88 protein-coding genes, 1 tRNA gene, 2 pseudogenes, 2 riboswitches and 1 other annotated feature (1 of these 94 cut by a window edge) are annotated in these 95,444 nt (G+C 41.6%); of the genes and pseudogenes, 65 read left to right on the top strand and 26 right to left on the bottom strand.

The genetic code is table 11. From position 1 onward, the window contains the following. Positions 1 to 37: 37 nt before the first annotated feature. From ACP69X_RS16825 to tsaD, 6 genes are all read left to right on the top strand, one after another. Positions 38 to 114 (top strand) — tRNA-Asp (locus ACP69X_RS16825). Between the two features lie 273 nt (positions 115 to 387). Then, a complete protein-coding gene (thiL, locus tag ACP69X_RS16820) occupies positions 388 to 1,365 on the top strand; it encodes a thiamine-phosphate kinase (protein WP_269104199.1) in 978 nt (325 codons plus the stop codon). A 13-nt stretch (positions 1,366 to 1,378) separates the two neighbouring features. Continuing rightward, the gene (gene tsaE, locus ACP69X_RS16815; protein ID WP_073979364.1) at positions 1,379 to 1,855 is read left to right on the top strand and encodes a tRNA (adenosine(37)-N6)-threonylcarbamoyltransferase complex ATPase subunit type 1 TsaE; all 477 of its coding nucleotides are present in this window, start codon (positions 1,379 to 1,381) and stop codon (positions 1,853 to 1,855) included. Continuing rightward, positions 1,836 to 2,525: a tRNA (adenosine(37)-N6)-threonylcarbamoyltransferase complex dimerization subunit type 1 TsaB gene (gene tsaB / locus ACP69X_RS16810; protein ID WP_073979365.1), complete on the top strand. Its 690-nt coding sequence runs from the start codon at positions 1,836 to 1,838 to the stop codon at positions 2,523 to 2,525. The genes tsaE and tsaB overlap by 20 nt, the downstream gene beginning before the upstream one ends. Before the next feature lie 25 nt (positions 2,526 to 2,550). After that, positions 2,551 to 2,979 (top strand): ribosomal protein S18-alanine N-acetyltransferase, encoded by a 429-nt coding sequence (rimI, locus tag ACP69X_RS16805; protein ID WP_024424460.1) that lies wholly within the window; start codon positions 2,551 to 2,553, stop codon positions 2,977 to 2,979. After that, on the top strand, positions 2,972 to 4,000 hold the full coding sequence (gene tsaD, locus ACP69X_RS16800; protein WP_073979366.1) for a tRNA (adenosine(37)-N6)-threonylcarbamoyltransferase complex transferase subunit TsaD: 1,029 nt from the start codon (positions 2,972 to 2,974) through the stop codon (positions 3,998 to 4,000). Before rimI ends, tsaD begins: the two co-directional genes overlap by 8 nt. Positions 4,001 to 4,269: 269 nt before the next feature. Here tsaD and ACP69X_RS16795 read toward each other — a convergent pair whose 3' ends face one another. Next, complete coding sequence (locus tag ACP69X_RS16795; RefSeq protein ID WP_041086992.1) at positions 4,270 to 6,192, bottom strand: ABC-F family ATP-binding cassette domain-containing protein; 1,923 nt, start codon at positions 6,190 to 6,192, stop codon at positions 4,270 to 4,272. A 138-nt stretch (positions 6,193 to 6,330) separates the two neighbouring features. Here ACP69X_RS16795 and moaC point away from each other — a divergent pair, with 138 nt between their 5' ends. Genes moaC through tatC form a run of 4 tightly spaced genes read left to right on the top strand, consistent with a single transcriptional unit; the run spans position 6,331 to position 8,463 of the window. Then, entirely contained in the window at positions 6,331 to 6,822 is a 492-nt protein-coding gene (moaC, locus tag ACP69X_RS16790; protein ID WP_034664898.1) for a cyclic pyranopterin monophosphate synthase MoaC, read from the top strand. Between the two features lie 15 nt (positions 6,823 to 6,837). Further along, positions 6,838 to 7,491 carry a redox-sensing transcriptional repressor Rex gene (locus tag ACP69X_RS16785; protein WP_008355687.1) on the top strand — a complete coding sequence of 218 codons (654 nt, stop codon included), beginning with the start codon at positions 6,838 to 6,840 and terminating at the stop codon, positions 7,489 to 7,491. Positions 7,492 to 7,518: 27 nt separating this feature from the next. Then, a complete protein-coding gene (locus tag ACP69X_RS16780) occupies positions 7,519 to 7,698 on the top strand; it encodes a twin-arginine translocase TatA/TatE family subunit (protein WP_008355689.1) in 180 nt (59 codons plus the stop codon). A 6-nt stretch (positions 7,699 to 7,704) separates the two neighbouring features. Next, positions 7,705 to 8,463, top strand: coding sequence for a twin-arginine translocase subunit TatC (gene tatC / locus ACP69X_RS16775; protein ID WP_139037433.1), 759 nt, complete (start codon positions 7,705 to 7,707; stop codon positions 8,461 to 8,463). 38 nt (positions 8,464 to 8,501) lie between these two features. Here tatC and ACP69X_RS16770 read toward each other — a convergent pair whose 3' ends face one another. The 3 genes from ACP69X_RS16770 to ACP69X_RS16760 are packed head-to-tail and all read right to left on the bottom strand — an operon-like array spanning position 8,502 to position 10,110. Continuing rightward, positions 8,502 to 9,128 carry an NUDIX hydrolase gene (locus ACP69X_RS16770; protein ID WP_426052897.1) on the bottom strand — a complete coding sequence of 209 codons (627 nt, stop codon included), beginning with the start codon at positions 9,126 to 9,128 and terminating at the stop codon, positions 8,502 to 8,504. A gap of 56 nt (positions 9,129 to 9,184) precedes the next feature. After that, a complete protein-coding gene (locus ACP69X_RS16765; RefSeq protein ID WP_003213897.1) occupies positions 9,185 to 9,379 on the bottom strand; it encodes a YdiK family protein in 195 nt (64 codons plus the stop codon). Next, positions 9,376 to 10,110, bottom strand: a complete 735-nt coding sequence (locus tag ACP69X_RS16760; protein ID WP_041087003.1) for a CPBP family intramembrane glutamic endopeptidase — start codon at positions 10,108 to 10,110, stop codon at positions 9,376 to 9,378. Before ACP69X_RS16760 ends, ACP69X_RS16765 begins: the two co-directional genes overlap by 4 nt. Before the next feature lie 229 nt (positions 10,111 to 10,339). Here ACP69X_RS16760 and groES point away from each other — a divergent pair, with 229 nt between their 5' ends. Both groES and groL read left to right on the top strand, forming a co-directional pair. Beyond that, positions 10,340 to 10,624, top strand: a complete 285-nt coding sequence (gene groES, locus ACP69X_RS16755; RefSeq protein WP_024426730.1) for a co-chaperone GroES — start codon at positions 10,340 to 10,342, stop codon at positions 10,622 to 10,624. Between the two features lie 55 nt (positions 10,625 to 10,679). Beyond that, positions 10,680 to 12,314, top strand: coding sequence for a chaperonin GroEL (gene groL, locus ACP69X_RS16750; protein ID WP_024424467.1), 1,635 nt, complete (start codon positions 10,680 to 10,682; stop codon positions 12,312 to 12,314). 447 nt (positions 12,315 to 12,761) lie between these two features. On the opposite strand, the gene ACP69X_RS16745 is transcribed toward groL, so the two are convergent. Continuing rightward, entirely contained in the window at positions 12,762 to 13,298 is a 537-nt protein-coding gene (locus tag ACP69X_RS16745; protein ID WP_041087011.1) for an LptM family lipoprotein, read from the bottom strand. A gap of 236 nt (positions 13,299 to 13,534) precedes the next feature. Here ACP69X_RS16745 and ACP69X_RS16740 point away from each other — a divergent pair, with 236 nt between their 5' ends. Continuing rightward, positions 13,535 to 13,978, top strand: a complete 444-nt coding sequence (locus tag ACP69X_RS16740; protein WP_131245217.1) for a hypothetical protein — start codon at positions 13,535 to 13,537, stop codon at positions 13,976 to 13,978. A 30-nt stretch (positions 13,979 to 14,008) separates the two neighbouring features. On the opposite strand, the gene ACP69X_RS16735 is transcribed toward ACP69X_RS16740, so the two are convergent. The 3 genes from ACP69X_RS16735 to ACP69X_RS16725 form a co-directional block, all read right to left on the bottom strand. Beyond that, positions 14,009 to 14,359, bottom strand: a complete 351-nt coding sequence (locus ACP69X_RS16735; protein WP_025092751.1) for a DUF4064 domain-containing protein — start codon at positions 14,357 to 14,359, stop codon at positions 14,009 to 14,011. Positions 14,360 to 14,497: 138 nt separating this feature from the next. Continuing rightward, a complete protein-coding gene (locus ACP69X_RS16730; protein ID WP_269104189.1) occupies positions 14,498 to 14,965 on the bottom strand; it encodes a hypothetical protein in 468 nt (155 codons plus the stop codon). Between the two features lie 125 nt (positions 14,966 to 15,090). Continuing rightward, positions 15,091 to 15,765 carry a hypothetical protein gene (locus ACP69X_RS16725; RefSeq protein ID WP_041087018.1) on the bottom strand — a complete coding sequence of 225 codons (675 nt, stop codon included), beginning with the start codon at positions 15,763 to 15,765 and terminating at the stop codon, positions 15,091 to 15,093. Between the two features lie 209 nt (positions 15,766 to 15,974). On the opposite strand from ACP69X_RS16725, the gene ACP69X_RS16720 reads away from it, so the two are divergent. Both ACP69X_RS16720 and ACP69X_RS16715 read left to right on the top strand, forming a co-directional pair. After that, positions 15,975 to 16,343 carry an RlpA-like double-psi beta-barrel domain-containing protein gene (locus ACP69X_RS16720; RefSeq protein WP_024424478.1) on the top strand — a complete coding sequence of 123 codons (369 nt, stop codon included), beginning with the start codon at positions 15,975 to 15,977 and terminating at the stop codon, positions 16,341 to 16,343. 73 nt (positions 16,344 to 16,416) lie between these two features. Continuing rightward, positions 16,417 to 17,466 carry a hypothetical protein gene (locus tag ACP69X_RS16715; RefSeq protein WP_426052896.1) on the top strand — a complete coding sequence of 350 codons (1,050 nt, stop codon included), beginning with the start codon at positions 16,417 to 16,419 and terminating at the stop codon, positions 17,464 to 17,466. Positions 17,467 to 17,680: 214 nt separating this feature from the next. Here the strand turns inward: ACP69X_RS16715 and ACP69X_RS16710 are convergent, their stop codons facing one another. From ACP69X_RS16710 to gabP, 3 genes and pseudogenes are all read right to left on the bottom strand, one after another. Next, on the bottom strand, positions 17,681 to 18,052 hold the full coding sequence (locus ACP69X_RS16710) for a carboxymuconolactone decarboxylase family protein (RefSeq protein WP_039176890.1): 372 nt from the start codon (positions 18,050 to 18,052) through the stop codon (positions 17,681 to 17,683). 274 nt (positions 18,053 to 18,326) lie between these two features. Next, positions 18,327 to 19,859, bottom strand: coding sequence for a multicopper oxidase family protein (locus ACP69X_RS16705; protein WP_041087023.1), 1,533 nt, complete (start codon positions 19,857 to 19,859; stop codon positions 18,327 to 18,329). A gap of 89 nt (positions 19,860 to 19,948) precedes the next feature. Beyond that, positions 19,949 to 21,345, bottom strand: a pseudogene (gene gabP, locus ACP69X_RS16700) (GABA permease); the annotation flags it as partial. 482 nt (positions 21,346 to 21,827) lie between these two features. Here gabP and ACP69X_RS16695 point away from each other — a divergent pair. The 5 genes from ACP69X_RS16695 to guaA all read left to right on the top strand — a co-directional run bounded on the left by ACP69X_RS16695 (position 21,828) and on the right by guaA (position 28,921). Next, the gene (locus ACP69X_RS16695) at positions 21,828 to 22,727 is read left to right on the top strand and encodes a cation diffusion facilitator family transporter (RefSeq protein ID WP_041087027.1); all 900 of its coding nucleotides are present in this window, start codon (positions 21,828 to 21,830) and stop codon (positions 22,725 to 22,727) included. 102 nt (positions 22,728 to 22,829) lie between these two features. Next, positions 22,830 to 23,792, top strand: a complete 963-nt coding sequence (locus tag ACP69X_RS16690; protein ID WP_073979374.1) for an AAA family ATPase — start codon at positions 22,830 to 22,832, stop codon at positions 23,790 to 23,792. Next, a complete protein-coding gene (locus ACP69X_RS16685; RefSeq protein WP_426052895.1) occupies positions 23,789 to 24,979 on the top strand; it encodes a DUF58 domain-containing protein in 1,191 nt (396 codons plus the stop codon). The genes ACP69X_RS16690 and ACP69X_RS16685 overlap by 4 nt, the downstream gene beginning before the upstream one ends. A 9-nt stretch (positions 24,980 to 24,988) precedes the next feature. Further along, a complete protein-coding gene (locus ACP69X_RS16680) occupies positions 24,989 to 27,193 on the top strand; it encodes a DUF4129 domain-containing transglutaminase family protein (protein WP_269104185.1) in 2,205 nt (734 codons plus the stop codon). Positions 27,194 to 27,379: 186 nt separating this feature from the next. Next, complete coding sequence (gene guaA / locus ACP69X_RS16675) at positions 27,380 to 28,921, top strand: glutamine-hydrolyzing GMP synthase (RefSeq protein WP_024424487.1); 1,542 nt, start codon at positions 27,380 to 27,382, stop codon at positions 28,919 to 28,921. 88 nt (positions 28,922 to 29,009) lie between these two features. Here the strand turns inward: guaA and ACP69X_RS16670 are convergent, their stop codons facing one another. The 4 genes and pseudogenes from ACP69X_RS16670 to ACP69X_RS16655 all read right to left on the bottom strand — a co-directional run bounded on the left by ACP69X_RS16670 (position 29,010) and on the right by ACP69X_RS16655 (position 33,671). Beyond that, positions 29,010 to 29,486, bottom strand: a complete 477-nt coding sequence (locus ACP69X_RS16670; RefSeq protein WP_426052894.1) for a YbaK/EbsC family protein — start codon at positions 29,484 to 29,486, stop codon at positions 29,010 to 29,012. 2 nt (positions 29,487 to 29,488) lie between these two features. Then, a complete protein-coding gene (locus tag ACP69X_RS16665) occupies positions 29,489 to 30,577 on the bottom strand; it encodes a helix-turn-helix domain-containing protein (RefSeq protein WP_426052893.1) in 1,089 nt (362 codons plus the stop codon). After that, positions 30,578 to 32,239 (bottom strand): annotated as a pseudogene (locus ACP69X_RS16660) (2-isopropylmalate synthase). It lies immediately after the preceding gene. Between the two features lie 56 nt (positions 32,240 to 32,295). Continuing rightward, positions 32,296 to 32,559: a binding site (T-box leader), on the bottom strand. Positions 32,560 to 32,783: 224 nt separating this feature from the next. After that, on the bottom strand, positions 32,784 to 33,671 hold the full coding sequence (locus tag ACP69X_RS16655) for a helix-turn-helix domain-containing protein (RefSeq protein WP_426052892.1): 888 nt from the start codon (positions 33,669 to 33,671) through the stop codon (positions 32,784 to 32,786). A 215-nt stretch (positions 33,672 to 33,886) separates the two neighbouring features. Between ACP69X_RS16655 and ACP69X_RS16650 the strand changes: the two genes are divergently transcribed. Both ACP69X_RS16650 and ACP69X_RS16645 read left to right on the top strand, forming a co-directional pair. Continuing rightward, positions 33,887 to 34,759 (top strand): AraC family transcriptional regulator, encoded by an 873-nt coding sequence (locus ACP69X_RS16650; protein ID WP_041087046.1) that lies wholly within the window; start codon positions 33,887 to 33,889, stop codon positions 34,757 to 34,759. 13 nt (positions 34,760 to 34,772) lie between these two features. Next, positions 34,773 to 35,345, top strand: a complete 573-nt coding sequence (locus tag ACP69X_RS16645; protein ID WP_041087048.1) for a GNAT family N-acetyltransferase — start codon at positions 34,773 to 34,775, stop codon at positions 35,343 to 35,345. A gap of 150 nt (positions 35,346 to 35,495) precedes the next feature. On the opposite strand, the gene ACP69X_RS16640 is transcribed toward ACP69X_RS16645, so the two are convergent. Together ACP69X_RS16640 and ACP69X_RS16635 are read right to left on the bottom strand one after the other, a co-directional pair. Continuing rightward, positions 35,496 to 36,065, bottom strand: coding sequence for a GNAT family N-acetyltransferase (locus ACP69X_RS16640; protein WP_426052891.1), 570 nt, complete (start codon positions 36,063 to 36,065; stop codon positions 35,496 to 35,498). Positions 36,066 to 36,069: 4 nt separating this feature from the next. Then, positions 36,070 to 36,255, bottom strand: a complete 186-nt coding sequence (locus tag ACP69X_RS16635) for a hypothetical protein (protein ID WP_041087052.1) — start codon at positions 36,253 to 36,255, stop codon at positions 36,070 to 36,072. 179 nt (positions 36,256 to 36,434) lie between these two features. Between ACP69X_RS16635 and ACP69X_RS16630 the strand changes: the two genes are divergently transcribed. Then, positions 36,435 to 36,980 (top strand): sigma-70 family RNA polymerase sigma factor, encoded by a 546-nt coding sequence (locus ACP69X_RS16630; protein ID WP_144495375.1) that lies wholly within the window; start codon positions 36,435 to 36,437, stop codon positions 36,978 to 36,980. Beyond that, positions 36,949 to 38,397, top strand: coding sequence for a DUF4179 domain-containing protein (locus ACP69X_RS16625; protein ID WP_426052890.1), 1,449 nt, complete (start codon positions 36,949 to 36,951; stop codon positions 38,395 to 38,397). The genes ACP69X_RS16630 and ACP69X_RS16625 overlap by 32 nt, the downstream gene beginning before the upstream one ends. 18 nt (positions 38,398 to 38,415) lie before the next feature. Here ACP69X_RS16625 and ACP69X_RS16620 read toward each other — a convergent pair whose 3' ends face one another. Further along, a complete protein-coding gene (locus ACP69X_RS16620) occupies positions 38,416 to 39,603 on the bottom strand; it encodes an MFS transporter (RefSeq protein WP_426052889.1) in 1,188 nt (395 codons plus the stop codon). Between the two features lie 100 nt (positions 39,604 to 39,703). Here ACP69X_RS16620 and ACP69X_RS16615 point away from each other — a divergent pair, with 100 nt between their 5' ends. The 21 genes from ACP69X_RS16615 (at position 39,704) to ablB (ending at position 59,131) form a co-directional block, all read left to right on the top strand. Further along, entirely contained in the window at positions 39,704 to 40,609 is a 906-nt protein-coding gene (locus ACP69X_RS16615; RefSeq protein ID WP_269104174.1) for a LysR family transcriptional regulator, read from the top strand. Positions 40,610 to 40,716: 107 nt separating this feature from the next. Continuing rightward, positions 40,717 to 40,818, top strand: a riboswitch (purine riboswitch). Positions 40,819 to 40,962: 144 nt separating this feature from the next. After that, positions 40,963 to 42,288: an NCS2 family permease gene (locus ACP69X_RS16610; protein WP_151284105.1), complete on the top strand. Its 1,326-nt coding sequence runs from the start codon at positions 40,963 to 40,965 to the stop codon at positions 42,286 to 42,288. A gap of 208 nt (positions 42,289 to 42,496) precedes the next feature. Continuing rightward, positions 42,497 to 42,658: a hypothetical protein gene (locus ACP69X_RS16605; protein ID WP_165585024.1), complete on the top strand. Its 162-nt coding sequence runs from the start codon at positions 42,497 to 42,499 to the stop codon at positions 42,656 to 42,658. Positions 42,659 to 42,669: 11 nt separating this feature from the next. Continuing rightward, positions 42,670 to 42,852 (top strand): YezD family protein, encoded by a 183-nt coding sequence (locus ACP69X_RS16600; RefSeq protein WP_059376582.1) that lies wholly within the window; start codon positions 42,670 to 42,672, stop codon positions 42,850 to 42,852. A 204-nt stretch (positions 42,853 to 43,056) separates the two neighbouring features. Beyond that, on the top strand, positions 43,057 to 43,848 hold the full coding sequence (locus ACP69X_RS16595; RefSeq protein ID WP_269104173.1) for a hypothetical protein: 792 nt from the start codon (positions 43,057 to 43,059) through the stop codon (positions 43,846 to 43,848). A gap of 205 nt (positions 43,849 to 44,053) precedes the next feature. After that, positions 44,054 to 44,608 (top strand): DUF2179 domain-containing protein, encoded by a 555-nt coding sequence (locus ACP69X_RS16590; RefSeq protein ID WP_024424505.1) that lies wholly within the window; start codon positions 44,054 to 44,056, stop codon positions 44,606 to 44,608. After that, the gene (locus ACP69X_RS16585) at positions 44,605 to 44,805 is read left to right on the top strand and encodes an NETI motif-containing protein (RefSeq protein ID WP_012009137.1); all 201 of its coding nucleotides are present in this window, start codon (positions 44,605 to 44,607) and stop codon (positions 44,803 to 44,805) included. Before ACP69X_RS16590 ends, ACP69X_RS16585 begins: the two co-directional genes overlap by 4 nt. Positions 44,806 to 44,884: 79 nt before the next feature. Further along, positions 44,885 to 44,986, top strand: a riboswitch (purine riboswitch). Between the two features lie 169 nt (positions 44,987 to 45,155). Continuing rightward, positions 45,156 to 45,644 carry a 5-(carboxyamino)imidazole ribonucleotide mutase gene (purE, locus tag ACP69X_RS16580; protein ID WP_039183007.1) on the top strand — a complete coding sequence of 163 codons (489 nt, stop codon included), beginning with the start codon at positions 45,156 to 45,158 and terminating at the stop codon, positions 45,642 to 45,644. Further along, a complete protein-coding gene (purK, locus tag ACP69X_RS16575) occupies positions 45,637 to 46,779 on the top strand; it encodes a 5-(carboxyamino)imidazole ribonucleotide synthase (protein WP_041087070.1) in 1,143 nt (380 codons plus the stop codon). Before purE ends, purK begins: the two co-directional genes overlap by 8 nt. Beyond that, the gene (purB, locus tag ACP69X_RS16570) at positions 46,776 to 48,071 is read left to right on the top strand and encodes an adenylosuccinate lyase (RefSeq protein ID WP_024426701.1); all 1,296 of its coding nucleotides are present in this window, start codon (positions 46,776 to 46,778) and stop codon (positions 48,069 to 48,071) included. The genes purK and purB overlap by 4 nt, the downstream gene beginning before the upstream one ends. 72 nt (positions 48,072 to 48,143) lie before the next feature. Continuing rightward, complete coding sequence (gene purC, locus ACP69X_RS16565) at positions 48,144 to 48,866, top strand: phosphoribosylaminoimidazolesuccinocarboxamide synthase (protein WP_039176936.1); 723 nt, start codon at positions 48,144 to 48,146, stop codon at positions 48,864 to 48,866. Then, entirely contained in the window at positions 48,859 to 49,113 is a 255-nt protein-coding gene (purS, locus tag ACP69X_RS16560) for a phosphoribosylformylglycinamidine synthase subunit PurS (protein ID WP_003214349.1), read from the top strand. The genes purC and purS overlap by 8 nt, the downstream gene beginning before the upstream one ends. Further along, the gene (purQ, locus tag ACP69X_RS16555; protein WP_024424510.1) at positions 49,110 to 49,793 is read left to right on the top strand and encodes a phosphoribosylformylglycinamidine synthase subunit PurQ; all 684 of its coding nucleotides are present in this window, start codon (positions 49,110 to 49,112) and stop codon (positions 49,791 to 49,793) included. Before purS ends, purQ begins: the two co-directional genes overlap by 4 nt. Beyond that, entirely contained in the window at positions 49,777 to 52,008 is a 2,232-nt protein-coding gene (gene purL / locus ACP69X_RS16550) for a phosphoribosylformylglycinamidine synthase subunit PurL (protein WP_039176940.1), read from the top strand. Before purQ ends, purL begins: the two co-directional genes overlap by 17 nt. Next, complete coding sequence (gene purF / locus ACP69X_RS16545) at positions 51,984 to 53,414, top strand: amidophosphoribosyltransferase (protein ID WP_039183010.1); 1,431 nt, start codon at positions 51,984 to 51,986, stop codon at positions 53,412 to 53,414. Before purL ends, purF begins: the two co-directional genes overlap by 25 nt. A gap of 96 nt (positions 53,415 to 53,510) precedes the next feature. Then, entirely contained in the window at positions 53,511 to 54,551 is a 1,041-nt protein-coding gene (gene purM / locus ACP69X_RS16540; protein WP_426052888.1) for a phosphoribosylformylglycinamidine cyclo-ligase, read from the top strand. After that, on the top strand, positions 54,548 to 55,117 hold the full coding sequence (gene purN / locus ACP69X_RS16535; protein WP_041087079.1) for a phosphoribosylglycinamide formyltransferase: 570 nt from the start codon (positions 54,548 to 54,550) through the stop codon (positions 55,115 to 55,117). Before purM ends, purN begins: the two co-directional genes overlap by 4 nt. Before the next feature lie 15 nt (positions 55,118 to 55,132). Further along, the gene (gene purH / locus ACP69X_RS16530; protein ID WP_041087081.1) at positions 55,133 to 56,671 is read left to right on the top strand and encodes a bifunctional phosphoribosylaminoimidazolecarboxamide formyltransferase/IMP cyclohydrolase; all 1,539 of its coding nucleotides are present in this window, start codon (positions 55,133 to 55,135) and stop codon (positions 56,669 to 56,671) included. A gap of 12 nt (positions 56,672 to 56,683) precedes the next feature. Beyond that, complete coding sequence (gene purD / locus ACP69X_RS16525; RefSeq protein ID WP_041087083.1) at positions 56,684 to 57,958, top strand: phosphoribosylamine--glycine ligase; 1,275 nt, start codon at positions 56,684 to 56,686, stop codon at positions 57,956 to 57,958. A 111-nt stretch (positions 57,959 to 58,069) separates the two neighbouring features. Next, positions 58,070 to 58,264, top strand: coding sequence for a hypothetical protein (locus ACP69X_RS16520; protein WP_041087085.1), 195 nt, complete (start codon positions 58,070 to 58,072; stop codon positions 58,262 to 58,264). A 21-nt stretch (positions 58,265 to 58,285) separates the two neighbouring features. Beyond that, a complete protein-coding gene (gene ablB, locus ACP69X_RS16515; RefSeq protein ID WP_338527734.1) occupies positions 58,286 to 59,131 on the top strand; it encodes a putative beta-lysine N-acetyltransferase in 846 nt (281 codons plus the stop codon). Here ablB and ACP69X_RS16510 read toward each other — a convergent pair. Further along, complete coding sequence (locus ACP69X_RS16510; protein WP_426052887.1) at positions 59,126 to 60,784, bottom strand: PucR family transcriptional regulator; 1,659 nt, start codon at positions 60,782 to 60,784, stop codon at positions 59,126 to 59,128. The genes ablB and ACP69X_RS16510 overlap by 6 nt on opposite strands. A gap of 191 nt (positions 60,785 to 60,975) precedes the next feature. Here ACP69X_RS16510 and ACP69X_RS16505 point away from each other — a divergent pair, with 191 nt between their 5' ends. The 4 genes from ACP69X_RS16505 to ACP69X_RS16490 are packed head-to-tail and all read left to right on the top strand — an operon-like array spanning position 60,976 to position 64,960. After that, entirely contained in the window at positions 60,976 to 62,340 is a 1,365-nt protein-coding gene (locus ACP69X_RS16505) for an aspartate aminotransferase family protein (RefSeq protein WP_426052886.1), read from the top strand. A gap of 12 nt (positions 62,341 to 62,352) precedes the next feature. Beyond that, a complete protein-coding gene (locus ACP69X_RS16500) occupies positions 62,353 to 63,039 on the top strand; it encodes a CoA transferase subunit A (RefSeq protein ID WP_058837843.1) in 687 nt (228 codons plus the stop codon). Beyond that, on the top strand, positions 63,015 to 63,680 hold the full coding sequence (locus ACP69X_RS16495; protein WP_041087095.1) for a 3-oxoacid CoA-transferase subunit B: 666 nt from the start codon (positions 63,015 to 63,017) through the stop codon (positions 63,678 to 63,680). The genes ACP69X_RS16500 and ACP69X_RS16495 overlap by 25 nt, the downstream gene beginning before the upstream one ends. A gap of 14 nt (positions 63,681 to 63,694) precedes the next feature. Beyond that, positions 63,695 to 64,960 (top strand): peptidase, encoded by a 1,266-nt coding sequence (locus tag ACP69X_RS16490; protein WP_041087097.1) that lies wholly within the window; start codon positions 63,695 to 63,697, stop codon positions 64,958 to 64,960. Positions 64,961 to 64,991: 31 nt separating this feature from the next. On the opposite strand, the gene ACP69X_RS16485 is transcribed toward ACP69X_RS16490, so the two are convergent. After that, positions 64,992 to 65,213, bottom strand: a complete 222-nt coding sequence (locus ACP69X_RS16485; protein ID WP_024424522.1) for a YgaP family membrane protein — start codon at positions 65,211 to 65,213, stop codon at positions 64,992 to 64,994. 125 nt (positions 65,214 to 65,338) lie between these two features. On the opposite strand from ACP69X_RS16485, the gene ACP69X_RS16480 reads away from it, so the two are divergent. Both ACP69X_RS16480 and ACP69X_RS16475 read left to right on the top strand, forming a co-directional pair. Then, a complete protein-coding gene (locus ACP69X_RS16480) occupies positions 65,339 to 67,081 on the top strand; it encodes an adenine deaminase C-terminal domain-containing protein (protein WP_041087099.1) in 1,743 nt (580 codons plus the stop codon). A 549-nt stretch (positions 67,082 to 67,630) separates the two neighbouring features. Beyond that, entirely contained in the window at positions 67,631 to 67,945 is a 315-nt protein-coding gene (locus ACP69X_RS16475; protein ID WP_024424524.1) for a YerC/YecD family TrpR-related protein, read from the top strand. Between the two features lie 240 nt (positions 67,946 to 68,185). On the opposite strand, the gene ACP69X_RS16470 is transcribed toward ACP69X_RS16475, so the two are convergent. Then, a complete protein-coding gene (locus tag ACP69X_RS16470; RefSeq protein ID WP_426052885.1) occupies positions 68,186 to 69,766 on the bottom strand; it encodes an FMN-binding glutamate synthase family protein in 1,581 nt (526 codons plus the stop codon). A 139-nt stretch (positions 69,767 to 69,905) separates the two neighbouring features. On the opposite strand from ACP69X_RS16470, the gene ACP69X_RS16465 reads away from it, so the two are divergent. Further along, on the top strand, positions 69,906 to 70,136 hold the full coding sequence (locus ACP69X_RS16465) for a hypothetical protein (protein WP_041087103.1): 231 nt from the start codon (positions 69,906 to 69,908) through the stop codon (positions 70,134 to 70,136). A gap of 25 nt (positions 70,137 to 70,161) precedes the next feature. Here the strand turns inward: ACP69X_RS16465 and ACP69X_RS16460 are convergent, their stop codons facing one another. Next, complete coding sequence (locus ACP69X_RS16460) at positions 70,162 to 70,527, bottom strand: DUF2283 domain-containing protein (RefSeq protein WP_041087105.1); 366 nt, start codon at positions 70,525 to 70,527, stop codon at positions 70,162 to 70,164. 274 nt (positions 70,528 to 70,801) lie between these two features. On the opposite strand from ACP69X_RS16460, the gene ACP69X_RS16455 reads away from it, so the two are divergent. From ACP69X_RS16455 to ACP69X_RS16435, 5 genes are all read left to right on the top strand, one after another. Continuing rightward, positions 70,802 to 71,494, top strand: coding sequence for a heptaprenylglyceryl phosphate synthase (locus tag ACP69X_RS16455; RefSeq protein ID WP_041087107.1), 693 nt, complete (start codon positions 70,802 to 70,804; stop codon positions 71,492 to 71,494). Between the two features lie 57 nt (positions 71,495 to 71,551). Continuing rightward, entirely contained in the window at positions 71,552 to 73,774 is a 2,223-nt protein-coding gene (gene pcrA, locus ACP69X_RS16450; protein ID WP_024426683.1) for a DNA helicase PcrA, read from the top strand. Between the two features lie 44 nt (positions 73,775 to 73,818). After that, positions 73,819 to 75,825, top strand: coding sequence for an NAD-dependent DNA ligase LigA (gene ligA, locus ACP69X_RS16445; RefSeq protein WP_426052884.1), 2,007 nt, complete (start codon positions 73,819 to 73,821; stop codon positions 75,823 to 75,825). 15 nt (positions 75,826 to 75,840) lie between these two features. Next, complete coding sequence (locus ACP69X_RS16440; protein ID WP_041087111.1) at positions 75,841 to 77,037, top strand: CamS family sex pheromone protein; 1,197 nt, start codon at positions 75,841 to 75,843, stop codon at positions 77,035 to 77,037. Positions 77,038 to 77,165: 128 nt separating this feature from the next. Next, positions 77,166 to 78,173 carry a phosphotransferase enzyme family protein gene (locus ACP69X_RS16435; RefSeq protein ID WP_073979903.1) on the top strand — a complete coding sequence of 336 codons (1,008 nt, stop codon included), beginning with the start codon at positions 77,166 to 77,168 and terminating at the stop codon, positions 78,171 to 78,173. Positions 78,174 to 78,216: 43 nt separating this feature from the next. Here ACP69X_RS16435 and ACP69X_RS16430 read toward each other — a convergent pair whose 3' ends face one another. Both ACP69X_RS16430 and putP read right to left on the bottom strand, forming a co-directional pair. Then, the gene (locus tag ACP69X_RS16430; protein WP_024424547.1) at positions 78,217 to 78,909 is read right to left on the bottom strand and encodes an MgtC/SapB family protein; all 693 of its coding nucleotides are present in this window, start codon (positions 78,907 to 78,909) and stop codon (positions 78,217 to 78,219) included. A 167-nt stretch (positions 78,910 to 79,076) separates the two neighbouring features. Further along, complete coding sequence (gene putP / locus ACP69X_RS16425) at positions 79,077 to 80,558, bottom strand: sodium/proline symporter PutP (RefSeq protein ID WP_041087115.1); 1,482 nt, start codon at positions 80,556 to 80,558, stop codon at positions 79,077 to 79,079. A gap of 408 nt (positions 80,559 to 80,966) precedes the next feature. Here putP and gatC point away from each other — a divergent pair, with 408 nt between their 5' ends. The 3 genes from gatC to gatB are packed head-to-tail and all read left to right on the top strand — an operon-like array spanning position 80,967 to position 84,173. Next, positions 80,967 to 81,257, top strand: a complete 291-nt coding sequence (gene gatC, locus ACP69X_RS16420; RefSeq protein ID WP_024424549.1) for an Asp-tRNA(Asn)/Glu-tRNA(Gln) amidotransferase subunit GatC — start codon at positions 80,967 to 80,969, stop codon at positions 81,255 to 81,257. 14 nt (positions 81,258 to 81,271) lie between these two features. Then, positions 81,272 to 82,729, top strand: coding sequence for an Asp-tRNA(Asn)/Glu-tRNA(Gln) amidotransferase subunit GatA (gatA, locus tag ACP69X_RS16415; RefSeq protein WP_073979902.1), 1,458 nt, complete (start codon positions 81,272 to 81,274; stop codon positions 82,727 to 82,729). Between the two features lie 13 nt (positions 82,730 to 82,742). Next, positions 82,743 to 84,173, top strand: a complete 1,431-nt coding sequence (gene gatB, locus ACP69X_RS16410; RefSeq protein WP_024424551.1) for an Asp-tRNA(Asn)/Glu-tRNA(Gln) amidotransferase subunit GatB — start codon at positions 82,743 to 82,745, stop codon at positions 84,171 to 84,173. A gap of 179 nt (positions 84,174 to 84,352) precedes the next feature. Here the strand turns inward: gatB and ACP69X_RS16405 are convergent, their stop codons facing one another. Next, complete coding sequence (locus tag ACP69X_RS16405) at positions 84,353 to 85,198, bottom strand: TetR/AcrR family transcriptional regulator (RefSeq protein ID WP_039176996.1); 846 nt, start codon at positions 85,196 to 85,198, stop codon at positions 84,353 to 84,355. A 131-nt stretch (positions 85,199 to 85,329) separates the two neighbouring features. Between ACP69X_RS16405 and ACP69X_RS16400 the strand changes: the two genes are divergently transcribed. Next, positions 85,330 to 88,539 (top strand): efflux RND transporter permease subunit, encoded by a 3,210-nt coding sequence (locus ACP69X_RS16400; protein WP_426052883.1) that lies wholly within the window; start codon positions 85,330 to 85,332, stop codon positions 88,537 to 88,539. 31 nt (positions 88,540 to 88,570) lie between these two features. Here the strand turns inward: ACP69X_RS16400 and ACP69X_RS16395 are convergent, their stop codons facing one another. Further along, on the bottom strand, positions 88,571 to 89,524 hold the full coding sequence (locus ACP69X_RS16395; protein WP_426052882.1) for a nucleoside hydrolase: 954 nt from the start codon (positions 89,522 to 89,524) through the stop codon (positions 88,571 to 88,573). Between the two features lie 181 nt (positions 89,525 to 89,705). On the opposite strand from ACP69X_RS16395, the gene ACP69X_RS16390 reads away from it, so the two are divergent. The 4 genes from ACP69X_RS16390 to ACP69X_RS16375 all read left to right on the top strand — a co-directional run. Then, positions 89,706 to 90,614, top strand: a complete 909-nt coding sequence (locus ACP69X_RS16390) for a diacylglycerol kinase (protein ID WP_426052881.1) — start codon at positions 89,706 to 89,708, stop codon at positions 90,612 to 90,614. A 61-nt stretch (positions 90,615 to 90,675) separates the two neighbouring features. Continuing rightward, positions 90,676 to 92,055 carry a 23S rRNA (uracil(1939)-C(5))-methyltransferase RlmD gene (gene rlmD / locus ACP69X_RS16385; protein WP_426052880.1) on the top strand — a complete coding sequence of 460 codons (1,380 nt, stop codon included), beginning with the start codon at positions 90,676 to 90,678 and terminating at the stop codon, positions 92,053 to 92,055. 839 nt (positions 92,056 to 92,894) lie between these two features. Then, positions 92,895 to 93,764: a DUF4007 family protein gene (locus ACP69X_RS16380; protein WP_426052879.1), complete on the top strand. Its 870-nt coding sequence runs from the start codon at positions 92,895 to 92,897 to the stop codon at positions 93,762 to 93,764. Positions 93,765 to 93,784: 20 nt separating this feature from the next. Further along, positions 93,785 to 95,444, top strand: partial view of a hypothetical protein gene (locus ACP69X_RS16375; RefSeq protein ID WP_426052878.1) — the start only. 1,829 nt of this gene lie beyond the right edge of the window; 1,660 of the gene's 3,489 nt are visible here — the first part of the coding sequence; its start codon is at positions 93,785 to 93,787; the stop codon falls past the right edge of the window.

Raw genomic sequence — 95,444 nt, 5'->3', positions numbered from 1 at the left:
AGGTCGCAGGTTCAAATCCTGCCCCCGCAACCAAAATGGTCCGGTAGTTCAGTTGGTTAGAATGCCTGCCTGTCACGCAGGAGGTCGCGGGTTCGAGTCCCGTCCGGACCGCCATTTTTATGACTTGTAAACGAAAACGTATAGTTTCGTTTTTTTTTATGTCTTTTTCTTTCTACAAGTACCCACGATGCAATGAAATGATTTGTGTTTGGCTACACTATATGAAAGAATAGATAGATTACTTCAACCCAGCCTGGTTTTTACACACCAGGCTTTCTTTATATCATTTTTAGTTGGAACTGAGACTTATATTCGCTACACTAATACTAACTGTGTTTGACATCATGTCTATTTAACCAATTGATTGCAAGAAGGGGCTGTCTTTTTATGGATGAATTTGATCTTATTCGCCGAATCACACCAAAAGATACATATCAGCGCTCTTTGATCATGGGCATCGGTGATGATGCAAGTGTTTATCAACCTCATTCACACTGTGAAGAGGTCGTTTGTGTTGATACAATGGTGGAGCATGTTCATTTTCGTTTTGACTTTTCCACACCTTTTGAAGTTGGCTTTAAGGCACTGGCAGTCAATGTCAGTGATATCGCTGCAATGGGAGGCACCCCAAAGTATTATCTTGTTTCAATTGCGATCCCGCCTCATGGTGACGAAACAATCGTCAGGGCTCTTTACGAGGGAATGAAAGCGTTGGCTAACACCTATCATATGGATTTGATTGGTGGAGATACAGTAGCCACTCGCAGTGACTTTGTCATTACCGTGACGGTCATTGGTGAGGTGTCAAAGGGAACAGCTTGTTATCGTCACAGTGCTCAAACTGGAGACGTCGTCTTTGTCACAGGTGAACTAGGTTCATCAGCTGCTGGGTTATCAATCTTAATGAACGAAGCAGCCCCTTCTAAGGCGGTCGACGCTGATTTCTTTCTTAAGCGTCACAAAATGCCTCAGCCTCATATTGCTGCTGGTCACATTTGTTCAAGTTTCCCGCGCGTCACCTTGAATGATGTGAGTGATGGATTAGCGAGTGAGTTGAATGAGATAGCTGAAGCGAGCGGTGTGAGGATCGAGATAGAAGCTGATAAGCTTCCAATTCATCCAGATTTACAGGTGCTGCGCAAAGACTGGCTTGAATGGGTGTTATTCGGGGGAGAAGACTTTGTTTTAACTGGTACGATACCAGAATCTGATTGGGAAAGCTTTGAATCTCAATGTCAAAAAGAAGACATTCAGATCACACGTATTGGACAAGTCAAAGATGATCAAGCAGCCAGTGTTATGTTAAAAGACAATGATCAACAAACAATGTTAATGAAAAAAGGATATAATCATTTTAAGAAATGAGGTGACATCAACGGTGAAATTAACATGGACAACAAAAGGTGCGGATGAGACGAAACGAATTGCCGCTGCTTTGGCCAAACTTGTGATGCCAGGCGATGTATTGACATTAGAAGGAGATTTAGGCGCAGGCAAAACCACTTTTTCAAAAGGTTTTGCAGAAGGCTTAGGAATTACCCGTATCGTCAACAGCCCCACCTTTACAATTATTAAAGAATATACCGATGGCAGACTGCCACTTTACCATATGGACGTGTACCGCATGGAAGATGCAGAAGAAGAGATCGGACTCGAAGAATATTTTGAGGGTGAAGGAGTATGCTTGATTGAATGGGCACATCTTATTGAACCTCAATTGCCTTCTTCCTATTTAAAAATTGAAATGCTGAGAACAGAACGTGAAGAAGAACGGCATCTCACGTTTGATGCAAAAGGGGAGCGTTATGAGTCCCTTTGTAAGGAGATGAAAGAATTTGACCATACTGGCCATTGATACATCAAACCATACACTAGGAATTGCTCTTGTAAGAGACCTCACTGTGATTGGCGAGAGCATTACGTATTTAAAAAAGAACCATTCCGTCCGAGCGATGCCCACTGTTGAAGCATTGATGAAAGAATGTGGTGTAGCACCAAGCGAACTAAGTAAAATCGTTGTGGCAAAAGGACCTGGTTCTTACACTGGCGTCAGAATCGGTGTTACCATAGCAAAAACACTAGCGTGGACGCTGTCTATCCCGATATCGGCTGTTTCGAGTTTAGAAGCGCTTGCGGCAAATGGCCAATATTTTGATGGGTATATCTCACCTCTATTTGATGCGAGAAGAGGACAAGTTTATACTGGGCTATATACGTTTGAAAAAGGTAAGATCAAAGAGGTCGAACCAGATCAAAATATCCTGCTCACGGATTGGCTTCATGAGCTGAAGCAGACAGGAAAGCCTGTTCTATTTCTTGGACAAGATGTGCACCTTCATGAAGAGAGCATTCGCTCTATTTTAGGAGAAACGGCTGTACTGGCAGAGGGGACATTTCATAACCCAAGACCTTCAGTGCTTGCATTTTTAGGCGCAGATCGTCCTGCTGAAGATGTTCATCAGCTTGTTCCTAACTATATTCGTTTGGCAGAAGCGGAAGTGAAATGGCTTGAAGGACAAAAATAATCTTCACATAGCAGAAATACGACAAATGACAGTAGCGGACATTCCAGAGGTGTATACGATTGAAGTGCATTCGTTTACAGCCCCTTGGAAAAAGGAATCGTTTGTCTATGAGATTCTTCATAACCAATACAGCCATTATTTCCTCATCGAAGAAGATAAGCAGCCTGTTGGATATTGCGGGGTCTGGATTGTCATGGACGATGCACAAATTACGAACATTGCGATTCTCCCTGAGCATAGAGGAAAAGGCTATGGGGAAGCATTGCTTCGATATGTCATGGAATTTTGCAAAGAAAAAAAGACAGATCATCTTTCTTTAGAGGTGCGGGTTTCGAATACACCAGCACAATCCCTCTATGAAAAGCTCGGTTTCAGACCAGCTTCTATTCGAAAGAATTATTATACGGATAATGGAGAAGATGCGTTAGTCATGTGGGTGAATATAAATGAGTGAACAAACAGATCGATTCATATTAGGAATAGAAACAAGCTGTGATGAAACAGCTGCGTCCATTGTGAAAAATGGAAAGGAAATCGTGGCAAATGTGGTCGCCTCGCAAATAGACAGTCATAAACGATTTGGCGGTGTTGTACCTGAAATTGCTTCGAGGCATCACGTGGAGCAAGTCACCATCGTATTAGAAGAAGTGATGACACAGGCGGGTATGAGCTTTAAGGATTTGGATGCGATTGCTGTTACGGAAGGACCCGGTCTCGTCGGTGCCCTGCTGATTGGCGTCAATGCAGCAAAGGCACTGAGCTTTGCCCATCAAATTCCTCTTGTTGGTGTTCATCATATTGCAGGGCATATTTATGCCAACCAGCTCGTTGATGAATTAGAGTTTCCATGTTTAGCTCTTGTTGTCTCTGGCGGACATACTGAGCTTGTTTTATTGAAGGAGCACGGATCTTTTGAGGTCATCGGAGAAACATTAGATGATGCAGCTGGAGAAGCCTACGATAAAGTGGCCCGGACGATGGGTCTCCCGTACCCAGGCGGACCTCATATTGATCGGTTAGCACATGAAGGAGAGCCGACAATTAAGCTTCCTCGTGCATGGCTTGAAGAAGGGTCTTATCACTTTAGCTTCAGTGGTTTAAAATCAGCTGTGATCAACACGTTACACAATGCGTCACAAAAGGGAGAAACGATTGCCCCAGAGAATTTAGCCGCAAGTTTTCAAGCAAGTGTCATTGAGGTGCTTGTTGGGAAAACATTGAAAGCAGCAGAAGCCTATGGTGTGAAGCAGGTTGTTCTAGCTGGAGGAGTCGCTGCCAATAAAGGACTAAGAGAAGCTTTAACATCAGCATTCACGAAACTGCCAGACGTGAAGGTTATTATTCCGCCATTATCACTTTGCACAGACAATGCAGCCATGATCGCTGCCGCTGGAACCATTGCGTTTGAAAAAGGAATCAGAGGCGATATGGCGATGAATGGCCAGCCAGGATTGCCGCTAGTCTCATATAAATAAAACTCCTGTGGATTACAGGGGTTTTTATTTTTCTATGAAAGCGATTTATTCACATGTAAACGTTATATATCCACAATTGTTAGAAAATTTTGTTTTAAAGTGAAGAGGATGTGTATAAATACGACCTTTTTTGTGGATATGTGATTAAAACACTGTGGATAAAGTGGATAAGTCTAAAGTGTTTAAGAATAATCAAGAAGTTATTGTGGGTATCGTTGTGGATAATAAATTTTCATTGAAAGAAAAAAGAGTACCCTTTAGGGCACTCTTTAAGAATCTGACAGCTCTTCCCACTCCGCAAAAAGTGATTCTAACTCTTGATTGAGCGTATCATTTTCTGTTTGAATGGCTTGAACCTTCTCGTGATCTTGAAAAATATCAGGATCACATAACAGCTCTTCATTTTCACCGAGCTTGTCTTCAATGACAGCAATCCGTTTTTCAATTTCTTCAATCCTGCGCTGCTTTTGTCTTTCTTTCTTTTTCAGTTCTTTTTCTTCCGCATAAGAAAGCTTTGTTGTTTCTGCTGGTTGGGCAGCTTGTTTTTTAACAGGTTCATTTTCTTGAAGTGCCTTCAGCTCTAGTTGTTCATTTTTCTTTTCAAGGTAGTAGTCATAATCACCGAGATATTCTTTTGTTTCTGTAGGCGACAGCTCGAATACTTTCGTAGCGAGACGATTGATAAAATAACGATCATGCGAGACAAATAAGATGGTTCCTGGATAATCGATTAGTGCATTCTCTAAAATTTCCTTACTATCTAAGTCAAGATGGTTTGTAGGTTCATCGAGAATAAGAAAATTGGCTTTTTGGAGCATCAGCTTTGCCAGCGCAAGACGTGCTTTTTCCCCACCGCTTAATGCATGGACAGGCTTTAAAACGTCATCCCCTGAAAAGAGGAAGTTTCCTAAACATGTCCGAATTTCTTTTTCATTCATATGAGGATAATCATCCCAAAGCTCATTTAGCACTTTTTTCGAGGATGTCAGTTTGGCTTGCTCTTGGTCATAGTAGCCGATGGTGACATGAGATCCAAAAGTGATGTCGCCTTTTACTGGTGTTAATGTGTTCGTTAACGTTTTTAAAAGGGTTGATTTCCCGATCCCGTTAGGACCAATGAGTGCCACACTATCCTCGCGTTTAATTTGAAAAGAAAGAGAGGATAGGAGCGGTGTTTTTTCATCATAACTAATATCAAGATCATGTACCTTCAGTACATCATTGCCGCTTTGTCTCGTAATATCAAAATGAAAGTTTGCGGATTTTTCATCTCCTAAAGGCTTATCTAAACGATCCATCCGTTCGAGCTGTTTGCGTCTGCTTTGAGCGCGCTTTGTGGTGGAGGCTCTTGCCAGGTTGCGGTCCACGAAATCCTGGAGCTTTGAGATCTCTTCTTGCTGCTTTTCGTATAGTTTCATATCCCGCTCGAGCTGCTCTGCTTTCAGATCCAGATACTTACTATAGTTCCCAGCAAACTTTTTCATCGAAGTTCTTGAGACTTCATAGACGTGGTTTACGACTTTGTCTAAGAAATAGCGGTCATGGGACACGATGAGAATGGCACCTGTATAATTTTGCAAATACTGCTCAAGCCATGATAAGGTATCAATATCTAAATGGTTGGTCGGCTCATCCAGAATTAAGAGTTCTGGTTTCATTAACAAGAGCTTTCCAAGTGCTAAACGGGTTTTCTGGCCGCCGCTTAAAGATTGGACGGTTGTCTCGTCTTCAAAATGACTAAAGCCGAGTCCATGAAGAATGGAGCGGACATCTGCTTCATATTGATAGCCGCCTTGATCTTTAAATTCCTGCTGAAGCCTGTCATAGGTTTTCATCAGGGCTTCCAGCTCAGAACCTGTGGAAGAAGCCATTTTCTCCTCAATGGTTCTCATCTCTTGTTCCATCTCTTTTAAATGATCAAAAACCGATAATAATTCGTCTTTTAGCGTACGTGTAGACGTCACATCGGTATGCTGTGCTAAATAGCCGATCGATAGGTCTTTTGGTTTGATAATCTCACCTTGCTCGTAAGACATTTGACCGGCGATGATTTTCAAAAGCGTGGATTTGCCTGCGCCGTTACGACCTACAATGGCAATTCGATCCCTTGCTTTGACTTCCAATTTTATATTCGTTAAAACAGTATCAGCGCCAAACGATTTGGACAGCTGATTCACTTGTAGAATCATCATGTAACTTCACCTCTGCTATAATATGTTAAGTGTAGCTTATCAGCAGTAAACCGGCAAATGTTACATACAATCGCCATATTCAAATGAAAGACAGATAGGAAAAAATAGTGTATCATTTGAGTGAGGGAGCGTTGAAAGATGAGTCAATTTAGCCACTTTAACGAACAGGGAAGAGCAAAGATGGTCGACATTAGTGACAAATCGTCTACAGTGAGGACCGCCGTTGCTGCTTCAAGTGTTCGTATGATAAAAGAAGTGTTTCATAAAATACAACAGCGTGAAATTGGAAAAGGGGATGTGCTGTCTGTTGCACAGGTTGCTGGCATCATGGCAGCAAAGCAAACATCTACCATCATTCCAATGTGTCATCCGCTTGCACTAAAAGGCGTGGATATCTCCTTTGATTGGGAGGAAGACGGAAATGCGCACATCCTGAACATACAAGTACAGGTAAAAACAAAAGGAAGTACAGGTGTGGAGATGGAAGCGCTCACTTCTGCTTCAGTATGTGCACTGACCGTTTACGACATGTGCAAAGCGATTGATAAAGGCATGATCATCGGTCCTACCTATCTAATTGAAAAGACAGGCGGGAAAAATGGTGATTTTCACAGAGCATCTGATATTTAAGTTGGAGGACCTTATATGAATATAGATCAGTCAAAAATTCCACAAGCGACAGCCAAACGTTTGCCGCTATACTACCGTTTTTTAAAAAATCTGCATGCATCAGGAAAACAAAGGGTGTCATCAGCAGAGCTTAGTGATGCAGTCAAAGTGGATTCTGCTACCATTCGCCGAGATTTTTCGTACTTTGGTGCACTTGGGAAGAAAGGGTATGGCTATAATGTCGATTATCTCTTGACCTTCTTCAGAAAGACCCTTGACCAAGATGAAATGACCAATGTCATGCTCATCGGTGTCGGAAATTTAGGGACTGCTTTTTTACACTATAATTTCATAAAAAATAATAATACAAAAATTTCAATGGCTTTTGACGTCAATGAGAGTAAAATAGGAAGTGAGATAGGCGGCGTGCCTGTCTATGATTTGGATAAGCTTGAAGAGCATGTTCAAGAGGTAGGAGATATCCCTGTTGCAATTTTGACAGTACCTGCCGTAGCAGCTCAATCCATTACAGATCGTTTGATTGCCCTTGGCATCAAAGGAATCCTTAACTTTACGCCGGCTCGATTGAATGTGCCGGAACACATTCGAATTCATCATATAGATTTGGCGGTTGAACTTCAGTCTCTTGTGTATTTCTTAAAGCATTACTCTGTTACGCAGGAGGACTGACGAAAAGGGGTAAAGGGGGTGGAGCAAATGGGTCCGATCGGTCCTGGGAGTTTGATTCTGATTGCGATTGTAGCGCTCATTATTTTTGGGCCGAAAAAGCTTCCTGAATTAGGAAGAGCAGCAGGAGATACATTACGTGAATTCAAAAATGCCACAAAAGGCTTAGCTGATGATCAGGAAGAAAAAAAGAAAAAAGAAGATCAGTAGAATAGGATGAGCTTCATGAATGTCAAAGATATGCCGCTTATGGAGCATATTGTGGAACTGCGAAAACGTTTAGTGATCATTGCGATGTTTTTTGTCGCCTTTATGGTGTCTGGTTTTTTTCTCGCTAAGCCGGTCATTCTGTATTTACAAAATACCGATGAAGCGGCAACACTGACGCTGAATGCATTTAAGCTTACAGATCCACTGTACGTGTTTATGCAGTTCGCATTTGTCATTGCTTTGGTTTTGACGTGTCCTGTTATTTTATATCAGCTGTGGGCGTTTGTGAGTCCTGGCCTATATGAAAAAGAAAGAAAGGTGACACTTGCTTACATTCCGATTGCACTGCTTTTATTTTTGAGCGGTGTGGCTTTCTCTTACTTTATTTTATTTCCGTTTGTCGTCGATTTTATGATGCGAATGTCGAATGATTTAAATGTAGAGCAAGTCATTGGGATTCATGAGTATTTTACATTTCTAATGCAGTTAACACTTCCATTTGGCTTTTTGTTTCAGATGCCCGTCGTGTTGATGTTTCTCACAAGACTTGGCATCATCACACCGATGTTTTTATCAAAAATACGGAAGTATGCCTATTTTGTCCTCCTTGTCATTGCCGCACTCATTACACCGCCAGAGCTTGTTTCTCACCTCATGGTCACCTTGCCAATGCTCGTTTTATACGAAGTGAGTATTATCATTTCAAGAGTGACCTACCGCAAAATGCAGCAAACAGAGGAGAAAGAAAAACATTATGTTTCATAAAAAAGCATCATGATCCAATGAGGATCACGATGCTTTTTCTATTGTGCAAGAAATTGATTGATCGTGTGAAAGAGGTGCTCATAATAGGCGGGCTCATGCGAGACAAAATCTCGAATATGTACTTCCCTGCTTTCCTCACGTCGTTCGCCGTTTGCAGCCACTTCAAAGCCCTCGATTCGAATTCTTTCACATGATCCTGTTAAAAGCTGCTGTGCATCAACCAGTTTTGCTCTGTACAGACCAGCGACTTCTTCTTTCTGTAGATGAACTTCCATGTGCTTTTCTTCATTCATATAAAGATACACATGGCAGAACTCACGGTCAATGAAAGAAGGCAGGTGAATTTCATCTTTTATGATTCCTGTATAAGTAAGGTTCTCAAAAGGGATAGAAAGACCAAGCTCTTCTTCTACCTCTCTTAAGCCCTCAGAAGGCTGTTCATCTGCAAGAAGGTGACCTGCTGCGGTGATATCAAACAGTGAAGGAAAATCCTTTTTTGCAGGACTCCTTAGCTGAAAATAGAGATACACGGTGCCATGCTCCTTTTTGAGAAGCCAGAAATGAAATGTTTCATGCCAAAGACCTTGGGCGTGGACATCTGAACGAGCGGCAGCTCCAATGGTTTCATGCTGATCATTAAAGATACGAAGTTTTTCATGTTCCATGAAGATACATCCTCCATAAAAAAACCATTTTCCAAACGCGGAAAATGGTTTTTGATTTATTTTTGCTGCTGTTTTTTGAGTTTGACAGAGAAGGCAAACATTTTAAGCGCGATATTGATATTATAGGCCGCAAACACCATCAGCAAAATGCTGTAAAATGACCACATGTCACCTGGGTTTTGAATGGCCATATAGGTGAAAGCGACACCTACGGCAAAATAAATGATGCCCCATACGACTGGGTTTCTCATGAGAAAAAGCCTCCAATAATCATTTGCATGGTTTGAGATTGTTCTTCAATCATTTTTTTCACTGGCTCAATCTGCACAAGAACGACAAGTGAATTCATCAGCATATGAGCGCCGATTGGAACAATGATTCGTTTTGTTTTCGCATATAAAAAGGCAAAGGTAAAGCCCATTGCTGTATAGAGCAAGATATGGGGAAAATCATAGTGTACAGCAGCGAAAACCACTGAACTGGCAAGTGCTCCAATGAAGAAATTCGTTTTTTCATAAATCACACCAAAGATGATTTTACGGAAAATGATTTCCTCTAAGATTGGACCAATCAGGGCAATGACGATCACAAGCCAAGGAACGGCATCCATAATGGATAAAATGGTTTGCGTATTTTCTGACTCACGGCCAATGCCGAATGCATATTGTTCAATCGCCCCCGCAATTGATTGTGCAAACAGAGAAAGAAAGAAACCGCCAATGATCCATGCGATAGCAGAACCGATTGAAACTGGCGCTTCATTTCGCAGTGAAGCTTTTGGGACGGTTCGAAGGAGGAGCAGAATAATGATCAATCCGATACAGAAACTGATGATTGTCCACGTTCCTGATAATTTTGAAAGCTCTGTTTGAGTCATCGGTGTTTGAATGAATCCCAGCCATTTCATCATGAGAAAATAAGGAAACGCAGATACCTGTACCAATATATACGTTAAGATGATGTACCAATATTGTTTTTTCAAGTAACGAAAACCCCTTTACTAAAAGAACTAAATTTATTGTAACACAAGTCTTCTTTTTCGATGAAAAGGAAAGAATCTGAGATTCAAAAAGATCGTGAAAGCGTAAAAATTTTTAAAGGTTTTCACTTGAAATTGCAGAAGACATTCTTTATTATAATAAATGTGTTAGCACTCACTGGTGATGAGTGCTAAAAAAGACTACATATAATAATTGAGGAGGTTGTTTCTTATGTTAAAGCCATTAGGCGATCGCGTAATCATTGAACTCGTTGAATCTGAGGAAAAAACCGCTAGCGGTATTGTTTTACCGGATTCTGCAAAAGAAAAACCGCAAGAAGGTAAAATTGTTGCAGCAGGTTCAGGGCGTGTACTTGAAAGTGGTGAGCGCGTTGCGTTAGAAGTAAGCACAGGCGACCGCATTATCTTCTCAAAATATGCAGGCACTGAAGTGAAATATGAAGGAAAAGAATATTTAATCCTTCGTGAGAGCGACATTTTAGCTGTTATTGGCTAATCACATAAAAAACATTGAGATAAATTTTTAAAAAGACTGAGGAGGTTTCGTTATTATGGCAAAAGATATTAAGTTCAGTGAAGAAGCACGTCGCGCAATGTTACGTGGTGTAGATGCACTTGCAGATGCTGTAAAAGTAACTTTAGGACCAAAAGGACGTAACGTGGTTCTTGAGAAAAAATTCGGTTCTCCACTTATCACAAATGATGGTGTAACGATCGCAAAAGAAATCGAATTAGAAGATGCATTTGAAAACATGGGTGCAAAACTTGTGGCTGAAGTTGCAAGCAAAACAAACGATGTTGCTGGTGACGGTACAACGACTGCAACAGTTCTAGCTCAAGCGATGATCCGTGAAGGTCTTAAAAACGTAACAGCTGGTGCAAACCCTGTTGGCGTTCGTAAGGGGATCGAGGAAGCAGTGAAAGTAGCACTTGAAGGCTTGCATGAGATTTCTAAACCAATCGAAGGTAAAGAATCAATTGCTCAAGTTGCGGCTATTTCTGCAGCAGACGAAGAAGTCGGCAGCCTAATCGCTGAAGCGATGGAGCGCGTTGGCAACGATGGAGTTATCACAATTGAAGAATCTAAAGGTTTCACAACTGAGCTAGAAGTGGTTGAAGGTATGCAGTTTGACCGCGGATATGCTTCACCATACATGGTGACAGATTCTGATAAGATGGAAGCGGTTCTTGAAAATCCATACATCTTAATCACAGATAAAAAAATCACAAACATTCAAGAAATCCTTCCTGTACTTGAGCAAGTAGTACAACAAGGAAAACCATTATTGCTTATTGCTGAAGATGTAGAAGGCGAAGCACTTGCAACTCTTGTTGTGAACAAACTTCGTGGTACATTCAACGCAGTAGCAGTAAAAGCACCTGGATTCGGTGATCGTCGTAAAGCAATGCTTGAAGACATCTCTGTTCTAACTGGCGGAGAATTAATCACAGAAGACCTAGGACTTGACCTGAAATCAACTGAAATCGGTCAGCTTGGCCGTGCGTCTAAAGTTGTTGTGACAAAAGAAAACACAACAATCGTAGAGGGTTCAGGAGATTCTGCTCAAATTGCAGCACGTGTGAACCAAATTCGTGCTCAAGTAGAAGAAACAACTTCTGAATTCGATAAAGAAAAATTACAAGAACGTCTTGCAAAACTAGCTGGCGGCGTCGCTGTCATCAAAGTTGGTGCTGCAACTGAAACAGAACTAAAAGAGCGTAAACTACGCATCGAGGATGCACTGAACTCAACTCGTGCAGCAGTTGAAGAAGGTATCGTATCCGGTGGTGGTACAGCACTTGTGAATGTATACAACAAAGTCGCTTCAATCGAAGCAGATGGTGACGTTCAAACAGGTGTAAACATCGTTCTACGTTCTCTTGAAGAGCCAATTCGTCAAATCGCTCACAACGCAGGTCTTGAAGGATCCGTTATCGTTGAGCGCTTGAAAAACGAAGAAATTGGCGTAGGCTTCAACGCAGCAACAAACGAATGGGTAAACATGATCGAAAAAGGAATCGTTGACCCAACAAAAGTAACTCGCTCTGCACTTCAAAACGCAGCTTCTGTAGCAGCAATGCTTCTAACAACTGAAGCAGTCGTAGCTGACAAACCAGAAGAAGGCGGCTCAGGCGGCGGAATGCCGGATATGGGCGGCATGGGTGGAATGGGCGGAATGATGTAAACACCCTCGAAAACCCCTTGAAATATAGGGGTTTTTGTTATGTCTATTTATATTGGTTAAGAACGCTAAATGAATTGAAACCTTCACCGTTTCTCAACCGTTTACATATGAGACAGTAATTTAATGAATTTTTATCTAAAATGAAGAAATTAGATGATTTTAAAAGAAAAGCGGTGATCATATGGGCTTTACTACTTGGGTGGCAATTATTGTTGCACTAGCCGTCGTGTTTGGATTGTTTGGATCGAAGAAGCGCGATAAATAATGAAAGAGTTAACCCCCACTTTCAAATAGGAGTAGGGGTTTTTTTGTTAAGTGGTAAGAATTTGAAGAGTTTTAAAAGGCGATCGTGATTTTTTAAAGACCGTATGCATAAAGCATATCCTTTACACAGAAGCCGTTCTCAAATAAAAAAAGCCCTCATCATTCAAGGGCATGAGTGAAAGTTTATTTTACTTTTACTGTAAATGTCACGTCTTTTCTATTCATGTAATCGTCAGTTGAGACATTTCCAAATTTCAGTTTTAATTCTTTGATGTTTTTAATGTTGATCTCTTTGCCTTCAGGAGCTAAGAATTGAATAACACCATCTTGTTTAACGCCACCTTCAACTTCGCCACCAATATCACCATCAGTCATAAACATATTCGCATCTAGTTGCATGCTTCCCGCTACAGCTTTACCTTGATCTGGATAGAAGTTTAGAACTTTATCTGTCGTATTTTCAATATTCATTCCAACATTGATTCTATCTTTCATAATTTTAATTTCGCCAAGGTTTACTTTCATTCCTTGAGCAGTTGTTTTGTGTTTGCTCGCATTTATTTTCTTTGAGCCATCATCTTTTTTGTTTTTTGATTGTGTTTTTGTGCTTGTAGACTCTTTTTCTTTAGACGCACCTGTAGACACATCTTCTGTTGAGCCGCAAGCAGCAAGTGTAAATGTTAGCCCTAAAGCTAAAAATAAAGCATAGAATTTCTTCAAAATGAAAATCCCCTTTTGTTTAATTTATTTAAGCGTCTTTTGCTTATACATTGACCATGACTATTATAATAGGATAAAAGAACCTATAAATCAACAAAAAATGATAAAAATAGAAAATAATTGTTTTGAAGTGTTTTTTTATAAACCAGTTAGCTTAAAATTACATAAAATTCACTTCTTGTGACTTAAAACGAACTTGAATTTCCTTATAATAGAATTATTATAAGGGATTGGGAGTGTTTGAAATGGATGGTTCGTCAATCAAGACGGTTAATAGAGAGGATCAACATGAATTCTTGTTTCTGAATATATCTTCAAATACAATTGGGGCTCTTTCAAAGGAATCAGCTGAGAGGATTCTAAAGGTAAGGAACATAGATGAAATTCACCAATTGATGTATGTTCCTATTGAAAATCATGAAGACCTCAAATGGCTGATCCACTCTCTGCATAAAGCTATCATGGATGAAAAAGATGTACGTGTCGCTCTTGAATTGGCTGATCTGCTCTATTTCTTTGTTGTCCCTGCTTACAAAGAAGAATTGATGAGCCGGGAAGATTTGTCACAGATGGTGAGTGATATACTATTTATGTTGGATCTTTGGACAGATGAAAACATAATAGAGTTAGTTGTTGCCATTCAATATGAATTACAAAAAGTAGAGAGAAAAGGCTTGTAGAGCAATCTCTACAAGCTTTATTCTCTATTTTTATGCAGTTGTGTTATTGACGACAGGCTCTTTTCTAAACACGCCCATGCAGCCTGCAATGATGATTAATACAGCTGGAAGGATGAAGAACATAGAAATAGAAATAATGCCTCCAACAGCAGATACTAATAATAAAATTCCACCAAGCTTTGCTTTTTTCTTTACAATGACAGATGAGACAATGGCAAGAATAGAGAAAAGCATTGCTGCCCAGCCTAATCCTGTAATTTCACTAGTGCCTGAATCGCTAAATGCCGCATCGATTCCTCCGAAAGCAAGAGCGAACATTGCGCCGAAAAATCCAAAAATCCCCCCAATTAAACCTAAAACAAATTCTGTCGTTCTTTTCATAATACTTTCCTCCGATATGTAAATAAGAATTATTGGTACTTAAGAACCAACACAATCTTACTAATCGGCATTTCTTTCATAATGTTAATAGTTTTGTTAAAAAAAACAAGAAAATCCATAAAGGATTTTCTTGTCCAGTTATTGGGCTCTTTCCCAGGTGATTCTTGTTTCATTTGTTTTTTTCGTTCCCTTTGCCAGCACTTTGCCGTTTTCTTGTTTCACGGTGATGTTTAGGTCATAAAAGGAATAGAGGGCGCCGAGGCTGTCATTTTCTGGTTTGTGAAGATTGTTTTCTTTTTCGGTTGATGCTCCAATGGCCAGCGTTTTTGCAAAGTTTAAACCAATGACTTCAGCGTAATCACTATTGGTATCAGAGGAAGCCGTTACGTTTAAAGAAATGACTTTTTTCTTTTGATCAACGGTGATGTCAGTGTCTTTGATGAGCTTAGACTGCTCCATCACTTCTTTCGTTTCCTTTTGAATGCGTTCATTAATTGTTGGAAGTGCCTTCGTTTCTGTTTTTTGTTCTTTCGTCGTATTTGAGCAAGCTGCTAGGATGCAGAGAATTGCAGCTAAACTCATGAAAGCAAGTAGACTTTTTTTCACGTTCGATCTCCTTTTTTCTTCGAAGTATGTATGCTTATGTTACCACGAATCCTTGTTTTGATTAAAAGAGAAGTGTTGATAAGCTGTGAACAATAAAAAGCACCCTCTATCGGGTGCTTTATTTCTTATTGTGCTGAAAGGCTTGTACTTAATGGGATAGAAGAAATAACGGTGAATTTAGGAGTGGCAGCACCAGATTCTAAATTTTTACGTAAAAGCGATGATTTGATTGACCCATCCCAATTTTTATAGACACTTCCTGATGTATTTGCACGAAGCTGTACATTCGAAAAGCTTGCTTGTGAATAGCTGTTTGTTCCATTATCCTGTACGCCGTGTACCATTTTGACAACATCAAGGTTTTTCAGACGGCTAGGGTTGTAAACAGGCTGCTTATAGCGCAGTTTCCCATTGACATATAGTGACACCGTACCATCACCATTATTAATAAGCTTTAAGTTGACGCGTGCGCCATCTTTAATACTTGAATCGTATTCGCTGTTCCAGTATTTACTGCCGCCTTGTGAGCCGCTGCCCAGAAAGACCTTATAGCCAGAAGACGTTTTTGAAATACCGCTCTCTACAACGGCAGAGCCGAGACCGAGATACCAGTCCGCATAGCCGTTTTTAATGGTGGCTGTTTTCGGCAGGACAATATCGGCAGAGATACCTGACCATTTGGCTTCATCCGTTTGTGTCACAATGGCGCCGTGACGAGGACTAGCCGCTGAGGCAGGAAGACTTGAAAACATCAAAACGAAGGCCAAACTTACAATCAAAACAGTGAACCACTTTTTCATGAAAATTCCCCCTTAAATTTGATTCACCTTCATTATATAAAATGAAAGAGGGGAGCTACTTACAATGTTCTGGCTGGTTTTGGCAGTATTTATGAACTTAATCGGTCATAAAGTGGTCAACTTGTATTTGAATTGTAATCTGTCTGTAAAATAACTGGGTTCATCTTCATGTATAATGAGTTCAGAAACCAAAAACGGAGGATTTCTTAATGAATAAAAAGCTTATCACGACAATCGTAACAGTAGCTAGTTTATTTTTAGCATTCAGTTTCTCACATGGAGCAAGTGCAAAAAAAGTAAGCGGCAATATTACTTGGTACAATGGTGTCGGCAAAAAAGGCGCAGATGGAAAAAAACTCGGTCATTGGGATGCAGCAACTAAAATGGGCTTTGACGTACCGAAAAAAGGTACAAAACTAAGAGTGACAACAAAAGCGAAACCACATAAAGTGATTACAGTATATAAATATGATGTAGGCAGAATGCCAAATGCTGTACTAGACGTAAGTCCAAAAGCATTCAAAGCACTTGGGTATAAAACAAGTAAAGGTGTCGTAAAAGGGCATTACACTTATTAATACATAGGCATGCAAAGAAGCGGGAAAAGTTCATTTTCTGGCTTCTTTTCTTGTAGAGAGGGTCTGAAAGGCAATGAAAAAATCAACATGGTGGATCATCACAGTCATTGGCGTCGCAGTGATTGCGGCAGTTATTTTCTTCATGATGAAGCCGGGGCAAGAGGCAAAACATGCAGGGAAAGTCAAAACAAATCAAGATGCAAAAGACGAATTGCTCGTTTCATTTACAGATCAAAAGTTAAACAATACTTATTACTTGCATGATCGGGCGCTTCATACGGAGAAACTGACAGCATATCCTTCGATTGCTTATGATTCTACGCAACAAGTTTTATATTACACGTATACAGATGAAGATACGCAAAAGGTGAGTATTCGCGAATTAAAGGTGAAATCTGAAGAAGAAAAAACACTGTTTACGAGTGATGATTCCATCGACAGTATGAGGCTGTCTGGTGATGGGAAGAAGTTATTTCTTAGGTATAACAAGGATTCTGGAGAGCAATTTTATGTCGCGTCTTTTGATTTGAAAACACACAAAATGAAGGAGCTGTATCCAGAAAAAAGCAAGGACGATACGGTGAGTTCTTTTGCATATGATCCGACTTCAAATGATTTGGCGATCCAGCATTATTCTTTAAAAGAAGATTATCAAAAAACTGATGAAGCAAATGAAAAGGGCAGAGATCCTGAACCAACAACCATGAAGATCACCCTTCAAACAGGTGAGAAGGGGAAACGCATTGCACGCATCTCACAAACGATCAATGATATTTCATTTTCTCCAGATCATAAGAAATTGATTTATACAGAAGTAAAGGTTCGTAAAGAAAAAGAAATATCCTCTATTAAAATGCTTGATATAGAAACAGGAAAAACGACGACACTCGTTAAAAACAGTCAGGATGTTCATATTTTAAGTGCTGCACAGCCGCAATTTTCTACGGACGGGTCGTCTATTTATTTCTTAGGTGTTGCAAAGAACGCAAAAGAATTAAAGGATGACACTGGACGAAAGGCGAAGGTAAGAACGATTTTTGAATACAATATGAAGAAGAAAACGGTTGAAGCCGCTTGGGAGAAGGATGGCGGAATCGTTAACAATTTCACTGTCAATCGATAAAGGAAGCGTTCAGTTATTTATATAACTGGACGTTTTTTTATTTTGTCACTTGAAATGCTGAAGAAATGGTGAATTTATAGGAAGAAAATTAGTTTTTAAGCAGTGATACGAGGGCTATTTTCATATTTTGCTTATGTGACAGAAAAAAAGAAAAAGAGTAATATGAGTGAACATAAAAAAACGAGAGGGCTGATGACATCTCGTTTTCTCTGTTTTATTTGTTTTCATCTAATAAGTTTTGAAAGATAAACAGGGCATTAATGGAGTGAGGGAAGCCAGCAACCTTTGTACAGTGTTTAATAATCTCCATAATCTCTATGACAGAAAGTCCAATATGTAATGCTTGTTCAAAATGAGTCTTTAAGTCTTCATCACAATCGCCTTTTGTGATGAGGGAAGATAATGTGCTGATGGCCTTTTGTTTTTCATCTAATATGAAGTGGTTGAATTCTTTTTGTTCACTGAGTTCAATGGTTAGTTGTTCAATGTTTGACCGAATGCTTTCGTTCTCATGAATTGAAAGCTTCTCTCTGTTACCTGCCGCTGTTTCTTGTTTGACCTGGCAAGTTTCTTTTTCTTCATTCAAATTGAACTCCTCCGTTTGTTATCGCAATTTTCCATTTGTTCGTTCATTATGGCTTATGTGCCTTTTGATAGATGTAATGGGTATATAGTAGTATTATCGGTTTGCTGCGTCAACTTTTTAAGTGGTAATGCTCTTCAAAGGAATGATTCATGCGATTTATTTTTCCATTTTGAAATGGATCATAAAAGGGCTAATGAATAGATGTCCGTTAGCCCCTTTGTAATCAGCAGTTTCATAAAAGTTCTACGCATATAGCGGAAGAGTGGTTTCATTTTTAATGAATGATATCCATCGGCCTCATCATGTCATAATCTTCATGCTCTAAAATATGACAATGCCACACATATCGGCCGGTATATGGAACAAATCGAGCAACGATCCGAATGACTTCACCTGCATGCGCCTGAATGGTGTCCTTGTAGCCTTGTTCATGTAAAGGAGGAGCTTCGTTTGGCCCTGTATACACGATTTCTCCTGTCGATTGATAGACTTCTGTATCAAACGGCCTTCTGTCTAAAACCCTAAATTGAACAAGGTGCAAATGAATGGGGTGTGTACCCCTAGTTGGATTGACGATGGACCAAACCTCTAGACTGCCAAGACGAGGATTTTCCGTGACGGGGTCATTCCAAAAGTGGTTATCGAGCAATAGGATAGGGCGGCCGTATTTATCCTGTGTGCCTGTAAGTGTGAGTGTACGCTCTCTATCAGCTCGACTTGGCCGAAGCGGTGGCAGCGGTTTGAAAATCGGACGTAATGTCTTAGGTACCCTTCCTTTTAGCGGACGTGTGACTTTGAATTGCATAATGTTCGCATCTGTTTCAGGATTCACATCCTGTCCGCAGCCGGCTGTATTTTTGAGAGTGATCGTTTTGTTTTCGTAAGCTGAAAAGTCGATGATGACATCGAAACGTTCAGCAGGCGCGATGCTAAATGATTGATGGCGAACGGGTCTTGGCAAAAATCCACCATCGGAACCAATTTGCATGATTGTAGCGTCGTTATCTAGATGCAGCTCATAAGTTCTAGTATTGGACGCATTTAAAATACGAAAACGGTATTTTCGCGGCTCTACTTCTAAATACGGCCATACTTTTCCATTGACTAAGATTGTTTCTCCACAAAAAAAGGGCACGATGGATGGGTCTGGAATATCACTGTCCTCTGGCGTGTCGTTTGGTCTGCTAGGGTAAAACAGTGAGCCATCCTCCTGAAACGTACGGTCCATAATCATTAAAGGAATGTCATAGTCATCTTTCGGAAGCTCTAAGGACTTTTCAAATGCATCTGAGATCAAATAAAACCCAGCTAAACCGGCGTACACATTTAGTCGTGTCAATGCCATCGCATGATCGTGATACCACAATGTGCAGGCTTGCTGATGATTTGGGTATACGTAAGTCTCTCTTTCAAAAAAAGGGCCGGTTGCTTCAAAGTCCCTTGAAAACCAGGCCTCTGGGTAGCCGTCACTGCTTGCAGGCGTGACACCGCCATGCAGATGAACGACTGTTTTGACCTCTGGTTCATCGTGATGCCCAGGATGAATGGTGTGATCGACAGGGAGGAAATGTTTCAATGGCAATTTGTTCATCCATTTCACTTTGACCTTTTCATTTCGATTGGCTTTAATGGTTGGACCAGGCAAGCTGCCATTATAGGTCCATAGCTTGGTTGGGGGCAGGTCTCTATGAACTTTTAAGAATACCTCCTCCATAGCAATTTCATAATACGTTTGTCTTGGGTTCTTTTTGACGGGCTCCGCGACTTCTGGAATTGGAAGCTCGTCAACAAATTTTTCTAGGTTCATGTTGACTAATCCTCACTTAAATACAATTTGATACAGTATAAGTGCGGACATCCAAATAGGTGAATAAAATAAAAAAACCCGCTTTTCAGCGGGAGAATTACGGGTGTTTATTTTCGAGCGCCGCATTTGCAGGCACTTTTTTATTCGGTTTAAAGATAAAATAAGCAGCTAGTACGCTAAAGGTAATGATACTCGTCAAAATGAGCTGTGGCCGCATGGATTCGATAAACAGCATCGATGTCAAGATGGCGCAAATGACCAAAATGGTAAAGTACGTGAGGTATGGGAACAGCCACATTTTGATTTTGAGCTGTTCTGGATTTTCTTTTTCGATTTTACGGCGCATTCTTAATTGTGAAACGGCGATGACCAAGTAGACAAGAAGGGCAATGGCGCCAGATGCATTGACTAAGAACAAAAAGATGGTTTCAGGATAAAAATAGTTCATCATGACGGCAATGTAGGAAAAGAAGGTACCTGCGACTGTAGCCGCTACAGGAACACCACGTTTGCTGATTTTCATAAAGCGTTTCGGCGCTTCGCCTCTTTCTGCTAATGAATAAAGCATTCTGGACGTTGTGTACAATCCGGAGTTTAAACAAGATAGAACAGCTGTTAAGACAATGACGTTCATGACTTGAGCGGCTGATGGAACACCGATGTATTCTAATACCGCAACGAACGGGCTTGTTAAAATACTTGCGGAATTCCACGGAAGTAAGGTGACAACGACAGCAATTGATCCGACATAGAATACGATAATACGCCATACAACAGAGCGTGTGGCTGTCGTCACAGATTTGACTGGGTCTGCTGATTCACCGGCCGCTATTGCCACAATCTCCGTTCCCATGAAGGAAAAGATGACGACGACGATTCCGAGTAACACAGAGCTGAATCCATTTGGAAGGAAACCGCCGTTTCCTGTTAGATTGGCAAGACCTGAAGTATGATGACCGCCAAAACCAAAGATAAATGCAAAACCAATGAGTAGAAAGAGAATGATGCTGACGACTTTAATCAATGAAAACCAATATTCAAATTCGCCAAAAGATTTAACAGAAAAGATATTTGTTAATGTTAAGAGGATTGTGAGGATAAGACTTGTGAGCCAAACAGGTGCATCTCCATACCAATATTGAATAATGGCAGCACCAGCAATGGCTTCGATGGCGATGACGATCACCCAGAAGAACCAGTAAAGCCAGCCGATTGTAAAACCGGCCCATGGACCGATCGCATCGCTCGCATATTGTGAGAAAGAACCGCTTGTCGGATACGCGCATGCCATTTCTCCGAGCATTCTCATAATAAAGATCACCAGAAGTCCGGCAAAAGAATAGGAAAGAATGGATCCAGGCCCTGCAGAATGAATGACAGCGCCGCTACCAACAAATAGCCCTGCCCCAATGACCCCAGCAATGGAGATCATCGAAATATGTCTTGTTTTAAGGTTTTTTTGAAGACCGTTTGTCATGTTGGACATTTCTTTACCTCCAAACATTTCTCATGAATAGAGAATTTGTTTTTAGAATATTTTAAATTTTATCATACTGAATTGTCATTCAGCATTGGACAGGTTATCAAACTGACATTTCAAAGCTCTTAACATGATGTTAAAAAGTATAAAGGATTTGAGAGATTATGTTCCCTCTTTTCCTTCGGATGATTCTTAAAATAACATAAAAAAGGGAGTGGGGAAGTTGTGTCACAAAATAAAATTATTCTGATAATTTCCCCGAGGAGAGAGATTTGACGATATATCCATTTCGAAGAGAATTGGAAAAAGGTTGATAGGAGTAGGTCTTGAGGTCATTTGACCTTGTAAAAATAAGTTTACTTAGGTCAACACATTTCTATTTATCCTATTTTGCTGACATAAGCGAATCATGTTGCTGTAGACCCACACGGGCTTTGCTTTGTAAGATAAATAATAGAAAAGTGATGTGTGAGGAGGCGCGGTTCGACATGGAGCGCTATAACGAATTAAGACAAGGTGAAACGGGTGCTTGGGTCAGCATCATTGCCTATGTGATCTTATCTGCGGTCAAACTCATTATTGGGTACGCGTTTCATTCAGAGGCCCTTTCGGCAGATGGATTGAATAACACGACGGATATAATTGCATCACTTGCTGTGTTGATTGGGCTGCGTATTTCTCAAAAGCCGCCTGATGAAGATCATCCATACGGTCATTTTAGAGCGGAAAATATTGCGTCTCTTGTGGCTTCCTTTATCATGATGCTTGTTGGGCTTCAGGTTTTGCTTAGTGCAGGCAAGTCGCTCTTCTCATCTGAGCATCAAACGCCGGATATGATCGCAGCTTGGACGGCAGCAGGAAGTGCTGTAGTGATGTACGGTGTGTATATTTATAACCGCAATCTGTCCAAACGGATCAATAGCCAGGCTCTTCATGCGGCAGCTGCTGATAATAAATCAGATGCGTATGTGAGTATTGGAACATTTGTAGGAATTATGGCTTCTCAATTTCAGCTGGCATGGATTGATACGCTTGCTGCGTTTGTCATTGGCTTAATTATTTGTAAAACTGCGTGGGAAATTTTCAGAGATGCCTCTCATTCGTTAACAGACGGATTTCATATCAAAGATATGTCTAAATATAAAGAGACCATTGAAGCAACACCAGGAGTGGGAGATTTAAAGGATATTAAAGCGCGTTATCTTGGAAGTACAGTCCATGTGGATGTAGTGGTTGAGGTCGAGCCCAACTTGAACATAGCAGAAAGCCATGATATTGCAGATGAAATTGAACGCAGAATGAAGCAGGAGCATGATATTTTACACTCTCATGTTCATATGGAGCCAGCAAGTGAGCCGAAAGAAGAGAAGAAGTCTTTTCCATCGTGAGAAGGCTTCTTTTTTATACGTGCTGATGTTATATGCAAATGCGTGTTGTATGGTAAAGTTAGACTATATGAAATTTGACAGAAACGTGATAGGAGGATCAGGATGGCATTTGAAGAACCGATGCATTCAGATTTACAAAAAATCGTAGATAACATCAATAAAGTCATGGTTGGGAAAAAAGACATTGCGATATTAAGCCTTGTTGCGATTTTGGCGAAGGGGCATGTGCTGCTAGAGGATGTGCCTGGTGTAGGGAAGACGATGATGGTTCGTGCTTTGGCAAAATCCATTGGTTGTGAGTTTAAGAGAATCCAATTCACTCCTGACCTTTTGCCTTCAGATGTAACAGGCGTGTCGATTTACAATAAAAAGACGAATGAATTTGAATTTAGGCAAGGACCGATCATGGGGCAGATTATTTTAGCTGATGAGATCAACCGGACCTCTCCTAAAACACAATCAGCATTACTTGAAGCGATGGAGGAAGGCAGTGTCACAGTGGACGGAGAAACGATGCCGCTTGCGGATCCATTTTTCGTCATGGCGACGCAAAATCCAGTTGAATATGAAGGAACTTATCCGCTGCCAGAAGCGCAAATGGACCGGTTTTTATTCAAGCTGCAGATGGGATATCCGACTATGCTCGAGGAGCTGGAGGTGCTCAACTTGCAGGAGAAGCAATCCCCGATTGGTACGCTCCAAGCCGTCATGACAAAGGAACATATCCATGCATTGCAGCAGGCTGTTCAAACCATTCATGTGGATGCATCCATTAAAGAATATATTGTTGAAATTGCTCAAGCGACGCGTAAACACCCATCTGTTTATCTAGGTGTCAGTCCAAGGGGATCGATCGCCTTGATGAAAGCGGCACAGGCGTATGCGCTTTTGAATCAGCGCGATTATGTGATTCCTGATGATGTACAGTATTTGGTGCCTTATACATTACCGCATCGTATGATTTTGACATCAGAAGCGACATATGAAGGGAAGAAGGCGGAGACACTGCTGCGACAAATGCTTGAGCAAATTGGCGTGCCAGTTCAAAAGTCGATGACTCAATGAAGTCACGTCATCGTTTAGCAGCTTCATTATGGTTACGGGTGATGATGCTCATCATTCTCACTGCGGCAGCCTTTTGTTATGCCATGTTTCAGGGAGGGTTTGTGAGCTGGTTCCTTTTTTATGCATTTTTACCATATGCTTTGTATGCATTGCTGTTTGCGCTCGTACCTCTTCGCGCGACAGCCAAGAGGGCATTACAGCAAACCCGCTTGAAGGCGGGGGATGTGCTGTCCGTTGACCTTGAAATCAAGCGGACACTACCATTTCCGTACGTTTACGTCATGATTGAGGATGCTCCGCCAGACACCTTTCATTTACAGGAACAGATTGAAATGAAGCAAATGCTGTTTCCTTGGTTTCGCAAAACATGGAGTTTTTCTTATCAATTGAATGATATTCCGCGGGGAGAGCATCATTTGACAGCGGTTAGAATCAAAACAGGTGATATGTTTGGGTTTGTTGAAAAAGAAATCATCATTCCGCTAGAGAAAAAACTGCTTGTCTACCCAAAAGTGCTGGATATCCCTGTAGAGCCTGCTGAGTCAGTCAGTGAAAATGGAGGCAAAGCGGTTCACTCGTGGTTAAATGAACCGACCCATGTGACAACAGGCGTACGGGAATACCAGCAAGGAGACCGTTTTGCTTGGGTGGATTGGAAGACGACGGCCAGAAGAGGCCAGCTGATGACGAAGGAATTTGAACAGAATCAAGCAAAGGACCTTGTCGTGTTTGCTGATTTTACTGATCAAGCTGTTTTTGAAACAGTTGTCTCTATTACAGCATCTGTTCTTCAAACGGCTGTGAAAAAAGGAGTGCCGTCAGGTCTTGTCCCTCTAGGGGATCAGCATGCCTTTCGAGTCGATCAAGGAGAACTTCATTTACAGGACATGCTTTATTATTTAACAAGGTTGCAGCATCAGCCTTCCCGCGCACTAGAATATAAACCGTTAGCAGCGAGTGAGTATCAGCATTCAGGAAAATATGTCGTCACAGGTCAGCTGCAGGAGGAGCTTGCGGCAAGTCTCTTTGGAAATCGAAATAGAAAGAACATCACCGTGCTTTTAGTGAAGAAAGCCGTTGACCGTTTGACGACAAAAGAAAAACAGCTTGCAGACCGGCTCAAGACCTCTGGAATAGGCATCACCCTTTTATTTGAAGACCGGCTGCACGAAAGAACTGTGAGGTGACAAACATTTATGCTGCATACGCATCTGCGGCAAAGCCGTTTTGAATTGTTCATCTATTATGCTGTAGCTTTTCTGCTGCTATGGGAGTGGCTTCGTCCACTTCAAGATTTTACAGAGACGAGCCATACGTCTTATTTCATCATTTTTATCGGGCTTACGTGTTTGTTTACGTTCTTTCGTCTGAAGTGGTATGTGACGTTTCCTATTTGTGCTGGACTGATTTTGCTCGCCTTATATTTGATCTTTTATCAATCAGCGCCAGGCTATCCGTCTGCTTTGTTTGCTGATATTAAGGATAATATCACGTTAATGAGCATGGGTATGTGGAGTGATATGTATCCCTCTTTCCGCACATTGTTGTTTTATATTTTGCTGTGGCTGCTTGTCTACTTGCTTCATTATTGGGTGGTCTATCAGCAGCGTATCTTTTTCTTTTTACTGATGACGATTGTGTATGTCACGATTCTTGATACGTTTACGCCATATGATGCGACCTTTGCGATCGTTCGTATTATGGTATTTGGCTTTTGTTTGCTTGGATTGCTGTATTTCGATCGACTGCGTTCAGCTGAGGGCGTTCGAGTGTCTCAGAAAGCGCGTCTAAAGTGGTTTTTCCCTATGCTGGCGCTCGTCCTTCTATCAGCGTCACTCGGTGCTTCTTTGCCAAAGTCTGATCCGAAATGGCCCGATCCTGTCCCGTTTTTTAAGGCGGTCACGAATCAAGATGGGGCAGCCGGGCAGAATAAAGTGGGATATAGTGCAGATGATTCGGCGCTTGGCGGACCGTTTAGTGAGGACCGTACACCAGTCTTTAAGTGGAGCGGAAAGGAGCCGACTTATTTTCGTGTAGAAACAAAAAGTATTTACACAGGAAAGGGCTGGGAGGATGCATCAAATGATACAAAGCCTACTCGGCTAAAGGATGACACTGTGCCGAATCGGTGGTTTACTGAGCGAGTGAAAACAGAGGAGCATGAAACGAGAGTTGATATAGAATCGGATTATCGATTTAATCATGCTGTGTATCCTATTGGAACGATCATGCTGACACCAATGGAAAACATTCCGCTGCAAATCATAGGCAAGACGGAGAAAATTGTCCCGTCTATGCAAAACCCACCCAAAAATTTAGGGAACTATCAAGTCAGCTTTTTATCCCCTACATTTATCCTAGAGGATTTACAGAGAATCAAAGTACCGACAAGGAAGCAGGTGAATGAGCAGGTTGGCCGTGAATACTTGCAGCTTCCATTGTCACTTCCAGAGCGTGTGAAAACTTTGGCAAACAGCTTAACGGAAACGAAGGATAATATGTATGATAAAGCGAAAGCGATCGAGGATTATTTAGGATCTGCGAAGTTTTCATATGAAACGCAAAATGTCGCTGTGCCTGGTCGTAATGAAGATTATGTGGATCAATTTTTATTTGATACGATGATTGGCTACTGTGATAATTTTTCAACCTCTATGATTGTGATGCTTCGTTCGATCGGCATTCCGGCGAGATGGGTGAAAGGGTATACGTCTGGCCAGTTATATGAAACACAAATGGATGGAAACAATGTGTATGAAGTAACCAATAACAATGCGCATTCATGGGTAGAGGTTTATTTTCCAAACAGAGGCTGGGTCACCTTTGAACCGACAAAAGGATTTACAAACCCAGAGACATTTACGAATGAAGCCGTTTCAAGCGATCAAACGGATGATCAAAGGGAAGAAGAAAATCAGTCTAGTTCTGATGCAAGTGAAGATCAGCCGCAAGACCAGCCGCAGCAGCAGGAGACAGAGCAGCCGGCACAACCAAAGGAACAAACTGCGAAGGCAAAGCCAAATATGGTACATGCTGGTTCAATTGCAGGTTATGCGGCAGGAGCTATTGTTCTGCTTGGATTCATCAGCTGGATGCTTTATCGATTCAGAATAAGATGGCTGCCATTCTTTATTGTAAGAAAGGTGAATCGTCTGCCAGAGGATGAAGCATTCTTCTATGCATATGCGGCTCTATTAAAGCAGCTAGGGCGCAGGGGAATTGAGAAAAAGCCAGGTATGACGCTAAGAGAATTCGCTTCTTTGATCGATGACAAGGATGGAGATCATCACATGTCAGAGCTGACGCAGCTCTATGAACGTGCGCTTTATCGGCGAGAGGATTCGTCGGCGCTTTGGCAGCAGTCGGCAAAGTTATGGGAAAATTTAATAAACAGGAGATAGTCTTGACCGCGTACCTTCCTGTTGTTAGAATAGGTGAATATTAAAACCTTCTAAAATACATGAAATTGAAGCGTTCGGATGTGAGTCTGGGCGCTTCAAAAGCGTGATTCACACTGAGAGCAGGTTTTCTCCTCTCATTTTTTCTGTGCGTTTATAAAAAACTATATTGGACATAGAGGTGACACCATGACAAATTTAGTAAATGAAATGATTTTGGTTCTCGATTTCGGCAGTCAGTACAACCAGCTGATCACACGCCGTATTCGTGAATTTGGTGTGTACAGTGAGCTTCATCCGCACACTTTAACTGCTGAAGAAATTAAAGAAATGGCGCCTAAAGGAATCATCCTTTCTGGTGGACCAAACAGTGTTTATGATGAAGGATCTTTCCGCTGTGATGAAAAGATTTTTGATCTAGACATTCCGGTTCTAGGCATTTGCTACGGCATGCAGCTCATGACTCACTATTTAGGCGGGAAAGTAGAAGCGGCCAGCCAGCGTGAATATGGAAAAGCAGATATTCATATTAACGGAACACCTGCTTTATTCAAAGACCTTCCAACGGATCAAGTCGTTTGGATGAGCCATGGTGACCTCGTTGTTGAAGTACCAGAAGGCTTTACAGTCGATGCAACAAGTGCACATTGTCCAAACTCAGCGATGAGCTTAGCTGAGAAGAATTTCTATGGCGTTCAGTTCCACCCAGAGGTTCGTCACTCTGAGTACGGAAATGACCTATTGAAAAACTTTGTCTTCGGTGTGTGTGATTGCGATGGCAAATGGTCAATGGAAAACTTCATTGAAATCGAAATGCAGAAAATCCGTGAAACAGTAGGCGACAAGCAAGTATTGTGCGCACTAAGCGGCGGTGTCGATTCATCTGTTGTGGCGGTATTGATCCACAAAGCCATCGGCGATCAGCTGACATGTATTTTCGTTGACCACGGTCTTCTTCGCAAAGGCGAAGCAGAAGGGGTTATGAAAACATTTAGCGAAGGTTTCAACATGAACGTGATTAAAGTAGATGCAAAAGATCGTTTCTTAAACAAGCTAAAAGGTGTGTCTGATCCTGAGCAAAAACGTAAAATCATCGGTAACGAATTCATCTATGTATTCGATGACGAAGCGGACAAGCTAAAAGGAATCGACTACTTAGCACAAGGAACACTTTACACAGACATCATTGAGAGCGGAACAGCAACAGCACAAACAATCAAATCTCACCACAACGTAGGCGGTCTTCCAGAAGACATGCAGTTCGAATTGATTGAGCCACTCAATACGCTATTCAAGGATGAAGTCCGTGCCTTAGGTTCAGAGCTTGGCATTCCTGATGACATCGTCTGGAGACAGCCATTCCCAGGTCCAGGACTAGGTATCCGTGTACTAGGTGAAATTTCTGAAGAAAAACTAGAAATCGTCCGTGAATCGGATGCGATTCTACGCGAAGAAATTGCCAACTTCGGCCTTGAGCGCGACATCTGGCAATACTTCACAGTTCTCCCAGACATCCGCAGCGTAGGTGTCATGGGTGACGCAAGAACATACGACTACACAATCGGCATCCGTGCTGTTACGTCTATTGATGGTATGACGAGTGACTGGGCAAGAATCCCTTGGGATGTACTTGAGAAGATCTCGACTCGTATCGTGAATGAAGTGAAGCATATTAACCGCGTGGTGTATGATATTACGAGTAAGCCGCCTGCTACAATAGAGTGGGAATAATTGTAAAAGAGCCAGAAACCTTTGTGTATCAAGGGTTTCTAGCTCTTTTTTATTTTTAACTGCACTTTTTCCTTCCGTCTTCATGTGTTCATTCATCATTCCATCCCTTACACACATCAATCCATTCTGAATAACCGGAGTATTTTTCTAATTGTTTTATTGTGAGTTCAATAGCACTGTTACTGCTCCCGCAGGCTGGATAGACTGTCTCAAAACGTTTGAGTGAAATATCTAAATAAACAGAAACGCCATTCTTTATAGCAAAAGGACATACTCCGCCAATTTCATGACCGACCAAGTCAACAACCTCATGAGGAGAAAGCATTTTAGCTTTTGTTTTAAAATATTCTTTGAATTTTTTATTATCAACTTTTGCATCGCCAGAGGTCACAACTAAAATAGCTTGTCCATTTACTAGAAAGGAGAGTGTTTTTGCGATTCTTTCAGGTTCGCAGCCCAGTGCAGAAGCAGCCAAGTCTACGGTTGCACTAGATACTGAAAATTCTTGAATTCGAGTATCCATATCATATTGTTTAAAATAATCTTTTACTTTTTTGATTGACATGATCATTTCTCCTTTTTATTTGTATTGATTTGACATGATCTATTTTTTAAACGATATTGATGTGGTGTTAGGTGATACTTTTTCTTAAATAAACGAATGAAATGCTCTGCATTTTGATAACCAACGGCTGCCGCAATATGATCTACTTGTAAATGGCTACCAGTGAGCATTTCGCAGGCTTTTTCCAATCTTATTTCTTGTCGAATCTCACGAAATGATTTGCCAAGCTTACGAGCTATATATTTTGACAGATAAGATTGGGAAAGGTTAAATTCCTCTGCCATCTCCTGGATGGTGATATGTTCACAACATTGCTGAATATATTGGAGCATTTGAATCATACGTATATCACTAGATTGTTTGACCTGATTGACGTTCATATGGCTTGGTTTGAATCTTAATAAGAGACATAATAATATCTCAAACAAATTATTCATAATCAACTGGTAACTAGGGAGCCGATTATAATTTTCTGTAAATAATTGAAGAGAGCAGTCTAGCAAATGTTTATCCAAGTGACTATGGAAAATAAGAATATTTTTATTTTCTTTTATATACAATGCATTCAAAAAGAACTCTGAAATGACATGATTTCCTTTTAACATTTTAAAAAACACTTTTTGAAAAGTACTCTTACGGATCATGATTTGCATGGCGATTGTATTCTCCATTACAATTGGCTTGTGAATTGTGTTAGGTGGGATAAAGGCAATATCTCCTGATTTTAAAGCCATTTTTTTGCCTTCCACTTCTACATACATCTCATTTTCCAGAACATAGATCATCTCAAAGAAATCATGAATAGCCGACAATTGGGGCATAAAGCGGCTATACTTTCTTACTTCGATATCTTTCTCCTGATCTAACCACATGGTATCTTCCTTTTCAAATTCATTCTGCCCTTTTAGCAAAAATTCTTCTATATATATTTGTTTATGCATTAGACTGTGTTTATCATAATCCTTCAAAAATAATTGCAATGATGTGTTGTCATGCTTTTTCTGTTGGTATTGTTGATAAAAGATTTCTTGTTCGTTATATTCTCTTAAATATTGCATCACTTCATGTTTTTCAAGTTTATCTTTTTCCATCTACATCCAAACCTCTAGTTTATTTACTGCCACCACCAGGGCCTTCACTGTTGCTTCTATAATATCTTTATCAATTCCCGCACCCCAATGCATTTTTCCTTGAGATGAAATTCCAATCTGTGCACAGGCTTTTGCTTCGGAATCCTTGCCCAAAGAATTCTGTTCATAGACTTCCAAAACATACTCGAGATGAAAATATGCTTTTAACGCGTTACTGATGGCATCTAAACTTCCAGTGCCAGTTCCTTGTATGTCAATTTGTTGCTGATCTCTCAGCAAAGTTAAGGTGACTTCCTGCTTATTTCCCTTATTAAATTGATAATCAAGCAGCTGGAAATGAGGGTGAAAATCAACATACTGCTTTTCAAAAACATGATATATTTCTTCGATAGACAATTCCCTATTTGTCTGATCAGATACTTTTTTCGCTGCATATCCCATGGCTTCATTCATTTGATAAGGAAGTTTAATGCCATAATTTGTTTATAGTATATAGCCTATGCCGCCTTTTCCAGACTGGCTATTGATTCGAATCACATCCGTTTGATAGTTCCTCCCCAAGTCAACTGGATCTACTGGGATATACGGAACGTCCCATTTATCAACATTATTTTCTATTCTATATTTCATACCTTTAGATATCGCATCTTGATGTGACCCAGAGAATGCAGTGAAAACCATCTCCCCAGAATAGGGCTGCCTCTCAGGAACAGTGATTTTTGTTAGTTTTTCATATTTTTTACGAATAGCTTCTAGGTTATTGAAATTCAATTTTGGATCATAACCTTGTGAATACATATTCATCGCTAAGGTAATCAAGTCTACGTTCCCTGTACGTTCACCGATACCAAATAATGTACCTTCGACTCTTTCTGCGCCAGCCAGAACACCAAATTCTGCATCACTCACCCCAGAGCCACGGTCATTATGAGGATGAACAGATAATGTCACACTGTCTCGGTAAGACAGATTTTTGTGTATATACTCAATCTGACTTGCAAAGATATGAGGCATTGAATATTCAACTGTTGTCGGAATATTGATGATTGCTTTATGATTTGGTGTCGGTTTCCAAATATCTAAAACACTATTACAAATATCTAACGCATAATCAACTTCTGTTCCTGGAAAGCTTTCTGGACTATATTGAAAATAAATATCACTATTTGTTTTTTCGGCAAGTTCTTTTACTAAAATAGCTCCATCAATGGCAATTTGTTTAATTTCATCTTTTGTTTTCTTAAATACTTGTCTGCGCTGCGCTTCTGAAGTCGAATTATATAAATGAACAATCGCTTTCGGTATCCCCTTAATGGCTTCGAACGTTCGGCGGATAATATGCTCTCTCGCTTGCGTGATCACCATAATCTTGACATCGTCTGGAATCATATGATGATCAATCAGTGTCCGTAACAGCCTAAACTCCGTATCAGAAGCAGCTGGAAATGCGATTTCAATTTCTTTAAAACCTATCTCTACTAGTAACTGAAACATTTCTAATTTTTCTTCTAAGTTCATAGGAATAGGTAATGCTTGATTTCCATCCCGTAAGTCCACACTGCACCATATCGGAGCACTTTCTAATGTTTCTTTCTTCACCCAATCATAAGTAAGGTTCGGTGGCAAAAAGTATTTCTTTTCGTATTTTTTGTGATTAAACATCATCGATTCCTCCTGTAATTGGAATATAAAAAAAGCCTTTCATCCCCAAGATTTAACTTGGAGACGAAAGACTACTTCTTACGCGGTACCACCCCTGTTTCATGATAAACAAACATTATCATGCCCTTATTCGGATACAGATTGTTTGATCTTATATCCTTCCCATATAACGGTGGGGTGCCGACCTTAACTACATCAATCCTTTTCATTTCACTAAGGCTACTCTAAGGTGAGTTCCCTGCCTTTTGTTATTGCTTCTCATCAGCCAGCAACTTTCTGAAAACATTTCGGCAAGTACTATTCCTTATCATCGCATTCTCATTTTTCTGATTTTTTCTATTATACCAAGTCTATAAAAAAGAGATAGTGACAGGGATATCTTTTTCAATTGATTTTTTTTGTCCTATGGATGTCTTATCTTCATTTAATCCTCTTCACCAAATAAAAATCCAAGGCCACAAATAAAGGTGAGTGAATTCATAGCGAACAATAAAATCGCACCAATTTTTTTTATGGCAATGAACCTCCTCTTAAATTCAGTCTGCTAGCCTTCAAAATTTAAATTCACTGGTTCATCCTCTAAATCATCCACAGTATTTTGTTCTGTCACTGGCACACTTTCATCTACCGTTTTAAAACTAAGTTCGTCCATCCAAATGTGACCTTGACCATGTAGTAATATGCCAAACGCAATCACTTCACTTTTTACTGGAACATCTAGAACTACACTAAAATGATTCCAGCCGTTTGTTCCTGTAATGGGACGGTTCATCATATTGTCAAACGCAAGAACTTCACCTGAAGAATGGTCGATTCTCATCCATAAACCAGCTGAGCCTTTCACATCTTCGCTTTTAACAAAAGCAGAAAATTGAAGGCGTTCTCCACGGTAACGATCAGACTTAATTTGCTGCATCAATGTCGCGAATCCTCGTGCTTTTTCATCCTTTGATTTCAGGTAAGCTGAGGTAGTACCACTGTGTACAATTCTGTTATCCAAACCTGTTTCATAATCAGATGGGGTATCCCCCGTCATAATCCAGCCAGTAGGTGTGTTCTGATGATCAGCCATATCTGTTTCCTCCTCATCAATGACATTCCTTAGTAACTTCCGATAACGTGCGGGTGACATGTCATATATCTTCTTAAAGGCTCTAGTAAAGGATTCCTGTGAACCAAATCGATACTGCAATGCGATATCAATCGCCCTTTGGTCTGTATGAATTAAATCCTTCGCCGCTTGGGTCATCCGTCGTTCCCTTATATAATCCACAACTGATTTCTTAATCACTCTTTTGAACAAACGGTGAATGTGAAACCTAGAATAACCAGCGTGTTTCGCTAGAGTTTGAAGCGGTAAATCATCTTTCAGATGCTGTTCAATATAATTTAATGTTTCTTGAATCGTTTTCTCATGTTCTTGATAGGACAACCGAGCACCTCCTTGCCTTACGAGTTTAGTATAGCGCAAATGCTTTTGAGGAAACTTGACTTTTTGTGCTATGTTCAATATCAAAGAATAGAGACAGAAATACAAGCTTTTTAAGAAAAAATAAGTGAGAGGCTATTAAAAAATAAACAATTAGCACAAATGATCAAAAAAAAGATGAGGTAAGTAATAAAATAAAGATAGAGGGGGGAGAAACAATGGATTACTATGAGAGAATACAACATTCGATAGAGTTTATTGAGGAGAATCTCCAAAACAATATAAGTATAAAGGATATTTCCTCGAAATCCTGCTTTTCAGCGTTTCATTTTCAGCGTCTGTTTCAAGCTATTACAGGTTTTTCTGTGCAAGAGTATATCAGAAATAGAAGGCTTTCTGAAGCTGCTAGGTTACTGAAAGAAACAAAACAGAACATTTTACACATAGCGATTGCTTTCCAATATGGCTCTCAAGAAGCGTTTACTCGTGCTTTTTTACAATTCTTTGGGGTGACACCAGGTAGGTTTAGAAAAGAGGAAATGGTGTTAAAGCAACAAAACAAAATGGATTTTTTAGCGTACCAATCTAAGCTAGACAGTGAACTCAATATGAATAAACCTGTTATCACTCAATTAGGCAATTTTTATATCATTGGTTACGAGTATCAAACTAATCTTCAAAACGAGGAATATTTCACTGACATTCCTTTGTTTTATATGGATTTTGGAAAAAAGGAGTATTATCAACAGATTCAAAAGAAAATAGCACCTCATATGGCTTATGGTATATCTACTTCTTTTCAAGATGATGGCCATTTTTCGTTTGTGGTAGGGGAAGAAGTGGAGGATTTCGATATAGAATTAAATGAAGGGTTTGTAAAAATAGTGATTCCTGAGGGGAAATATGCAGAATTTAAAGTGAGTGGATCTCATGAAATGGTGCAAAACACTAGAAGATATATCTATGGTAGCTGGCTTCCAAATTCTAATTATGAAAGAACGAGTGGACCAGATTTTGAAATAACAGATGTCTTACATTCGAATGGCCCGAACGATATCAAAATGAAAATCTATATTCCTATCGAGGAATAAGGGGGATTAAGAGATGCAAATAGAAAGTCTGTTTGGAACTTTTCCTGTAGTTGCGTCAAAGAATATATTGCTAAATAAGGTGGAAGAGCGTCATTTGCCAGAGTTATTTTCAATTTACGACAATGACACAGTCTTTCAGTATTGTGGGATCATTCCCAAACATAATCTCCAAACGGTAAAAAAAATGATTGGACATTTTGAACGAGATTATACGAAGAAAAGCAGAGTGAAATGGGGAATCTTTCAAAAGGATAATCCTCATACGCTAGTTGGTATCATCGAAACAATGGACCTCAATCAAAAAGTGAATATGGTGACGATTGGTTATTTCTTGGCAGAGGAACATTGGGGCAAAGGCATCGCAACAGAAGCTGTCTCTACACTAGTGAAATTTCTTTTTGAAGAGATTGATATTAATAGAATTCAAGCGGAAGTCATGCCAGCAAATGAGGTATCAAAAAAAGTCCTATTGAAAAATGGTTTTATCAAAGAAGGACTGCTTAGACAAGCTATTTTATGGTCTGGCAAAGGAGTTGTTGATCTAGAAATATACAGCATACTGAAAGAGGATTTCATGAGTGAATAAGCAAGATAACATGATGCTGATATGGAGCTTAGGATATCAGCTTTTTTGTTTTGCCATCAATACTAACTTAAATTTGATATGACTCTAAAATGGTTGTAATAGTAAAAATAAAAAAAGCGAGTGAGCATCTCGCTAATTATTGTTATTTATCTATTGTGTATTGTAATCTCTCTTCAAAATCGCATACATATACACATCATCAAACCCATTCTGACCAAGATCATACTCCCGCAATAAACCCTCTCGTACAAAATCAAAGTTCTCCAATAATTGAACTGAAGACGTATTTGCTGGATCAATGATCGCTTCAATCCGATTCAGGTTCATTTCCTGAAATCCATATCGTAGCACCGCAGAAATCGCTTCCTTCATGATGCCTTTTCTCCAATGATCCTGATGCAATTCATAGCCAATTTCCGTGCGGCAGTGCTGTTTTTCTAGATTGAGAAAGCCACAGCTGCCGATGATGATCGCAGGATCATCTTTTAAAGAAATGCCCCACCGGATGCCTGTATGTTCTTTGAAGATATTGTCATACCACTTGATTTCTCCTTTTGTGTCTTCAATCGTTTCATGAGCATCAATGCCCATGTAGCGGCACACAGTTTCATTGGATAAATAGATATGCATATCCTCAGCGTCTTCGATCGTTGCTTGTTTTAAGATTAGTCTTTCGGTATGTATGGTTGGAAATGTTTGTGGAAAGTTGATTTTGTTCATTTGGTTATCCTCCATGCAATGTCTTTTGTTCTGTACATGCCTTACAATAAAAAACCCCTTCATTCCTCAGCCAAGCCTTCACCTCTGTCATCCCTCGTCTCTTTGGATAGACCAACTTAACGTACACTTCCTCGTTTCCTTCTATTTTTTTCTTACAGCTGGCACACGTAGGTTCTTCAAATCGAAACAATCGACTTACTCCTTTTTGTAGATATTTCTTCCATTATATCAAATGTTCAACATGTTATTTGCGGCTCGTTCTTCACTTTTTCTATTTTTGTCCGACATATGCTAAGGAAAAGAAATTTCCGTTTGTTGAAACCGTTTGAGAGAAACCTTGCTCTAACAGGTGTAGGAGGTGTGAGTGAGATGAAGCAAGTGCGTCTAATTAAAAAAGCACAAAAAGGGAATGTCCCGGCATTTGAGAAATTAATGCTGATGTATCAGGAGCGTTTATATAAAACGGCTTTTCTCTACACAAGAAATAAAGAGGATTCGTTAGATGCTGTTCAAGAAACAGTCATTAAAGCGTTTAAGCATCTATCTGGCTTAAAAGAGCCGGCTTATTTTTCTACCTGGCTGACGCGGATTTTGATTCATACGATTTTTGCGATGAAGAAAAAGCAGCAAGATGTTGTTCCGTTTGAACAGCATCATGAGAGCGTGGAGCGACATGATTTTTTAGAAGACAAGCTCGATTTAAAAAATGCACTTGAAGTGTTAGATGAGCAATATCAGCTCGTGATTCAGCTATTTTATTTTCAAGATTATTCGATTTCAATGATTTCTGAACAGATGGGTGTGCCTGAAGGAACGGTCAAAACTCATTTGTATCGAGCAAGAAAGCTATTAAAGCAAACATTGGAGAAGGAGGAGAGTGTCAATGGAAACAAAAGAAATGAAAAAGCTCTATGATGATATTGGTGTACCAACAGTTGAAGTGACCTCTGCCATTCGTCAAGCCATTGGAGATGTAAAAGCGGAACAAAAAAGACACTGGTTCAAATGGAACTGGAGAACGCCAATATACTCTGCCATTGTTCTCATCGTCCTTTACTTTTCATCAGGTTTCCTTTTTCCTTCTCTTAATACAGCGATGGCACGTGTCCCGATTGTTGGGCAATTTTATATGATGTTTCACGATAAAGTAGGAATGGCTCTTTTTCAGAGTGATTTGGTGAAACATGTCAATGAGGGGGCTGAATCAAGAGGAATTACTGTGAAAGTAAACAGTGTATACTATGATGCCGGGCGTCTTGTTTATACGTTTACTGTCGATCATTTGAATACAAAGGAAGATTCTGTACCATTCATCGTCAGCAACTTAGATCATATAAATGAAAATTTCCAACCGAGTTACGACAATCAGGAATTGAAAAAATTAAAGGATGGCCGATATCTTGGGCAAATGGAAGTCTATACAAATGGACAGACAATTAAGCAAGGTCAAAAAGTCCCGCTCGTCATTTCAAAAATTGGAGATATTGTAGGGAATTGGCGTTTTGAATTACCTGTAGTGAAGCAAAAAACCACCTTACTAGCGGGACAAAAAGACGTGTCTATTTTAAATGGACGTTATCAAATAAGAAACGTAAAGGTAGAAAATGGAGTGAATGGCTCTGCTATTCAATATGCCATTGATTACAATGGTTTTGCCAAAGATGATAGAGTTAGTATTGATAGAATGAAGGATAATTTAGGGAATGAGTATGAGCTTGAGATTGGAACCGTTTTAAGAAAAAAACAACTGACTTCTGACAAAACTAGAAAAGATCATTTGACAATTTTGAATCAGCCGATCAATCCAAAGGCGACTGAATTGACATTTTACACAGATGTGAGATACGAACGAGAATACAGCCACATCATTCCTCTCAAGACAAAGCTGCCTGTTCAGTTCAAAACAAAACACCATGGCATCGGAATCAAAATCATTAAGATAGAGCAAAAAGACCGTTCTGTGATTGTTGATTATCAATTTACTGGAGTAGATCAAAAAGAATTAGATCAGGATGTGATGGAGAATATAGGTGAATTCATTGGATTAGGCGATGTTGAAAAGATGAAATCATGGCCCGATCCACAAGCAGACTATGAAAGCGGATATTACTTGAAGGGGAACCATGCGAAGGTGACGAATTTAAAGACAGCTTCCATGCAATCCACCTTTGAATTTGATGATAAGAATTTAGAGACTTTATCATTAAACCATTTTTCTTTTAAAGAATATGGGCTTTATCTTGATTTGACTGAACTGAACATGTTGGCACCACAGAAAGCGATAAAGGTAACCATTCCAGTCAAAAAAGAAACATCAAAAGCTAGTCAATAAATGAGAGAGCGAACATGATTACACATGTTCGCTTTTTGTCTGTTGTTCCGCCAGTCGATGACGGTTGAACGAATACCTGATCAACATCAACGCAGCAAAACTAGCTATCCCACCAATCCAACTTAAATTCGTTACATTTGTATACTGAATAATCACGCCGCCCATGGACGATCCGAGCATCATGCCGATGTTCATTATCGCTGTATTAAAGCTCAGCACGGTTTCTGATGCATGGGGTTTAAGGGAGATCAGGTAAAACTGTTTCGCTGGTGTTGTTGTCCATGTGGCGATGCCCCAAATGGCAAGCGTGAACAAGACGCTAATTGTAGAGAATTGCGTAAAGAATAAGGTAAAGAGAGCAAACATCTGAATCGTGATGCTGATTGAGATCGTTCGGTTTGGTCCCCATTGATCGACGGCGAAGCCGCCAAAGCGTGAGCCAATAAAAGCAGAAATTCCTAAAATGAGCAAGGCCATGCTTGTCATTTCAAGAGAAAAGCCGGCGCTCTGTCGTAATAATGGGGAGATATAAGCAAAGACCATCGTGTAGCCTAAGATCCAAAAGACCGTCGTTGCTAAGCCGCTGATCACTCTGCGGTCTTGAAGAATGTGTAATTGCTGCTTTAATGGCAGATGAGAATGTCCCTCTATGCGTGGCAGCAATTGATAAAGAAGCATGAAGAGACAAGCCGTACCTAGTGCAATGATGAGAAAAATATAGTGCCAATCCACTTGACCTGATAGAAATGTTCCAATCGGCACACCAAGTACGAGTGAAACGGTGAATCCAGTGATGACCGTCGCCATTGCACTTCCCTTTTTTTCTGGCGGGGCGATCTGCGCTGCATAATTCGTGGCAACGACAATATATAAGCCGCCGCTCATGGCCATGATGACACGAGATAGCAGGAGCAGCACAAAATGATGGCTAAAAAAGGCGAGCATATTGCCTAAAATAAACACAAAAATAGCTGATAACAAAACCTTTTTTCGGTTCAGTTTCGACGTTGCCATGACTAAAAAGAGAGCGCCTACTGCATAAAAAAGAGAATAGACGGTGATGAGCTGACCGGCAGCAGGAATGGAGATGTGTAAATCGACAGCAATGATATCTAGAATGCCTGACACGACGAATTCTGATGTGCCTGTGACAAATGAGCCGACAGCTAAAAGAACAATCAATAGCTGATGAGATGTGTTTTTCATTCTGAACCCTTCCTTCATGTTGATACGTTGTCTTTAGTTTAAATTCCGTGCTAACATAAGTAAAATTGATGTTTTTCATGAAGGAGATGAGTAAATACTCATGAGCTTTGTTCGCTTTGATATTATCGCAAAAGTTGTGGAGCTTGGCAGTTTTACAGCAGCAGCTGAAGCATTAAATATGACGCAGTCAGCTGTGAGTCATGCAGTGGCGAGTTTAGAGTCAGAGTGGGGTGTGTCTTTATTCATTCGCGACCGAAAAAAGGGCATTATGCTGACGGACATTGGTCAAACGCTTCTCCCGCATATTAGAGAAGTGTTAAATAGAGTGGAGAAGATCCAGCAAGAAATTGCGTTAACGAAAAATATTGAAACAGGCTTGATTCGTATTGGCACATTTGCCAGTGCCTCTGCTTGTTTATTACCTAAACTGCTTGTGAGCTATCAGAAAAAACATCCAAAAATCGAATTTAAATTCTATGAGGGAACGTATGAAGAAATATTGGAGTGGCTGGATTCTGGCATCATTGATGTTGGATTTGTTGTGAAAGGCCATGCGGATGAAGCCTTTGATTTACTGCCGCTTATGAAAGATGAGATGGTGGTCGCCTATCACCCAAATCATCGATATGAACAGCAGCCCATTGTAGATATAACAGATTTGGCGGGTGAACCATTTATTATGCCGACTGGCATGTATCAATCACATGTAGAGGATATTTTTTCGGAGGCGCAAATGAAGCCAGCTGTTTTATTTGAAGTTCATGATTGTACGACCATTGCTCGTATGGTAGGGGAAGGACTCGGCGTCACAATTGGTCCGGAGTTGTTTTTAAAAACGCAGCAGCTTGTGCATATTCGTCAGCTGAATGTCTCTCATCATCGGGAGGTTGCGCTCGCCTGTCCTTCACTCACTCAAGCTTCTCCGGCAGTGAAAGAGTTTTTCCGTGTAGCCGAAACAGTATTTGCCAAAAGAGAAGGATTTGGGGAAGTGTGTATAAAGAACTAGATGTGATTTTCCAAATTCGTGTAATAAGACGAATGAAGCGGACATTTCTTTGAAAAATGTTCGCTTTTCGTATTGTGTTTTAAAAATGAAGTTGGTACAATAGACACAGAAATCAAATAGATAGAAGTCGTATAATCGTGGGGATATGGCCCGCAAGTTTCTACCAAGCTACCGTAAATGGCTTGACTACGTCAATTCACACTCGTTTGATATAAATCATGCATTGTTCTTGTTTTATGTCACAGTCTGAATTCACATATGTAGTCAAGCGTCCCAAAATTGTTGGGGCGTTTTTTATTTGACTAGTGAATGGGACAGACTAAAACAAAAGGACATGAAGGGAGTCAGTTGGCTTGAAACAGTTTTTTCAGTTTGATGAGTTAGGAACGAATTACCGCAGAGAAATCATCGGTGGTTTAACCACATTTTTGTCGATGGCTTACATTCTGTTTGTTAATCCGATCACACTTGCATTAGTGTCGGTACCGGATTTTCCAGATAAATTACGTATTGATCAGGGCGCTGTCTTTACAGCAACGGCGTTAGCTTCTGCTGCAGGGTGTATCCTGATGGGATTGATCGCCAGGTATCCAATTGCGATTGCACCAGGTATGGGTCTGAATGCGTTCTTCGCCTTTTCGGTTGTGCTTGGCATGGGCATTAAATGGGAAGCAGCACTTTCGGGTGTGTTTGTTTCAGGATTGATTTTCGTAGCCCTTTCTTTAACAGGTTTCCGTGAAAAAATCATCAATGCCATTCCGGCTGAGCTGAAGCTGGCGGTTGGTGCAGGTATTGGTTTGTTTATTACGTTTGTTGGTCTTCAAGGCTCTGGCATTATCGCCAATAATGATAATACGCTCGTTTCGATTGGGAACATTCATAGTGGTCCTGTCTTGTTAACGGTGTTTGGTATCGTTGTGACGGTCATTTTAATGGTTCTTCGTGTGAATTCAGGTGTCTTCATTGGGATGCTTGTGACTGCTATTGCCGGGATGATTTTTGGTCTTATACCAGTACCGTCTCAAATTGTGGGAAGTATTCCAAGCTTGTCTCCAACCTTTGGTCAAGCCTTGATTCACTTACCAGAAATATTCTCGATTCAAATGCTTATTGTGATTTTAACGTTCCTTTTCGTTGGATTCTTTGATACAGCTGGTACGCTTGTAGCTGTGGCAACACAGGCTGGTTTAATGAAAAATAATGAGCTGCCACGTGCAGGAAGAGCGCTCTTGGCGGATTCTTCTTCAATCGTTGTAGGTTCTGTTCTTGGTACATCAACGACAACGTCTTATGTTGAATCTAGCTCAGGTGTAGCGGCTGGTGCGCGTTCTGGTTTTGCAGCTGTCGTCACAGGGATTTTCTTCTTGCTGGCGATGTTCTTCTCACCGCTTTTATCCATTGTTACACCTAATGTGACAGCACCTGCTTTAATCATTGTCGGTGCGCTGATGGTCGCTCCGCTTGCGAAGATTGCATGGGATCGCTTTGAAATTGCGGTACCAGCGTTCTTAACGATGATTATGATGCCACTGACATACAGTATTGCAACAGGTATTGCGGTTGGCTTTATTTTCTACCCGATTACGATGATCTTTAAAGGGAAAGCGAAAGAAGTGCATCCAATCATGTACGGATTGTTTGTCATCTTTATTCTATATTTCGCTTTCTTAAATCATTAATTGAACATCTGAAACAGCAGCTCATGGGGCTGCTGTTTTTTTGTTAAAAAAATCAAAACATAGTTGACATATAGGAATTATGTGTTTATGATAAAAAGACATAATTCGCTGATTGGATCACCAAAGGCGCTTTGATTTCCTTTTTTAATAGAAGGTTTCAGGGTGCCTTTTTTTCTTGCAAACATTCAAAAGGGGGAGGAGATGTCTTTTGTCACACTGGCTTAGACAGGTGATTGAACGAAAAAAGCAGGTGCTGATTCAAAAGCTCCTTTTATGGGGGCATGAAGAAAAGCAGGAGGCGCTCATGCATTACACGATTCATGAGCTGGAAAATGAGGTTCTCTATTTAAAAGAGCGAAAACAAAAATAGGGGGATGAGCGATGGATGAACAAAAGCTGAATTATATTTTATCTGCCTTAAAAGGGATCGACTATGGATCAGTAGTCATCACCATTCATAATGGCCATATTACACAGGTCGATTCGACCAAAAAGACTCGGTTCCCCGCTCATCAGGAGAATATCCGGGTTCAGCAAGGAAAGCGGAGTCACTATCGTTCTTGACGGATTTCAACATGGTAAAAAGCTGATGGAGGCCGTCAGCTTTTTTGTTTTGTCTTATTTAAAACCTCTGCTGCCTTTTATCCGTCTATTCGTATGAACGTCAAGGAATCTTGACTGAATAGAGAGACTCCGCTACTTTAAGAGGAGTCATCCGAACAGTTCATTCACTTGAACCTGTAAGGATTGGATAGGAGTTGATATGAGATGTTAGAGAAAGATCAAGATCAGGGGACATCTGAAAAGAAAAATGAAGAGTCATCAATAGATCAAGAAACAAGGCAATCCCGCCTCAGCCGCAGCGCTGCAAAACGTGGAAGAACCTCAAAATCAGCAGATGATGAGCGTTCAACCTTCCAGCGTATACTGCAAGGTGCAGGAGGCGCGTTTAAGCGCTATGGTTCATATGGACTGGCGATGTTAAAATCACCGAGCCAGGCCATCAATCAAGCGGAAACATTGCGTATGAAGTACGCCTGGATCTCGATTGTGTTATTCAGCGTGTTTTTTGCTTTAGGCAACTATGTTCAATTAAAGGCGTCAAAGACCCGCTTATTAGGCTTTGGCATTCATTATTCTTTTGGCGACGCCTTTTTGAGGGTAGCAGTCTTTACACTCATTTTGTTGACATTAATGATGCTTACCGTCTGGCTGCTCGGAAAATACATGCTAAAAGGAAACATATCACTGAAAGAAGTGATCATGAAGTTTGGTGCTGCGCTTGTGCCGGTGTTGGTTTTATCCATCCTTTGGCTTGTATTTGCCATGCTGAATATTCCATATGTGACCGTCATATTATCCGTGATGATGTTTGTCGGCCTTCAGTTGATTGCGGTCGTGCTCTTTCGCTCGATTCAATCGGAGCATGATGCAGAACGTGGAGATTTGATGTATGCAGGCTGGGTCTTTTTATTGGTTGAGCTTGTCATCATCGCGCTGCTCTGGGGCATAGTCGGGGAGTATTTGATTCCATCACTTGTTCCTGTTCGATTTGGATAAAACACACCTGAAAACCTCCTTTTTTGAAAAAGGGGGTTTTCATGTTGAGAAGAGAAAAAAACGGGTAAACTCTTGGTAACAAACACCACCCTTGTTGTCGAAAGATATATGTGTTTTGATCGCGTAAATTTGATTGTATCAAGGTATGTTCTCTAGTAGAATATGGGGTGCTTTATTTGATTTTTTAGTGCAGGGGGTTCGAATCGTGCTTCAACAACTTTTATCCAATGCGTTCACCATGGTTTTAATCATTTTAGTGATTAATATTGTCTATGTTTCTTTTTCCACCATGCGTTTGATTTTAACGATGAAAGGCAGACGGTACGCAGCTGCTTTTGCGGGTACGATCGAAATGCTCATTTATGTCATTGGGTTAAGTATCGTTCTAGATAACTTAGATCAAATACAAAATGTCATTGCGTATGCCCTAGGTTATGGAATGGGGATCATTGTCGGGATGAAAATTGAAGAGAAGCTGGCACTTGGCTACACAACTGTTAACGTGATCACAAAAGAATTGGATGTCGATCTCCCAAGACAATTGAGAGAAAAAGGATATGGTGTCACCAGCTGGGTAGCAGGCGGTCTTGAAGGAGACCGGACAGCATTGCAAATTTTAACACCGAGAAAATATGAACTGCAATTATATGAAACGATTAAGACGCTGGATTCAAAGGCGTTTATCATTTCATATGAGCCCAAATCGATTCACGGCGGCTTCTGGGTGAAGGCTGTGAAGAAAAGGAGAATTAAAGAATGACCGCAAAACCAAAGAAGAAAAAATTCTATGTGGAAGACAACATGACGATTGATCAAGTGTTGTCCCAGATGGCAGCGGAAGGCTACTCGCCTGTCCGACGAATGGAGGAACCGATTTTTCAAGAAAAGAAGGAAAATGGGTCGATTCAGATCATTCCGATTGGGAAAAAAATCGTATTCGAAGGAAAAATAGTCTAAATCCGAACATTAAAACGACGACTTCATAGATTGTTCGATAAATCCGTTGACATCATGAACATCCGTTGTTAAGATAAACATGAAATCAAAACACGAGCCTCATATAATCTTGGGAATATGGCCCATAAGTTTCTACCCAGTTACCGTAAATGACTGGACTATGCAGGATAGTGAACAAAACTGACATGGCAATTCAAAAGCGAACAGCGCTTACCATGGCCCGGTTTGTGTTGCTTCCTAACAATGCAATGCAAATCGGGCCTTTTTGTTCGGCGTTTGACAAGCTGCTTAGGTTTGGGAAGCGTGTCAAACGATACAAAATCGAATATCAGCTTAAAGGTGGGGACAAAATGAAGCCGCTTGTAGGTGTCATCATGGGAAGTACATCTGATTGGGAAACAATGAAAAATGCGTGCGACATCTTAGAGGAATTAAACATTCCGTACGAAAAACAGGTAGTATCCGCACACCGGACACCTGACTTGATGTTTGAATATGCGACTGAAGCAAGAGGTAAAGGACTAAAGGTCATCATTGCCGGTGCTGGAGGCGCAGCACATTTACCGGGGATGGTCGCAGCAAAAACGACACTGCCGGTCATTGGTGTGCCTGTACAATCAAAAGCACTAAACGGTCTGGATTCCTTATTATCCATCGTTCAAATGCCAGGCGGTGTACCAGTTGCTACAGTAGCAATCGGCAAAGCCGGTGCAACAAATGCAGGCCTTCTTGCCGCACAAATGATTTCAGCATTTGATGAAACAATTGCAGCTCGCCTTGAAGAAAGAAGAGAGCAGACAAAACAGACTGTACTAGAAAGCAGTGATCAGCTTGGCTAAGCAGACCATTTTTCCAAACGCAACCATCGGTATCATTGGCGGCGGACAGCTTGGCAGATATATGGCTGTCAGCGCAAAGCAAATGGGGTACCGGGCAGCAGTTCTAGACCCGGTCACACAATCTCCTTGCGGACAGGTTGCCGATACAGAAATCACAGCCGCATATAGTGACCTTGAAGCGATTCGAAAGCTGGCAGAAATCAGCGATGTGGTGACTTATGAGTTTGAAAATATTGATTATGATGCACTGAATCAGCTCAAGGAAGAAGCCTATTTACCACAAGGAAGCGACCTTCTCCTTTTAACTCAAAATCGTGAGACCGAGAAAAAAGGGATTGTAGACGCAGGCTGTGAAGTAGCACCTTACCGCATCATTCATGATGAAAAAGAGCTGGAAGATGCCGTGGACGCGCTCGGTTTGCCAGCCGTGCTGAAAACATGCAGAGGCGGCTACGATGGAAAAGGACAGTACGTCATCAAAGAAAAAGGACAGCTGAAGGAAGCTGCTGCACTGCTCACACATGGAACATGTATTTTAGAAAGCTGGGTTCCATTCCAAATGGAGCTTTCGGTGATCGTCACTCGTTCTGTTCATGGAGAGATCGCCGTATTTCCAGTCGCTGAGAACATTCATAAGCATAATATTTTGTTCCAAAGCATTGTGCCTGCAAGGGTAGAGAACCGCATTCAGGAGAAGGCGAAAGAACTTGCAACAACACTGGCTGAAAAGCTGGGGCTGGTTGGTACTCTTGCTGTAGAACTGTTCCTGACAAATGACGGAAAGCTGCTCGTCAATGAACTGGCACCACGCCCGCATAATTCTGGCCATTATACGCTCGATTTATGTGAGACAAGTCAGTTTGAACAGCACGTCCGCGCTATATGTGGTCTGCCGCTTGGCGGTACAGCCCTTTTATCAGAGGGGATGATGGTGAATTTATTAGGCGATGAAGTGGACATTCCAAAAGAGCATCCTGAGCTTCTCAAAGAAGCGAAGCTTTATCTATATGGAAAGCATGAAGTAAAAGCCGGCCGCAAAATGGGGCATATGACGTTTATGAAACAGCTCGATGATGAATGGATGACAAACATCACAAAGATATGGACTGAAAGAGATGGAGGAAACGGGAAATGATCGAACGTTACGCACGACCAGAAATGTCAGCAATCTGGACAGAGGAAAACAAATTTAATGCATGGCTTGAAGTAGAAATTCTCGCTTGTGAAGCTTGGGCAGAGCTTGGCGTCATTCCGAAAGAAGACGTTGTGACAATGCGCAAAAATGCAAGCTTTGATATTGGACGTATTCTGGAGATTGAACAAGACACGCGCCACGACGTGGTTGCCTTTACGCGTGCTGTATCTGAATCTCTAGGAGAGGAAAGAAAGTGGGTTCATTACGGATTAACATCGACAGACGTAGTGGATACGGCGCTTTCATATCTATTAAAACAGGCGAATGATATCCTGCTCAAGGACATTGAGAGATTTGTTGACATACTAAAAGAAAAAGCAAAAGAGCACAAATATACCGTCATGATGGGCCGTACACACGGTGTACACGCTGAACCGACAACATTTGGCCTGAAGCTTGGTCTTTGGTACGAAGAAATGAAGCGTAACCTAGAACGTTTTAAACAAGCAAAAGCTGGCATTGAATACGGCAAAATCTCTGGAGCTGTTGGCACATATGCGAACATCGACCCGTTTGTTGAGCAATATGTATGTGAGAAACTTGGCATCAAAGCTGCACCAATTTCAACCCAAACCTTGCAGCGTGACCGCCATGCAGATTACATGGCTACTCTTGCTTTAGTGGCAACGAGCATTGAGAAATTTGCTGTCGAAATTCGTGGTCTTCAAAAGAGTGAAACACGTGAAGTAGAAGAGTTCTTCGCAAAAGGACAAAAAGGATCATCAGCGATGCCGCATAAGCGTAACCCAATCGGTTCTGAGAATATGACGGGAATTGCCCGCGTTATTCGTGGATATATGCTGACAGCTTATGAAAATGTACCGCTTTGGCACGAGCGTGATATTTCTCATTCATCTGCTGAGCGCATCATTTTACCAGATGCTACGATTGCACTGAACTATATGCTCAACCGTTTCTCAAACATCGTGAAAAACTTGACGGTCTTCCCAGAGAACATGAAACGCAACATGGACCGCACACTTGGCTTAATTTACTCACAGCGCGTTCTTCTTGCATTAATCGATACAGGCATGGCACGTGAAGAGGCATATGACACGGTTCAGCCAAAGGCAATGGAAGCGTGGGAGAAGCAAGTGCCGTTCCGTTCATTAGTAGAAGCAGAAGAAAAAATCACGTCACGCTTAACACCTGAACAAATCGCTGACTGCTTCGATTACAACTATCATTTGAAAAATGTCGATATGATTTTCGAACGTCTAGGTCTTGCGTAAGAAATGGGCCGCCTGCTCGCCAGGCGCCCAATCCTGAAAATTGCCAACATTCAAATTAGGAGGCCAACCTGAATGACTGTGAAACAAGAACTTCTCTACGAAGGCAAAGCGAAAAGAATCTATCAGACCGATGACGAGCATATTTTATATGTTGAATATAAAGACTCAGCTACAGCATTTAACGGCGAAAAGAAAGCCGAAATCGAAGGCAAAGGCAGATTGAACAACGAAATTTCGAGCTTAATCTTTCAAATGCTGCATGAGAAAGGAGTCAACAATCACTTTGTGAAACGCCTTTCTGAAACAGAGCAGCTCATTCAAAAGGTGCAGATTGTTCCGCTTGAAGTGGTTGTACGAAATGTAGTGGCAGGCAGTATGTCAAAACGCCTCGGCATTCCAGAGGGAACGAAACTGGACACACCTTTGATTGAGTTTTACTACAAAGATGATGCACTCGGCGATCCGCTCATTACAGAAGATCATATTCGCATTTTACATGCAGCCACACCTGAGCAGGTAGAGGAAATGAAACAGATCACAAGACAAGTGAATGAAGAATTAAAGCAAATCTTCTCAGACTGTCATGTGAATTTAATTGATTTCAAGCTTGAATTCGGAATAGATCACGAGAATCGTATTTTGCTAGCTGATGAGATTTCACCTGATACGTGCAGGCTTTGGGACAAAGATACAAACGAAAAGCTTGATAAAGACGTGTTCAGACGAAACCTGGGCGGCTTAACGAATGCATACGAAGAAATTTTCAAAAGACTTGGAGGCCATAAACATGTATAAAGTGAAAATTTTTGTCAGCTTAAAAGAGAGCGTTCTTGATCCACAAGGAAGTGCCGTGCAGCACGCTTTGCACAGCATGTCTTATCAGGAAGTAAAGGATGTCCGTATCGGGAAATACATGGAGCTTGTCATTGAAAAATCAGATCGTGATTTAGACACAGTCGTCAAAGAAATGTGCGAAAAATTACTTGCCAACACGGTGATTGAAGATTACCGCTATGAGGTGGAGGAGGTTGTCGCACAGTGAAGTTTGCAGTGATCGTCTTGCCTGGCTCTAACTGTGATATCGATATGTACCATGCGATTCAAGATGAGTTAGGTGAACAAGTTGAATATGTATGGCACGACGAAACGAGTCTTGACGGATTTGACGGTGTACTCGTACCAGGCGGTTTCTCCTATGGGGATTACTTAAGATGTGGTGCGATCGCCCGCTTCTCAAACATCATGCCGGCGGTGAAGAAAGCAGCTGAGGAAGGAAAACCTGTTCTTGGTGTTTGTAACGGGTTCCAAATTCTTCAGGAGCTTGGCATTCTTCCGGGTGCGATGAGACGAAATAAAGACTTGAAGTTTATCTGTCGACCAGTTGAACTCATTGTAGAAAACAACGAAACGCAATTTACAAGCGGTTATCAAAAAGGCGAATCCATTACGATTCCTGTAGCGCACGGTGAAGGCAACTTCTACTGTGATGAAGACACTTTAGCGAAGCTCATTGAACGCGGCCAAATCGCTTTCACCTACGGAGACGATATTAACGGCAGTGTGAATCGAATTGCAGGTGTAACGAATGAAGAGGGCAATGTACTCGGCATGATGCCGCACCCTGAGCGCGCGGTTGATTCATTACTAGGCAGCGCAGACGGACTTAAATTGTTTCAATCTATCGTGAAAAATTGGAGGGACACTCATGTCACTACTGCTTGAACCAAGTCACAAGCAAATTAAAGAAGAGAAATTGTATCAGCAAATGGGATTGAGTGATGAAGAATTCGCTTTAATCGAATCCATTATTGGCAGGCTGCCAAACTACACAGAAACGGGCATTTTTTCTGTCATGTGGTCAGAGCATTGCAGTTATAAAAACTCAAAGCCTGTTTTAAGCAAATTCCCGACAAAAGGAGAACATGTCCTTCAAGGTCCTGGGGAAGGCGCTGGAATCGTTGATATTGGAGACAACCAAGCGGTTGTATTTAAAATCGAATCACATAACCATCCATCTGCGATTGAACCGTATCAAGGAGCGGCGACAGGTGTCGGCGGAATTATCCGTGATGTATTCTCCATGGGTGCGCGTCCAATTGCTGTATTAAACTCTCTTCGTTTTGGTGAACTGACTTCACCGCGCGTGAAGTACTTGTTTGAAGAAGTAGTGGCAGGGATCGCAGGCTATGGAAACTGTATCGGAATTCCAACAGTCGGCGGAGAGGTTCATTTCGATCAAAGCTATGAAGGCAACCCGCTCGTAAATGCAATGTGTGTTGGACTAATCAACCATGAGGACATTAAAAAAGGGCAGGCCAAAGGTGTTGGCAACACGGTCATGTATGTTGGTGCCAAAACGGGACGTGACGGCATTCACGGTGCAACATTTGCATCTGAGGAATTTTCTGATGAATCAGAAGAAAAACGCTCAGCTGTTCAAGTCGGTGATCCGTTTATGGAAAAACTGCTGCTTGAAGCGTGCCTTGAAGTCATCAAAAACGATGCACTCGTTGGGATTCAGGATATGGGAGCGGCTGGCTTAACAAGCTCAAGTGCTGAAATGGCGAGTAAAGCAGGTTCTGGTATCGAGATGAATCTAGATCTCATCCCGCAGCGTGAAACAGGCATGTCAGCATACGAAATGATGCTGTCTGAATCTCAAGAGAGAATGCTTCTGGTTATTGAAAAAGGTCGTGAACAAGAAATCATTGATATTTTTGAAAAATACGATCTTGAAGCGGTATCAGTCGGTCATGTGACAGACGATAAAATGCTTCGTTTACTTCATCAAGGTGAAGTGGTATGTGAGCTTCCTGTTGACGCTCTTGCAGAAGAAGCGCCGGTTTATCACAAGCCGTCAAGTGAGCCTGCCTACTACCGTGAGTTTTTAGAAACAAAAGTTGAAGCACCTGCTATCACAGATGCAGCAGACACGTTAAAGCAGCTCCTTCAGCAGCCAACAATTGCAAGTAAAGAATGGGTCTATGATCAATATGACTACATGGTTCGGACAAATACAGTGGTTGCACCAGGCTCTGATGCGGGCGTTTTAAGAATCCGTGGAACGAAAAAAGCCCTTGCGATGACAACCGATTGTAACGCACGTTATCTCTACCTTGACCCAGAGGTCGGCGGGAAAATCGCAGTCGCTGAAGCAGCACGTAATATTGTGTGCTCAGGCGCTCGTCCACTTGCAGTAACAGATAACTTAAACTTCGGTAACCCAGAGAAACCAGAAATTTTCTGGCAAATTGAAAAATCTGCTGACGGTATTAGCGAAGCGTGCCGCAAGCTAAGCACACCAGTTATCGGTGGTAACGTCTCTTTATATAACGAATCAAATGGAACAGCCATTTACCCAACACCAGTCATTGGGATGGTTGGTTTGGTTGAAGATACAGCTCATATTACGACGCAGTCGTTCCAGCAGGCTGGCGATGTGATTTTCGTTATTGGTGAAACGAAGGAAGAATTCGCAGGCAGTGAGCTACAAAAGATGACAGAAGGCCGTATTTACGGAAAAGCACCGGAAATTGATTTGGATGTAGAGCTCACGCGTCAGGAAGCCCTTCTTGCTGCGATTCAAAACGGACTTGTTCAATCAGCACACGATGTGTCTGAAGGCGGTCTTGGTGTCGCACTTGCTGAAAGTACATTTGGAACAGACGGTCTTGGCGCTCATATCCAAATGGATTTAAACAGCGAAGCTTCATTATTTAGTGAAACACAGTCACGTTTTGTTGTCACAGTGAAACCAGAGCACCGCGAAGCATTTGCTGCGGCTGTCAAAGATGCGAAAGAAGTTGGAACGGTCACAAATGATGGTGTATTCACCGTCAAAAATCAAGAAGGACAACAATGGATTCATGCAGCGGTCAACGAACTTGAACGCGCATGGAAAGGAGCGATCCCATGCTTGCTGAAATCAGAGGCTTAAACGAAGAGTGTGGCGTCTTTGGGGTTTGGGGACACGAAGAAGCCCCGCAAATCACATATTACGGATTGCATAGTCTTCAGCACCGAGGACAAGAAGGTGCGGGAATCATTGCAACAGATGGTGAAAACCTGACGGCACATAAAGGCCTTGGACTGATTACGGAAGTCTTTCAAAACGGTGAGCTAAAGGATTTGAAAGGAAAAGGTGCAATCGGACATGTCCGGTATGCGACAGCAGGCGGAGGCGGCTTTGAAAATGTGCAGCCCCTCTTCTTCCGCTCGCAAAACAACGGCAGTCTTGCCCTTGCTCATAATGGGAACTTAGTGAATGCAACGCAATTAAAGCAGCAGCTAGAGAACCAGGGGAGTATATTCCAGACATCTTCTGATACTGAAGTGCTCGCTCATTTAATTAAGCGCAGCGGCTATATTGAATTGAAAGAGCAGATCAAAAATGCCCTGTCCATGCTTAAAGGAGCATATGCTTTCTTAATTATGACGGAAACTGAAATGATTGTGGCACTTGATCCGAACGGCTTACGTCCGCTTTCACTTGGTATGCTTGGGGACGCTTATGTCGTTGCTTCTGAAACATGTGCATTTGACGTTGTCGGCGCCACGTATTTACGAGATGTGGAGCCTGGCGAAATGCTGATCATTAATGATGAAGGCCTCAAATCTGAGCGCTTCTCCATGAATATTAACCGCAGCATGTGCAGCATGGAATACATTTATTTCTCAAGACCTGACAGCAATATCAATGGCATCAACGTGCATAGTGCGAGAAAGAACCTTGGCAAAAAGCTTGCTGAGGAAGCGCATGTCGAAGCAGATGTTGTGACAGGTGTACCAGATTCGAGTATTTCTGCAGCGATTGGATATGCCGAAGCAACAGGTATTCCATATGAGCTCGGTTTAATTAAAAACCGTTATGTCGGCCGGACCTTTATCCAGCCGTCTCAAGCATTGCGTGAGCAGGGCGTGCGCATGAAGCTGTCTGCTGTGCGCGGGGTCGTCGAAGGAAAGCGTGTCGTGATGGTGGATGATTCCATCGTACGCGGAACAACAAGCCGTCGCATTGTGACGATGCTAAGAGAAGCGGGTGCGACGGAAGTCCATGTCCGCATTAGTTCACCGCCAATTGCACATCCGTGTTTTTATGGAATTGATACGTCCACACATGAAGAGCTGATTGCTTCTTCTCATTCAGTGGAAGAAATTAGACAGGAAATCGGTGCAGACTCCATTGCATTTTTATCTGTAGACGGTTTAATGGACGGGATTGGCAGAAAGTATGATGATCCGCAGCGCGGTCAATGCTTAGCATGCTTTACTGGGAAATACCCGACTGAAATTTATGAAGATACTGTTCTTCCGCATGTGAAGGAAACAGCACTGACGAAATAATCGAATAAAGGAGCAGCAGTCAAGATGATTTGATATGCTGCTCTTTCATTCTGCTGAAAATAAATGGAAGAGAAGCAGCTAAAAGGAGTGAATGGGATGTCAGAAGCATATAAAAACGCCGGTGTCGACATCGAAGCAGGATACGAAGCCGTCAAACGAATGAAAACACACGTAGAACGTACAAAAAGAGCAGGCGTCATGGGTGCTCTAGGTGGATTTGGCGGTATGTTTGATTTATCTGAGCTGCCATACAAAAAGCCTGTTCTTGTCTCAGGAACAGATGGTGTCGGAACGAAATTAAAGCTTGCCTTTTTAATGGATCAACACGATACGATCGGCGTCGATGCCGTGGCAATGTGTGTCAACGATGTGCTTGCACAAGGGGCAGAACCGCTCTTTTTCTTAGATTACTTAGCAGTCGGAAAAGCAGATCCTTTGAAAATTGAATCGATTGTCAAAGGTGTGGCTGACGGCTGTGAGCAGTCTGGTTCAGCGCTTGTCGGCGGAGAAACAGCAGAAATGCCGGGTCTTTATACAGAAGATGAATATGATATTGCTGGTTTTTCAATAGGCGTCGTTGAAAAGGATGAAATCGTGACAGGAGAGAGCATCAAAGAAGGACACTTGCTGATTGGACTCAGCTCAAGCGGAATTCATAGCAATGGATACTCTCTTGTTCGTAAAGTATTGCTTGAAGACGCTGGTCTTGACCTTCATCAAACGTATGAGCCTTTTTCAAGACCGCTTGGAGAAGAGCTTCTTGAACCGACCAAAATTTATGTGAAGCCTGTTCTTAAACAAGTGAAAGCCGGTAAGGTTGACGGTATGGCACATGTGACAGGCGGCGGCTTTATTGAAAATTTACCACGTATGCTGCCTGAAGGGCTTGGTGTTGAGATTGATAACGGCTCATGGCCAGTACCGCCAATTTTCTCCTTTATTCAAGAAAAAGGACAGTTAAAGGCTGAAGAAATGTTCAACGTGTTTAATATGGGCATTGGTTTTGTCTTAGCCGTAAAAGAAGATGACCTTGTCGAAGTGATCAGAGGACTTGAAGAAGACGGAGAGAAAGCTTTTCTCATCGGCCGTGTTCAAAAAGGAGAAGGTGTCACATTCGGCGGTGGAAGCCTCTCATGAAGAAGTTTGCGATCTTCGCCTCTGGAAGCGGGACGAATTTTCAAGCCATTATTGATACATTAAAAAAGGAACAGTGGCAGGCAGAGGCCGCCATTGTGATTTGTGATAAACCGGGGGCAAAGGTGCTGGAGCGTGCTGAGAAAGAGGGCATTCCCTCCTTTGCATTTACCCCGAAGGCTTTTCCGAATAAAGCCGCTTTTGAACAAACGATCATTGAACAGCTTAGGCTGCATGAAGTGGAATGGGTTTTCCTTGCTGGGTATATGAGACTGATTGGTCCGACATTACTTGAAGCATTTAGAGGGAAAATTGTTAATATCCATCCGTCCTTGCTGCCAGCCTTCCCAGGGCTTGATGCTATTGGCCAAGCCTATCAAGCAGGCGTCAAAGTGGCAGGCATCACTGTCCATTTTGTCGATGAAGGCATGGATACAGGTCCAATCATTGACCAAGCGTCGATTTACATCGAACAAGGGGAAGAGCTTGAATCGATTGAAAAAAGAATGCATGAACTAGAACACACACTATATCCAAAAGTGATCAAATCACTTTTAGAATTATCTTAATGAGGTGACGAAGGCATGACGATCAAACGCGCATTAATCAGTGTTTCCGATAAAACGAATCTTGTACCTTTTGTGAAAGAATTAACAGAACTTGGTGTTGAAGTGATTTCAACTGGAGGTACACACAAGCTTCTTCAAGAGAACGGCATTGATGTCATTGGAATTTCAGAAGTCACTGGATTCCCTGAAATCATGGACGGACGACTCAAAACACTTCACCCGAACATTCATGGCGGACTTTTAGCAGTGAGAGAGAACGATGAGCATATGGCACAGATTGAAAAGCATGGCATTCAGCCGATTGATCTAGTTGTCGTGAATCTCTATCCATTCAAAGAGACGATCTCAAAAGAAGATGTGACATATGAAGAAGCGATTGAAAACATTGATATTGGCGGACCGGGAATGCTTCGTGCAGCATCAAAAAACCACCAAGACGTCACAGTGATTGTCGATCCTCGTGATTATGATACAGTCATTCAGCAAATCAAAGAAGGCGGCGTCTCACTAGAGAAAAAGCGTGAGCTCGCTGCAAAGGTATTCCGTCATACGGCTGCTTACGATGCTCTGATTGCAGATTACTTAACAAACTTTGTCGGAGAAACAGAGCCAGAACAGTTCACTGTCACGTTTGAGAAAAAACAATCCCTTCGTTATGGAGAAAACCCGCACCAAGCGGCGACTTTCTATGAAAATGCTCTTCCAGCGAAAGGTTCGTTGGCTACTGCAAAGCAATTACATGGAAAAGAGCTTTCCTATAACAATATTAAAGATGCAGATGCAGCTCTCCAAATTGTACGAGAATTCACGGAGCCGGCCGCTGTTGCTGTGAAGCATATGAACCCGTGCGGTGTTGGTACAGGAGAAACGATTGCAGAAGCATTTGACCGAGCGTTCAAGGCAGACGAAACTTCTATTTTTGGCGGCATTGTGGCACTTAACCGTGAAGTAGATAAACAAACGGCTGACGTGCTGCATACAATTTTCTTGGAAATTGTCATCGCTCCTTCGTTCAGCCAAGAAGCACTTGACGTGTTAACGTCGAAAAAGAACCTTCGTCTATTAACATTAGATGTAGAAGCGGATCTTGGGAAAAAAGAAAAGCAGCTGACAAGTGTCCATGGCGGATTGCTTGTTCAGGATATTGATACGTACGGCTTAGAGGAAGCAACGATCTCTATTCCAACTAAAAGAGAACCAACAGAAGACGAATGGAAAGACTTAAAGCTTGCTTGGAAAGTGGTCAAGCATGTGAAATCAAATGCCATTGTTCTTGCGAAAGATCAAATGACAGCAGGGATCGGCGCTGGTCAAATGAACCGTGTCGGCTCAGCGAACATTGCGATTGAGCAAGCAGGTGAAAAGGCAAAAGGAAGCGCACTAGGCTCTGATGCGTTCTTCCCAATGGGCGATACAGTGGAAGCTGCTGCAAAGGCAGGCGTCACAGCGATCATTCAGCCAGGTGGATCTATTCGTGATGAAGAATCGATTCAAAAGGCAGATGAATACGGCATCGCCATGGTCTTCACTGGCGTTAGACATTTCAAACATTAAGGGGATGACAGTGTGAACGTACTAATTATCGGCAGAGGCGGAAGAGAGCATACCATCGCATGGAAAGTGAATCAAAGTGAACTTGTCAGCCAAGTATTTGTCGCACCCGGCAATGATGGAATGACAGATGCTGCGAAGCTTGTACCAATCGACGAAGGCGATCATGAGGCATTAATTCGTTTTGCAAAAGAAAACGAAATCGGCTTAACCATTGTCGGCCCAGAGGTTCCTTTAATTGCTGGTGTGGTGGATGCATTTGAAGAAGCAGGTCTAAAAGTATTTGGACCGAATGCAAAAGCTGCGGTCATTGAAGGCTCAAAGGAATTTGCAAAAGACTTAATGAAAAATTACCATATCCCGACAGCCGCCTATGCTGCCTTTACATCGTTTGAAGAAGCAAAGGCGTATGTGGAAGAAAAGGGTGCGCCGATTGTCATTAAAGCAGACGGGCTCGCCGCAGGAAAAGGCGTGACAGTGGCTATGACGCTTGAAGAGGCGATCGATTGTCTGCATGATTTCTTAGAGGATGAAAAGTTTGGCGATGCAAGTGCATCTGTCGTCATCGAAGAATTTTTAACAGGCGAGGAATTTTCACTCATGGCCTTTGTCAACGGAGAAAAGGTGTACCCGATGGTGATTGCGCAGGATCATAAACGGGCCTTTGAAGATGACAAAGGGCCGAATACAGGCGGAATGGGCGCTTATTCACCAGTTCCGCAAATTTCAGATGAAGTGGTTCAGAAAGCGGTGGAGGACGTCGTCAAACCGGCAGCTCGCGCGATGGTGCAGGAAGGGCGTCCATTTACAGGCATTTTATATGCAGGCTTAATGCTGACACCAGAAGGCTCAAAGGTGATTGAATTCAATGCACGCTTTGGCGACCCTGAAACGCAGGTGGTTCTCCCTCGACTACAATCAGATCTAGTTCAAGTATTTCTCGATATTCTTGATGGAAAAGATGTGGACTTACAGTGGAAAGACACTGCGGCTGTCAGTGTGGTTCTTGCATCAGAAGGATACCCAGAAGACTATGCAAAAGGCACACCAATTGGTACCTTGCAAACGACTGTCTCTGATGTCGTGACCTTCCACGCAGGAACAAAAAAAGAAAACAATCAATTCGTCACAAATGGCGGCCGTGTAGCGAATGTAACCGCATTTGACGACACATTTGAAGCGGCAAGATCAAGAGTGTATGAAGCGGTTGAAGAAATCATACAGCCAGGTTTATTTTATCGCCGTGACATCGGTGCCCGTGCGCTGAAGGCTGCGGGGAAAAACGTTTAATCAAAACACCTTTCTATCTGACGAGATGGAAAGGTGTTTTTTGTTCATGAGAAGGGATGATGCTCGAATATGAAGAAGTAATATGGGATGACGAATTTATGAGGAGGCAGCATGGTCATTCAAGGAATCATTCTATTTGCCATCGTATTATTTATTTTATTTATACTGTTCTCAAATCTCATCATGTATGAAGCGAGAAAGCAAAACAAAGCCAAAAAAGGCTCAGCCATTAGGTATATGATCATGTCGATTTTTTCTGATATCGTCATTGTTTCATGTTCCATTTGGATTTTTTTTATTAGCTGATTTATAAGAGAGGATGAGTATATGGTGCAATTGAAGGAACTTGCGAACGAGCGTTTTTCTGCCTCGATCTGTATTGATTCATTTAATGAGCGAATCCGTTTGGATGACTATAGCGGCAGGGTGCGGGATGTGATTCAGTCGGTTCTTCAGGAAGCGGCGGACTGTAAGGCTTCTAAGGTCATTGTGAAAGTCAGGCGTGAGCATATGCCTCTTTTTTTAGAAAAAGGCTTTCGGCTTGAAGGTGTTTTTTCTCATTATTTTCTTGGAAGTGATGCGTACGGCATGTCGCTCTTTCTGACGGAGAGTCGAATGAACAGCCCGTATTGGCTGAAGGAAGATGAAATTGTTACGTCTATTCAAGAAAAGCCTCTCAAAAAAGATCAAGGCACGTGGCAGGATGAGTATGTGATGAGGAAAGCGGATACGCAGGATATTCACAAGCTGGCAAAGCTCTATGATACCGTCTTTGAAACGTATCCTACGCCAATGAATGAGCCAGATTACATCCAAAAGGTGATGGAGGAAGGGACGGTTTTTTATGCCGTTGAACATGACGGGCATATTGTGAGTGCAGCATCCGCTGAAATCAATGCGCCGTATGGTCATGCGGAATTAACAGATTGTGCAACCCTTCCATCATATAGAAAACTAGGATTCATGCATCATTTGATTCTAGCACTCGAAAAGGAACTTCAATCCATGCACATTTATGTCTTTTATTCTCTCGCACGTGCACTGTCCTATGGAATGAATCAAGTGTTTTATCAGCTCGGTTATACGTATACCGGGCGCTTCCAAAATAATTGCTATATTTTTGACAAAATTGAAGATATGAATCTATGGGTCAAAACGCCGAATGAATCATGAAATGGTTCTCATCTGATCAAGCAGACCAGATAGGCGGTACGCCATGATACTGAGCTGCAGCTTCATCCGATCATCCGTGGATTTGAGGCTGCAGCCTGTTCTCGTTTCAATTTGTTTCAGCCGGTAGCTTAATGTATGTCTGTGAATAAACAATTCTCCCGCAGATTTTTGAATATTTTCATTGTGGGCCAAATACACTTCGAGTGTATGGATCAGGTCTGCTCCCTGTTTTTTCGTATAAAGCAAAGGACTTAACAGCTCCACGTAAAAGTCATGCAAATTCATACCCGCTTCATTCATTTCAAGAAGCATCCCGTATAAGCCGAGCTTCTGATAATGAATGATGCATTCGTCTGTCTTTAAAAGCGGAAGAAGCCTTGCTGCATACTGCGCTTCCTTCGCGCTTTTTGCAAAGAGACCGATCTGGTCATAGGCTCTCCCAATGCCAATCACGATCGGATGGACGGGAAAAAAATAAGACCAAGTGCTCCGGCACTCTTCTGCTGCGCGATACCACTCCGTTTCTTGAAACGCTTTTTTTCCTGCGGGGGTAAGAACAAAAATGGAATCAAGCCTTGTCTTAAGTAAAAAAGGAATATGTCTCCGTTCAAATATCGACGTGAGCAATTGAGATAGGCGCTGCATCATTTGGTGATCGAGCTGAGTGTGCTGATGCTGAAATTGAAAGTAGATGACCACCTGCTCATCGCTCATATCATATTGCAGCTTTGTTGCTTGCTCGATGACATAGCTTTCTTCTGTGTATTGCTGCTGCAAAATATCATCTAACAAATGACCTTGCATTTGGTTTTCTGTATCTTGAATGGCTTTTTGCTTCAGCCATTCAATCGCATACACGGCTCCGGCATGCTCGATGGCGATTGCGTCGAGATGGTGCCACGTTTCTTTTTTCTTTAAAGCCACAATAAACCCAAAAATATCGCCCATTGCAATGACGGGGCACGCAGCCAGCACAAACGCACCGCACGTGTCATAGACGAGCCGCCCTTTCTCCTCAGCCTGCTTGAGAAGAGGTGTCGTTTCAATTGGTTCGTGATCTGTTTGAAAGCCAAATGCAGGAGAATAAATTACTTCGTCTGTTTCGAGGTGAGCAGCTGTTTGATGTAAAAAAACATCAAGCACAACGATGTTTGCCGAAGTGAGATGTGCCAGCTCATCTGTAATTTGTGTGACATTTTTATTGCTGACATTTAAATGAGTCAGTCTTTGGTGAATGGCTGAAGAATATTTAAGCTGGTGGAGCTGGCTGCTGACGATTTGCTCTAGAACGGCTTTTGTAATGTCTGAGAAGTTGACATGTGAAGGAATCTCGATGAGTGGAATGCCGCTGTTTTTGGCAGCTTCAATCAGTGATGCAGGAATTTCCGTTAAGTACACGCCTTTATAAATGGCAATGGCGGATAGACGATCAGATTGAATCAGTTCTTCAAGCCGGGCGCGCCTTTCCCTATTGTCTGCAAGCCCAAAGCCGGTTGTGACAAGCAGCTCTCCTTCTGAAAGCCTTGAAGTATCTTCGATAATTTCCACGATGGTCACCCACTGAATGAGGCGGTCCAGTCCATTTTCTCCAGCAAGCAGCTTTGTTTCCTTCATGATATCGAGCGAGAGTGCATCTTTGACGAGAATCGCCATAGACTCATGACCTCCTTTTGAACACTCTTATACACGATGTATAAAAAATACGTGTGAAATTCGGGCATATGGCGAATGGAGGATGACTGCCCTCTTGATTAAGCTAATCTTATAACAAGTATACAAAATTTTCTTGCGATTCATGAAAAAAGAAAGATGCAGCTGCTGACGAGAGAGGGAGGAATGACAAAGTGGAGACCCGGGATTACTTAATCAAACCAATGTTGAATCAGCATTATCCTGTGGCTGTGAAAGGAGAGGGGATTTATTTATATGATCGGGACGGGAAAAAATATTTAGACGGCTCATCTGGTGCTGTCACGGCAAGTATTGGACATGGCATACGAGACATCATTGATGCCATGACAGAGCAAGCGAAAAAGGTGAGCTTTACGTACAGATCACAATTCACAAATGAACCAGCAGAAGAACTTGCCTATGAATTGAGTACACTCTGCCCAGGGAACCTGAACTGGTCTTTTTTTGTCGGGAGCGGATCAGAGGCAACAGAGACCGCCATGAAAATTGCCATTCAGCATTGGCAGGAGCAGGGGAAGGCAGAGAAGAATCACATCATCTCAAGATGGATGAGTTATCACGGCATCACACTTGGTGCGCTGTCGATGTCAGGACATATTGCAAGGAGAGAGCGCTTTGAACCACTGCTCGAAAAACACCCGGTGCTGTCTCCGCCATACAGCTACCGTTCATGGCTGCCAAAGGAAGAAAGCAAGCAGGTCGAATGGTATGTACAGGAATTTAAAACCGTCATTCAGCGTATAGGAAAAGAGAGAATTGCGGCTTTTATTGCAGAGCCGATTGTTGGAGCAGCGGGCGCGGCACTTGTACCGCCAGATGGATATTTTGAGGCGATGAAGCGAGTTTGTGAGGAAAACGATATTTTAATGATTGCAGATGAAGTCATGACAGGCTTTGGACGAACTGGGAAAATGTTTGCCATGGAACATTGGGGCGTCGTACCAGATATTATGGTACTCGGAAAAGGCATGAGCGCCGGCTATTCACCGATTGCGGCAGCTGTCTCAGCGGATCATGTGATTGCACCGATTCTCAGCGGTTCGGGCTCTGTGATGGCAGGCCACACATATAGCGGCAATCCGCTTTCAGCAGCCGTTTCACTGGCTGTCATTCGATATATGAAAAAACACCAGCTTCCAGAACGAGCTGATCTGTCTGGCCGATATTTAATGAATGCTTTAAAGGATTTGCAATCAAAACATTCCATTATAGGAGATGTGAGAGGAAAGGGACTGCTCATTGGCATTGAGTTTGTCGCAGACCGATTATCGAAAACACCATTTCCTGCCCATGCTCAAATGACACATTTAGTTGTGGAGACGGCCAAACAGAATGGTTTGCTTGTTTACCCAGCAAGCGCTGGAGAGGATGGCGTAGGAGGTGCAGCAATCATGATCGCACCGCCGCTTTCCATCGCGCAGCAGGAGATGGATGAACTCATTCATTTATTCGGGCAGACAATGACACAGGTCGAACAAGAAGTCATCAATCGAGGGTTTTTCCCATCTGCGATGTAGGGAGGAAAGAGGATGAACAAAACAGCGAGTCTTGATGAAGTGATCACACATTTTAAGGACGGGATGACCATCATGTTTGGCGGGTTTGGCGGTGTGGGGTCACCGCCATCATTGATCGATGCCATCCTAGAAGCCAATATCAAAGACCTGACATTGATCGGAAACGATGCAGGCTTCCCGCAAATCGGTGTTGGCAGGCTAATCACAGAAGGAAGGGTGAAGAAAATCATTGCTTCACATATTGGCTCTAATCCAATTGCCGGGCAGAAAATGCAGGCGGGTACACTAGACGTTCTTTTTTACCCGCAGGGCATCCTAGCGGAAAAGATTCGGGCAGGCGGAATGGGTTTAGCGGGCATTGTGACAGATGTCGGCATGGATAGCCTCAATCTTGATGAGAAACAATTGGTTCCGCTAGGTGGAAAGCAGTATATTCTTGAGCCTGCGCTGACTGCGGATATTGCGATTGTGAATGCCCTCAAAGCAGATGAAGCAGGGAACCTGATTTTTGATAAAAGTGCTCGGAATACAAACCCGATTGTGGCGATGGCAGGAGACTGGACCATTGCAGAAGTAGAAGAGATTGTGCCTGTGGGCAGGCTTCATCCAGAGGAAATTGTGACACCAGGCGTATTTGTGAACCAGATCGTGCAATCAAAAGGAGTGAACTGGACATGGGCATGGGAGACATCGATTTAAGACACCGCATAGCCAAACGTGCGGCACAGGAAATTGAAGATGGGATGATCGTCAATCTTGGGATCGGCATCCCAACCCTTGCAGCTGAATACATCCCACCACATTACGAGGTGTGGCTGCATGCAGAAAACGGCATTATGGGAGCAGGCGCTTCACCAGCACGAGGGGAAGAGGATCCGAATTTGTGCAATGCCGGAGGTTTCCCTATTACATTAACAAAAGGCGGCTCATATATGGACAGCACAACCGCTTTTGGCATCATTCGCAAAGGGATGCTGGATATGACGATTTTAGGTGCACTTGAAGTCAGCAGTCAGGGGGATCTTGCGAATTGGATTGTACCGGGTAAACGAGTACCGGGTATGGGCGGAGCGATTGAACTCGCGCAAAAAGCGAAAAAGGTAGTGGTCGTGATGAGCCACCTTGATAAACACGGACAATCTAAGATAAAAGCCGCCTGCACGCTGCCTTTAACAGCTAAGTCTTGTGTGGATCTGATTATTACAGATATGGCAGTCATTGAGGTCAAATCACAGCTGCTCATTTTGCGTGAAGTCATGCCGCCGTTTCAGCCGGAAGATGTCATGAGGGCGACAGAGGCGCCGCTCATTTTAGCGCCTGATGTCAAATCTGTTGTGTAGAAAGGATGACTGACTTGCAGCCAACCACACGTATCAGAAACTGGATGAAAGAGCATAAGGAGGAAGCCGTAACGCTTCTTCAGCAAATGGTGCAATGTGACAGCACACAAGGGAATGAGCAAGAGGTACAGCAAATCGTAGCAAATAAACTTTCTGCCATTGGCTTTGATGTCGACATATGGGACATTGGCGGAGATGACTTGCTGAACCACCCGTATTTTTATTCCCCAAGGCGTTCTTTTAAAGGAAGTCCTAATGTCGCCGGACGATTGAAAGGAAAAGGCGGCGGCAAATCTATTTTATTAAATGGGCATGTGGATGTTGTCCCAGCAGGAGATCACAAACAATGGACATATCCGCCCTACAGCGGGCATATCATAAACGGGAGACTTTATGGACGCGGGGCAACAGATATGAAAGGTGGAAACGTTTCTTTACTCTTTGCACTTGAGGCACTGCATGCACTTCAGATTCCGCTGAAGGGAGATGTCGTGTTTCATAGTGTTGTTGAAGAAGAGAGCGGCGGTGCAGGCACCCTTGCAGCCATACTGAAAGGATATACAGCAGATGCAGCCATCATTCCAGAGCCAAGTCATATGAAAATCTTTCCGATTCAGCAAGGATCTAAATGGTTCAGACTGCATATTAAAGGAAGGGCTGCTCATGGCGGAACAAGATATCACGGCGTTTCTGCTATTGAAAAGAGTACGATTGTCCTTTCACATATAGCAGCACTAGAAGAAGAAAGAAATCAGCGAATCACGGAGCCGCTGTTTCAGCATATCCCAATTCCGATTCCGATCAATATCGGGAAAATTCAAGGCGGTGATTGGCCATCCTCTGTAGCAGACCTTGTCACAATGGAAGGCAGGCTCGGGGTGATGCCGGGTGAAACGGTAGAACAGGCAGAGAAGGAACTAGAAAATTGGATGGCAGAACTCGGAGAAAAAGATGAATGGTTCCAAGAGCAGCCTGTTGAGGTCGAATGGTTTGGTGCAAGATGGCTACCGGGTTCAATCGATACGAATCATCCGCTTTTAGGTTTATTGAAGGAACAATATGAAGCGGTCATGAAGCAGCCTCCGAAGATCGAAGCCGCCCCTTGGGGAACTGACGGCGGATTACTGTCACAGGCAGCAGGTATTCCCATTATCGTGTTTGGACCTGGAACAACGGAGCTTGCCCATTTTCCGAATGAATCTATCTACATTGAGCATGTGATAGAAGCAGCAGAAATTATTGCAGGGACAATGGTCGAATGGTGTGAAGCAGCGGAATGAGATGAAAATGAACATAAAAAAGAAGGCTGCCTTACTCAGCCTTCTCTTTATGTGTGTCCTGCTGCTCACACATATATGTCACTGGACAAAAACGAAGAATGCCAGATCCTAGTTTCATACCGCCAAACATGATGCCCAAAAGCAGCATTTTACTCCATGGTTTTCTAGCATATAAGGATCCAGCTACAGTACATATTGTCATTCCGCAGGCAATTCTAATGAGCGCTTCCATTAAGCCGAGATTAGGTTTCATTGAAGGTGAATCTCCTTTTTTAAATTATTTTAAGTGTGATTTCAAGAAATTGTAACGTTTCATTAATGCGTAACGTGGTTCGTTATGTTACGATAGGGCTAATACAAATGAAGGAGAGTATGTGAATGTCCGAACGTACTTTTAATTGGAGAAATAATGACATCCGCACACAAATCGATGTAGTCGACTCAAAAATAGTTCCAACACTCCTTTTAACGAATGGACTCGTGCTTAACCCGTTTTTGAAGCAATGGGTGAAGGCAAATATTTGGATACATGATGATCGAATTGTTTATGTCGGAGCAGAGCTTCCTCAAAATAAATCAGCTAAACGTGTGATTGATTGTGAAGGGAAATACATTGTGCCTGGGTATATAGAGCCTCACGCGCACCCGTTCCATATTTATAATCCCCAATCACTTGCAGAATATGTGTCTCAATTTGGCACAACAACAATGGTCAGCGATAACTTATTTCTTCTTTTGCAAAGCAATGAAAAGAAAGCGCTTTCCACTTTGTGTGAATTAAAAAAGCAGCCATTTCAGTATTTCTGGTGGTCCAGATACGATCTTCAAACGGAAGTCAGATATGAAGATGAGATGCTGCCAGTCAACTACCGGAAGGAATGGATTGATCATCCTGACGTCCTTCAAGGCGGCGAATTAACAAGCTGGCCAAGATTGATGGACGGTGATGATCTCATTTTATATTGCATGCAAGAAACGAAGAAGCAGAGAAAACGAATTGAAGGGCATTTCCCCGGAGCTTCTGAGAAAACGCTAACAAAAATGAAGCTGTTTGGCGCGGACAGTGATCATGAAGCGATGAATGCGGACGATGTGTTAAAACGCTTGTCCCTTGGCTATCATGTTTCATTGCGGCATTCTTCCATCCGCCCAGATTTAGTGAACATTTTAAGAGAATTGCATGAGCGTGATTTTAGACACTATGACCATTTTTTCTATACAACAGATGGTGCTGCGCCTCATTTTTATGAGGAAGGCATGATTAACCGTTTGATTTCGATCGCCCTTGAAGAAGGCGTGCCGATCATCGATGCGTATAATATGGCGACATTTAACATTGCAAAATACCATCAAATTGATGACTTATTAGGCGTTGTCGGTCCTGGACGGCTGGCTTCTTTGAATATTTTAGATGATCCAATGAACCCAAATCCTGAAACGGTCATATCTAAAGGGGTTATCCTCAAATTAGATGGCGAGAACCAGCATCAATTCCAAGAAACAAAATGGGAAAATGGCGGGCTTCTTCCATTAGATTTGGGGTATGATCTGACGATGAGTGATTTGCAATTCTCTATGCCGCTAGGTGTGAAGATGAGAAATGCCGTCATCATGGAGCCTTATACAGTGGAAATTGATAACTCAATCAACCAGCTGTCATGTGATCATGATCAAAGCTTCTTTAGCCTGATTGACCGAAAAGGCGAGTGGCGTGTGAATACGATGCTAAAAGGATTCGCAAACAAAGTGCAAGGCTTTGTCAGCTCATTTTCGCTCACGGGTGACATTTTAGTAATCGGGAAAAATAAAGACGATATGATGCTGGCACATAAGCGGATGAAAGAAATTGGCGGGGGAATCGTCCTCACAGAGAACGGGAAAATACTGCATGAAATCCCGCTGCAATTATCAGGCTGTGCATCGGCTGAACCATTTGAGACTGTTCTTCAGCAGGAACAAACATTACGCGAGCTGCTCATTGAGCGCGGCTATCCATTTGACTGCCCAATTGATACACTTGTCTTTTTCCAAAGTACACATTTGCCGTATATTCGAGTGACACCAAGAGGAATATTTGATGTCATGAAAAAAACTGTACTCTTTCCGTCTATAATGCGTTAAAATATAACAGAGTGGAGCTGTATCATCTTTGCCGCATTTCTGAATGCTGTTATAGGGCAGAAGTGAGCTATGGTTCTCTTCACTGCCATGATCTTATGTGGAGCTGTTGACAAAGCAGAGGGCTTTGACATGACGAATGAAGTACTCTAATTGTAAAATGATTCTGTCGGTTACGCTGACCGGCCAACATATTTTGATTGATCGAGCAAGGCGGGGCGCATATTTGTGGGTCTCGCCGAGCTTTCCGCAAAGTCTATATATTAGGGCATAAGACCTAACCAAGCAGAAGTCATCTTTATACAGGAAGCAAACAAGTTTGTCAGATTGTCATACAAGGAAAATGACAGAACTTGTCGAATTTGTTTACGATAAAGAAGCTTCGGCTTACGAAAGAACCTGACGGCATTTTCAGCGTAGAACCAAACCTGTCATGATCTGTTCAAAGCTCATTGCTGAGGTTTAAAAAAAATTAGTCAGGAAAGATACCGCTTTCTTAGAAGAAGATCGTGCGAAGCGGTGTGGCAATAGTAAAGGAGAAGATGTATTAAGATGCAAATTGATAAATTAAGGGGCAAAAGCTTAGATCAGTTATTCAACTCCATCTTATCCCTTAAAGACCTGGAAGAATGTTATCGATTCTTTGATGATTTGTGTACCATCAATGAAATCCAATCTTTATCACAGCGTCTTGAAGTAGCACGTATGCTTCGCGAGGGAAACACGTATCATAAAATTGAGACGGAAACAGGTGCAAGCACTGCAACTATCTCACGTGTCAAACGCTGCTTGAACTACGGCAACGATGCCTATACGATGGCACTTGACCGCGTAGCCGAACAGCAGGAAAATAACGAAACAAAATAAAGCAGCTTTCACTGTAAACAATCCTTTTCACGAAAAATGGACTTGTTTGCAGTTTTTTTATGAAAAGCGGGCAGGGACTGATAAATTGTCCCTGTTTTTTTAATTTAGCTCGCCCATAAACCATCTTTCTCCCTCATAGGAGATGCTATCTTCGTTGAGATGATTTTCTTAAACTCTACAGTTTGCTAACTTTATACGAAAATGTCAATAAAAAAAGGCGCGTTTCCGCACCTTTTCAAGCTAGACAGATGGCTGTGTGCCTGAGAACATCGGCACTTCGCTTGTTTCACCATTCTCCTGTCTAAAAATAATATGTTTTTCATTAAAATGAATAGGCGATTCTATTCCCGCAGCTGCGGATAAGTTAAATAAACCTTCTCTAAGAGACAGGATATAATTGCACACTCGGTATTTTTTTTCTTCAATTGATAAACCCTTTTGCAGCTTTGGATCAGTTGTGGCGACCCCGACTGGGCATTTATTCGTGTGGCAGACTTGGGCGCGAATGCATCCGACTGAAAACATGAGACCTCTAGCAATATTCACAAAGTCAGCTCCCATTGAAAGGGCAATCGCAATTTTATCAGGTGAGAGAAGCTTGCCAGAAGCAAAGAGCTTCACCTGATCTCTGACACCGTATTCTTTCAAAATTTGATGAACCATAGGGAGTGCCGTGAAAATTGGCAGCCCTGCGGAATCCGCCAATTCATGAAAGGACGCCCCTGTACCGCCTTCTCCGCCATCGACTGTAATGAAATCAGGGTGTTTGCCGCTTTTTTTCATATAGCTGGCAAGCTCTTCAATATTTTCTTTATGTCCGACAACAAGTTTGATTCCAACTGGCTTTCCGCCTATACTTCGCAGCTCCTCAATGAAATCAAACATGTCAGGAATGGAGTGGAACATCTCAAAGCGGTTTGGGCTGTCTATGGATTGGTGAGGCGGCAATTTACGGATATTCGCAATTTCTTCCGTTACTTTTTCGCCGTCAATATGACCACCGCGTGTTTTTGCTCCTTGTGCCAGCTTGAGTTCAAAGGCTTTGACTTCCTCGTGTTCGCTTTTTTTCTTGAATTCTTCAAAAGAAAATGCGCCATCCTCTGTTCTAACGCCAAATAAACCGGGCCCAATCTGACAAATGATATCTGCGCCGCCTTTGAGGTGATAAGGAGAAAGACCGCCTTCACCTGTGTTCATCCACGTACCGCCGGCCATTTTTAATCCTGAGGATAGAGCTGTAATGGCCCTGTCGCCTAAGGAGCCATAGCTCATAGCGGATTGGCCGATCAGTCCTTTCACATGGAAAGGCTTTTGACATGTGTGTTCGCCAATGACTTGTACATCCTCTTGATGGAGAAAGTAAGGATTTGCTTCGACTTCTTTGAAATGTTCACTTCTTCGCAGTAAATTGTCTTGATCAATTTGATACACTTTCGTTTTGATTTTTTCAGATTGATCGATTCGTAGTTCATCTCGCTGCTTTGGAAACAGGACGTTTCGAATGTAATAGCCTGGCTTGTCAAAATCACGTTTTGATCCAAAGCCCATTGTCCGGCTTTTGTACTTCCCAGACATGACCGCCTGTTCGTATTCTCTTCTTGAGTAGGGCAGCTCCTCTCGGTCATTCAGAAACAGATATTGGCGAAGCTCAGGTCCTATTTTTTCAAAGATAAACCGCAGCTTTCCAATGACCGGATAATTTCGTAGAACTGAATGTTCTTCTTGTTTTTCATCCCTCATCCAAATCCAGATCAATAGAATGATTGGGATGATCAAAAAAATGATTAGCAATGTGCCGATGATCATTAAGGTTGTGGTCATGAAGATCCCCTCTTTTCTCTTTCATTGCTGTTGTTATTCCACTTTTCATAAAAAGAGAAACCACATCAACATATTGTGACGTTTAGAAATGAAAAGGCGGGGTAACTTACAAATAAGATCATAAGGGGAGGGAACATACATGAATAAGCGTCCAAATACGTATGTACTTGCAGGATTAGGGGTTGGAGGAGCTGTGTTATTAGCGGTAAAAAATAAACAGCATCTGAAAAAATGGGCAAGCATGTTCCGGTCAGATGAAAAGGTTCCTGAAAAAGCCGGCCACCCAGATCCATTAGATATCCAAGACAACAAGATGGTCGACGAAGGGGCCATGACATCCGTCCATTATTTTAATGAAGCGAGACAATAGTTTGAAAAAAAACCGTTTTGAAAGATCAAAACGGTTTTTTTCTTGTGATGTTATATCGAAGAGGATCGACAATGGTAAAACCGATCAGCCCATTGTGATCAGATGTCGAGAATTGGAATTCAACGCCTGACAGATGATAGGTTGAGAGAACTTCCTGATCCGTCAAACGTAAAGAAAGATGATCCTCATAAACCGGAGCGTTCCGCAGCACTTCGGATTCTTCTGCAAATAACTCCAATCCAGCCACTCGGTCCTCTTTGTCGATATCTACATTGATACATTCATTGACATCTAATTCAATGGTTTCTTTGATTTTCAAACGCTCCGATTGCGGGGTGATATAGATGTATCCGATATCTATACTTTGTTCATATGTAATCGTTCTTTTCAAAAGAGTCACCTCTTTTCAATAGATCTTTTTTAAATCTATAGTAAAATATTCCTTTATTGTATAATAGCATGTGACAAAGTGCCAAAATATCAACCTCTTTCAGCTCCTCTCCAAGTCGATTTTTTCATCTATTCTCCAGCCATTTTATCTAAAGTCACAATCGCTCATTTTCAAAAGAATGAAACTTTTAGCTGAAGGAGGTTACCCATTTTTTGCGGTCACTGATTTTGTTATAATATTTAAATGGAATGAAACGAATGGAGGAACGTTTTTCATGTATGATGTTACCGAGTGGAAGCATGTCTTTAAACTCGATCCAAATAAAGAAATTTCCGATGAACAGCTAGAAGCGATTTGCGAATCTGGGACGGATGCCATATTAATTGGCGGAAGTGATCATGTGACAGAGGACAACGTGCTTCAATTGATGTCAAAGGTCCGCCGCTTTCTAGTGCCATGTGTGCTCGAAATCTCCACACATGAGATGATTGTGCCGGGCTTTGATCTGTATTTCATCCCGACTGTCTTAAACAGTACTCACCCTGACTGGATTGTTGGGCTTCATAAGGACGCGATGAAGGAATTCGGTGATTTGATGTCAATGGAAGAGATTGTGCCTGAAGGCTATGTCATCTTAAATGAAGATTGTAAAGCGGCCAAGCTCACAGAGGCAAATACAGCGCTGGATATCGATGACGTCAGGGCATATGCAAGAGTGGCAGAGCATTTGATGAGGCTGCCCATTTTTTATCTGGAATACAGCGGAACGCTTGGAGACATAGAGCTTGTCAAAGAAACAAAAGCAGTGCTTGATGAAACAGTTCTTTTTTATGGCGGCGGCATCGAGAATGCTGAGCAGGCAAAAGACTTCTCCCAGCATGCAGACGTCGTGGTTGTAGGAAACGTCATTTATGACAATTTCAAAGAAGCATTAAAGACAGTGGATGCAGTCAAAAAGTCATCATAGTCAAATTAGACGAAACGGGTTAAAATAGAACATAAGTTCGAATTGGCGGTGAATGGAATGAATGAAATATCGAATCATCTATTAGAAGGGCTGAATGACGCACAGAAAGAAGCAGTCAAAGCAACAGACGGTCCTTTATTGTTGATGGCAGGAGCAGGAAGCGGGAAGACACGGGTGCTCACACATCGAATTGCCTACTTAATGGCAGAAAAGCATGTGGCGCCGTGGAACATTTTAGCGATTACATTTACAAATAAAGCAGCACGTGAAATGCGTGAACGTGTCCAGGCTATTTTAGGGCCTGGCGCAGATGACATCTGGATTTCTACGTTCCACAGCATGTGTGTCCGTATTTTAAGACGCGATATTGACCGCATTGGTGTGAATCGCAATTTCTCTATTTTAGACACATCTGACCAGCTTTCAGTCATTAAAAACATTTTAAAAGAACGGAATATCGACCCTAAAAAGTTCGATCCACGCAGCATTTTAGGATCGATCAGCAGTGCAAAAAACGAACTCATTGACGCAGAGGAATACGCCAAAACAGCCGGTGATTTCTATGATCAAGTGGTCAGCGATGTCTATACAGATTATCAAAAGCGTTTACTCAAAAACCAATCACTCGACTTTGATGATTTAATTATGATGACGATTCGTCTATTTGAGCGCATCCCTGAAGTGTTAGAGCACTATCAGCGGAAATTCCAATACATTCATGTGGATGAGTATCAAGATACGAACAGAGCGCAGTACATGCTTGTGAAACTGCTCGCTCAGCGTTTTCAAAATATATGTGTTGTCGGTGACTCTGACCAGTCTATTTATCGCTGGCGCGGAGCGGATATAACAAACATTCTCTCCTTTGAAAAAGATTATCCATCCAGTGAAGTGATTCTGCTTGAGCAAAATTACAGATCGACGAAACGCATTTTGCATGCCGCAAATACGGTGATTCAAAACAATGCAAACCGGAAGCCGAAAAATCTTTGGACAGAAAATGATGAAGGGGCGAAGATTGCCTATTACCGTGCAGATAATGAATTCGGTGAGGGACAATTTGTCGCAGGAAAGATTCGTCAGCTGCATCAAAGCGGAAAGCGCAAATTATCCGATTTTGCGATCCTTTACCGAACAAATGCTCAGTCTCGTGTCATAGAGGAAACGTTAATGAAAGCCAACATTCAATACAACATTGTCGGCGGCACGAAGTTCTATGACAGAAAAGAGATCAAGGACATTTTGGCATATTTACGCCTAGTGGCAAACCCAGATGACGATATTAGTTTTGCACGAATTGTCAACGTACCAAAGCGCGGAATCGGTGCGACATCTGTTGATAAAATTGCAGCATATGCGGAGATGAATGACCTGTCTATGTTTGAAGCACTTGGTCAGGTGGATTTCATTGGACTGAGTGCACGAGCAGCCAATGCACTTGATGAGTTCAAACAGCTCATCGATCAAATGACGAACATGCAGGATTATTTATCTGTCACAGAATTAACAGAAGAAATCCTAGAGAAAACAGGCTATCGTGAAGCGCTGAAGCTCGAAAAAACGATTGAAGCACAAAGCCGCTTAGAAAATATTGACGAGTTTCTATCCGTCACGAAGAACTTTGAAGAACAAAATGAAGACAAGTCACTTGTGACCTTCCTGACAGATCTCGCCCTCGTCGCAGACATTGATAAGCTGGATGAAAATGAAGAAGAAGATCAGGATGCTGTCATCTTAATGACACTTCACGCCGCAAAAGGTTTGGAATTCCCTGTTGTTTTCTTAATGGGAATGGAGGAGGGTGTCTTCCCGCACAGCCGTTCATTAATGGAAGATGCAGAGATGGAAGAAGAGCGCCGCCTCGCTTATGTAGGCATCACACGGGCTGAAGAAGAGCTTTATTTATCAAGTGCGAAAATGAGAACACTTTTCGGCCGAACGAACATGAACCTTGAATCAAGATTCATTCGAGAAATACCAGCCGATTTATTGGACAACCTAAATGAGAAAAAAGAAACAAAAACACCGTTTGGCCAAACAAGAGAAAGACCGCAAAGACGGGGACCTGTCTCACGTCCGCAAACACAAACCATTCAAAACACAGGCGGCGGCAGTATTGGCTGGGCTGTGGGCGATAAAGCGGCCCATAAAAAATGGGGCGTTGGTACGGTTGTGAGTGTGAAAGGCAGCGGAGACAGCACAGAGCTTGATATTGCGTTCCCAAGCCCTACAGGCATTAAGCGTCTTCTAGCAGCATTTGCACCAATCGAGAAGCAATAAACTGATAGGACTGACAAAACGGATGAATTGAAAGGAAGAAGCAGATGGATAAAGAAGCAGCGAAACGCCGGATCGAGGAACTGCACCAGATTTTGAATCAATACAACTACGAATATCATACACTTGATCGTCCAAGTGTTCCTGACGCTGAATATGATGCGCGGATGCGTGAGCTGATCTCTTTGGAGGAAGAGCACCCTGATTTAAAAGCAGCGGATTCTCCTTCACAAAGAGTAGGCGGCGCTGTTTTAGACGCCTTTCAAAAAGTGCGTCACGGCACACCAATGCTCAGCCTTGGGAATGCGTTTAATGAACAGGACCTTCTTGATTTTGACCGCCGGGTTCGTCAAGCAGTCGGTGACGATATCGCATACAATGTCGAGCTGAAAATTGATGGACTCGCTGTTTCTCTCCGTTATGAAAATGGCGTGTTTGTCCGAGGAGCGACGCGCGGCGATGGAACAACGGGTGAGGATATTACTGAAAATCTCAAAACGATTCGTTCCATCCCGCTTAAAATCAAACGCCCTCTGTCGATTGAAGTGAGAGGCGAGGCATTTATGCCAAAACCTTCTTTTGAAGCATTAAATGAAAAAAGAATACAAAACGAAGAAGAGCCGTTTGCAAACCCGCGTAATGCGGCTGCAGGTTCACTTCGTCAGCTTGATACGAAAATTGCAGCGAAACGAAACCTTGATATATTCGTCTACAGTATAGCGGAGCTTGATGAAATTGGTGTTGAAACGCAAAGCGCAGGACTTGATTTTCTCGACGAACTTGGCTTTAAAACCAACAAAGAAAGACGGATGTGCCAAACGATCGAAGAAGTCATCGACCTCATTGAAACATTAAAAATAAAGCGTGCCGATTTTTCATATGAAATCGATGGAATTGTCATTAAAGTCGATTCACTCGCTCAGCAGGAAGAGCTCGGCTTCACAGCAAAAAGCCCGCGCTGGGCAGTTGCGTACAAGTTTCCAGCTGAAGAGGTCGTAACGAAGCTGCTTGATATTGAACTAAGTGTCGGACGTACAGGCGTGATTACACCAACAGCGATTCTTGAGCCTGTCAAAGTAGCAGGGACGACAGTGCAGCGTGCATCTCTTCATAATGAAGATTTGATCAAAGAAAAGGATATTCGCTATTTTGATCAAGTGATTGTGAAAAAAGCCGGCGATATTATTCCTGAAGTCGCAGGTGTCCTTGTTGATCAGCGGACAGGCGAAGAAAAGCCGTTTCACATGCCAACTGAATGTCCAGAGTGTCATAGTGAGCTGGTGCGAATCGAAGGCGAAGTGGCCTTGCGATGCATCAATCCAGAATGTCCTGCCCAAATACGTGAGGGACTCATTCACTTCGTTTCCCGTAATGCGATGAATATTGATGGACTTGGCGAGCGGGTCATTACACAGCTCTTCAAGGAACAGCTCGTTTCTCGTGTGTCCGACCTTTATCGATTAACGAAAGAAGAGCTCATTCAGCTTGAACGAATGGGCGAAAAATCTGTCGACAATTTACTGCGTTCAATTGAACAATCGAAAGAAAACTCTCTTGAGCGTTTACTATTTGGACTCGGTATTCGATTTATTGGTTCAAAAGCGGCAAAGACCTTGGCAATGCATTTCGAAAACATCGATCAATTAAAGCAAGCGACGAAAGAACAATTACTTGAAGTCGACGAAATTGGTGAAAAAATGGCTGATGCCGTCGTCACGTACTTTGAGAAAGAAGAAATACTTGATCTGCTGAACGAATTAAAAGAGCTCGGAGTCAATATGACCTACACAGGGCCAAAGCCGGTAAAAGCAGAAGAAAGTGATTCCTACTTTGCAGGAAAAACCATTGTGCTGACAGGAAAATTAGAAGAAATGGCTCGAAACGATGCAAAAGCAGCGATCGAAGCATTAGGCGGAAAGCTGGCAGGCAGTGTGAGTAAAAAAACAGACCTAGTCATTGCCGGAGTAGCAGCGGGAAGTAAGCTGACAAAGGCAGAAGAACTCAATATTGAAATTTGGGACGAAGCTAAAATGCTCGAGGAGCTAAAGAAATAAGAGGAGTGTTTTCTATTGAAAAAGTTGTTATTGCTGCTGACAATGCTCACACTGGTATTGTCAGCGTGTGCACCTTTTGGGGGAAAGGAAGAGGAAGAGGTCACACAAAAAACGGATGAAACGAAGGAAACAAAGGAAACAGCCATCATCCCGATGTACAATATCTCAGACTCCTATTACAAAATGGTGCTACCGTTTAAACAAGGAGCTGCTAGAGGTCTAACAGCGGAGCGTCTCAATACACGCTTGGACATTGATGAATTTGAAACAGGACTCATGCGCCTTGCAACAGAGTCATTTAATACAAACGACTATCTTTTCCAAGAAGGACAGCATTTAGATGAGGACACTGTTCTCAGCTGGCTGGCACGCAAAAAAACAGGCAGTGATCTGAAAAAGGCAGAAAAAGAAGATAAAGACTTTAAGAATCTAGGCTTAAATCCTGCTCTTCCAAACTCGGGTTCAACAAAGTCTAAAAATGAAAATAGTCCCATCTACTTAGCTTCGATGCTAGAGCATAATTACTTAATTCGAAAAGACAAAAACAGCTTACAGCTTGGCGGAGTTGTCATTGGTCTTGCGCTGAACTCTGTTTATTATTACCGTGAAAAGATCGGTGACCCGCAGCAAGAGGTGACCATCGATTCATCGAAAAATTCAAAGAAACTATTGGCAGAGGGTGAAAAAATCGCTGAACAAGTGGTCAAGCGCATTCGTCAAATGGACGGACTGCAAAAAGTGCCTGTCATGATTGCCCTTTATAAGCAAGCACCAAAATCATCTATCGTTCCAGGTAACTTTATCGCCAAAACAGATGTGAAAGCAGGCTCCGCTGATATCGGAAATTGGGATACGATCAAAGAGGAGAATGTATTCTTCCCTTCAGATATTGCGAAAAGCAGCTACAAAGATGATTCAGAGCGATTTGACCGCTTCAAGACAAAGGTCGAAGACTACTTCCCGAATTACACTGGTGTTGTAGGAAAAGGTTTTTATAAGAACGGCAACCTGCAAAAAATGAAAATCGAAATTCCAATGCAGTTCTATGGAAAAACGGAAGTCGTAGCCTTCACACAATATTTAACCGGAGAAGTCATGGATTACTACAAGAGTACCAATATTGAAATCAACATCACATCTTCTGATCAACAAGAAGCCTTGATCACAAAAAGTGCTGAGGACAAAGAACCGACTGTTCATATATATGACTAAATAAGAGGAATTTCCAAACTCTTGTCAAAGTATTAGTAGAAATCAAGAAGAAAGGCTGGTATGTTGATGCTCGTATAATGCTGATTACCGTCAAGAACATTTAAAAAGACGATAAAAGGAGAATCAGCATGCATAAAGAAGTAAAAGCACGATACGATGAACAGAAAGTCTTAAAGAAAGCGGCTCACTTGTATGACTTTCAGCTTGACCAAGTGACATTTCTAGCCGATGCAGAAAATTATGTGTATGAATATAAGGCAATGAATGGGGAGAATTATATATTAAAAATCACCCATACCATTCGTCGTTCACCCACATATATTTTAGGAGAAATGGACTGGCTTCGATTCCTGTCTCATCATGGTATTTCCGTAGCAAAGCCGATTTCATCAGCAAGAGGAAAAGACGTTGAAACCATTCCTGATCAAGCCGGAGGCGCATTTTTACTCCGTGTGTATGAAAAAGCACCGGGGAGAAAAGTGAATGAAGGAGATTGGAATGGGGAGCTGTTTGAAGCGTTAGGGTCCTATACAGGACGAATGCATCAAATAACAAAACAATATCAAGTAAAAGATCCTCTTTATAAGCGGCAAGAGTGGTATGAAGAGGAGCAATTAAAGCTTGAACAATATATCCCTTCTGATCAAACGGTTGTTTTGCGAAGAAAAGATGAACTAATGCAAAAGCTTCACCAGCTCCGAATTTCGAAGGATGTGTATGGGCTGGTGCATGCCGATTTGCATCACGGGAACTTTCATTATCATCAAGGAGAGATTATCGCATTCGATTTTGATGATATTGGATATCACTGGTTTATCAATGATATTAGTATTTTGCTATACAATGTTCTTTGGTATCCAGTGATTCCATATGATGATAAAGCTGAATTTACGGCAGAATTTATGAGTCATTTTCTAAAAGGCTATCGACAGGAGAATGAGCTTGATGACGCGTGGCTGGCAACAATCCCTGATTTTCTCATGCTGCGTCATATGCTTATTTATGGGCTTTTACATCAAGCATTTGATCTCCAAACATTGACTTCTGACGAAAAAGCCATGCTGTCATGTTTTCGAAAGGAAATTGAGCAAAAAACACCCATTACTCCTTTTGACTTTCAACAGCTGGCACGATAGAAGAAACCCCTTGCTGTGTTAAACAGCAAGGGGTTTTTTATGACTACACCGTATCACACTTCACGCCAACGACGCCTTCTAGATCTTTAATATCAAAGTACACATCGGTTGTATAGCGGTCTTTATGCACACGTACGCGTACTTCCATGATTGGATAGTCTTTTTCTTTTAAATCATCAATTCGTACAGAATGAATGCGGATATTGAGGGCTTTCATTTCTTTTAAAATATCGGTCATGCGGTTTCTGTCAGAAAGAGACATTCTGATGCGGATTTCTTTTTCCTGCAGGCGAATCGGTCCGATCCGCTGGAAGAGCCATGGCAGGAATTCGACACTAATCAGAATAAAGAAAAGGCTGAGGAAGGCTTCTTTATAAAATCCTGCACCGGTTGCAACCCCAAGTCCTGCTGCTCCCCAGATCATCGCAGAAGTCGTGAGACCTGAGATGACATCATTGCTTTTTCGAAGAATCACACCTGCTCCAATAAAACCAACACCAGATATAATTTGCGCCGGTAACCTGAGTGGGTCCATTTGAAGCTTAGAGACTCGAGGGAAATTGTAGGCTGCATCAATGCTGATGATGGTTAAGACGCAGGAGCTGACAGCAATGACAATACACGTTTTTAAGCCGAGGGGCTTTTTCTTCAACTCTCGTTCAAGCCCGATAATCAGCCCGATTAAGGTGGCCACGGCTAATTTTAAGACTGTATCCCATTCAATTGTCCAAAACATGCGTATCGCTCCTTTCACTTCATGTACGTTTCACAACATGTATATGATCTTCTCACAGCCCATATGGCTGCACAACTCTTATTTTATTCAGTTTCTGAAGAAAGAAAAGCTTTTTATTTTATTTAAAAAGAGAGTCATCCGCATAGGGCAGATGACTCTTCAATTCTTTATTTTGTTTCTTCCTCAAGATGATCTTCCATTTTGGTAAACAGCTTCTTAGAAGCTTTAGATGGTTTATTGGTCAAGAGGCTGACAATGATGGCAGTCAAACCACTCAAAATAAATCCTGGAACCATTTCGTACAAACCAGTTGTATTATTCAAGCCGGTTGAAATCCATGTTAACACTACAACTGCCCCTACAACCATTCCTGCAAGTGCACCGTGATGGTTCATTCGCTTCCAATATAGGCATAGAAGGATGACTGGACCAAATGAAGATCCAAAACCTGCCCAAGCATAACCAACAAGGTCAAGAATGGTATCACTTGGATTAAGTGAAAGACAAAGCGCGATAATGGCAACCACCAATACAGACATACGCCCAATCATCACTAGTTCTTTGTCTGACGCTTTTCTTCTAAAGAAGGTTCGGTATAAATCCTCTGTCATTGCACTTGCAGTCACAAGCAGCTGTGAAGAGATCGAACTCATAATCGCAGCTAAAATAGCAGAGAGTAAAAATCCAGTAATATACGGGTGGAATAACACTTTAGAAAACACAATAAAGATGGTTTCTGGGTCTGCTAAAGTGGTACTAGTCTCATGTACATAAGCTACACCGACTAATCCAACAGACAGTGAACCAATAACAGACACAATCATCCAGCTCATCCCGATACGACGTGCTGGTTTTAAATCTTTTACAGTCGTAATGGCCATGAAGCGAACAATGATGTGCGGCTGTCCAAAGTAACCAAGCCCCCATGCTAAGAAGGAAATAATGCCAATGACGCTCGTTCCTCTGAATATATCAAGCAATTTTGGATCAATTTGTTGGATATCTTGATACGTGGCAATTGGGCCACCTAATTGAGTAAAGGCAACGATCGGCACGAGCACTAATGCTAAAAACATAATGGCTCCTTGAACAAAATCAGTTAAACTCACTGCCAAAAAGCCGCCGAATAAAGTGTATAAGATCACGATACTAGAGGTTAAAATTAAACCAAATATATAATTGGCACCAAACGCAGATTCAAATAAACGACCGCCAGATACCATACCTGATGAGGTGTACAGTGTAAAGAAAATCATAATAATGACAGCTGAGACAGCTTTTAATAAAGTAGAAGAATCTTTAAATCGTTTGTCAAAAAAGTCTGGAATGGTGATCGCATCATCAGCAACCTCAGTATACGATCGTAAGCGAGGAGCTAAAAATAGATAATTCAAGTAAGCCCCACTAATCAAACCAACAGCAAGCCATCCTGACGAAAGCCCAGTTGTATACATCGCGCCTGGAAGCCCCATGAGCATCCAGCCGCTCATATCTGAAGCACCAGCAGATAGAGCTGTCACGTAAGGACCCAGCCCTCGTCCGCCCAACATATAATCATTTAAGTCATTTGTTTTTCTAAATGCATACCAGCCAATGGCCAGCATTCCAATAAAATAAATAGCTAGAGAAATTCCAATCTCAATACTCATGTTTCCATATCACCTTTTTCGTATTAATTTGACATCACCTCATTCAAAATATACAAGAACATTCCAATCGTCTGTCTGCTCACTGCTATGGTTACTTAACCTAACAGAGTATTCCCTGCTGATCAACCTTCTTAAACCTCTTTCTTACATAAAAAAATGCATAAATGATTGATAAGAATCTATATGTAAGCGTTATCAAATACATTTAAAAGAAAAAATTTTCTGATAAATAATCAATTTCTGATACAAATCATTTTCATACTTTCTGGTTTTAAGGGTGATGGGGAGAATGGCTACCTTCTCAAGCCTGAGTAAAGTTGCTTTAGAACAGTAAAATTTGATATGATAAAGTGTATATGACTTATGATCATGACCACGATCACGCATCATTTTTGGAGGTGAACCTGCATGTCAAGAATTTCAATAGAAGAAGTCAAGCACGTTGCGCATTTAGCAAGGCTTGCGATTACAGAAGAAGAAGCTGAGATGTTTACAGAACAGCTTGATAGCATCATTTCATTTGCAGAGCAGTTAAACGAGGTAGATACGGAAAACGTTGAACCTACTACACACGTATTAAAAATGAAAAACGTCATGAGAGAAGATGTTCCGAATAAAGGTCTTTCCATTGAGGCAGTCGTCAAAAACGCGCCTGATCATAAAGACGGCTATATTCGTGTGCCATCAATTTTGGACTAAAGGAGGCCCGAGACATGTCACTGTTTGATCACAAAATTTCTGAATTAAAAGAGCTTTTACATAAAAAGGAACTGTCTGTTTCTGATTTAGTGGACGAGTCTTATAAACGAATCAATGAAGTAGACGGGAAAGTACAAGCATTCCTTGCATTGGACGAAGAAAAAGCTCGTGCGTATGCAAAGGAATTGGACGAGGCAGTTGGTGAAAAGGACGAGCTTGGCCTATTGTTCGGTATGCCAATCGGTGTGAAAGATAACATTGTTACAAAGGATTTGCGTACAACAGCTTCAAGTAAAATCCTGCAAAACTTTGATCCAATTTATGATGCAACCGTTGTGAACCGCCTAAGAGACGCAGAAGCAGTCACAATTGGTAAATTAAATATGGACGAATTCGCAATGGGATCTTCTACGGAGAACTCAGGCTTCAAAGCGACGAAAAACCCATGGAATTTAAACACAGTTCCAGGCGGATCAAGCGGTGGATCAGCAGCTTCTGTTGCAGCAGGTGAAGTACCGTTCTCACTTGGATCAGATACAGGCGGTTCTATTCGTCAGCCGGCATCTTTCTGCGGGGTTGTGGGTCTTAAGCCGACGTATGGCCGTGTATCCAGATACGGATTAATCGCGTTTGCTTCATCATTAGATCAAATTGGTCCGATTACGCGTAATGTAGAGGACAATGCCTATGTTCTTCAAGCGATTGCTGGTGTCGATCAAATGGACGCAACTAGTGCAAATGTCGATGTCCCAGATTTTCTTTCTTCATTAACTGGCGACATCAAAGGTCTGAAAATCGCTGTGCCGAAAGAATATCTTGGCGAAGGTGTTGGCGAGGAAGCAAAAGAGTCTGTTCTTCAAGCGTTAAAAGTATTAGAAGGACTTGGTGCTTCGTGGGAAGAAGTGTCTCTACCGCATTCTAAATATGCGCTTGCGACTTACTACTTACTGTCTTCTTCAGAAGCATCTGCAAACCTTGCACGTTTTGACGGCATCCGCTATGGCTACCGTACAGACAATGCAGACAACCTGATTGATTTATACAAAAATACTCGTTCTGAAGGTTTCGGAGACGAAGTGAAGCGCCGTATCATGCTTGGTACATTCGCGCTAAGCTCAGGATATTACGATGCGTACTATAAAAAAGCGCAAAAAGTCCGTACATTGATCAAAAAAGACTTTGAAGATGTTTTTGAAAAGTATGATGTCATTGTAGGGCCAACAACGCCAACTCCTGCATTTAAAATTGGTGAAAAGACAAGCGATCCATTGACTATGTACGCAAACGATATTTTAACGATCCCTGTTAACCTTGCAGGCGTTCCAGGAATCAGTGTGCCTTGTGGATTTGCAAATGGCCTTCCGTTAGGACTGCAAATCATCGGCAAGCACTTTGACGAAGGAACAGTGTACCGCGTGGCTCACGCTTTTGAGCAAGCAACAGATCATCATAAAGCAAAACCTGAACTGTAAGGGGTGAATCAGAATGAACTTTGAAACGGTAATTGGACTTGAAGTCCACGTAGAGCTAAAAACACAATCGAAAATTTTCTCAAGCTCGCCGACACCTTTTGGTGCAGCTGCCAACACGCAGACAAGTGTCATCGACCTTGGGTATCCTGGCGTACTGCCTGTACTGAACAAAGAAGCGGTGAACTTTGCGATGAAAGCGGCTATGGCACTGAACTGTGAAATCGCAACAGATACAAAATTTGACCGTAAAAACTACTTCTATCCTGATAACCCAAAGGCGTATCAAATTTCTCAATTTGATAAACCGATCGGTGAAAACGGCTGGATTGAAATTGAAGTAGAAGGTAAAACAAAACGAATCGGTATTACGCGTCTCCATTTGGAAGAGGATGCAGGGAAACTGACGCACACAGGCGACGGTTACTCCCTCGTCGATTTCAACCGTCAAGGAACACCACTTGTTGAAATCGTATCTGAGCCAGACATTCGGACGCCAGAAGAAGCGTATGCTTATTTAGAAAAATTAAAATCCATTATTCAATATACAGGCGTTTCTGACTGTAAGATGGAAGAAGGCTCACTTCGCTGTGATGCTAATATTTCTCTTCGCCCAATCGGCCGTGAAGAGTTTGGTACAAAGACAGAGCTCAAAAACTTGAACTCATTTGCTTTCGTACAAAAAGGCCTTGAATTCGAAGAGAAGCGTCAAGAGCAAGTATTGCTTTCTGGCGGCTTGATCGAGCAGGAAACACGCCGTTATGACGAAGCGTCTAAAAAGACAATTCTCATGCGCGTTAAAGAAGGCTCTGATGATTACCGCTACTTCCCAGAACCGGATTTGGTGGAGCTGTACATTGATGACGAGTGGAAAGAACGCGTAAGAGCATCCATCCCAGAGCTTCCAGACGAGCGCCGCAAACGCTACATCGATGAGCTTGGACTTCCTGCATACGATGCAATGGTACTCACGCTGACGAAAGAAATGTCTGATTTCTTTGAAGCGACCATTTCAGAAGGTGCAGAAGCAAAACAAGCATCGAACTGGCTCATGGGTGAAGTTTCTGCTTACTTAAACTCTGCTCAAAAAGAGCTAGACGATACAAAGCTAACGCCGCAAGGGCTGGCTGGTATGATCAAGCTTATTGAAAAAGGAACGATTTCCTCTAAGATTGCGAAAAAGGTATTCAAAGAGCTTATCGAAAATGGGGGAGATGCAGAAACAATCGTCAAAGAAAAAGGACTTGTCCAAATTTCTGACGAAGGTGCACTGCTCAAACTTGTCACAGAAGCACTTGATAACAACCCGCAATCCATTGAAGACTTTAAAAATGGTAAAGACCGCGCGATTGGTTTCTTAGTCGGACAAATCATGAAAGCATCGAAGGGCCAAGCTAACCCGCCGATGGTGAACAAGATTCTCCTTGAAGAAATCAAAAAACGCTAAATAGTAAAAAACCGCCTGATGAAAAAGGCGGTTTTTTTGATTGAAATGACAGGGTCTTACTATAGATTCGGACCACAGCCGTATATCAATTTAGAGATACTTTTCTTATAATGAAGCATAAGCGAAAGTGCACATTCGAAGGGGGAAAGGTGAGCTAAATCAAAAAACAGCACGTTATGTTACTGAAGAAACAGCCTCAATTGTTCCACTGCTCTTAGAACAGCAGGATCCTCGCACTTTTCTAAATTCGTCAGCATTCCTTGGATGACTGGCTTACGAGGTTCAGCTTTTGCCAGCTCTTCTTCAATCACTTCAATGGATACAACGGTATCATCAGAAAGCAGATGCTCCAGCTTTAACAAACGAAGCTCCTCTTGAAGGGAAGCAGCACTAGGCGCTTCATCGTCCCAAATGGTTTGCTTCAAAATCGGCTTCGTCTGAGAACGAAGCAATCCTTGAACCAGATCATCAAACCGTTCGAGTATAAAGGATGAGAGCTCATCAAATGATAATTGCATTTGATCCTGTAAAAGCAGAACCTGCACATACGATTGGATAATTCCTTGAATCATGACTGACAGGTCAGTTATATATGGTTCGATCTCCTGTCCATAAGTGGTCAAGATGGAAATTTGAATTTCATCATTCATTTGCTTTTTCACAGTTTTTGAATACTTTTTAATTTGCTGGTTTTCCGGAATAATGTTCTCGCTGAGGATCAGAATGATAAAATCTTTGTTCTCAGCAAAATGCTGAAACTGTTCAGCAATTTGTTTCTGAAAGATCTCTCTCGGCGCGAGATGCTGATTTTCTTTTCGAATCGTTTCGATAGTTTGCATCGAAGTGTCGATATAATATTCAAACGCTCGGTTGAAAAGCTGTTCTTTTGATTTGAAATGTAAATAAAATGCGCCTTTTGATATTCCGCATTCATCTGCAATTTCCTGAATGGTCGTAGAAGAAAAACCCTTTTTCGCAAACAATTGGATGCTTGCTTTAATGATTTTTTCTTTTTTTTCGTTCATGAAATAAGGCCCCTTCAGCTTTAGAATGTTACGTCAAACGCAAGTGAAATGGTTGACGGCATTGTATATCACCGTTTATTATGATATAGAATGACCAGTCAGTCAATACATAAAGGAAAATGGAGGATATAATGAATTCGATCATCAATTTTGTATTAAAGAATAAGTTCGCTGTATGGCTCATGACGATTATCGTAACAGTTGCTGGTCTATATGCCGGATTGAATATGAAACAAGAATCAATCCCAAATATCAACACTCCAGTCATTACGGTTTCTACAACGTACCCTGGCGCAACGCCGGACGAAGTATCAGATAAGGTGACAGATCCAATTGAAAAGTCAATTCAAAACCTCAATGGGGTCAGCGTAGTCACTTCTAATTCTTTTGAAAATGCATCATCCATTCAAATCGAGTACGATTACAGCAAAGACATGGATGAAGCAAAAAAGGAAATTGAAGATGCGATTAGCAATATTGATTTCCCTGAAAATGCAGAAAAACCTAAAATCGCACGCTTTAGTATTAATGCGATTCCAATCCTAGCTCTTAGTGTCTCAGGTGATAAAGAATCATTACAAGACCTTACACAAAAAGTAGAAAATGACCTCGTTCCTTCACTTCAAGGGTTAGACGGTGTCTCTTCTGTTGAAGCTTCAGGACAGCAAATCAAAGAAGTAGAATTTTCGTTTAAAGAAAAGAAACTAAAAGAATACGGTTTAGATGAAGAAACCGTCCAAAACATGATCAAAGGCTCTGATGTGAATGTACCATTAGGTCTATACACATTTGGCAACAAACAAAAATCAGTTGTCGTGGATGGCAATATTTTAAGCGTCAAAGATTTGAAAAACATGCGAATTCCAGTCACACCAAGTGCTGGCGGCGGTGCGGGAAGCGCTGGAGCGGGAGCACCATCTAGCAGCGCAGGTGCGCAAGGTGCCGACCAGCAGGCGGGAAGTGCAAGTCAGCAGCAAGCAGCAGCACAGCAGCAAACAGGTGCAGCAAGCAGTCAATCTGTAGAGCTGCCAACGATCAAGTTGTCTGAGATTGCAGATATTAAAGTCGTCAAAGAGGCAGAATCGATCTCTAGAACGAATGGGAAAGACAGTATCGGTCTGCAAATTGTCAAAGGCTCTGATGCCAACACAGTGAGTGTTGCAGAAGAAGTGACAAAAGAGCTTGAGAAATTCAAAAAAGACAACAAAGGAATCAAAGTAAGCACCACATATGATCAAGCAGAGCCTATTAAAGAGTCTGTCAGCACAATGCTGAACAAGGCGATCATCGGAGCAATCTTTGCGATCATTATCATTCTCTTGTTCCTGCGAGATATCAAATCAACATTAATCTCGGTCATCTCCATTCCGTTATCTCTGTTGATTGCTGTCTTACTATTAAATCAGCTGGATATCACGTTAAATATCATGACACTCGGGGCCATGACCGTCGCCATCGGGCGTGTTGTCGATGACTCGATAGTGGTCATAGAAAATATCTATCGACGAATGGCGTTAAAGGATGAACCGTTAAAAGGCAAGGCACTCGTCAGAGAAGCCACAAAAGAAATGTTTATCCCAATCATGTCTTCAACGATTGTGACAATTGCGGTATTCTTACCGTTAGCATTAGTAGGTGGAATGATTGGTGAACTATTCATCCCATTTGCCTTAACAATTGTATTTGCTTTACTTGCTTCACTGCTTGTCGCCATTACAATTGTTCCAATGATGGCACACACTCTATTTAAAAAGAACCTGTACGGCACAGCGAAAAAGGTAAAAGAACATAAACCAAGCAAGCTTGCTGGTGGTTATAGACGTGTACTTAATTGGACGCTCAACCATAAATGGATCACATCAGGAATTGCCATTCTTATGCTTGTTGGAAGCTTATTCTTAGCACCACTTGTCGGTGTCAGCTTCTTACCACAGGAAGCAGAGAAAACGGCGATGGTGACATATACACCTGAACCTGGACAAACGAGAGAGCAAGCAATTGATGAAACGAAAAAAGCTGAAGAATATTTGATGAAACGTGACCATGTCAATACAGTTCAGTATTCTCTTGGCTCTTCAAATGCCATGACAGCAAGTGTTGGGGGTAACTCTAACGGTGCATTATTCTTCGTACAATATGACGAGGACACACCGAATTTTGATAAAGAAAAAGATCGTGTAGTCAAAGCCCTGCAAGACAAAGCGTCTAAAGGGGAATGGAAATCACAAGACTTCTCATCTGCTGGCGCCAGCAATACTGTGACGTACTATGTGTACGGTGACAAAGCAAGCGATATTGAAGGCACAGTAAAAGATGTTGAGAACATCTTAAAAGATGAGAAAAACTTGAAAAATGTCAGCACAAGCTTATCTGAGAAATACGACGAATATACGTTTAATGCAGATCAAGAAAAACTGGCGAAACTAGGTCTAACTGCTTCACAAATCGCTCAAGCGATTGCACCTCAAAATAGTGAAACAACACTGACGAAAGTCACAGAGGACGGCAAAGAACTTGATGTGAAGCTTCAAACGGAAAAAGATGAATATAAGAGCAAAAAAGATTTAGAAAATAAAAAGATTACCACACCAACAGGGCAAGAAGTCCGAATTGGTGATGTCGTCAAAGTAAAAGATGGGACGACAGCAAATACGGTGACAAAACGTGATGGAAAAATCTACGCAGAAGTGTCTGGTGATATGACAACAGACGACGTCTCAAGCGTAACGCAGGATGTTCAGAAGAAAGTCGACAAGCTTGATCTGAAATCCGGCGTAACGATTGACACAGGCGGCGTAAGTGCGGATATCCAAGAATCCTTTACACAGCTTGGTCTTGCAATGCTTGCAGCAATTGCCATTGTGTATCTCGTTCTCGTCATCACATTTGGCGGAGGTCTTGCACCATTTGCAATTCTCTTCTCACTTCCATTTACGGTTATAGGCGCTCTCGCTGGATTGTTTATAGCAAAAGAAACCATCAGCTTAAATGCCATGATTGGATTGCTTATGCTGATCGGTATCGTTGTAACAAATGCCATTGTCTTGATTGACCGCGTGATTCATAAAGAACAAGAAGGTCTTTCAACAAGAGAAGCGTTACTTGAAGCAGGTACAACAAGATTACGTCCAATCTTAATGACGGCTCTTGCAACGATTGGTGCACTGCTACCACTCGCATTAGGATTTGAAGGCGGAAGCCAGATCGTATCAAAAGGACTTGGTGTTACCGTAATTGGCGGTTTAACAAGTTCTACACTACTCACATTGGTCATCGTACCAATCGTGTATGAAATGTTAAGCAAGTTTAGACGTAAGAAAAAGTACGCAGAAGAAGAGTAAGAGGAAGCCCCGTCTATTGGCGGGGCTTTTTTTATTTTGAAATCTGGCAAATAGCTTTTCTCATAAGTTCTTCAAATGCGTGGAAAAAGGCATCACGATCGACATGGTCAATCACTTGAATTGATTTTCCATCTGGATGCTCTTCTGTCCGTCCTTGCTTTGGCGTCTCGGTATAAACGATCGCATTCACTTCTTTTGAACGGGTAAATGATGTAGAAGCAAGAGTAATTGTCGTCAGCACGTCCCATAAGTAATACGTCGAATTGGTTTCATGATGAATGAGCGGCGGACAAAAGGCGTAGCACTGTCCGATAAAATCTATTCCAATATGAGAACGAAGAGAAGCCCAGCGCTGACGTACATCAAGTGTAAGCGGGACTTGATTTGTACTTTCAAGTGCGACCATTTCAATAGGAAACGGTTCCTGAAAGACAGTGCTCACAGCATAAGGATCCCAAAATGCATTCCATTCTGCTGTCCCGTCATGCTCGGGTTCTTCAACATTGCCTTTTTCAAGGAACGTGCCGCCCATCCACACCAATTTCTCAATTTTGTTAGAGATTGAAGGATCTTCTTCTAAAGCGCGTGCAAGATCTGTGAGCGGACCAGTAAAGAGCAGGGTGACAGGTTCTTTTGCCTTCTTAACTGTTTCAATCAGATGAAGGTGTGCTGGCAGCTTGGACACCTTTGTATCAACAGTACCTTTTTCATTTAAAATTGGCAGAGCATCTACATAGAAAGCATGCATACGCCACTCCTTCGGAAATGGATTGACGCCTCTAGAAGTTGAAGCAGCGACTTCAATTTCATAAGGGCTGAAGCGATCAATGATTTTTTGAGATGCACTGAGCGCAGGCTCTAAATAACAATCAGCAGGAATTACAGACATTCCGATGACCTCCAGATGTTCCATTTGAAGGAGAAGAAATAAAGAGACGAGGTCATCAACACCGCCGTCATGATTAAAATAGACAGGCTTTTTCATCGCATATCATCCTTTACAGCGTTTTCTTTTATCTTATCAGAATGCTTTCTTACTGAGTGAAATGTGCTTGGAGATTTTACATATTAGGTGGTTGTTTTGTTGCCATTTTCAAATCTCATAGTATAATTAAAGGTTGTTAGTGGTGAAAATAGATTGCATAATGAATATAGGATGATGATGAATGAAACGTGCTCGAATTATATACAATCCGACATCTGGGCGTGAACTCTTCAAGAAGAATTTACCGCAGGTTTTGCAAAAATTTGAACAAGCTGGCTATGAAACTTCTTGTCATGCGACGACATGTGCAGGAGATGCCACGCAAGCAGCAGAAAAAGCCGCACAGAGAGATTTTGATTTAATTGTAGCAGCAGGTGGAGACGGCACGATCAATGAAGTCGTCAACGGACTAGCACCGCTTGAAAAAAGACCAAAACTAGGAATTATTCCAGTTGGAACGACAAATGATTTCGCAAGAGCACTTGGAATTCCACGAGAAGGTGTTTTGAAAGCGACAGATGCCATTATTGAGGGTGTAGCGAAGCCGCTTGATATCGGTAAAGTCAATGGCCATTATTTTATTAATATTGCTGGCGGCGGCCGGTTAACAGAGCTCACCTATGAGGTGCCTAGTAAGCTGAAGACCATGCTTGGACAGCTTGCTTATTATTTAAAAGGCATGGAGATGCTTCCATCTATCCGCCCGACAGAAGTCGAAATTGAATATGACGGCAAATTGTTTCATGGAGAAATCATGCTGTTCCTTGTTTCACTCACAAACTCAGTTGGCGGCTTTGAAAAACTAGCGCCAGATTCCATTTTAGATGATGGAATGTTTGATCTTATTATTTTAAAGAAGGTCAATTTAGCAGAAGCCATTCGAGTGGTCAGCCTTGCTCTCAGAGGCGAGCATATTCATGATAACAATGTCATCTACGCAAAAGCGAATCGCGTAAAGGTAGATGTAAAAGATAAAATGCAATTGAATTTAGATGGTGAATACGGCGGCATGCTGCCAGGTGAATTTGAAAACCTGTATCGCCATATTGAATTTATTGTGCCAAAAGCAACAGTTGAAAAAATAGGGTGAAGACTGAACTTGGTTCCTTATGGCGGCCAAGTTTTTCTTTGCAAATGAGGTGATAAAATTGGTGAAAATGAAACCGCCTGTTCAAAAGAATGAATACTACAATGTAACCTTCGAAGACTTAACACATGAAGGTGCAGGTGTAGCAAAAATTGAAGGATTCCCTGTCTTTGTACCAAATGCCCTTCCTGACGAACAAGGGCAAATCAAAGTCACACGAGTCAAAAAAGGATTTGCTTTTGGACGACTCATGGAGCTGACAAAGGAAAGTCAGCACAGGCAAGATGCGCCATGTCCCATTTACAAGCAGTGCGGCGGCTGTCAAATTCAGCATATGAGCTATGAAGGCCAGCTGCTATTTAAACAAAAACAAGTAAAGGACGTATTAGAGCGGATCGGCAAGCTTGATATGAGCCGTGTAAAAGTTCATCCTGTACTCGGCATGGAAGACCCTTGGAATTACCGAAACAAAGCACAAGTTCCAGTTGGCGAACGCGAAGGCGGACTTGTTGCAGGGTTTTATCAGCAGCGTACCCATGAAATCATTGATATGGAAAAATGTTTGATTCAGCAGTCAGAAAATGACGAAGTGGTACAGGCAGTAAAAGACATATGCAATGCGTTTGGCATCAAAGCGTATAACGAAGACCGGCACAAAGGCTGGCTGCGTCATGTGATGGTTCGCTATGGTGTTGCAACAGGTGAAATGATGGTTGTGTTTGTTACTAGAACGGCTGATTTTCCGCAAAAGCAGCAGGTGATTGAGCAGATTATAGCACGCTTCCCACACGTTCGGTCAATTGTACAAAACGTGAATTCAAAGAAAACAAATGTCATTTTCGGAGACGAAACAACCGTTTTATGGGGCGAAGAATACATTTATGACACGATTGGCGACATCAAATTTGCCATTTCGGCCCGCTCATTTTATCAAGTGAACCCAGCCCAAACAAAGGTGCTTTACGACAAAGCGCTTGAATATGCAGAGCTGCAAGGCGAAGAAACCGTCATCGATGCCTACTGCGGAATCGGTACGATTTCCTTATTTCTCGCACAAAAAGCAGGCAGAGTATATGGGGTTGAAATTGTTCCAGAAGCAATTGAAGATGCAAAACGAAATGCTGCTTTAAATGGAATTAACAACGTCGAATTCGCCGTCGGCGAAGCAGAAACTGTTATCCCAAACTGGTACAAAGAAGGCATCAAAGCAGACACCCTCGTCGTCGATCCGCCAAGAAAAGGCTGCGACGAAGCACTGCTTGACACCATTTTAAAGATGAAACCAAACCGGGTTGTTTATGTTTCCTGTAATCCAGGGACGCTAGCTCGTGATTTGCGTATTCTTGAAGATGGCGGGTATGTGACGGAGGAAGTGCAGCCGGTGGATATGTTTCCGCATACGTCACATGTGGAGTGCTGTGCGTTGATGAAATTAAAAGATTAAACAGTTGAAAATTATAATGATGGAACTGTTGATTTCTAAAACGATAATTGATTTCAATGGTTCCATCTTTTGTGTACTTCTATTTCATCTACAAACAAATGAAACATTTCATAAATAAGTTCTTCACTTTTTCATTCTTTTAAAATTCTAGATACTTAAATGGTTAGTAAAGGGAAGTTTCAAAGATAGAAAATATTTATGGCTAATTGGTAATTTTCTTTAGAAATAATCTTTTTAGCTAGAGAGTTATTTAAATTAGATTTTTCGCTTTTGCTATTAGTTAATTTCTCATTAATTTCGTTTATTTTAGATTCAATTTTTCCGTTATATTTTAGCGCTTTTCGCTTAATTCTTTTAAAATTTCCCTTACTGAGTTTTAAGATTTTAGATTTGGCATTACCTTTTCTGTTAAATCTATTTCATTTACTTAATTATCACTACATGCTCATTATAGCTTCCACAAACAATTAAAAAGAATTGACATCCCACAATTTTAGTAAACTGCAGTATTTGTAAAAATATGAAAACTTTATTCTTTTTTAAAATAGAGTTGGTCCTTGGCTTTTAAATAGTTATTTGTTTTTCTGCATTAATTGATTTTCTTCTTTAGAAGGAGATTAATTAAATAAACCTAGTGATTTAAAGTTAAATGGCGAATAAAAGAGGATGTTTCAATCAACAGTACATCTTTTTTTCTGGTTACTATCCTCCAGAATTAATTTAGAATGTACGTTCGTAAAAAATGATGTATTTCACTTAACGAATAGATAAACTTGATATATAATAGTTTCTGGAGAGAGTCATCCAGATGTGTTCAAGAAAGGATGTTTGTATTTATTATGGCTTACGGTAGACATGAGAGTTTTTACCTTAGAGATAAATGGATTAGCAAAGGAATGAAGGCTATAAACGAGAGAAGCCCGCGCTTTTTTTATGAGAAAGACGGGTTTGAGAAAATTGGACTTGGTAAAAACATGGTTAGATCTCTAAAGTTTTGGCTGTTAGCATTAGATTTAATGAAAGAAACTGATGAAAAAACACATGTGTTAACAGAATTAGGTCAGTTAATTTACAACTATGACCGATTGTTACAAAAAAATGAGACCGTCGGTATTCTACATTATCATTTAGTGTGTAATCGAAATAATCTGGCAACGGTCTTTTATTGGTATTTTGTTGTTTATAAAGAGACGGTAACTCAAAGGGCAGATTTAAAGAAGGCATTTAAAACTTGGGTTAAAAATAATGAACCGAGGGAAGTATCGGAAAATTCGCTTGATAGAGATGTTGATGTTTTAGTCCAACTATATACGAAGAGTGCAAATGAAAATGATCCTGAAGATTTCATTTTCTCACCATTTACAAAGTTGAATTTAATTAAAGTGGAAGCATCAGAAGAAACAAGTGAAAATATACGTAAGATTTACCCGAATATTGATGAAAAAGGGTTGATTCCTTTATATTATTCGCTACTTGCTTATTCCCAAGAAAATGATCTTGAACTTATTAGTCTTGATGAAATTATGAATGAGGCATTCCTGTGGGGAAAGGTATTTAATCTTTCAAAGAATAAAATTATCGAGTCTCTCAATAAGTTAACAACTCACCGAAAGTACCCACTTGAATATGTAAGAACAAATAACTTAGATAACGTAAAAGTGCCCAAAATCAGTCCACTAAATTACCTTCGTTATGAGTTAACAATTTAAAGATTAGGTGGAATTCATAAATGTCATTTAAAACAAGTGTAAACATTAGATTTGATGTAGGAAAAGATGAATTTATAAATAGATATATCCCAACTCCTTCACACATCGATGTATTAAAAGGTCTTTTAGACGGTTTTTTAAAGGATAGAGATAGAGCGCATATTATAGTTGGTGCCTATGGCACAGGTAAATCCTTACTAGCAACTGTGGTAAGTACCATTTTTTCTAAAAGTGTTTCTACTAGTGATATTGAAAAATTGTCGAGTAAATTTAATCATTTTGATGATTACATTGCTGAGCAAATTCGTAGAACAAGCGAAGTCGATAGGAAATATATCCCTGTATTGTTAACAGGTAATGAAGGTAGGTTTCGACAAGCAATCCTTTCAAATATACTAAAGGCGCTACAAAAAGAAGGGATAGAAATTGTACTACCGGGTGTAAGTAAAAAGATATTAGAAGCTGTATCCACATGGAGTAAAGAATACCCTGATACGTACAAATCATTCGTTTCACTATTGGGAGCGGAAGGTAAAAAGATTAATGAATGGACTAATGATATTAGGGAGCAAAATGAGGAAGCGATTAAATGGTTCTATAGTATATTCCCAAAGATGACTTCCGGAGCTACATTTGAGACTGGTTATAATGAAGCGTTCTTAACTCAAATGGAACACATAACAGAAATATTAGATAAAAATGATCTTGGATTAATCATTGTCCACGATGAATTCGGTAGATTTTTACAAAGTTTAAATCATACTAGTTTGAATGAAACAATGCAGGATATTCAAGATCTTGCTGAACTAACAAACAGATCAAAATCAATACAATTCATGTTAATTACACATAAAAGCTTACGGCAGTATTTTACTGGAATGAATGAAGAAGTTGCAAAAGAATTCCAACGAATTGAAAAGAGGTTTAGGCAATACAGTATTATGAGCGACCAAGCAACATTCCTTAAAATTGCAGAGGTAATACTAACAGAAAATCTTCAAGAAAAGCCAAGAGTGTCGCAAGAGGATTTCGAAGTTGTTATTGAAAAATTGAAGGAGTATCCTCTGTTTCCTAGCCTAAATCCAAGAGAACGTGGAAATATAATTGCCAAGTCCATGTACCCTCTTCATCCAGTTGCACTTTATGTGTTACCAGAACTATCAAGTGTATTTGGACAAAATGAAAGGACTCTTTTTACATTTTTAGAGAGTGAAGAGACTGCAGGATTACTTAATCATATCTCCAAAACGGATTCCTATTATTTAAGTTACCAATTATTTGACTATTTTTTCTCTGATGCCTCTGAAAATGATGTTGATCAAGATGTTTCACAACATATTCTGCTTTATAAAAAGTCAATTGCGAGAATTCCTGATAAATTAACTGATAAGAAGAGTGCCCTTAGTATATTAAAATTCATTTCTATTTGGAATCTTTGTAAATTGCAGAAGGAGCAAAAGTTATCAACGGAATTTCTTGCTTTTGCAATGAAAATGGATAAAGACAATCTAGAGCCTATATTGAATATCTTATCTAAGCAAAAAGTTGTAAGATTTAATAGATTAGGTAATTACTGGGAAATTCATACAGGGAGTGCTGTGGATTTAAACGAAAAGATTGCTAACAAGAAGTCGGAATATGTTGCGACAAAAGTGGACATTTTAAAATGTTTACAGAGAA

This window comes from Bacillus sp. DC4300-2b2 (genome assembly GCF_049895685.1).
GTDB classification, from domain to species: Bacteria; Bacillota; Bacilli; order Bacillales; family Bacillaceae; genus Bacillus; species Bacillus safensis.
This window is presented reverse-complemented; position numbering and strand designations above follow the sequence as displayed.

Excerpts from the sequence above, each read along its gene's own strand:
- tsaD (WP_073979366.1), top strand. The coding sequence starts at position 2,972 with ATGAGTGAACAAACAGATCGATTCATATTAGGAATAGAAACAAGCTGT.
- ACP69X_RS16725 (WP_041087018.1), bottom strand. The coding sequence starts at position 15,765 with ATGAAAAAGTGGTTCACTGTTTTGATTGTAAGTTTGGCCTTCGTTTTG.
- pcrA (WP_024426683.1), top strand. The coding sequence starts at position 71,552 with ATGAATGAAATATCGAATCATCTATTAGAAGGGCTGAATGACGCACAG.
- ligA (WP_426052884.1), top strand. The coding sequence starts at position 73,819 with ATGGATAAAGAAGCAGCGAAACGCCGGATCGAGGAACTGCACCAGATT.
- purH (WP_041087081.1), top strand. The coding sequence starts at position 55,133 with ATGACGATCAAACGCGCATTAATCAGTGTTTCCGATAAAACGAATCTT.
- ACP69X_RS16615 (WP_269104174.1), top strand. The coding sequence starts at position 39,704 with ATGAGCTTTGTTCGCTTTGATATTATCGCAAAAGTTGTGGAGCTTGGC.
- ACP69X_RS16600 (WP_059376582.1), top strand. The coding sequence starts at position 42,670 with ATGGATGAACAAAAGCTGAATTATATTTTATCTGCCTTAAAAGGGATC.
- ACP69X_RS16645 (WP_041087048.1), top strand. The coding sequence starts at position 34,773 with ATGCAAATAGAAAGTCTGTTTGGAACTTTTCCTGTAGTTGCGTCAAAG.
- ACP69X_RS16455 (WP_041087107.1), top strand. The coding sequence starts at position 70,802 with ATGTATGATGTTACCGAGTGGAAGCATGTCTTTAAACTCGATCCAAAT.
- ACP69X_RS16705 (WP_041087023.1), bottom strand. The coding sequence starts at position 19,859 with ATGAACCTAGAAAAATTTGTTGACGAGCTTCCAATTCCAGAAGTCGCG.
- ACP69X_RS16595 (WP_269104173.1), top strand. The coding sequence starts at position 43,057 with ATGTTAGAGAAAGATCAAGATCAGGGGACATCTGAAAAGAAAAATGAA.
- ACP69X_RS16715 (WP_426052896.1), top strand. The coding sequence starts at position 16,417 with ATGAAAAAATCAACATGGTGGATCATCACAGTCATTGGCGTCGCAGTG.
- purN (WP_041087079.1), top strand. The coding sequence starts at position 54,548 with ATGAAGAAGTTTGCGATCTTCGCCTCTGGAAGCGGGACGAATTTTCAA.
- ACP69X_RS16720 (WP_024424478.1), top strand. The coding sequence starts at position 15,975 with ATGAATAAAAAGCTTATCACGACAATCGTAACAGTAGCTAGTTTATTT.
- ACP69X_RS16395 (WP_426052882.1), bottom strand. The coding sequence starts at position 89,524 with ATGAAAAAGCCTGTCTATTTTAATCATGACGGCGGTGTTGATGACCTC.
- purM (WP_426052888.1), top strand. The coding sequence starts at position 53,511 with ATGTCAGAAGCATATAAAAACGCCGGTGTCGACATCGAAGCAGGATAC.
- ACP69X_RS16485 (WP_024424522.1), bottom strand. The coding sequence starts at position 65,213 with ATGAAACCTAATCTCGGCTTAATGGAAGCGCTCATTAGAATTGCCTGC.
- ACP69X_RS16670 (WP_426052894.1), bottom strand. The coding sequence starts at position 29,486 with ATGTCAATCAAAAAAGTAAAAGATTATTTTAAACAATATGATATGGAT.
- ACP69X_RS16495 (WP_041087095.1), top strand. The coding sequence starts at position 63,015 with ATGGGCATGGGAGACATCGATTTAAGACACCGCATAGCCAAACGTGCG.
- ACP69X_RS16765 (WP_003213897.1), bottom strand. The coding sequence starts at position 9,379 with ATGAGAAACCCAGTCGTATGGGGCATCATTTATTTTGCCGTAGGTGTC.
- purC (WP_039176936.1), top strand. The coding sequence starts at position 48,144 with ATGACTGTGAAACAAGAACTTCTCTACGAAGGCAAAGCGAAAAGAATC.
- ACP69X_RS16780 (WP_008355689.1), top strand. The coding sequence starts at position 7,519 with ATGGGTCCGATCGGTCCTGGGAGTTTGATTCTGATTGCGATTGTAGCG.
- ACP69X_RS16470 (WP_426052885.1), bottom strand. The coding sequence starts at position 69,766 with ATGACCACAACCTTAATGATCATCGGCACATTGCTAATCATTTTTTTG.
- gatB (WP_024424551.1), top strand. The coding sequence starts at position 82,743 with ATGAACTTTGAAACGGTAATTGGACTTGAAGTCCACGTAGAGCTAAAA.
- groES (WP_024426730.1), top strand. The coding sequence starts at position 10,340 with ATGTTAAAGCCATTAGGCGATCGCGTAATCATTGAACTCGTTGAATCT.
- rimI (WP_024424460.1), top strand. The coding sequence starts at position 2,551 with ATGACAGTAGCGGACATTCCAGAGGTGTATACGATTGAAGTGCATTCG.
- purS (WP_003214349.1), top strand. The coding sequence starts at position 48,859 with ATGTATAAAGTGAAAATTTTTGTCAGCTTAAAAGAGAGCGTTCTTGAT.
- purE (WP_039183007.1), top strand. The coding sequence starts at position 45,156 with ATGAAGCCGCTTGTAGGTGTCATCATGGGAAGTACATCTGATTGGGAA.
- ACP69X_RS16680 (WP_269104185.1), top strand. The coding sequence starts at position 24,989 with ATGCTGCATACGCATCTGCGGCAAAGCCGTTTTGAATTGTTCATCTAT.
- purB (WP_024426701.1), top strand. The coding sequence starts at position 46,776 with ATGATCGAACGTTACGCACGACCAGAAATGTCAGCAATCTGGACAGAG.
- ACP69X_RS16520 (WP_041087085.1), top strand. The coding sequence starts at position 58,070 with ATGGTCATTCAAGGAATCATTCTATTTGCCATCGTATTATTTATTTTA.
- ACP69X_RS16785 (WP_008355687.1), top strand. The coding sequence starts at position 6,838 with ATGAATATAGATCAGTCAAAAATTCCACAAGCGACAGCCAAACGTTTG.
- ACP69X_RS16465 (WP_041087103.1), top strand. The coding sequence starts at position 69,906 with ATGAATAAGCGTCCAAATACGTATGTACTTGCAGGATTAGGGGTTGGA.
- ACP69X_RS16650 (WP_041087046.1), top strand. The coding sequence starts at position 33,887 with ATGGATTACTATGAGAGAATACAACATTCGATAGAGTTTATTGAGGAG.
- ACP69X_RS16625 (WP_426052890.1), top strand. The coding sequence starts at position 36,949 with ATGGAAACAAAAGAAATGAAAAAGCTCTATGATGATATTGGTGTACCA.
- ACP69X_RS16585 (WP_012009137.1), top strand. The coding sequence starts at position 44,605 with ATGACCGCAAAACCAAAGAAGAAAAAATTCTATGTGGAAGACAACATG.
- ACP69X_RS16795 (WP_041086992.1), bottom strand. The coding sequence starts at position 6,192 with ATGATGATTCTACAAGTGAATCAGCTGTCCAAATCGTTTGGCGCTGAT.
- ACP69X_RS16665 (WP_426052893.1), bottom strand. The coding sequence starts at position 30,577 with ATGGAAAAAGATAAACTTGAAAAACATGAAGTGATGCAATATTTAAGA.
- ACP69X_RS16475 (WP_024424524.1), top strand. The coding sequence starts at position 67,631 with ATGCAAATTGATAAATTAAGGGGCAAAAGCTTAGATCAGTTATTCAAC.
- ACP69X_RS16500 (WP_058837843.1), top strand. The coding sequence starts at position 62,353 with ATGAACAAAACAGCGAGTCTTGATGAAGTGATCACACATTTTAAGGAC.
- ACP69X_RS16685 (WP_426052895.1), top strand. The coding sequence starts at position 23,789 with ATGAAGTCACGTCATCGTTTAGCAGCTTCATTATGGTTACGGGTGATG.
- ACP69X_RS16690 (WP_073979374.1), top strand. The coding sequence starts at position 22,830 with ATGGCATTTGAAGAACCGATGCATTCAGATTTACAAAAAATCGTAGAT.
- ACP69X_RS16405 (WP_039176996.1), bottom strand. The coding sequence starts at position 85,198 with ATGAACGAAAAAAAAGAAAAAATCATTAAAGCAAGCATCCAATTGTTT.
- putP (WP_041087115.1), bottom strand. The coding sequence starts at position 80,558 with ATGAGTATTGAGATTGGAATTTCTCTAGCTATTTATTTTATTGGAATG.
- thiL (WP_269104199.1), top strand. The coding sequence starts at position 388 with ATGGATGAATTTGATCTTATTCGCCGAATCACACCAAAAGATACATAT.
- ACP69X_RS16695 (WP_041087027.1), top strand. The coding sequence starts at position 21,828 with ATGGAGCGCTATAACGAATTAAGACAAGGTGAAACGGGTGCTTGGGTC.
- ACP69X_RS16620 (WP_426052889.1), bottom strand. The coding sequence starts at position 39,603 with ATGAAAAACACATCTCATCAGCTATTGATTGTTCTTTTAGCTGTCGGC.
- ACP69X_RS16640 (WP_426052891.1), bottom strand. The coding sequence starts at position 36,065 with ATGAACAAAATCAACTTTCCACAAACATTTCCAACCATACATACCGAA.
- ACP69X_RS16400 (WP_426052883.1), top strand. The coding sequence starts at position 85,330 with ATGAATTCGATCATCAATTTTGTATTAAAGAATAAGTTCGCTGTATGG.
- ACP69X_RS16435 (WP_073979903.1), top strand. The coding sequence starts at position 77,166 with ATGCATAAAGAAGTAAAAGCACGATACGATGAACAGAAAGTCTTAAAG.
- gatA (WP_073979902.1), top strand. The coding sequence starts at position 81,272 with ATGTCACTGTTTGATCACAAAATTTCTGAATTAAAAGAGCTTTTACAT.
- groL (WP_024424467.1), top strand. The coding sequence starts at position 10,680 with ATGGCAAAAGATATTAAGTTCAGTGAAGAAGCACGTCGCGCAATGTTA.
- ACP69X_RS16480 (WP_041087099.1), top strand. The coding sequence starts at position 65,339 with ATGTCCGAACGTACTTTTAATTGGAGAAATAATGACATCCGCACACAA.
- ACP69X_RS16770 (WP_426052897.1), bottom strand. The coding sequence starts at position 9,128 with ATGGAACATGAAAAACTTCGTATCTTTAATGATCAGCATGAAACCATT.
- ACP69X_RS16510 (WP_426052887.1), bottom strand. The coding sequence starts at position 60,784 with ATGGCGATTCTCGTCAAAGATGCACTCTCGCTCGATATCATGAAGGAA.
- ACP69X_RS16630 (WP_144495375.1), top strand. The coding sequence starts at position 36,435 with ATGAAGCAAGTGCGTCTAATTAAAAAAGCACAAAAAGGGAATGTCCCG.
- guaA (WP_024424487.1), top strand. The coding sequence starts at position 27,380 with ATGACAAATTTAGTAAATGAAATGATTTTGGTTCTCGATTTCGGCAGT.
- gatC (WP_024424549.1), top strand. The coding sequence starts at position 80,967 with ATGTCAAGAATTTCAATAGAAGAAGTCAAGCACGTTGCGCATTTAGCA.
- ACP69X_RS16735 (WP_025092751.1), bottom strand. The coding sequence starts at position 14,359 with ATGAAAAGAACGACAGAATTTGTTTTAGGTTTAATTGGGGGGATTTTT.
- ablB (WP_338527734.1), top strand. The coding sequence starts at position 58,286 with ATGGTGCAATTGAAGGAACTTGCGAACGAGCGTTTTTCTGCCTCGATC.
- tatC (WP_139037433.1), top strand. The coding sequence starts at position 7,705 with ATGAGCTTCATGAATGTCAAAGATATGCCGCTTATGGAGCATATTGTG.
- purL (WP_039176940.1), top strand. The coding sequence starts at position 49,777 with ATGTCACTACTGCTTGAACCAAGTCACAAGCAAATTAAAGAAGAGAAA.
- ACP69X_RS16430 (WP_024424547.1), bottom strand. The coding sequence starts at position 78,909 with ATGTTTTGGACAATTGAATGGGATACAGTCTTAAAATTAGCCGTGGCC.
- ACP69X_RS16390 (WP_426052881.1), top strand. The coding sequence starts at position 89,706 with ATGAAACGTGCTCGAATTATATACAATCCGACATCTGGGCGTGAACTC.
- moaC (WP_034664898.1), top strand. The coding sequence starts at position 6,331 with ATGAGTCAATTTAGCCACTTTAACGAACAGGGAAGAGCAAAGATGGTC.
- ACP69X_RS16380 (WP_426052879.1), top strand. The coding sequence starts at position 92,895 with ATGGCTTACGGTAGACATGAGAGTTTTTACCTTAGAGATAAATGGATT.
- purF (WP_039183010.1), top strand. The coding sequence starts at position 51,984 with ATGCTTGCTGAAATCAGAGGCTTAAACGAAGAGTGTGGCGTCTTTGGG.